The 115,343-nt window shown below is 71.9% G+C and carries 80 protein-coding genes, 1 tRNA gene and 2 pseudogenes (1 of these 83 only partly in view); 22 read left to right on the top strand and 61 right to left on the bottom strand.

Annotated features, from left to right (window positions below):
• On the bottom strand, positions 1–99 hold the 5' portion of the coding sequence (locus AQJ84_RS03465; RefSeq protein ID WP_030045842.1) for a helix-turn-helix domain-containing protein. Its footprint begins 807 nt before the window's first position; the window shows 99 of its 906 coding nt (coding positions 1–99); it begins with the start codon at positions 97–99; its stop codon lies beyond the left edge, outside the window.
• A gap of 146 nt (positions 100–245) precedes the next feature.
• On the opposite strand from AQJ84_RS03465, the gene tkt reads away from it, so the two are divergent.
• From tkt to AQJ84_RS03425, 8 genes are all read left to right on the top strand, one after another.
• Positions 246–2,339, top strand: coding sequence for a transketolase (tkt, locus tag AQJ84_RS03460; RefSeq protein WP_059198794.1), 2,094 nt, complete (start codon positions 246–248; stop codon positions 2,337–2,339).
• Positions 2,340–2,358: 19 nt separating this feature from the next.
• The gene (tal, locus tag AQJ84_RS03455; protein ID WP_030045946.1) at positions 2,359–3,504 is read left to right on the top strand and encodes a transaldolase; all 1,146 of its coding nucleotides are present in this window, start codon (positions 2,359–2,361) and stop codon (positions 3,502–3,504) included.
• A 71-nt stretch (positions 3,505–3,575) separates the two neighbouring features.
• Complete coding sequence (zwf, locus tag AQJ84_RS03450) at positions 3,576–5,111, top strand: glucose-6-phosphate dehydrogenase (RefSeq protein WP_059198799.1); 1,536 nt, start codon at positions 3,576–3,578, stop codon at positions 5,109–5,111.
• The gene (gene opcA, locus AQJ84_RS03445) at positions 5,108–6,043 is read left to right on the top strand and encodes a glucose-6-phosphate dehydrogenase assembly protein OpcA (protein ID WP_053190236.1); all 936 of its coding nucleotides are present in this window, start codon (positions 5,108–5,110) and stop codon (positions 6,041–6,043) included. The genes zwf and opcA overlap by 4 nt, the downstream gene beginning before the upstream one ends.
• Positions 6,036–7,700, top strand: a complete 1,665-nt coding sequence (gene pgi / locus AQJ84_RS03440) for a glucose-6-phosphate isomerase (RefSeq protein ID WP_053190237.1) — start codon at positions 6,036–6,038, stop codon at positions 7,698–7,700. Before opcA ends, pgi begins: the two co-directional genes overlap by 8 nt.
• Position 7,701: 1 nt before the next feature.
• A complete protein-coding gene (gene gnd / locus AQJ84_RS03435) occupies positions 7,702–8,583 on the top strand; it encodes a phosphogluconate dehydrogenase (NAD(+)-dependent, decarboxylating) (protein ID WP_053190238.1) in 882 nt (293 codons plus the stop codon).
• An 8-nt stretch (positions 8,584–8,591) separates the two neighbouring features.
• Positions 8,592–9,179: a histidine phosphatase family protein gene (locus AQJ84_RS03430; RefSeq protein WP_030039597.1), complete on the top strand. Its 588-nt coding sequence runs from the start codon at positions 8,592–8,594 to the stop codon at positions 9,177–9,179.
• A 115-nt stretch (positions 9,180–9,294) separates the two neighbouring features.
• Entirely contained in the window at positions 9,295–10,758 is a 1,464-nt protein-coding gene (locus AQJ84_RS03425) for a translocation/assembly module TamB domain-containing protein (RefSeq protein WP_030039598.1), read from the top strand.
• Here AQJ84_RS03425 and AQJ84_RS03420 read toward each other — a convergent pair.
• Together AQJ84_RS03420 and AQJ84_RS03415 are read right to left on the bottom strand one after the other, a co-directional pair.
• Entirely contained in the window at positions 10,745–12,559 is a 1,815-nt protein-coding gene (locus AQJ84_RS03420; protein WP_053190239.1) for a bifunctional sugar phosphate isomerase/epimerase/4-hydroxyphenylpyruvate dioxygenase family protein, read from the bottom strand. The two genes, AQJ84_RS03425 and AQJ84_RS03420, sit on opposite strands and share 14 nt — an antisense overlap.
• A gap of 40 nt (positions 12,560–12,599) precedes the next feature.
• A complete protein-coding gene (locus AQJ84_RS03415; RefSeq protein ID WP_030039602.1) occupies positions 12,600–13,478 on the bottom strand; it encodes a shikimate dehydrogenase in 879 nt (292 codons plus the stop codon).
• Between the two features lie 157 nt (positions 13,479–13,635).
• Between AQJ84_RS03415 and AQJ84_RS03410 the strand changes: the two genes are divergently transcribed.
• The 3 genes from AQJ84_RS03410 to AQJ84_RS03400 all read left to right on the top strand — a co-directional run bounded on the left by AQJ84_RS03410 (position 13,636) and on the right by AQJ84_RS03400 (position 17,507).
• Positions 13,636–14,301, top strand: coding sequence for a TetR/AcrR family transcriptional regulator (locus AQJ84_RS03410; protein ID WP_030039603.1), 666 nt, complete (start codon positions 13,636–13,638; stop codon positions 14,299–14,301).
• A gap of 225 nt (positions 14,302–14,526) precedes the next feature.
• Entirely contained in the window at positions 14,527–15,867 is a 1,341-nt protein-coding gene (locus AQJ84_RS03405; RefSeq protein WP_030039605.1) for an MFS transporter, read from the top strand.
• A gap of 410 nt (positions 15,868–16,277) precedes the next feature.
• A complete protein-coding gene (locus AQJ84_RS03400; RefSeq protein WP_030039606.1) occupies positions 16,278–17,507 on the top strand; it encodes a serine hydrolase domain-containing protein in 1,230 nt (409 codons plus the stop codon).
• Here the strand turns inward: AQJ84_RS03400 and AQJ84_RS03395 are convergent.
• The 5 genes from AQJ84_RS03395 to ribA are packed head-to-tail and all read right to left on the bottom strand — an operon-like array spanning position 17,501 to position 22,521.
• Complete coding sequence (locus AQJ84_RS03395; protein ID WP_053190240.1) at positions 17,501–18,655, bottom strand: saccharopine dehydrogenase family protein; 1,155 nt, start codon at positions 18,653–18,655, stop codon at positions 17,501–17,503. The genes AQJ84_RS03400 and AQJ84_RS03395 overlap by 7 nt on opposite strands.
• Positions 18,648–19,709, bottom strand: a complete 1,062-nt coding sequence (locus tag AQJ84_RS03390; RefSeq protein ID WP_053190241.1) for a saccharopine dehydrogenase — start codon at positions 19,707–19,709, stop codon at positions 18,648–18,650. Before AQJ84_RS03390 ends, AQJ84_RS03395 begins: the two co-directional genes overlap by 8 nt.
• Complete coding sequence (locus AQJ84_RS03385; RefSeq protein ID WP_030039610.1) at positions 19,706–20,851, bottom strand: NAD(P)/FAD-dependent oxidoreductase; 1,146 nt, start codon at positions 20,849–20,851, stop codon at positions 19,706–19,708. Before AQJ84_RS03385 ends, AQJ84_RS03390 begins: the two co-directional genes overlap by 4 nt.
• Positions 20,848–21,828, bottom strand: coding sequence for an ornithine cyclodeaminase family protein (locus AQJ84_RS03380; protein WP_030039611.1), 981 nt, complete (start codon positions 21,826–21,828; stop codon positions 20,848–20,850). Before AQJ84_RS03380 ends, AQJ84_RS03385 begins: the two co-directional genes overlap by 4 nt.
• Positions 21,829–21,861: 33 nt before the next feature.
• A complete protein-coding gene (gene ribA / locus AQJ84_RS03375) occupies positions 21,862–22,521 on the bottom strand; it encodes a GTP cyclohydrolase II (protein WP_030039613.1) in 660 nt (219 codons plus the stop codon).
• 38 nt (positions 22,522–22,559) lie between these two features.
• Here ribA and AQJ84_RS40465 point away from each other — a divergent pair, with 38 nt between their 5' ends.
• Entirely contained in the window at positions 22,560–23,324 is a 765-nt protein-coding gene (locus AQJ84_RS40465; protein WP_078631758.1) for a creatininase family protein, read from the top strand.
• 167 nt (positions 23,325–23,491) lie between these two features.
• Here AQJ84_RS40465 and AQJ84_RS43860 read toward each other — a convergent pair.
• From AQJ84_RS43860 to AQJ84_RS03350, 5 genes and pseudogenes are all read right to left on the bottom strand, one after another.
• Positions 23,492–24,592 (bottom strand): annotated as a pseudogene (locus tag AQJ84_RS43860) (lysylphosphatidylglycerol synthase transmembrane domain-containing protein); the annotation flags it as partial.
• Positions 24,589–25,743: a class I SAM-dependent methyltransferase gene (locus tag AQJ84_RS03365; RefSeq protein WP_030039614.1), complete on the bottom strand. Its 1,155-nt coding sequence runs from the start codon at positions 25,741–25,743 to the stop codon at positions 24,589–24,591. The pseudogene AQJ84_RS43860 and the gene AQJ84_RS03365, both read right to left, overlap by 4 nt.
• Positions 25,740–26,930, bottom strand: coding sequence for a glycosyltransferase family 4 protein (locus tag AQJ84_RS03360; protein ID WP_030039615.1), 1,191 nt, complete (start codon positions 26,928–26,930; stop codon positions 25,740–25,742). Before AQJ84_RS03360 ends, AQJ84_RS03365 begins: the two co-directional genes overlap by 4 nt.
• A complete protein-coding gene (locus AQJ84_RS03355; protein WP_030039616.1) occupies positions 26,927–27,325 on the bottom strand; it encodes a 6-pyruvoyl trahydropterin synthase family protein in 399 nt (132 codons plus the stop codon). The genes AQJ84_RS03360 and AQJ84_RS03355 overlap by 4 nt, the downstream gene beginning before the upstream one ends.
• A gap of 174 nt (positions 27,326–27,499) precedes the next feature.
• Positions 27,500–28,483, bottom strand: coding sequence for a zinc-dependent alcohol dehydrogenase (locus tag AQJ84_RS03350; protein ID WP_030039617.1), 984 nt, complete (start codon positions 28,481–28,483; stop codon positions 27,500–27,502).
• Positions 28,484–28,591: 108 nt separating this feature from the next.
• Here AQJ84_RS03350 and AQJ84_RS03345 point away from each other — a divergent pair, with 108 nt between their 5' ends.
• A complete protein-coding gene (locus tag AQJ84_RS03345) occupies positions 28,592–29,368 on the top strand; it encodes a CDP-alcohol phosphatidyltransferase family protein (protein WP_037802582.1) in 777 nt (258 codons plus the stop codon).
• Positions 29,369–29,593: 225 nt separating this feature from the next.
• On the opposite strand, the gene AQJ84_RS03340 is transcribed toward AQJ84_RS03345, so the two are convergent.
• From AQJ84_RS03340 to AQJ84_RS03320, 5 genes are read right to left on the bottom strand one after another with little or no spacing between them, the layout of a single operon-like run.
• Positions 29,594–30,040 (bottom strand): GNAT family N-acetyltransferase, encoded by a 447-nt coding sequence (locus AQJ84_RS03340; protein ID WP_030039619.1) that lies wholly within the window; start codon positions 30,038–30,040, stop codon positions 29,594–29,596.
• A 9-nt stretch (positions 30,041–30,049) separates the two neighbouring features.
• Positions 30,050–31,273 (bottom strand): MDR family MFS transporter, encoded by a 1,224-nt coding sequence (locus AQJ84_RS03335; RefSeq protein WP_053190242.1) that lies wholly within the window; start codon positions 31,271–31,273, stop codon positions 30,050–30,052.
• The gene (locus tag AQJ84_RS03330) at positions 31,270–33,048 is read right to left on the bottom strand and encodes an ABC transporter permease subunit (RefSeq protein WP_374934560.1); all 1,779 of its coding nucleotides are present in this window, start codon (positions 33,046–33,048) and stop codon (positions 31,270–31,272) included. Before AQJ84_RS03330 ends, AQJ84_RS03335 begins: the two co-directional genes overlap by 4 nt.
• Before the next feature lie 15 nt (positions 33,049–33,063).
• Complete coding sequence (locus tag AQJ84_RS03325; protein WP_053190244.1) at positions 33,064–34,554, bottom strand: ABC transporter substrate-binding protein; 1,491 nt, start codon at positions 34,552–34,554, stop codon at positions 33,064–33,066.
• 4 nt (positions 34,555–34,558) lie between these two features.
• Complete coding sequence (locus tag AQJ84_RS03320) at positions 34,559–35,095, bottom strand: GNAT family N-acetyltransferase (RefSeq protein ID WP_030039624.1); 537 nt, start codon at positions 35,093–35,095, stop codon at positions 34,559–34,561.
• A gap of 143 nt (positions 35,096–35,238) precedes the next feature.
• On the opposite strand from AQJ84_RS03320, the gene AQJ84_RS03315 reads away from it, so the two are divergent.
• Together AQJ84_RS03315 and AQJ84_RS03310 are read left to right on the top strand one after the other, a co-directional pair.
• Positions 35,239–36,195, top strand: coding sequence for an ATP-binding protein (locus AQJ84_RS03315; protein ID WP_030039625.1), 957 nt, complete (start codon positions 35,239–35,241; stop codon positions 36,193–36,195).
• 63 nt (positions 36,196–36,258) lie between these two features.
• Entirely contained in the window at positions 36,259–36,651 is a 393-nt protein-coding gene (locus AQJ84_RS03310) for an SCO5389 family protein (protein WP_030039626.1), read from the top strand.
• Here the strand turns inward: AQJ84_RS03310 and AQJ84_RS03305 are convergent.
• From AQJ84_RS03305 to AQJ84_RS03265, 9 genes and pseudogenes are all read right to left on the bottom strand, one after another.
• A complete protein-coding gene (locus AQJ84_RS03305) occupies positions 36,648–37,484 on the bottom strand; it encodes an alpha/beta fold hydrolase (protein WP_030039627.1) in 837 nt (278 codons plus the stop codon). The two genes, AQJ84_RS03310 and AQJ84_RS03305, sit on opposite strands and share 4 nt — an antisense overlap.
• 159 nt (positions 37,485–37,643) lie before the next feature.
• Positions 37,644–37,994: pseudogene (locus AQJ84_RS03300) on the bottom strand (family 1 glycosylhydrolase); the annotation flags it as partial.
• A 64-nt stretch (positions 37,995–38,058) separates the two neighbouring features.
• Positions 38,059–38,253 carry a hypothetical protein gene (locus AQJ84_RS03295; RefSeq protein WP_030039629.1) on the bottom strand — a complete coding sequence of 65 codons (195 nt, stop codon included), beginning with the start codon at positions 38,251–38,253 and terminating at the stop codon, positions 38,059–38,061.
• 46 nt (positions 38,254–38,299) lie between these two features.
• The gene (gene fusA / locus AQJ84_RS03290; RefSeq protein WP_053190290.1) at positions 38,300–40,366 is read right to left on the bottom strand and encodes an elongation factor G; all 2,067 of its coding nucleotides are present in this window, start codon (positions 40,364–40,366) and stop codon (positions 38,300–38,302) included.
• A 415-nt stretch (positions 40,367–40,781) separates the two neighbouring features.
• Positions 40,782–42,263 carry an MFS transporter gene (locus AQJ84_RS03285; protein ID WP_030039630.1) on the bottom strand — a complete coding sequence of 494 codons (1,482 nt, stop codon included), beginning with the start codon at positions 42,261–42,263 and terminating at the stop codon, positions 40,782–40,784.
• Between the two features lie 195 nt (positions 42,264–42,458).
• Positions 42,459–43,799 (bottom strand): XdhC family protein, encoded by a 1,341-nt coding sequence (locus tag AQJ84_RS03280; protein WP_053190245.1) that lies wholly within the window; start codon positions 43,797–43,799, stop codon positions 42,459–42,461.
• A complete protein-coding gene (locus AQJ84_RS03275; RefSeq protein ID WP_053190246.1) occupies positions 43,792–45,924 on the bottom strand; it encodes a xanthine dehydrogenase family protein molybdopterin-binding subunit in 2,133 nt (710 codons plus the stop codon). Before AQJ84_RS03275 ends, AQJ84_RS03280 begins: the two co-directional genes overlap by 8 nt.
• Entirely contained in the window at positions 45,921–46,913 is a 993-nt protein-coding gene (locus AQJ84_RS03270) for an FAD binding domain-containing protein (protein ID WP_053190247.1), read from the bottom strand. Before AQJ84_RS03270 ends, AQJ84_RS03275 begins: the two co-directional genes overlap by 4 nt.
• Positions 46,910–47,539, bottom strand: coding sequence for a (2Fe-2S)-binding protein (locus AQJ84_RS03265; RefSeq protein ID WP_051869760.1), 630 nt, complete (start codon positions 47,537–47,539; stop codon positions 46,910–46,912). Before AQJ84_RS03265 ends, AQJ84_RS03270 begins: the two co-directional genes overlap by 4 nt.
• A 216-nt stretch (positions 47,540–47,755) precedes the next feature.
• On the opposite strand from AQJ84_RS03265, the gene AQJ84_RS03260 reads away from it, so the two are divergent.
• On the top strand, positions 47,756–48,349 hold the full coding sequence (locus tag AQJ84_RS03260; protein WP_030039638.1) for a TetR/AcrR family transcriptional regulator: 594 nt from the start codon (positions 47,756–47,758) through the stop codon (positions 48,347–48,349).
• Positions 48,350–48,650: 301 nt separating this feature from the next.
• Here AQJ84_RS03260 and AQJ84_RS03255 read toward each other — a convergent pair whose 3' ends face one another.
• The 4 genes from AQJ84_RS03255 to AQJ84_RS03245 all read right to left on the bottom strand — a co-directional run bounded on the left by AQJ84_RS03255 (position 48,651) and on the right by AQJ84_RS03245 (position 51,594).
• A complete protein-coding gene (locus AQJ84_RS03255; protein WP_051869729.1) occupies positions 48,651–49,196 on the bottom strand; it encodes a flavin reductase family protein in 546 nt (181 codons plus the stop codon).
• Entirely contained in the window at positions 49,193–49,378 is a 186-nt protein-coding gene (locus tag AQJ84_RS42870; RefSeq protein ID WP_128092235.1) for a hypothetical protein, read from the bottom strand. The genes AQJ84_RS03255 and AQJ84_RS42870 overlap by 4 nt, the downstream gene beginning before the upstream one ends.
• A gap of 240 nt (positions 49,379–49,618) precedes the next feature.
• Positions 49,619–51,121 (bottom strand): MFS transporter, encoded by a 1,503-nt coding sequence (locus AQJ84_RS03250; protein WP_053190248.1) that lies wholly within the window; start codon positions 51,119–51,121, stop codon positions 49,619–49,621.
• A gap of 98 nt (positions 51,122–51,219) precedes the next feature.
• Positions 51,220–51,594 (bottom strand): cupin domain-containing protein, encoded by a 375-nt coding sequence (locus AQJ84_RS03245; RefSeq protein ID WP_030039641.1) that lies wholly within the window; start codon positions 51,592–51,594, stop codon positions 51,220–51,222.
• 71 nt (positions 51,595–51,665) lie between these two features.
• On the opposite strand from AQJ84_RS03245, the gene AQJ84_RS03240 reads away from it, so the two are divergent.
• Positions 51,666–52,139: a MarR family winged helix-turn-helix transcriptional regulator gene (locus AQJ84_RS03240; protein WP_030039642.1), complete on the top strand. Its 474-nt coding sequence runs from the start codon at positions 51,666–51,668 to the stop codon at positions 52,137–52,139.
• A 32-nt stretch (positions 52,140–52,171) separates the two neighbouring features.
• On the opposite strand, the gene AQJ84_RS03235 is transcribed toward AQJ84_RS03240, so the two are convergent.
• From AQJ84_RS03235 to AQJ84_RS03205, 7 genes are all read right to left on the bottom strand, one after another.
• Entirely contained in the window at positions 52,172–57,877 is a 5,706-nt protein-coding gene (locus AQJ84_RS03235) for an ATP-binding protein (RefSeq protein WP_079022595.1), read from the bottom strand.
• A gap of 71 nt (positions 57,878–57,948) precedes the next feature.
• Positions 57,949–60,570, bottom strand: a complete 2,622-nt coding sequence (locus tag AQJ84_RS03230) for a class I SAM-dependent methyltransferase (RefSeq protein ID WP_051869738.1) — start codon at positions 60,568–60,570, stop codon at positions 57,949–57,951.
• Between the two features lie 391 nt (positions 60,571–60,961).
• A complete protein-coding gene (locus tag AQJ84_RS03225; RefSeq protein ID WP_030039646.1) occupies positions 60,962–62,089 on the bottom strand; it encodes an LLM class flavin-dependent oxidoreductase in 1,128 nt (375 codons plus the stop codon).
• 48 nt (positions 62,090–62,137) lie between these two features.
• Positions 62,138–70,228, bottom strand: a complete 8,091-nt coding sequence (locus tag AQJ84_RS03220) for a hybrid non-ribosomal peptide synthetase/type I polyketide synthase (RefSeq protein ID WP_053190249.1) — start codon at positions 70,226–70,228, stop codon at positions 62,138–62,140.
• Between the two features lie 10 nt (positions 70,229–70,238).
• A complete protein-coding gene (locus AQJ84_RS03215) occupies positions 70,239–73,481 on the bottom strand; it encodes a type I polyketide synthase (RefSeq protein WP_053190250.1) in 3,243 nt (1,080 codons plus the stop codon).
• A 1-nt stretch (position 73,482) separates the two neighbouring features.
• The gene (locus tag AQJ84_RS42865; RefSeq protein WP_079022596.1) at positions 73,483–78,597 is read right to left on the bottom strand and encodes a type I polyketide synthase; all 5,115 of its coding nucleotides are present in this window, start codon (positions 78,595–78,597) and stop codon (positions 73,483–73,485) included.
• Between the two features lie 913 nt (positions 78,598–79,510).
• Positions 79,511–79,598: transfer RNA gene (locus tag AQJ84_RS03205), tRNA-Leu, on the bottom strand.
• Positions 79,599–79,740: 142 nt separating this feature from the next.
• Between AQJ84_RS03205 and AQJ84_RS03200 the strand changes: the two genes are divergently transcribed.
• Entirely contained in the window at positions 79,741–81,069 is a 1,329-nt protein-coding gene (locus AQJ84_RS03200; RefSeq protein WP_053190252.1) for a DUF2254 domain-containing protein, read from the top strand.
• A 79-nt stretch (positions 81,070–81,148) separates the two neighbouring features.
• On the opposite strand, the gene AQJ84_RS03195 is transcribed toward AQJ84_RS03200, so the two are convergent.
• The 3 genes from AQJ84_RS03195 to sucC all read right to left on the bottom strand — a co-directional run bounded on the left by AQJ84_RS03195 (position 81,149) and on the right by sucC (position 84,815).
• Positions 81,149–82,690 (bottom strand): aldehyde dehydrogenase family protein, encoded by a 1,542-nt coding sequence (locus AQJ84_RS03195; RefSeq protein ID WP_030039654.1) that lies wholly within the window; start codon positions 82,688–82,690, stop codon positions 81,149–81,151.
• A gap of 104 nt (positions 82,691–82,794) precedes the next feature.
• A complete protein-coding gene (gene sucD, locus AQJ84_RS03190; RefSeq protein WP_030039655.1) occupies positions 82,795–83,673 on the bottom strand; it encodes a succinate--CoA ligase subunit alpha in 879 nt (292 codons plus the stop codon).
• Positions 83,674–83,684: 11 nt separating this feature from the next.
• Entirely contained in the window at positions 83,685–84,815 is a 1,131-nt protein-coding gene (gene sucC, locus AQJ84_RS03185; protein WP_053190253.1) for an ADP-forming succinate--CoA ligase subunit beta, read from the bottom strand.
• 144 nt (positions 84,816–84,959) lie between these two features.
• On the opposite strand from sucC, the gene AQJ84_RS03180 reads away from it, so the two are divergent.
• The 4 genes from AQJ84_RS03180 (at position 84,960) to AQJ84_RS03165 (ending at position 91,553) form a co-directional block, all read left to right on the top strand.
• Positions 84,960–86,642, top strand: a complete 1,683-nt coding sequence (locus tag AQJ84_RS03180; RefSeq protein WP_053190254.1) for a thiamine pyrophosphate-binding protein — start codon at positions 84,960–84,962, stop codon at positions 86,640–86,642.
• Between the two features lie 10 nt (positions 86,643–86,652).
• On the top strand, positions 86,653–87,894 hold the full coding sequence (gene frc, locus AQJ84_RS03175) for a formyl-CoA transferase (protein WP_030039658.1): 1,242 nt from the start codon (positions 86,653–86,655) through the stop codon (positions 87,892–87,894).
• A gap of 4 nt (positions 87,895–87,898) precedes the next feature.
• Complete coding sequence (locus AQJ84_RS03170) at positions 87,899–90,043, top strand: acetate--CoA ligase family protein (protein ID WP_030039659.1); 2,145 nt, start codon at positions 87,899–87,901, stop codon at positions 90,041–90,043.
• Between the two features lie 121 nt (positions 90,044–90,164).
• Positions 90,165–91,553, top strand: a complete 1,389-nt coding sequence (locus AQJ84_RS03165) for an OFA family MFS transporter (protein WP_030039660.1) — start codon at positions 90,165–90,167, stop codon at positions 91,551–91,553.
• A gap of 196 nt (positions 91,554–91,749) precedes the next feature.
• Here AQJ84_RS03165 and AQJ84_RS03160 read toward each other — a convergent pair whose 3' ends face one another.
• From AQJ84_RS03160 to AQJ84_RS03070, 20 genes are all read right to left on the bottom strand, one after another.
• Positions 91,750–92,790, bottom strand: coding sequence for a sugar phosphate isomerase/epimerase family protein (locus AQJ84_RS03160; protein WP_030039661.1), 1,041 nt, complete (start codon positions 92,788–92,790; stop codon positions 91,750–91,752).
• A 61-nt stretch (positions 92,791–92,851) separates the two neighbouring features.
• Positions 92,852–94,249 carry a nucleotide pyrophosphatase/phosphodiesterase family protein gene (locus AQJ84_RS03155; protein ID WP_030039662.1) on the bottom strand — a complete coding sequence of 466 codons (1,398 nt, stop codon included), beginning with the start codon at positions 94,247–94,249 and terminating at the stop codon, positions 92,852–92,854.
• On the bottom strand, positions 94,246–95,415 hold the full coding sequence (gene eboE / locus AQJ84_RS03150) for a metabolite traffic protein EboE (RefSeq protein WP_030039663.1): 1,170 nt from the start codon (positions 95,413–95,415) through the stop codon (positions 94,246–94,248). The genes AQJ84_RS03155 and eboE overlap by 4 nt, the downstream gene beginning before the upstream one ends.
• A 3-nt stretch (positions 95,416–95,418) precedes the next feature.
• Positions 95,419–96,267 (bottom strand): TatD family hydrolase, encoded by an 849-nt coding sequence (locus AQJ84_RS03145; protein ID WP_053190255.1) that lies wholly within the window; start codon positions 96,265–96,267, stop codon positions 95,419–95,421.
• Entirely contained in the window at positions 96,267–96,977 is a 711-nt protein-coding gene (locus tag AQJ84_RS03140) for an EboA domain-containing protein (RefSeq protein ID WP_053190256.1), read from the bottom strand. Before AQJ84_RS03140 ends, AQJ84_RS03145 begins: the two co-directional genes overlap by 1 nt.
• The gene (locus tag AQJ84_RS03135; protein WP_030039667.1) at positions 96,974–97,837 is read right to left on the bottom strand and encodes a sugar phosphate isomerase/epimerase family protein; all 864 of its coding nucleotides are present in this window, start codon (positions 97,835–97,837) and stop codon (positions 96,974–96,976) included. The genes AQJ84_RS03140 and AQJ84_RS03135 overlap by 4 nt, the downstream gene beginning before the upstream one ends.
• Positions 97,834–98,868, bottom strand: coding sequence for an SCO3242 family prenyltransferase (locus tag AQJ84_RS03130; RefSeq protein WP_107082607.1), 1,035 nt, complete (start codon positions 98,866–98,868; stop codon positions 97,834–97,836). The genes AQJ84_RS03135 and AQJ84_RS03130 overlap by 4 nt, the downstream gene beginning before the upstream one ends.
• A complete protein-coding gene (locus AQJ84_RS03125; protein ID WP_030039669.1) occupies positions 98,865–99,992 on the bottom strand; it encodes an inositol-3-phosphate synthase in 1,128 nt (375 codons plus the stop codon). The genes AQJ84_RS03130 and AQJ84_RS03125 overlap by 4 nt, the downstream gene beginning before the upstream one ends.
• A 120-nt stretch (positions 99,993–100,112) precedes the next feature.
• A complete protein-coding gene (locus AQJ84_RS03120) occupies positions 100,113–101,474 on the bottom strand; it encodes a ThuA domain-containing protein (protein ID WP_030039670.1) in 1,362 nt (453 codons plus the stop codon).
• A gap of 15 nt (positions 101,475–101,489) precedes the next feature.
• Entirely contained in the window at positions 101,490–104,003 is a 2,514-nt protein-coding gene (locus AQJ84_RS03115; protein ID WP_053190257.1) for a PQQ-dependent sugar dehydrogenase, read from the bottom strand.
• 84 nt (positions 104,004–104,087) lie between these two features.
• Positions 104,088–105,092 (bottom strand): sugar phosphate isomerase/epimerase family protein, encoded by a 1,005-nt coding sequence (locus tag AQJ84_RS03110; protein ID WP_030039671.1) that lies wholly within the window; start codon positions 105,090–105,092, stop codon positions 104,088–104,090.
• A gap of 14 nt (positions 105,093–105,106) precedes the next feature.
• Positions 105,107–106,336 (bottom strand): Gfo/Idh/MocA family protein, encoded by a 1,230-nt coding sequence (locus tag AQJ84_RS03105; RefSeq protein WP_030039672.1) that lies wholly within the window; start codon positions 106,334–106,336, stop codon positions 105,107–105,109.
• Between the two features lie 122 nt (positions 106,337–106,458).
• On the bottom strand, positions 106,459–107,517 hold the full coding sequence (locus tag AQJ84_RS03100; protein WP_030039673.1) for a substrate-binding domain-containing protein: 1,059 nt from the start codon (positions 107,515–107,517) through the stop codon (positions 106,459–106,461).
• A gap of 17 nt (positions 107,518–107,534) precedes the next feature.
• Positions 107,535–108,554, bottom strand: a complete 1,020-nt coding sequence (locus tag AQJ84_RS03095) for an ABC transporter permease (RefSeq protein ID WP_030039674.1) — start codon at positions 108,552–108,554, stop codon at positions 107,535–107,537.
• The gene (locus AQJ84_RS03090; protein WP_030039675.1) at positions 108,551–110,068 is read right to left on the bottom strand and encodes a sugar ABC transporter ATP-binding protein; all 1,518 of its coding nucleotides are present in this window, start codon (positions 110,066–110,068) and stop codon (positions 108,551–108,553) included. Before AQJ84_RS03090 ends, AQJ84_RS03095 begins: the two co-directional genes overlap by 4 nt.
• A 99-nt stretch (positions 110,069–110,167) precedes the next feature.
• Positions 110,168–111,349 carry an ROK family transcriptional regulator gene (locus AQJ84_RS03085; protein ID WP_053190258.1) on the bottom strand — a complete coding sequence of 394 codons (1,182 nt, stop codon included), beginning with the start codon at positions 111,347–111,349 and terminating at the stop codon, positions 110,168–110,170.
• 355 nt (positions 111,350–111,704) lie between these two features.
• Entirely contained in the window at positions 111,705–112,382 is a 678-nt protein-coding gene (locus tag AQJ84_RS03080; protein ID WP_030039678.1) for a GntR family transcriptional regulator, read from the bottom strand.
• A gap of 165 nt (positions 112,383–112,547) precedes the next feature.
• Positions 112,548–113,495, bottom strand: a complete 948-nt coding sequence (locus AQJ84_RS03075; protein WP_030039679.1) for a beta-ketoacyl-ACP synthase III — start codon at positions 113,493–113,495, stop codon at positions 112,548–112,550.
• A gap of 144 nt (positions 113,496–113,639) precedes the next feature.
• The gene (locus AQJ84_RS44665) at positions 113,640–113,774 is read right to left on the bottom strand and encodes an MFS transporter small subunit (RefSeq protein WP_259294270.1); all 135 of its coding nucleotides are present in this window, start codon (positions 113,772–113,774) and stop codon (positions 113,640–113,642) included.
• Positions 113,743–115,077 carry an OFA family MFS transporter gene (locus AQJ84_RS03070; protein ID WP_030039680.1) on the bottom strand — a complete coding sequence of 445 codons (1,335 nt, stop codon included), beginning with the start codon at positions 115,075–115,077 and terminating at the stop codon, positions 113,743–113,745. Before AQJ84_RS03070 ends, AQJ84_RS44665 begins: the two co-directional genes overlap by 32 nt.
• Positions 115,078–115,343 lie beyond the last annotated feature (266 nt).

Raw genomic sequence — 115,343 nt, 5'->3', positions numbered from 1 at the left:
GCCGACGCCGCTGACACTCAGTTCGCTGGGGAAGGGGAACGTTCTGATCCCGTCCGTGCCGCTGTCACCGTCTCCGCCTTGGATGGTTCTGTCCGCCATGTCCTTCTCGTGCCGCCCCGCTCGCGCCGTCCGTGTCCCACTTTCACCACAGGCTGACACACGGCCACCTTCCCCCGTAAAAGTCAGACTTTTAAGTTTGAACACGACAGACCAGATTTCCCGCTCCGATCGAGGACTTCTTGAAGATGAGCACGCAGACACCGGACCGCTTCGAATGGACCGAACTCGACCGGCGTGCCGTCGACACCGCCCGCCTGCTCGCGGCCGATGCCGTGCAGCGGGTCGGGAACGGGCACCCGGGCACCGCGATGAGCCTGGCTCCGGCGGCGTACACGATCTTTCAGAAGGTGATGCGGCACGATCCCGCTGATCCGGAGTGGACGGGCCGCGACCGGTTCGTCCTCTCCCCGGGCCACACCTCGCTCACCCTCTACACCCAGCTCTTCCTCGCCGGGTACGAGCTGGAGCTCGACGACCTGAAGGCCTTCCGGACCCACGGTTCGAAGACACCCGGTCACCCCGAGTACGGGCACACGGCAGGGGTCGAGACGACCACCGGACCGCTCGGTCAGGGCGTCGCCAACGCCGTCGGCATGGCGATGGCCGCCCGCTACGAGCGCGGTCTGTTCGACCCGGAGACCCCCGAGGGCGAGTCACCCTTCGACCACACCATCTGGGCGATCGTCTCCGACGGCGACCTGGAGGAGGGCATCTCCGCCGAGGCGTCCTCCCTGGCCGGCCACCAGAAGCTCGGCAACCTCGTCTTCCTCTACGACGACAACCACATCTCCATCGAGGGCGACACCGCGACCGCGTTCTCCGAGGACGTGCTGGGGCGCTACGAGGCCTACGGCTGGCACGTGCAGCGGATCGAGCCCGCCGCGGACGGCGACATCGACGTCCACGCGCTGCACGCCGCCCTCACGGCCGCGCGGGCCGAGACCGCCCGCCCCTCGATCGTCGCGATGCGCACCGTCATCGCCTGGCCCGCCCCGAACGCCCGGAACACCGAGGCCGCGCACGGATCCGCGCTCGGCGAGGACGAGATCGCCGCCACCAAGCGGATTCTCGGCTTCGACCCGGAGCGGACCTTCGAGGTCACCGACGAGGTCCTCGCCCACACCCGGCGCGCCCTCGACCGCGGCGCAGAGGCGCACGCGGCCTGGGACAAGCGGATCGACAGGTGGCGCGGCGCCCAGCCCGAGCGCGCGAAGCTGTTCGACCGGGTCGTCGCCGGTCAGCTCCCCGACGGCTGGGAGGACGCCCTGCCGGTGTTCGAGGAGGGCAAGTCCGTCGCCACCCGGGCCGCCTCCGGCAAGGTGCTCCAGTCCCTCGGCGCGGTGATCCCGGAGCTGTGGGGCGGCTCGGCCGACCTGGCCGGCTCCAACAACACCACCATCGACAAGACGTCGTCCTTCCTGCCGAAGGGCAACCCGCTGCCCGAGGCCGACCCGTACGGCCGCACGATCCACTTCGGCATCCGCGAGCACTCCATGGCCGCGGAGATGAACGGCATCGCCCTGCACGGCAACACCCGCATCTACGGCGGCACCTTCCTGGTGTTCTCCGACTACATGCGCAACGCCGTACGCCTGTCCGCCCTGATGCAGCTGCCGGTGACGTACGTGTGGACACACGACTCCATCGGCCTGGGCGAGGACGGCCCCACCCACCAGCCGATCGAACACCTGGCCTCGCTGCGCGCCATCCCGGGCCTGAACGTGGTCCGTCCCGCCGACGCCAACGAGACCGCGATCGTCTGGGGTGAGATCCTCAGGCGGCACGCCGACAACCCGGCGCCGCACGGCCTCGCGCTGACCCGCCAGGGCGTGCCGACGTACGCCCCCAACCCCGATGCGGCCAAGGGCGGTTACGTGCTGCGGGAGGCCTCGACGCGGACACCGGACGTCGTCCTCGTCGCCACCGGCTCCGAGGTGCAGCTCGCCGTCGCCGCGCGGGAGCGGCTGGAGGCCGAGGGGGTCGGCACCCGGGTGGTGTCCATGCCGTCCGTGGAGTGGTTCGAGGAGCAGCCGCGGGAGTACCGCGAGCGCGTCCTTCCGCCGTCCGTGCGAGCGCGCGTCGCAATCGAGGCCGGGATCGGCCTGACGTGGTACCGGTTCGTAGGTGACGCAGGACGCATCGTCTCCCTCGAACACTTCGGCGCCTCCGCCGACGCCGGAACCCTGTTCGCCGAGTACGGCTTCACCGCCGAGAACGTCGTCGCCACCGCGAGGGCTGTGCTCAATACAGCTACAGGCCCTGCTGCCGCGCGTGGCTGATCCGACCGCCAGAAAGAAGATGATCACTGTGACCGAAGCTACCGCGAGCGCGGGAGCACTCAAGCGCCTGTCCGACGAGGGCGTCTCCATCTGGCTGGACGACCTGTCGCGCAGGCGGATCGAGTCCGGCAACCTCGCAGAACTCGTCGAGACGAGGCACGTGGTGGGCGTCACCACCAACCCGTCCATCTTCCAGGCCGCCATCGGCTCCGGAGCGGGGTACGAGGAGCAGCTCACGGACCTCGCCGTGCGGGGCGTCACGGTCGACGAGGCCGTCCGCATGATGACGACCGCCGATGTGCGGGCGGCCGCCGACGTTCTGCACCCCGTGTACACCGCCACCGGCGGTCGCGACGGGCGGGTCTCCATCGAGGTCGACCCCCGCCTCGCCCATGACACCGAGGCGACCGTCGCCGAGGCCAAGCAGCTGTCCTGGCTGGTCGACCGCCCCAACGTGATGATCAAGATCCCGGCGACGAAGGCCGGCCTCCCGGCGATCACCGAGGTCATCGGCCTCGGCATCAGCGTCAACGTCACGCTGATCTTCTCCCTCGAGCGCTACCGCGAGGTCATGGACGCCTACCTCGCCGGCCTGGAGAAGGCGCGGGCCGAGGGCCTGGACCTGGCCGAGATCCACTCCGTGGCCTCCTTCTTCGTCTCCCGCGTCGACTCCGAGATCGACAAGCGGCTGACGGCCCTCGGCACCGACGAGGCCCTGGCCCTGAAGGGGAGGGCGGCGCTCGCCAACGCGCGGCTCGCCTACGAGGCGTACGAGAGCCTCTTCGCCGGCGAGCGCTGGACCGCCCTCGGCGGCGCCGGAGCCAACAAGCAGCGCCCGCTGTGGGCGTCCACCGGTGTGAAGGACCCCGCGTACAAGGACACGCTGTACGTCGACGACCTGGTCGCGCCCGGCACGGTCAACACGATGCCCGAGGCCACGCTGAACGCCACCGCCGACCACGGCCGCGTCACCGGCGACACCGTCACCGGCGGCTACCCGCAGGCCCGTGCCGACCTGGCCGCCGTGGAGAGGCTCGGCATCTCCTACGACGAGGTCGTGCGGCAGTTGGAGGACGAGGGCGTCGCCAAGTTCGAGGCGGCCTGGCAGGACCTGCTGGACGCCGTGACGAAGTCCCTGAACAACAAGGGGGTCGACGAGGAATGAGCAAGAAGCTTCCCACCACCACGGCCGAGGAACCCCGGGCGGAGGAGGGCGGACCGGAGGTGGTCGTCCCCGTGCTGCCGGCCGCCGACTGGTCCAACCCGCTGCGCCACCCCCAGGACCGCCGCCTCCCCAGGATCGCCGGTCCGTCCGGTCTCGTCATCTTCGGTGTCACCGGCGACCTGTCCCGCAAGAAGCTGATGCCGGCCGTCTACGACCTCGCCAACCGCGGTCTGCTGCCGCCAGGCTTCTCCCTCGTCGGGTTCGCCCGCCGGGACTGGGAGGACCAGGACTTCGCGCAGGTCGTGCACGACGCGGTGCGCGAGCACTCCCGCACGCCGTTCCGGGAGGAGGTCTGGCAGCAGCTCGCCGAGGGCATGCGGTTCATCCCGGGCGACTTCGACGACGACACGGCTTTCAAGCAACTGCGCTCCGCCGTCGACGAGTTGGACGCCTCGCGCGGGACGAGCGGCAACTACGCCTTCTACCTCTCGGTACCGCCGAAGTTCTTCCCGAAGGTGGTCCGGCAGCTCAAGAAGCACGGCCTCGCCGACCCCCCGGAGGGCTCGTGGCGGCGCGCGGTCATCGAGAAGCCGTTCGGCCGTGACCTCGCCAGCGCGCGCGAGCTGAACGCGCTCGTGCACGACGTGTTCGAGCCGGACCAGGTCTTCCGCATCGACCACTACCTCGGCAAGGAGACCGTCCAGAACATCCTGGCGCTGCGCTTCGCCAACCAGATGTACGAGCCGATCTGGAACCGCTCGTACGTCGACCACGTGCAGATCACCATGGCCGAGGACATCGGCATCGGCGGCCGGGCCGGCTACTACGACGGCATCGGCGCCGCCCGCGACGTCATCCAGAACCACCTCCTGCAGCTGATGGCGCTGACCGCCATGGAGGAGCCGGCCGCCTTCGACGCCGAGTCGCTGCTCATGGAGAAGCTGAAGGTCCTCAAGGCCGTGAAGCTGCCGGAGGACATCGGTGCCCACGCCGTGCGCGGGCAGTACGCGGCGGCCTGGCAGGGCGGCGAGCAGGTGCGCGGCTACCTCGACGAGGACGGCATCGACCCGTCCTCCACGACCGACACCTATGCCGCCGTCAAGCTGAACGTGGACAACCGCCGTTGGGCGGGCGTCCCCTTCTATCTGCGCACCGGCAAGCGCCTGGGCCGCCGGGTCACCGAGATCGCGGTGGTCTTCCAGCGGGCCCCGCACTCCCCCTTCGACTCGACCGCCACCGAGGAGCTCAACCAGAACGCGATCGTCATCCGCGTCCAGCCCGACGAGGGCATGACGGTCCGCTTCGGGTCGAAGGTGCCGGGCACCTCGATGGAGATCCGGGACGTGACGATGGACTTCGCGTACGGCGAGTCGTTCACGGAGTCGAGCCCGGAGGCGTACGAGCGCCTCATCCTGGATGTCCTCCTCGGCGACGCCAACCTGTTCCCCCGCCACCAGGAAGTGGAAGAGTCCTGGAAGATCCTCGACCCGATCGAGGGGCACTGGGCGAACCACGGCAGGCCGGCGCAGTACGCGGCGGGCAGCTGGGGACCCGAGGAAGCCGACGAGATGCTCGCACGAGACGGACGGAGCTGGCGCAGGCCATGAAGATCGACCTGACCGACACCACGGCAAGCAAGATCAACAAGGCGCTGGTGCAGGGCCGCCGCGCCATCGGCACCCCCGCCGTGGGCATGGTCCTGACGATGGTCATCGTCACGGACGAGGAGAACGCCTACGACGCGATCAAGGCGGCCGAGGAGGCCTCGCACGAGCACCCCTCGCGCACCCTGGTCGTCATCAAGCGGCACGCCCGCACCCCGCGCGACCGCACCAACTCCCACCTCGACGCCGAGGTGCGGGTGGGCGCCGACGCGGGCACCGGCGAGACGGTCATCCTCAGGACCTACGGCGAGGTCTCCGACCACGCCGACTCCGTGGTCCTGCCGTTGCTGCTGCCGGACGCGCCGGTGGTGGTGTGGTGGCCGGTGGACGCGCCCGACAACCCCGCCAAGGACCCGCTGGGCGCGCTCGCCCAGCGCCGCATCACCGACCTGTACGCCGTGGAGAACCCGCTCGACGTGCTCAAGGCCCGGGTCCGCTCCTACGCCCCCGGCGACACCGACCTCGCCTGGACCCGGCTGACACCGTGGCGTTCGATGCTGGCCGCGGCCCTGGACCAGGCCCGGGTCAAGGTGACCTCCGCGGCCGTCGAGGCCGAGGAGGAGAACCCGGCCGCCGAACTGCTGGCCCGCTGGCTGGAGGCCCGCCTCGACGTCACGGTCGACCGTGTCGTCACCGCCGGACCGGTCGTCACGGCCGTACGGCTGGGCACCGCGAACGGCGAGATCGTCATCGACCGCCCCGAGGGCCCTCTGGCCACGCTGTCCCTGCCCGGCCAGCCCTCCCGCACCCTCGCACTGAAGGTCCGCACCACCTCCGAACTCATCGCCGAGGAGCTTCGCCGCCTCGACGCGGACGAGATGTACGCCGTCGCCCTGCGGGGCGAGGGCACCAAGGAGATCCCCACCCATGTCTGAGTCCCCTTCCGACTCCCCCAGGCCCACCCGGCGACCGGAGTGGACCGCCCTGGAGGACCACCGCGCCGAGTGGCATCCGCACCTGCGGGAGCTGTTCGCGTCCGATCCCGGGCGCGCGGCGCGGTACGTCGTGCGCGTCGGCGACCTGCGCATCGACTACTCCAAGCACCTGGTCACCGACGAATCCCTCGCCCTGCTCCAGGAACTCGCCACCGCCACCGACGTGTTCGGGCAGCGCGACGCGATGTTCCGCGGCGAGCGGATCAACATCACCGAGGACCGTGCCGTACTGCACACCGCGCTGCGCGCCCCCGCGAACGCGGTGATCGAGGTCGACGGCGAGAACGTCGTGCCCGAGGTGCACGCCGTGCTCGACCAGATGACCTCCTTCGCCGACCGGGTCCGCTCCGGCGAGTGGACCGGGCACACCGGCAGGCGGATCAGGAACGTCGTCAACATCGGCATCGGCGGCTCCGACCTCGGTCCCGCGATGGCCTACGAGGCCCTGCGGGCGTACACCGACCGCTCGCTGACCTTCCGGTTCGTGTCGAACGTGGACGGCGCCGACCTGCACGAGGCACTGCGCGACCTGGACCCCGCGGAGACCCTGTTCATCGTCGCGTCCAAGACCTTCACCACCATCGAGACGATCACCAACGCCACCTCGGCCCGCTCCTGGCTGTTGCACGGCCCGAACGGGCTCGGCGAGGACAAGGCCGTCGCGAGGCACTTCGTCGCCCTGTCGACGAACGCCGAGAAGGTCACCGACTTCGGTATCGACCCGGACAACATGTTCGCGTTCTGGGACTGGGTCGGCGGCCGCTACTCCTTCGACTCCGCCATCGGCCTGTCCCTGATGATCGCCATCGGCCCGGACCGTTTCCTGGAGATGCTGGACGGCTTCCGCATCGTCGACGAGCACTTCCTGAACGCGCCCGCCGAGGCCAACGCGCCGCTGCTGCTGGGCCTGTTGGGCGTCTGGTACGGCAACTTCTTCGACGCCCAGTCGCACGCGGTGCTGCCCTACAGCCACTACCTGTCCAAGTTCACGGCGTACCTCCAGCAGTTGGACATGGAGTCCAACGGCAAGTCCGTGGACCGCGACGGCAACCCCGTCGACTGGCAGACCGGCCCGGTGGTGTGGGGCACGCCCGGCACCAACGGGCAGCACGCCTACTACCAGTTGATCCACCAGGGCACCAAGCTCATCCCCGCCGACCTGATCGGCTTCGTCCGCCCGGTCGACGAGCTGAGCGACGGACTCAAGGCGCAGCACGACCTGCTGATGGCCAACCTGCTCGCCCAGGGCCAGGCGCTCGCCTTCGGCAAGACCGCCGAGGAGGTCCGCGCGGAGGGCGTGGCCGAGGAGCAGGTCCCGCACCGCACGTTCAAGGGCAACCACCCCACGACGACGATCCTGGCGAAGGAACTCACACCGTCCGTGCTCGGGCAGCTCATCGCCCTCTACGAGCACAAGGTCTTCGTCCAGGGCGCGATCTGGAACATCGACTCCTTCGACCAGTGGGGCGTCGAGCTCGGCAAGGTCCTCGCCAAGCGCGTCGAACCCGCCCTCACCGAAGGCGCCGACGTCCCCGGTCTCGACTCCTCCACCGCCGCCCTCGTGGCCGCCTACCGCGAACTGAAGGAAGTGCACTGACATGCAGCTCGGACTCATCGGCCTCGGCAAGATGGGCGGCAACATGCGCGAGCGGATCCGCCGCGCAGGCCACACCGTCATCGGCTACGACCGCAACCCCGAGGTCTCCGACGTGAGCAGCCTGGCCGAACTGGTCGACCGGCTCGAAGGCCCGCGCACGGTCTGGGTTATGGTCCCGGCCGGCGCGGCCACGCAGTCCGTCGTCGACGAGCTCGGCGGCCTCCTCTCCCCCGGTGACACCGTGGTCGACGGCGGCAACTCCCGCTGGACCGACGACGAGAAGCACGCCGCGGAGCTGGGAGCCAAGGGCATCGGCTTCGTCGACGCGGGTGTCTCCGGCGGGGTGTGGGGCCTGGAGAACGGCTACGCGCTGATGGTCGGCGGCGACAAGGAGCACGTCGACCGGCTCCAGCCGATCTTCGACGCGCTCAAGCCCGAGGGCCCGTACGGCTATGTCCACGCGGGCAAGGTGGGCGCCGGGCACTTCTCCAAGATGGTCCACAACGGCATCGAGTACGCCATGATGCAGGCCTACGCGGAGGGCTGGGAGCTGCTCGAGGCGGTGGACTCGGTGACCGACGTGCGTGAGGTCTTCCGCTCCTGGCAGGAGGGGACCGTCATCCGTTCCTGGCTGCTCGACCTGGCGGTCAACGCCCTCGACGAGGACGAGCACCTGGACAAGCTGCGCGGCTACGCCGAGGACTCCGGCGAGGGCCGCTGGACCGTCGAGGCCGCCGTCGACAACGCGGTGCCGCTGCCGGCGATCACGGCGTCGCTGTTCGCCCGGTTCGCGTCCCGTCAGGACGACTCGCCGCAGATGAAGATGATCGCGGCGCTGCGCAACCAGTTCGGCGGCCACGCCGTCGAGTCGGCGAAGAAGTAGGTCCGGCCGTGGGGGACCTTCTCCTGGTCCGTCACGGCGAGACGGAGTGGAGCGTGTCGGGACAGCACACCAGCTGGACCGACCTGCCCCTCACCCAGCACGGCGAGGAACAGGCCAAGTCCCTCGCTCCGCTCCTCTCGTCGCGGACCTTCGCAGCCGCGCTGACCAGCCCGCTGGACCGCGCGATACGCACCGCCGAACTGGCGGGCGTCACCGGGGCCGTATCCGACCCCGACCTGCACGAGTGGGACTACGGCGGCTACGAGGGCGTCACCACCGTCGACATCCACCGCACCCGGCCCGACTGGTACCTGTGGACCGACGGCGTGCCGCCCGGCCCGGACGGGCATCCGGGCGAGTCGCCCGCCGAGGTGGGCGAGCGCGCCGACCGGGTGCTGTCCCGGGTGGACGCCGCCCTCCCCGACGGCGACGTGATCCTCGTCGCGCACGGCCACTTCCTGCGGGTGCTGACGGCACGCCGGCTGGGACTGGACCCGGCGGACGGACGGCTGTTCCAGCTGGCGACGGCCACGGTCAGCCGACTGTCGACGGAGCACGACCGGCCCGTGATCGCCGAGTGGAACACCCGGCCCTGAACTCAACGGCCCGGGCCGCGACCGTCTGCGGACTCCTCGTGTGATCGAGGACGTCGACGGTGCGGCCCGGGCTTTCGGTTGACAGGCCGTGGGGACCACGTCAGAGTCGCGGCTGATGGAGATCGACAACCTGACGCCGGCCGAACTGCGGGTGTGGCGGGCCTTCCCGCGGGGCGAGTCCGTGAACTTCCGTACCGGGGACGACGAGGACCCGGCCGACGGGACGGACTGGGGACCCGAACGGACCGTCCGCGCAGCCGTGTTGCGCTCGCTGCTGCTCAACGGACCGCAGGAGGACGGGGAGATACCCGCCCTGAAGCTGTCGGGCGCCCGCATCAGCGGCGTACTCGACCTGCGGTACGGGACGACCGACCACGCCGTGCGGCTGAGTCACTGCCTCTTCGAGGGCGTCCCCCTGCTGTACGGCGCCCGGCTGCGCCAGTTGAACCTGAGCTGGTCCGTGCTGCCGGGGCTGACCGCCGCCACCATGCGGGTGGAGGGCGTCCTGCGGATGACGGACTGCCGGCTGCGCGGACCCGTCCGGCTCGGCGGCGCCCAGCTGTCGGGGGCGCTGTTCCTGGACCGGGCCCACCTCACCTCCGCCGACACCTCGGAGCCGATGCTCCAGCTCAACCAGGTGACCGTCGGCGACGACCTGTGGGCGCCCGGGCTGCGCGTCGACGGCGAGATGCGGCTCAACGGCGCCACCGTGACCGGCTCGGTCAACCTCAACGGGACCCGGCTGAACCGGCCCGGCCACCACGCCCTCGACGGCGAGACGCTGACCGTGGAGGGCGACCTCCTGATGCGCGACGCGCAGGTGCGGGGCTGGATCGGGCTGCGCGGCGCCCGGGTCGCGGGCCGGCTCGACCTGTCGTACGCGAGCCTGTCGAATCCCGGTGACGCGGCCCTGCGCGCCAGCAGTTGCACCATCGGCGAACTCTGGCTGCGCAAGAGCCCCCACATCGACGGCGCCCTCAATCTGCGCCGCGCCCAGATCGACGTCCTGTTCCTCGAACCGGACGTCGTGCCGGCCGAGGTGCTGCTGAGCAGCCTCGTCTACACCACGCTCACCCCGCACGAGCCGGCCGAGCGCCGCCTGCCGATGCTGGAGCGCGACGGCGACGGGTATGTCCCGCACGCCTACGAGCAGTTGACCGCAGCCTATCTGCGGGTGGGCGACGACCACGCCGCCCGCCTCGTCCGGCTCGCCAAGCAGCGCCGCCACCGCACCACGCTCCCCTGGTACGGCCGGCTGTGGGGGCATGTCCAGGACGCCACCGTCGGCTACGGCTTCCGGCCGCTGCGCGCCTGTGTGTGGCTGCTGTCGCTGCTCGCGATCGGCTCGGTGGCCTACGCGCTGCATCACCCGCGCCCCCTCAAGCCGTCCGAGGCCCCGGACTTCAACCCGGTGTTCTACACCCTCGACCTGCTGCTCCCGGTGATCTCCTTCGGCCAGGAAGGGGCGTTCGCCCCGGAGGGCGGGTACCAGACGCTGTCGTACGCCCTCGTCATCGCCGGCTGGATCCTGGCCACGACCGTCTTCACCGGCGTGACCCGGACCGTCAGCCGCCAGTGAGCCGGCGCACCGCGTGCTGGGCGGCCAGCCGGACGGGGGCGTTGTGGGCGCCGTAGCCGCGGTAGCCGCCGTCGCGCTGGACCAGTTCGAAGAAGACCTTGCCGATGGTGGGTGTGTAGCAGTGGCGGAACTCGCCGTACGCGTCCCGGTCGTAGAGGATGCCGAGTTCGCGGTAGGTGGCCAGCTCGCCGTCGGCGAACTCGAAGCGGGCCGCCAGATCGTCGTAGTAGTTGGCGGGGATCGGCAGCAGCCGGCCGCCGGCCGCGGCGAAGCGGCGGGCCGCGGCGACCACGTCGTCGGTGGCCAGCGCGATGTGCTGGGCGTGGACCGTGTCGTCGGTGGGCGCCGCCGCGACGGTCAGGGCGATCCGGACACTGCCGTCGGCGTTGGTGACGGCTCGGCTGCGCATCAGCCCGTAGGGGTCGGCGACGTCGACGCTCTCCTGCGCGTCGAGGCCGAGCACGCTGCGGTGGAAGAGGGCCGCCTCGTCGAAGTGGTGCCAGGGCTGGGTGAGGGCCACGTGGTCGATCCGGGCCGCGGAGGCGTACGGCTGCCCGGCGCCGGGGCCGGTGGTGGCCACGAAGTCGGTCCGCCAGTTGGCGTGTTCGGGGCGGTCCGTGGCGCAGAAGAACAACTCCGTGCCGTCGGGGGCCGCGACCGCGTCGAGCGGGGCGTCCTCGGGGGCGCGGCGGCGTGGCAGGACCGGGGCGAGGAGGGCCTCGGCGCGGCGGGCGGCGGCGGTCGGGTCCGGTGACTCCAGCCCGATCGCGGCGAGCCCGGTGCCGTCACGCCGTACGGCCGGGCCGGTGTTGACCAGCAGCCGGGCCTCGCCCTGCTGCCACAGGTCGACGGGCTTGCTGCGGTGCCGGGCGGCACGGGTGAAGCCCAGCGCGCCGAGCACCGCGACGAGCGGTTCGGCGTCCGGCGTGACGAGTTCGGCGAAGGCGACACCCGTCGGGGCGACGGAGGCGGGCGGTGCGGCGATGCCCACCGTCTCCTGGAGGACGAGCAGGGAGCGCCGGGCGTCCACGGCCGTGGGTCCGGCCTCGGCCTGGCGGAAGACGTCGTTGAAGACCTCTAGGGAGAGCGGGCCGTCGTAGCCGGTGCGCAGCACGCTGCGGACGAGTCCGGCCACGTCGAAGCCGCCCTGGCCCGGGAAGCAGCGATAGTGGCGGCTCCACTGCAGGACGTCCATCGCGAGCAGCGGGGCGTCGGCCAGCTGGAGGAAGAAGATCTTCTCGCCGGGGATGTCCGCGATGCCTTCGACGTCCTTGGGACCGGTGCTGCGGGAGAGGATGTGGAAGCTGTCCAGGCAGGTGCCGAGCGCCGGATGGCCGGCCGTGTCGACGATGCGCCAGGCGTGGTCGTAGGTGCTGACGTGCCGTCCCCACGCGAGCGCCTCGTAGGCGACGCGGACGCCGAAGTCCTGGGCCAGGTCGGCCAGTCGCGCCAGCTGTTCGGCGGCGAGGGCGTCGTCGTCGACGGCGAGCGGGGAGACGCTGGAACAGACCAGGACGGTGTCGGCGCCGAGCCTGCGCATCAGCTCGAACTTGTGCCGGGCGCGGCGCAGGTTGCGGGCGAACTCGTCCGCGGGCACGGCCTCGATGTCGCGCATCGGCTGGTAGAGGTCGATGGTCAGTCCGAGGTCGGCGCAGCGGGCGCTGACCTCCTCGGGGGTGAGGGGGCTGGCGAGCAGGTCGTTCTCGAAGATCTCGACGCCGTCGAAACCGGCCCGGGAGGCGGCCGCGAGTTTCTCGGTGAGGGATCCGCTGAGGGAGACGGTGGCGATGGACGTACGCATGTCGGTACCTCTCTGTTCCGGTCTGGTGCGAGACCCCGGGCTACTTCGGTGCCGGTACGGCCCCGGCCAGCTCGGCGATGTCCGCGAGCATCCGGACGCTGTCGGGTTCCCGGCCGGTGAACAGGCGGAACGCGTCGACGGCCTGGAAGACGGCCATGCCGCCGCCGTCGAGGGTGGCGCAGCCGAGCGCGCGGGCGGTGCGCAGCAGCTCGGTCTCCAGGGGGCGGTAGACGACTTCGGCGACCCACAGGCCGGGGTGGAGGAGTCCGGCGGCGAAGGGCAGGCCCGGGTGGGCGGCCATGCCGGTGGGGGTGGCGTGGACGAGGCCGTCGGCTCCTGCGAGCAGGTCCGCGAGCCGGTCGGGGGTGGCGGCCAGGGCCCGTCCGTCGCCGAAGTGGCGGTTGAGGGAGTCGGCGAGGCGGGCCGCCCGCTCGGGCATCGCGTCCACGACGGTGACCCGCTCGGCGCCGAGGGTGAGCGTGGCGTGCGCGACGGCCGCGCCCGCTCCTCCCGCGCCCAGCTGCACGACCCGCTCCAGCGGGGCGTCGGGCAGACCGCGCGCGAAGGAGGCGGCGAAGCCGGTCACGTCGGTGTTGTGGCCGACGGCCCGGCCGTCCTCCTCGAAGACGACGGTGTTGACCGCGCCCAGCGCCTCGGCCTGTGCGGAGAGGGCGTCCAGGTGGCGGATGACCTCCTGTTTGCACGGGTGCGTGATGTTCAGCCCGTCGAAGCCCAGGTCGCGGGCCGCCCGCACCAGGTCGCCCACCGCCTCGGCCGGGACCCCGAGGGTGTCGATGTCGACGAGGCGGTACAGATAGCGCAGGCCCTGCCGGTCGGCCTCCCGCTCGTGCAGTGCGGGACTGAGTGACGGGCCGATGCCGGAACCGATCAGACCGACGAGATACGAGTCCTTGGGCACCACGCGGGACCTCCTGAGCGGCTCACAATGTACGAACTAGTACGTTAGCTATATCAGCATCACCGGCCCGCCGGAACCCCCGTCCGGTCATCCGGAGCCCCGCGCGGCGGCCTGCTTCTAGAATCTCCGGCACTGACCCGTCGCCCGAAGGATCCCGATGACCAGCGTCGAAGAACCGGCACGACCCGGCGGGCGCATCCGTGACGCGGCCCGCACCCAGGCCGAGATTCTCGACGTGGCCACCCAGGAGTTCGCCCGGGCCGGCTTCGCCGGGGCCCGCGTCGACGAGATCGCCGCCCGCACCCGCACCACGAAGCGGATGATCTACTACTACTTCGGCGGCAAGGAGCAGCTGTTCACCGCCGTCCTGGAGCGGGCGTACGCGGTGATCCGCGAGGCCGAGCAGGGGCTCGACGTCGAACACCTGGACCCGGTCGCCGCCATCCGCCGCCTGGCGGAGGTCACCTTCGACCACCACGAGCAGCACCCCGACTTCATCCGCCTGGTCAGCATCGAGAACATCCACGAGGCCGTGCACATCGCCGCCTCCGAGAAGCTCGGCAAGATCGGCTCACCGGCCCTCGACGTGATCCGCCGGATCCTGGAACAGGGACAGCAGTCGGGGCTGTTCACGGCCGACGTCGACGCCGTCGACCTGCACGCGATGATCAGCTCGTTCTGCTTCTTCCGGGTCGCCAACCGGCACACCTTCGGTGCCCTCTTCGGCCGCGACCTGATCGATCCCGCCCGGCGCGAGCACTACCGCACGATGCTCGGCGACATGGTCATCGCCTACCTGACGGCGGAGCGCGCGACGGCCTGAGGCGCCCGCTGCCGGCCCGCACGACCCCGGTTCGCCCCCCGCGGGGACGGCACCGGCACGGCTGCGAGCAGGAAGATCCTTCGGCACCCCCTCTTGACACGCGGGAAACGTCGGCGCAACATCCCACCCACCGCCACTAACTACCCAGTGGGTTAATTAGCCGAGATCCGGCCCTTCCCCTCCGCTCACTCCACCTAGGGTGGAGTTCCCCCGAAGGAGCACGCCGTGTCCGTCCCCGCCGCACCGCCCGGCCAGCCGAGAAAAGCCGCCACGGCGGCCTGGATCGGCAGTGCCTTGGAGTACTACGACTTCTTCATCTACGGCAGCGCGGCCGCGCTGATCTTCCCCGAGGTCTTCTTCGACGAGTCGGACCCGGCCACCGCGACCCTGCTGTCGCTGGCCACCTTCGGGGTCGCGTACGCCGCCCGCCCCGTCGGCGCGCTCTTCCTCGGGCACTTCGGCGACCGGGTCGGCCGCAAGAAGATCATGGTCTTCACGCTGATCCTGATGGGCCTGTCGACGTTCCTCATCGGCTGTTTGCCCACCCGCGACCAGGTCGGCACGGTGGCTCCGGTCCTGCTGGTCCTGTGCCGCGTCCTGCAGGGCATCTCGGCCGCCGGCGAGCAGGCCAGCGCCAACTCGATGACGCTGGAACACGCGCCGCCGCAGCGGCGCGGATTCTTCACCAGCTTCACCCTGAGCGGCACCCAGGGCGGGCAGCTGCTCGCCACCCTCGTCTTCATCCCCGTCGCCGCGCTCCCCGACGACCAGCTGATGTCCTGGGGCTGGCGGGTCCCGTTCTGGATGAGCGTCGCGGTCGCCGTCGCCGGCTTCGTGATCCGCCGCAAGCTGGAGGAGACGCCCGCCTTCACCCGGCAGGCCGCCTCGGAGGGTGTCGTCAAGCTGCCGCTGGCGATCCTGATGCGCGAGCACTGGGCGGACGTGCTGCGGGTGGTCGCGGCCGCGCTCATCGCCTCGGTCAGCACCATCTTCACGGTCTGGGCGCTGTCGTACGCCACCAGCGACGCGGTCGGCATGAGCCGCTCCTCGATGCTGTGGGTGGGCGCGCTCGCCAACCTCGTCGCACTCGGCGCGATCCCCGCGTGGGCCACCCTGTCGGACCGCGTCGGCCGCCGCCCGGTGTTCCTGGTCGGCGCCGCCGGCAGCGCGGTGATGATGGTCCTGTACCTGTGGGCCATCTCGACCGGCTCCTACCCGCTGACCCTCGTGCTCGGCATCGTCACCTTCGGCGTCGTCTACAGCGCCGCGAACGGCGTCTGGCCCGCCTTCTACGGCGAGATGTTCTCCACCCGCGTCCGCCTGTCCGGCATGGCCATCGGCACCCAGATCGGCTTCGCGGTGGCCGGGTTCGCGGTCACCTTCGCCGCGCAGATCGCCGGTCCGGACGGAGACGACTGGTCGTCGGTGGCCCTGTTCACCGCCGCCCTGTGCGTCCCGCCGGTCCTCGCCGCCCTCACGGCCCGCGAGACCCACACCATCCCCACGGAGCTGCTCGGCGAGCGGTCGCCCGCGACGGCGAAGCAGGCGGAGAAGGTGACTGCCTGATCCCGCCGCCCCGCCGCCGCGTACCCCCGGAGCCTCGCCTGGTCTCCGGGGGTACGGCGTGTTCGCCGCGTCCCGGACGCCCCTGTTGACAGGTGACGTTTCCGGCAAGAACATCGCCCCGAACGAGCGGAAAGGAACAACACCGCACTGCGCGTGTCACGGGATCCTGATCACGGGGTCGAGTGACCCGGGTCCGGGGTTCGGGGGCCGGGGTTCGGGGGCCTCGGGAAGAGCCCTCCGCGCGCACCGGCCGGTTTCAGGGGCGGCCGGTGCGCGCGGAGTGATCGTCACGGTGATCACCCACCGTCGCTCCGGGGAACGATCTCCTGTTCCCGGGCGGCGATGATGTCTGAGGTCGTTACGGCGGGGTATGCCGGATCGCACCTCGACGAACGTGACGGAGGAGAACGATGGCACTGCTGCGACAAGAGGTGGACCCGCACGAGGTCGGGCTGGACGCGAAGGCGTTGCGCCGCCTCGACCAGCACCTGGCCCACCTCGTCGACCAGGGCCGCCTGCCCGGGCACCTCGTGGCCGTATCCCGCGGCGGACGCGTCGCCCACCTCACGACGTACGGGCACCGGGACATCGCGGCCGGGCTGCCCGTCGAGGCGGACACCCTGTGGCGGATCTACTCCATGACGAAACCGGTCACCGCCGTCGCCGCGCTGATCCTGGTGGAGGAGGGCCGGCTGTCGCTGGACGACCCGCTCGACCGGCACCTCCCGGCCTTCGCCGAACCCCGGGTGTACGTGAGCGGCTCCGGCGCCGACACCGTGACCCGCCCGGCCGCCGGCCCCATACGCGTCCGGCACCTGATGACCCACACCGCCGGGCTGACCTTCGCCTTCTACCACACGCACCCCGTCGACGCCCTCTACCGCGATGCCGGCCTGGAGTCGTCGGTGCTGCCCGGTACGAACCTGGCCGAGACGACCGACGTGTACGCGAGCCTGCCGCTGCAGTTCGAGCCGGGCACCCAGTGGAACTACTCGGTCGCCTCCAACGTGCTGGGCCGGGTCGTCGAGGTGGTCTCCGGGCAGCCGTTGGACACCTTCTTCGCCGAGCGGATCTTCGGCCCGCTCGGGATGACCGACGCCGGGTTCCAGGTCACCGGCGAACAGAAGGACAGGCTCGCCGAGTTGTACGGCGACGCCGACGGCGGCGGCATCGAGCCGATCCCCGGCCTCCCGCTCCACGGCCGCCCCCGCTTCCTGTCCGGCAGTGGCGGCATGGTGGCCTCCGCGCACGACGTCCACCGCTTTGCCGAGTTGCTGCGCCGCCGGGGCGAACTCGACGGCACCCGTCTCCTCGCGCCCGGGACGGTGGACCTGATGACCTCCAACCACCTCCCGGGCGGCGCCGATCTGCGCGCCTTCGGAAGCCGCCCCGCACACGACGAACCCGGCAACGACGGTGTCGGATTCGGCCTGGGCGTCTCCGTGGTCGTCGACCCCGACCGCACGCAGGCGCCCACCGGCCTCGGGACCTACGGCTGGAGCGGCGTCGCCACCACGACGTTCTGGGTCGACCCGAGCCGGGACCTGTCCGTGCAGTTCATGACCCAGCTGCGGCCCAAGAGCTCCCTGGCGCTCTATCCCGACCTCAAGCGGCTGGTGCACGAGGCCGTCGCCTACTGATCGACCCGCAGCGTGAAGTGGACGCCTTCGCGGGCGAGTTCGCCCAGCCACTCCTCGGACCGGGCGGCCGTCTCGGCGGCGCGGCTGAGGCCGGGCGGCAGGGAGCCGTCCAGGACGTGCCGGACGCCGAGGGCGAGGGGGCGGGAGACGCAGCGCGCCATCGCGCTCTCCTCCTCGTCCCCCACCAGGTCCAGCAGGTAGCCGCCCGACCAGGTCTGTCCCGCTTCACCGCGCACGTCCAGCGACACGGCGAGGACAACCCGGTCGCGGTCGGCGTCCGTGGTCGGGTACTTCGCGGCCAACTCCTGGGCCAGCGTGGCGATTTTGGCGTCGTCGTCGCTCCGCAGCCGGGCGAAGACGTCGTCCCAGGCGCGCAGCCAGCCGTCCAGGCGCAGGGTGCCGCGCACGAAGGTGCGGGCCTTCCAGGCGGACGGCAGGCCGTACTGCTCGACGAAGGGCACGCTGTCACGGTTGGGGTAGACCTCGAAGGTCTCGCCGTCGACGACATGGCGCCGGGTCGCCTCCCAGGGCCGGCCGGCGGTGGTCTCGGCGCCGTCCTCGACGTAACGGGCGGGTGAGCGCAGGGCGTTCAGGGCCCCGGCGGGCGCCCAGCTGAAGCGGTACCGGAAGTCGTTCGCGACGGCGGGGACGCCGCCGCAGTAGGACGTGAAGCCGTACGAGGCCGCCGTGTCGTCGCCGATCGCCCGGCGGGCGCGGGCCACGAGACCGTGTGCGAAGAGGTGGTCGATGCCGGGGTCGAGACCGGCCTCGGTGAGGACGACGACCCCGGCCCGCTCGGCCGCGGGCACCTGCTCCAGCACCGCGTCGGACACATAGCTGGAACAGGCGAAGTGGGCCCGCTCCCGTACGCACAGGGCCAGCAGCCCGGCGTGTTCGGCGGCCGGCAGCATCGACACGACGACGTCCCCGGGGGCGAGTTCGGCCGCGAGGGCGTCCGGCGTGTAGGCGCGGGGCTCCGCACGCCCGGTGAGGCCGAGCCGGGCCAGGGCCTCGGCGGCGCGATCCTCGGTACGGTGCCACAGCAGCACCCGCCCGGCCGCCTCGCAGAGCATGGACGGCCCGCTGCCGGTGGACAGTCCGGCGCCGACCCAGTGGACGCTGCCGCTCGCGGGAACGACCTCAGACATCACACGACTCTCCTTCCACGACGCCGAGTTCACGGCATGCCTGACGGAACCGGTCCAGACAGCGCCCCCAGGGGCCGCCGACGCCGAACGTGAGCAGTGGGGGCAGGAGGGCGGCCGAGAAGTCGGTGCTGGACTCCTCGGGCAGCAGGGACGGCAGGTTGTCGATGGCGATCAGATCCAGCGGCGGCTGCTCGCGCAGCCGGCGTGCCGGGTCGGTCCAGTCGGTGGTGCGGTCGTAGACCGGCAGGACGTTCAGGGGCGAGCCCACGTCGCAGGTGACGTCGCAGAGGGTGCCGAGCCGGCGGGCGGGTTCGTCGAGGTCGCCCTCCCGCAGGAAGGGCGGGACAGGGGTGGTGGCGAGGACCGCGTTCACCATGACGTCGTGCGCGAGCAGGGCCTTTCGGTCCAGGTCGCGGGTCTCTTCGAGGTCCCAGCAGGTGGGTTCGATCCCGGCCGTGTGGAAGGCGGCGCGTGCGCCGCGCCCGCTGCGGCCGAGCGCCCCGATCACCAGGGCGGTGAACTCCTCGTCCCCGGGCGCCGGGCGCAGCGTCTCGTCCAGGGTGTCCTTGTCGGTGGGGGTCAGCGGCGTGCGCAGCCGGCCCCGGTGCCGGAGCACCGCCAGCGCGGCGCCCAGGTAGCCGGCCCAGAAGCCGAAGGCGGCGAGCCGGCGGCCGTCGTCGTCGACGAGGTATTCGAGGTCGAACAGCTTCCCTCCCCCGCGGCCGAACCGCCAAAGCAGGTCGGCGGCTTGCGGCTGCCGCTTGTAGGCGTGTCCGAAGAAGATGTGGCGATGGGGCAACTCGGCGGGCTCGTCCGGCAGTTCCTTCAAACCGAGGACGACGGTCTCCGCGGGCGCCGACACCCACGAGCCGGCCGGGGCGACGCGGCAGCCGGCCGCCTCGTACGCGTCGACGGGGAAGATCCGCTGCGGGGACTCCTCCACCGTGAGCGTCACTCCGCTGTCGACGAGCCGGCGGGCGTCGGGCGGCACGATCGGCGTGCGCCGCTCGGTGGTGCGGACCTCGTGGCGCAGCCACAGGTGGAGCTCGGTCATACGCGGTTGACCTCCGGGCGCGGGGCGTTGGCCGCGAACCGGCCGACGCTCAACGGTGTGACGTCCACGAAGGGTACGCGCCCCAGGTACAGGTCCCGGACGACCTCGCCGACGGCGGGTCCCTGGAGGAATCCGTGGCCGGAGAAGCCGGTCGCGTACAGGAAACGGGACACCGAAGGCGCCTCGCCGATCAGGGCGTTGTGGTCGGGGGTGAGTTCGTACAGGCCGGCCCAGCCGCCGGTGCGGCGCAGGTCGAGGAGGGCCGGGGCGCGTTGTTCCATGGCCTCGCCCAGGCGGGGGATCCAGCGGTCGTGGGTGTCGGTGGCGAAGCCGGGCCGCTCGTCGGGGTCGGACATGCCGACGAGGAGACCGGGGCCCTCGGCGTGGAAGTAGAGGCTGGTGGTGAAGTCGATGGTCATGGGGAGGCCGGGCGGCAGGCCGTCGACGGGTTCGGTGACCGCGATCTGGCGGCGCAGCGGCTCGACGGGCAGGTCGAGGCCGACCATGGCGGCTATCCCCCGCGACCAGGCGCCGGCCGCGCAGATCACCGTGCCGGTGGCGATGCGGCCGGTGCTGGTCGTGACGGCGGTGATCTCGTCGCCGTGCACTTCGATGCCGGTGACCTCGCAGTGCCGCAGGACTCTCGCGCCGTACCGGCGGGCGGCCCGCGCGTAGCCGTGCACCACCGCCTCGGGCGTGCAGTGGCCGTCGTCGGGCGAGAAGGCCGCCGCGAGCAGTCCCTCGGTCCTGATCAGCGGGGAGAGGCGGCGGGCCTCGGCCGGGTCGATCATGCGGCTGGGCACGCCGAGGGAGTTCTGCAGGCGCACGCTCTCCTCGAAGGAGGCGACGTCCTCGGGCGTCGACAGCAGGAACAGATTGCCCACCCGGTGCAGTCCGATGTCGTGGCCGGTGTCCTGCTCGAAACGGGCGAACGCCTCGAGGCTGCGCGTCGCCAGCCGGATGTTGAGCTCGTCGGAGAACTGCGCCCGGACCCCGCCGGCCGCCTTGGACGTGGACCCGGAGGCCAGTTCGTCCCGCTCGACCAGGACGACGTCCCGTACCCCCGCCCGGGCCAGGTGGCAGGCGATGCTCGTGCCCATCACCCCGCCGCCGATCACGACGGCACCTACGCGCGTGGTCATCGCCGCTCCCCCTTCGCCGCCTCGACCACGGCCCAGGCGGCGGCCGCGTCCTGGATGCCGAGGCCGACGCTGTTGTAGTAGACGACGTCCTCGGGCCCGGTCCGTGCGGTGCGCCGGCCGGTGAGGACCGCGCCCAGCGGGACGAGGTCGTCGGGGGTCAGCAGTCCCTCGCGCAGGGCGGCCACGACGGGCCCGGCGTGGCCGGCCGCGGTCTGCGGATCGTCCACGACGACGGCCCCGTGGTCCCTGGCCCGCCGTACCACCTCTGCGTCCACCTCGCGGCGGGTGGGTTCGAACGACCCCACGCTGACGACCGTGCACCCCGGCTCCAGCCACGGGCCGCGCACCACGGGCGCCGCGCTCAGCGTGCAGGCCGCGACCAGTGAGGCCCCGCGCACGGCCGCCTCGGCGCTGTCGGCCGGTTCGACGGGCAGGCCCAGCTCGACGGTGAGCGACTCGGCGGCGCGGATCCGGTGCTGCGGCGTCGGGCTCCACAGCCGGACGGACTTCAGCCCCCGCACCCGGGCGATGGCCCGCGCGTGGGCCAGGCCCTGGGTGCCCGAACCGAGGACGGCCAGGTCGGCGGCGTCGGGTCCGGCCAGCGCGTCGACGGCCACCGCGCTCGCGGCGGCCGTCCGCAGGGTCGTGACCGTCGTGCCGTCCAGGACGGCGGCGAGGCGGCCGGTCACCGGGTCGAGCACGGTGACGACGGCGTGCACGGTCGGCAGCCCGGCCGCCGCGTTGCCCGGGTTGACGCTGCCGAACTTCGCGACCGCCCCGCTGTCCGCCGACAGCCGGGACACGTACGCGAAGACCACACTGTCGTCGAAGCGGCTCGGATGCATGATCTTCCCGGGCAGGTCGGCGCCGCCCGTGCCGAGCGCGGTGAAGGCCGCCCGCTGCGAGGCGATCGCCGTGTCCGGGTCGAGCAGGCGTGCCACCTGCCGCGCGGAGAGGAAGAGGACGTCGTCGGTCATTCCCTCTTCCTGTCCCCGCTCGCCGTCCGGGAATCAGGACAGGTGCGCCACCGCGTCCAGATGGGGCAGATGGTGGTCCAGCCGCTCCCGCTTCGTCCGGAGATAGGTGATGTTGTTCTCGCACGGCGGTATCAGCAGCGGCACCGTCTCGGCGACCCGGATGCCGTGTTCGACCAGCGCCTCGCGCTTGCGCGGGTTGTTCGACATCAGACGGACCGAGTTCACGCCGAGGTCGTGCAGGATCTCGGCGGCGACGCCGTAGTCGCGGGCGTCCACCGGCAGGCCGAGCGCCAGGTTCGCCTCGACGGTGTCCAGGCCCTCCGCCTGCAGCGCCATCGCCCGCAACTTGCCGAGCAGGCCGATGCCCCGGCCCTCATGCCCTCTGAGGTAGACCACGATGCCCCGGCCCTCGGCGACGACCGCGCGCAGCGCTGAGGCGAGCTGGTCGCCGCACTCGCAGTGCTGGGAGCCGAAGGCGTCGCCGGTCAGGCACTCGGAATGCAGCCGGGTGAGGACGTCTTCCGTGCCGATGTCACCGTAGATTAGGGCGACTTGCTCGTCACCGCGGTCGTGGTCGAGGTAGCCGACTGCCTGGAATTTCCCGTACACGGTGGGCAGCGGTGCATTCACCACGCGTTCCACACCGGTGCGCTGTGGCGACTTCTTGCCGAGCACGCCAATTTTTTCTGTCATGATCTGGTTCCTAAGCAGAGACGAAAGGCCGTGAAAAGATGAGTGGTTCGGGAATACGGTCGGCTGCGTACGGTCTGGTGCCGGCTGACACTACGGAAGACGTACGGACGCGAGGCGCGGACGTCTCAACGCAGGTCGCGGTCCTTCCGGTCGGGAGCTTCGAGCAGCACGGCGCGTACCTTCCGCTGGCGACCGACACACTGGTCGCCTGCGCCGTCGCCGGGGAGATCGCCGCGGCGTACCCGGTGCATCTCCTCCCTCCGGTGACCATCTCCTGCTCGCACGAGCACGCGGCCTGGCCCGGGACCGTCAGCATCTCCTCCGTCACCCTTCACGCGGTGGTACGGGACATAGCGGCTTCGCTGCGCCGGTCCGGCGTCGACACCCTGGTGGTGGTCAACGGGCACGGCGGAAACTACGTGCTGGGCAACGTGGTTCAGGAATCCTCCGCGCGTGGTGAGCGGATGGCGCTCTTCCCGGCCGCGGAGGACTGGGAGAGTGCGCGGGAGCGGGCGGGGGTGGCCACCTCGCTGCTCACCGACATGCACGCGGGGGAAATTGAGACCTCCATTCTGCTGCACGCTCATCCCGAATGTGTCCGTTCCGGCTATGAGACCTCCGATTTCGTCGCGGACGACCGTCGCCATCTCCTCACCCTCGGTATGTCCGGCTATACCGATTCCGGTGTCATCGGCCGCCCTTCACTGGGCTCCGCGGAAAAGGGGAAGGCGCTCCTCGCAAGTCTGGTGGATTCCTTCGGCGCGTATTTCTCGATGCTGACCGGCAGTACGTCCACGGAGTGACCCGTGGGCGCCTGACGGGGTCCGGGGTCCGGTACGACGGTCCCGGCCCCGGTTCCCGCCGCCCCGGCGCGCAGCCCGGCGTACCAGCGCACGACGAGCACCACGACGCCCGGCAGGCTCGCCACGAAGCTCAGCACCCCGTACACCACGGCGACCGTGAGACCGCTGCTCGCGCCCAGTCCCGCGGCGCCGAACGCCCAGGCGGTGACGCCCTCGCGGGGGCCCCAGCCGCCGACGTTCAGCGGCAGGCTCATGGCGAGCAGGGCGAGGACCGCGAGGGGCAGCAGTACGGCGGCCGAGGCGGCCGATCCGGCGACACGGGCGGCGACGACGAACATCACGAGGTGGCCGGCCAGCACGACGGCGGAGGAGAGGGCGACGCCGGGCAGGTTCCGGCGGGACAGCAGTCCCTCGCGCGCCTCCCCGAGGCTCGCGCGCACGGCCCGGCCCCGCCGCGAGGTGGCCCGGTTCATCCGCAGGGCCCAGACGACGGCGAGTGCGCCGAGCGCGGCGAACGCGATCAGGGGAGCGAAGTGCCGGGCGTCGGCCAGCACCGGCGACGGCATCGTGAGCAGCACGCCCACGCCGACGAACGCCAGCACGGCCTGTCCCGCGACCCTTTCGAGGACGACCGAGCGGACACCGCGGCCCAGGTCGCCGGCGCTCTGTCCGTGCCGGACCGCCCGGTGCACATCGCCCAGCACACCGCCGGGCAGGGCCGCGTTCAGGAACAGCGCGCGGTAGTAGTCGGCGACGGCGGGACCCAGCGGCAGCCGAATACGCAGGCCGCGGGCCACCAACTGCCAGCGCCAGGCGCTGAAGACGGTGGTGACCAGGCCGATCCCGAGCGCCACGAGCAGCGTCGGGGCGTCGATGCGGCGCAGGCCGTCAAGGAAGACGCCGGTGCCCAGGCGCCAGAGCAGGACGCCGAGGATGGCGACGCCCACGACCGTGCCGAGGTGGGTGCGCAGCGCCCGGGAGTCGAGACGGGCCAGCAGGGTGCGCAGGGTGGTGCGGGCCGGTGCCGTGGTCGGGCCGGCCTGGGGGCGGGATGCGGAGACGATCACGCCGATGCGGGCCTGGGAGACGGCCACGCCGGTGGGGGCCGCGGCCTTGCCGGGCGCCCTGGCGGGCAGGCCGGACGGCTCGGCGGGCCGCCCCGTGGCGGCCACCGCCCCGCCGTCGGCGCCGGCCTGGTCCGTCGGCCGCGTCCGCGGTACGGCGCCGGACCGGGCCACGGGCCAGGCCCTCACCGTCTCCACGCTCATGAGGCTTTGCCCGTCGGGCGGGACAGGGCCAGCAGGTCGATGTGGTGGACCACGACCCGCAACTCCCCCGCCTGGCAGGCCGCGAGGCGCTCGCGCAGATAGGTTTCGGCGCGCTCGCGCAGCTCCGGGGCGTGTTCCACGGCCGCGCCGACCCAGCCGCGCAGCCACTGGATCGTCAGCGCGGCCTCGGCCGGGCCCAGGCGCCAGGGGCTCGGGTGCAGCCGTACCGTCGCGCCGCGTTCGGAGAACGCCTCGCACGCCGCGGTGACGGCGTCCGGGCCGAGCAGACCGTCGCGCCGCTGGTGGGCGTTGAACGCCTCGGCGATCTCCGCGTCCAGCGGGTGGGGCGGGCTGAGTTCGACGCGGCCGGCCACGGACAGCGTCAGCAGGGCGGGGCAGCCCGCTCCGGTGCAGGCTTCGGCGAGGGTGTCGATCTCCTCGCGGGTGAGGACGTCGAGCAGCGCGGAGGCCGTCACGAGGGACGCGCCGGCGAGGGCGTCCGGGGTGAGCCGGGCGACGTCGCCACGGCGGGTCTCGGTCGAGACGCGGCTGCCGTCGGCGCCGGAGCGCGGGGACGCCACGGCGGCGAAGTGCAGGAGGTAGGGATCGCGGTCGTGCAGGATCCAGTGCTGGGCGCCGTCCAGGCGGGGGGCCAGCCAGCGGCCCATCGAGCCGGTGCCGCAGCCCAGGTCGTGGACGACGATCCCGGCCTTCCCGGGCAGGTTCGCGAGCCGGATCCGCAGCGGGTCGAGCAACTCGGGCGCCCGCGCCGCGGCGTCGGCCCCCTCCCGCAACTCCAGCCACTCGGGGGCGTAGCGGGGCGGATCGTCGGGCCCGGCGTCCCGCAGCCGCACCGTGGGCCGCTCCCCGGGGGGCAGCGTGGGGCCGGCGCCCGCGATGACGGCCGCGGTCGCGTCGGCGGCCCCGCCGGGGTCCGCGCTCTCGAACGTGCCCGGCTCGGCGGCTTCCGAGGACGAGGAGACCTCGGCCTGAGCCGGCGTCTCTCCGAGACGGACGACCTTTGCCTGCACCGACACTCCTCCAGGACCGGCCATCACGGAATCCTTCGCCTCGACCGCGTCCCGTGGTCCGGGCTGCGTGGGGATCCTGCCGCCGTGCTGTGTCATCGCCGTCTCCGCCGTCTTCCTCATGCCGCCCTCCTGGGTTCGCCGGGCAGCCGGCTCAGTACTCCGGCCAGGCTGCGGGCCGTGGTCGCCCATCCGTCCAGGGCGGCTCGTCTGCGCCGGGCGGCCGACTTCAGCCGGCGTCGTACGTCCGCCTCGCCGAACCAGCCGCGCAGTTCGGCGGCGAGGGCGGCGGGGTCCTCCGGCGGGACGAGGATGCCGGGCACACCGCCGTCGGGGGCCCGGCCGACCGCCTCCGGGAGCCCGCCGACGTCCGTGGCCATCACCGGGATGCCCCGGGCGAGCGCCTCGGTGACCGCCATGCCGTACGTCTCGGCGTAGGAGGTCAGGACCATCAGGTCGGCGGCGGCGTAGCTGGCTTCGAGTTCGGCGCCGGACTGCGGGCCCACCAGGTGCAGACGGTCCTCGAGGCCGTACTTCCGGATCAGCATGCGCAGTCCGGCGACGTACTGGGGGTCCTGGGTGAGTCCGCCGACGCAGACGCAGCTCCACGGCAGGTCGGTCACCCCGGCCAGCGCCTCCACCAGCCGGTGCTGTCCCTTGCGGGGTGTCACGGCGGCGACGCACAGCAGCCGGGAGACTCCGTCGGTGCCGGAGGCCACGGGGGCGATGTCGGCGCCGGGGGCGGCGACATGGACCCGCTCAGGGGCCAGGCCGTGGTGGGAGACGAGGCGGCGGACCGCCCAGTCGCTGGTGGCGACGACCGCCGGGACGGCGCGCAGGACGGCACGTTCCCTGGCGTCCAGTTCCGCCGCCACCGCCGGGTCCAGTCCCGTCTCGTCGCCGAGCGGGAGGTGGACGAGGACGGCCAGGCGCAGCCGTTCCGCTTCGGGGACGACGATCTCGGGGACGCCGCAGGCGACCAGCCCGTCCAGGAGGACGACCGTGCCGTCCGGCAGGTCCCGCAGGGTCTGCGCGAGTTCGGCACGGGCCGCCGCGGCGGGCCGGGGCCACTCACCGGGCACGGCGTGCTTGTGCACCTGCCAGCCGAAGCCGGGCAGGTCCAGGCTGACGCGCCGGTCGTAGGCGTTGCCGCCGCTCGGTGCGGTCGGGTCGTCGACGCCGCCGGGCAGGACGAAGTGCACGGAGCGCAGGGACATCGGGATGATCTCCGCGTTCTTGAGGGCGGAGTGCTGCACGGGGACGTAGTCGAGCGCGGCCCGCGTGGCGCGCTCCATCGTCGTGTCGGTCACAGGGCACGCTCGTAACTCGCCCAGGCGACGTGCGACTCGTGCAGGGTGACGGTGAGGCCCGCGAGTCCCCTGGCGCCCTCGCCGAGCGAGCCCTTGTGGATCCGCTCGGCGAGCCGGTCGGCGACCACCTTGGCCAGGAACTCGGTGGAGGTGTTGATTTGGGCGAAGTCGGGCTCGTTGTCGAGGTTTCTGTAGTTCAGCTCGCTGACCACAGCGCCGAGTTCCTGGGTGGCGAGACCGATGTCGACGACGATGTTGTCGTCGTCCAGCTGTTCGCGCCGGAACGTGGCGTCCACCAGGAACGTCGCTCCGTGCAGGCGCTGCGCGGGTCCGAAGACCTCGCCGCGGAAGCTGTGGGCGATCATGATGTGATCGCGGACGGTGATGCTGAACAACGGACGACCCTCCAGGTGCGGCGCCTCTGATCCCCCGCTGATCCCTGCCGGGGGATGCCGTGTAGTACGGCTCTTCGCTTCCCCGTGTTCAGCCTCCTCTCACTCTTTTCTCAGGTCAGGCGCTCTTGTGTACCCGAGGCAGGTCGCACGGAGTTGAAGGTGCGTGTCGCCGGATCACTCGTCCTCGTCGTAGCGGACCCGGTGGCACAGGGCGGGGATCTCGCCGGAGGCGAGCCGCGGCAGCACGTCGGGCAGTTCACCGAACGTGCTCTCCCCGGTGACGAGGGCGTCCAGCGCCGGGTCGGCGAGCAGGTCGAGGGCGAGGGCGAGGCGGTCGGCGTAGCTGCGGCTGGAGCGGCGGGCGGGTGACACGGTTCCGACCTGGCTGCTGCGGATGACCAGGCGCCGGGAGTGGAAGGCCTCGCCGAGCGGGAGGCTGACCTGCCGGTCGCCGTACCAGCTCAGTTCGAGGACGGTGCCCTCGGCGGTCAGCAGTTCCAGACAACGGGCTAGGCCCTGTTCGCTGGCGCTGGCGTGGACGACGAGGTCGCACTCGCCGAGCGCGTCCCCGGGCAGGGCGAAGCCGACGCCGAGGGCCTCCGCGGTCTTGGCGCGGGCGGGGTCGGCGTCGACCAACTGGACGCGGACGCCGGGGAATCGGGCCAGCAGGGCGGCCACCGAGCTGCCGATCATGCCGCCGCCGACGACGGCGATCCGGTCGCCGACCAGAGGTGCCGCGTCCCAGAGGGCGTTCACGGCGGTCTCCAGCGTGCCGGCGAGGATGGCCCGTTCGGCGGGTACGGACGGCGGTACGACCGTCACCGCGGCCACCGGGACGACGTACCGCGTCTGGTGCGGGTACAGACAGAAGACGGTTCGGCCGACGAGGTCGCCCGGGCCCTCCTCCACCACGCCCACGTTGAGGTAGCCGTACTTCACCGGTGCCGGGAAGTCGCCCTCCTGGAAGGGCGCTCGCATGGCCGTGTGCTGGCTCTCGGGCACCCCGCCGCGGAACACCAGTGTCTCCGTGCCCCGGCTGACGCCGGAGTACAGCGAGCGGACGACGACCTCGCCGTCGGCGGGGTCCGGCAGGGCGGTCTCACGGATCTCGCCATGGCCCGGAGCGTCGAGCCAGAACGCACGTGCGGTGCGCTTCATCGGCGTCCTCCTGAACGATCGGGAACCTGTTCACGTACCGAGGTGTGCACAGGTCGCGCACAGTACGCGGCCTTGATCGACTCTGTCACCTGGCCGGAGGAATGTGCGGTGGCCCTGAACAACACTTACGAAGCAAGGCTGGTCCAGCAGGAGACCGCGGTGGGAGCGGGTCTGCAGATCCTGTTGCTGGCCCTGCTCGGCACGGCGATCGGCATGGGGCCGGCGGGCTGGCTCACCGGCCTCGCCTTCGCCATCGCCACCTGGGCGGTGCTCTCCCGGGCTCTGCACCGCTCGCGGCTGCGCTCCTTCGGCCCGGCGAACCGGGTGACGCTCGGCCGGGCGACCCTGGTCGGCGTGGTGACCGCCCTGGTCGCCGACTCCTTCGAGAGCTCACCGCCGGTGACGCTGTTCGTCGGTCTGACGGCGGTGGCCCTGATCCTCGACGGGGTGGACGGCAAGGTCGCCCGCCGCACCGGTACCTCGACCCCGCTGGGCGCGCGCTTCGACATGGAGGTCGACGCGTTCCTGATCCTGGTGCTCAGCGTGTACGTCGCGACGGCCCTCGGCCCGTGGGTCCTGCTGATCGGCGTCATGCGGTACGCGTTCGTCGCCGCGGCCCGCGTGCTGCCCTGGCTCAACGCGCCGCTGCCGCCGAGCACGGCCCGCAAGACGGTCGCCGCGCTCCAGGGTGTCCTCCTCCTGCTGGCCGCGTCGGGTCTGCTGCCGTACCCGGGGACGTTCGCGGTCGTCGCGTCGGCGCTGGGGCTGCTGGTCTGGTCGTTCGGCCGGGACATCCTGTGGCTGTACCGGACCTCGCGCGCCCCGCGGGCTTCCGTGGCGGCGGTGCTGGAGCTCATGCCGGAGCCGGAGCCGGTGGCGTCCTGACGGGATGAAACCTGCCGGTCCGAGCCTGGCGGGACTGCGCGTGACGGGGCAGAACCTGACGGGGCTGCGTGTGACGGGGCCAAGCCCGGCGTGGCCAAGCCCAACGGGGCCAAACCTGACGGGGCTACGCGTGACGGGACCAAACCCGGCGCGGCCAAGCCCAACGGGGCCGAACCCAGCGCGGCCGAACCCAGCGAAGCCGAACCTGACGGACCCGAGGGGGCGTCAGCCCTTTAGCGGTACCCGGTACACCGTCGACCCTCTGGCTTTGAAGCCCAGTCGCTCGTACAGCCGGTTCGCGGCAGTCCGGTCGGGCCGTGAGGTGAGGTCGACGGTCCGCGCGCCCGCCTCGGCGGCCGGCCGCAGCGCCTCGTGGGTGAGCAGCCCGGCGATTCCCCGGCCTCGCGCCTCGTGGTCGACGACGACGTCCTCGATACGGGCCCGCAGGCCGCTGGGCACCGGGAACACCACGAACGTCATGGTGCCGACGACGGCCTCGCCCGAGCGGGCGACCAGCAGGGTGTTCGCGTCGCAGCGAAGGATGCGGTCGAGGGCCACCAGGTCGAGGCGCGCCGCGGTCGAGGACAGCTGCGGCAGCATCCGGTCGAAGGCGTCGACGAGTTCCCGGTCCGCTGCCCGGGCGACCTCCACCCGGATGTCCTGGGTCTCCATGGCGGGCCCCTACCGCCGCGGCAACAGCCCGATCGCGCACGCCGGTACGGCCGCCAGCACCAACCAGGGCACCACCGCCGGCAGTCCGCTGTCCAGCAGCGTTCCCGTGGCCGCGCTGCCGACGAGGACGATCAGGCCGGACACCGAGGACAACGCTCCCGTGTAGAGGCCGAGTCGGCCCTCTTCCGCGAGGTCGGGCACCCAGGCGCGGGCGACGGGGGCCACCAGCATCTGGCCGAGGGTGAGCAGCACGACGAAGCCGGCCGCGGGCAGCAGGCCCGGGGTGCCGGTCCAGCCGGCCGGCCGGGCGACGGCCACGACCGCGAATCCGGCCGCGATCAGCAGCAGCCCGCTCACCATGGACCTGCGCAGGTCGAGCCGGTCCCCCACCCAGCGGGTGACGGGGAGCTGGGCGGTCACCACCAGCAGGGACGACAGGGCGAACAGCCAGGCGAGCGGCGCCTGCGAGCCGGCGGCCCGCTGCACCTCGTCGGGCAGGGCGAGGTAGAGCTGGTTGTAGGCGAGCAGGTAGGCGCCGTACGCGCAGCACAGCGCGAGGAAGCGGCGGTTGCGCAGCAGCGCCCCCAAGCCGCCGCGGACCTGGACGCGTTCCCGGCCGGGGATGTGCTGCGGCAGCAGCCAGGCGTGTCCGGCCAGGACGAGGACGAAGATCCCGGCCCCCGCCAGGCAGACCGTGCGGAAGTCCACCGACAGCAGCAGTGCGCCCAGCAGCGGGCCGACGAACGCGCCCGCCTGTCCGGCGACGGTGAACAGGGCCAGCACGCGGGTTCGGGAGCCGCCGCCGGCCGACTCCCAGGCCACCGCCTGCCGGGCGACCTCGGACTCCACGGCCGGCGAGAACAGCGCGGCGGCGAACCCGATCAGCAGGACGGCACCGATGACCGCCCAGGTCGCCTCCGCGTAGCCGAGCCAGGCGAACCCGGCGATCCTCAGGACGCAGCCCGCGAGCACCACCGGCCGGATGCCGTACCGGTCGGCCAGCGCGCCGCCCACCAGGAACAGCCCCTGCTGACTGAAGGTGCGCAGGCCCAGCACCAGGCCGACCAGCCAGCCGGCCATGCCCATGGCCTGTCCGAGGTGTTCGGACAGGAAGGGCAGTACGGCGAAGAAGCCAAGGTTGAAGGCGAGTTGGGTGAGGATCAGCAGTCGCAGCAGGGGCGAGAGAGAGGCGTGCGCGGGTTCCTTGCGCAGCCTGGTCGACAGTGAGGTCATCGGGCTCCCACCAACTCCTCCGCGGGTGACGTCTCTTCGAGCGGGGGCTCGGGGGCGCGACGCCGGACCCGCCTCGGCAGCCGCACCCCGCCTGCGGCGCTCACCGCGATCGCGCCGAGCAGGGCGAGTACGGCGGCGGGCGCGAGCACCGCCCAGGGGGCGCGTTCGGCGTAGGGCTGGTTCTCGGCGAGGAGCAGGCCCCACTCCGGGGAGGGCGGCTGGGCGCCGAGGCCGAGGAAGGCGAGGGAGGCGAGCGCCAGGGCGATGCCGGGCAGGCGCAGCAGGGCGTGCCGGGTGACGGGTGGCAGGGCGGCGGGCAGCAGTTCGTGGCGCAGGAGGTACCAGCGGTCGGCGCCCAGACCCCGGGTCGCCGTGACGTGGAGGGCGGCCCTTTCCTGGCGCAGCAGCGCGGAGGTGTGCGCGGCCAGTGGCGCCCAGGCCACGGCGCCGACGGCGAGCGCGGGGGTGGCGGGCCCGCTGCCGGCGACCGCGGTGACGAGCAGGGCGAGCAACACGGGCGGGACCGCGCTCACGGTGTCGACGAGCGGCCCCGAGAGCCGGGGGGCCAGGCCGAGCAGGACGCCCGTCAGCAGGGCGGCGGCGCCGATCGCGAGAGCGAGCAGCAGGGTGTCGAGGGCGCCGTGCGCGACGCGGGCGAGGACGTCCCGGCCGAGGGCGTCGGTGCCGAACGGATGACTCCCCGAGGGCGGGCGCAGACGCTCGCCGGTGTCCAGGGCGAGCGGATCGCGGGGCAGGCCGAGGGCGACGACGAGGAGGAGCAGGCCGCCGTAGACGAAGGGCAGTGTGCTGCGGACCGAAGGTGCGGGCCGGTGCAGGGACTGCAGGGCGCCGTCGCGCAGGGCCGGGCCGACGAGACGCCGGGTGGCGAGGGCGGCGAGGCCCGCCGCCAGCGCCGCCAGCAGGACCAGGGCGAGCGTGCCGGCCTGGAGGACGGGCAGGTCCTGGGCGAGGGCGGCCTGCAGGGTGGTGCGGCCGAGGCCGGGGATGTCGAAGATCTGCTCCACGGCGACCGCCCCGCCGGTCAGACCGACCACGAACAGGCCGAGGTTGGGGAGCAGTCCGGGCAGACAGCGGCGGACGGCCTGGCGGGCGATGCCGCGGCCCGGCAGTCCGCGCGCGGCGGCGGCCAGGGCCCAGGGTTCGGCGAAGGCACCGGGCAGCAGGTCGTCGAGGAGCCGGCCGATGACGGCGCCCGCGGGCAGTCCGAGCGCGAGGGCGGGCAACACCGTCCACCGGGGTCCGTACCAGCCGAGGGCGGGCAGCCAGCCCAGCTGTACGCCCACCACGGTGGCCAGGACGGACGCGGTGAGGAACTCGGGCAGCGCGGCGAGGACGGCCGAGCCGCCGCCGCCCGACCGCCTGCCGTCGAGGCGCCGGTGGGCGCCGAGCCACAGGGTGCGGGCGCAGATCAGGGCGGCGGTGAGGGCGGCGACCGCGAGGGCCACCGCCATCAGCAGCAGGGACGCGCCGAGTGCCTGGAGCACCGCGGGCGCGACCTCGTCGCCGGAGAGCCACGACCGGCCCGCGTCACCCCGCCACAGACCGCCGAGCCACTCTCCGAGCAGGGACAACGGCCCTTTGTCCAAGCCGAGTTGGTCCCGGATGTCGGCGAGTACCCCGGGGGTCGGGTCGCGGTCGGCGGAGCGCGCCTTGAGGACGGTCAGCGCGGGGTCCGTCCGGCTCAGCCAGGGCAGCAGGCCGATGCCGCACACGAGGGCGGCCGCGAGGGCGGCTCGCCACACGAGTGCGGCCACGTGTCGTCGCACGGGTCAGCGCCGGGTTCCGGTGCCGAGGAGGGTGCGCTCGTACGGGTCGAGGAGCACTCCGCTGACCGAGTCGGCGACGCCGGTGATGATGCGCTGGTGGACCAGCGGGACGACGGCGTCGGTGCCGAGGATCGCGGCCTCGGCGGTCATGGCCGCGTCCTGCCGCTCGGCGGTGCCGGCGACGCCCTCGGCCTCGGCGACGGCCCGGTCGACGTTCTTGTCGCAGAGCTGGGCGATGTTGTAGCCGCCGTCGCAGGTGTAGTCGCTGGCGAGGACCGCGAGCGGGTCGCCGGTGTCGACGAGGGTGTTGCGGGCGAGCACGAACGCGTCGAACTTGCCTTCCAGCGCGTCGCTCTCCAGCCGGGAGTACTCCCGCACCTGCAGGGTGACCCGGAACCCGGCCTTCTCCAGCTGCTGCTTCAGCACCTGGGCGACCTCCGGGAGTTCGGGCCGGTTGTCGTAGGTGGCGAGGGTGATCCTGGTCCCGTCGGGCGTCGCGGCCCCGGCCCGCCCGGTCGGCTGCCGGCGCTTGCCCTCGGCCCAGGTCACGGCGGGTCCGTAGATGCCGGCGCCGGGGTCGGCGTAGCCCTCGTAGACGCCCTCGGCGAGGGCCGAGGTGTCCACGGACCGGCGGGCGGCGGCACGCAGCTGCGCGTCCTTGAACGGGCCCGAGGCGGAGTTCAGCAGGAGGCTCGTGGTGCGGGTGGTGGCCGTCTCCTTGCGGGTGGCCTTGTCGAGGGTGGCGGCCTGCGCGACCGGGACCGCCTCGGCGACGTCGACCTCGTCGGTGCGCAGGGCGCCGGCGCGGGCGGTGCCGTCGGCGATGAAGCGGACGTCGACGCCGGAGGCCTGGGCGCGGCCGCCCCAGTAGTCGTCGTAGCGGTCGAGGGTGGCGGCGGTGGAGCCGGTGACCTTGGTGAGCTCGAAGGGTCCGGTGGCGGTGCCGACCGGGTCGGCGCCGTCCTTGCCGTCGTAGGCCTTCGAGGACAGGACGGCGAGGCTCGGGCTGGACAGGCGCAGGGGCAGTACGGGGTCGGGGGCGCCAGTGGTGACGCGTACACCGCTGCCGCCGTCGGCCTTGGCGGTGAGTGTGACGCCGGACAGGGCGGCGGGCGCGGGCTTGGCCTCGGCGGCGTGGCCGAGGGCGGCGGCGACCGCGGCCGGGGTGACCTGCGAGCCGTCCTGGAAGGTGGCCTCGCGCAGGGTGAACAGCCAGGTGCGGTCGTCGACCTGACGCCAGGACTGGGCGAGCGCGGGAGCGGCGGAGCCGTTGGCGTCGAGGGCGGTCAGGCCCTCGGTGACGCCGAGGCGGCTGAGGATGGTGGCGTCGGCACCGTACGGCGAGAGGTTCTCGGCGGGCGGGAAGGCGAGGGCGACCCGCAGTCGGGAGCCCGCCTTGCCGTCGCCCGAGGAGTCGCCGCCACCGCTCGACGCGAAGCAGGCCGTCATGAGGGGGGCGAGCAGCAGGGAACCGAGTATGTGTCGGCGGCGCATGCCGTCACCGCCCCATCGGGATCTCGAAGTGGACGACACCGTTGCCGGCGCCCGGGTCTTCGCGCTCGTCGTGCACGACCTTGGCGAGCGACCGCCAAAACGGTTCAGCACCGGTGACAGCGGGGTCGGTGTGCAGATAGACGGCGCGGTAGCCGCCGTCGGCGACGGCGAAGGCGAGCAGTTCGTCGACCAGGCGCCGGGCGAGGCCGCGCCTGCGGTGCTCCGGGCGGACGTACACGCGGCGCAGCTGAGCGGTCTCGCCGGAGGGGAAGCGGTCGGCGACCTGACGCGGGTTCGGCGGGTGGGCCGGGCCACGGGAGTCGAGGGCGGCCGTGGCCACGACGGCTCCGTCCGCCGGGTCGACGGCGACGAGGAGGGTGTGGCGGGCGGGAGCGAGGTAGGCGGCGGCCGGGTCGACGATGTCGGCGTGCCAGCGGGGCACGTAGCCGGTCTTGAAGTCGCGGTAGACGGTGTCGAGCATCACGGCTCGCGCACTGTCGATGTCGTCCGGGCTCGCCGCCCTGATGCTGTAGTCACGCACTTGCCAATCATATGCATTAAGGCGGTGAGTGGATCACGGCCGGGGGACCGCGCGGGGATTTGACACTGATCATCCAGACCCCTACAACCTATCGACATGACATCCATTTTCAAAAACTGTGTTCTCGGAAAGATGGAGCGGTAGTGCGGATCGCGTTCGTCGGCAAGGGCGGCAGCGGCAAGACCACCCTGTCGGCACTCTTCACCCGGCATCTGGCACGCTCCGGCGCGCCGGTCCTCGCCATCGACGGCGACATCAACCAGCACCTGGCCGAGGCGCTCGGCCAGGACGACGGCCCGCTGGGCGCCCCACCCCTCGGCGCGCACGTCGGCGAGATCAAGGACTTCCTGCGCGGCACCAACCCGCGCGTCCCCTCCGCCGCGGCGATGATCAAGACGACTCCGCCCGGCCGGGGCTCACGGCTGCTGACCCTGCTCGGCGACGACGAACTGCACACCCGCCACGTCCGGCGGGTGGGCGACGTGCCGCTGATGGTGACGGGCGAGTTCGACGAGAGCGATCTGGGGGTGTCCTGCTACCACTCCAAGCTCGGCGGGGTGGAGCTGTACCTCAACCACCTGGTCGACGGCCCGGGCGAGTACGTCGTGGTCGACATGACGGCCGGCGCGGACGCGTTCGCCTCCGGCCTGTTCACCCGCTTCGACATGACCTTCCTGGTGGCCGAACCCACCCGCAAGGGCGTCTCGGTGTACCGCCAGTACCGGGACCACGCCCGGGAGTTCGGGATCCGGATCGCCGTGATCGGCAACAAGGTGACCGGCGAGGACGACCTGCTCTTCCTGAAGGAGCACGTCGGCGACGACCTTCTCACGCACCTCGTGCACTCGCCCTGGGTGCGGTCGGCCGAACAGGGCCGCGACCAGGGCGGGCTGGACACCCTGGAGCCGCACAACGCGCACGCCCTGAACGTCCTGCGCGAGGCCGTCGACGCCCGCCCCCGGGACTGGGCGACCCATCACCGTCACGCCGTCGAGTTCCACCTGCGCAACGCGCGGGCCTGGGCGGACGAGGCGACCGGCCTCGACCTGGCCGCGCAGGTGGACCCGGACTTCGTACCGGGGCCGGCCGCCCTCGCCTGACCCCTGGCTCGACACCTCGACCTCACCGCACCTCACGACCCACAGGACAGGAAGCCAGCACCCATGTCTCTCGACGTCTCTCCCCAGCTCCTCGCCGAAGCCGAACAGGGCACCGTCCGCGAGGAGGACTTCGTGGACACGGTCCGCACCTCGCTGCCGTACGCCTACGACCTGATCGCCTCCCTCGCCACCGAACTCAAGGGCGGCACCGCGGAGTTCACCGACAACCAGACCCCTCCCCCGTCCGAGCGGGAACGCGGCCAGCTGCTGCGCGCCCTGGCCAGCGACGCGATCCGCGGCAGCCTGGAGCGCCACTTCGGGGTGGCCCTCGCCTTCCAGAACTGCCACCGGGTGGCGGCCTTCCGGCCGGAGGCGCTCGACGGTGACACCTACGCGCGGTTCACGTCGGTGCGGTCGCAGGTGCTGAACCAGTCGCCGGAGTTCCGGGACTGCTAGCCCCGTTCCGCGAACGTCGTCACGAACCGCCCCGCGTCGTCCAGCCACGGGAAGTGCGCGGCGCCGGGCTGGACCACCAGCTCGGCGTTGGGGAACAGCCCCGCGTACTCGGCCACGGCGCGCGGCGGGGCCGCCACGTCCACCTCGCCGGCCATCACGAGCACCGGCGCGGCGAACCTGCCGAGGGCCGCACGGGTGGCGGCCGGGCTGAAGGCGCCCTCGGAGCCGTACACGGCCGCCGCCTCGTCGTTGCGCTGCCTCTGCTCGGCCTCCCGGGCGGCCTTGGCCTTCTCGTCCCAGCGGGCGAACCAGAAGGGGGCGACGGCCTCCCAGTCCCCGGGGGCGGCGCGGCCGGCGGCGATCGCTTCAAGGGCCGTGTACGCCGGGGTGAACCACACTTCGTCCCGGCGCAGGCGTGCGGTGCCCAGGCGGTCCTCCGCGGTGATCTCGACGCCGACCGCGTAGACGCTCGGGTTGATCAGGGCCAGCCGCGCGACGCGGTCGGGATGGCGGGCGGTGTACAGGGCCGCGAGGTTGGCGCCGGCCGAGTGGCCGAGGAGGTCCGGTCGGCCGAGCCCGAGTTCCTTCCGGAGCGCCTCGACGTCGTCGACCAGACGGTCGCAGCGGTACGACGCCGGGTCGTCCGGGGCCGCCGAGTGGCCCGTGCCCCTGAGGTCCAGGCGGATCAGCGCGCGGTGGGCGGTCAGGCCGCCCAGGTCGCCCAGATACGCCGAGTCCTGCATCGGGCCGCCGGGGAGACAGATCAGGGGCGGGCCGTCCCCGGACACGTGGTAGGCGAGACGGGTGCCGTCGGGGGCGGGGAAGGTGGGCATGGGCCGAGCCTCGCAGTCGCCCCCACCTGCGGCAACCGAATTGGTCACGGGGGGGGGACGGCTCGCCCCCGGTGGGCCCGGGCTCCCGCACCCGCACCCGCGCTCACCGGGGCCGAGCGGCCCCACCCCCGTTCGCCCCCGTTCGCCCCGGTCGCGCCCTCAGGCCGCCCGCCGCCCTCGCCCCCGGTGCGCCCGCACGATGTCCGCGTACCGGTGCCCGGTCCCCATGATCGTGCGGGCCTGTGTGCGGCAGTCCATGTGGACCAGCCCGAAGCGCTTGTCGTAGCCGTACGCCCACTCGAAGTCGTCCAGCAGCGACCAGGCGAAGCAGCCGGCCGGCGGGGCGGCCCTGCGGGCGGCCGACGCACAGGCTGCGAGGTGTGCGACCAGGTAGTCCTGCCGCTCGGGGTCGGCCACCGTGCCGTCGAAGCGGACGACGTCCGGGAAGGCGGAACCGTCCTCGGTGACGTACGGCCCGCGGGCCCCGTACTCGTCGGTGAGGCGGAGCAGCGGATCCGGGAACGCACCTGTACCGCCTGCGGCAGCGTCCACGACCGGGACCACGATGCCGCGATCAACGTAACGGGCGGTACGAGCACGTCGTCAATGACATCGGCGCGCCGACGTCGGGGACTTCGACGGTGCCGTCCACGGTGGTGTCGTACCCGTGAGCAGGGGTGGCCCCGCCCCGCTCCACCCCGGGCGGGCAGGGGCGGGGCGGGGCCACATCGCCGGTCACCGTGCCGGCGTACCGGTCGTCACGCCGCATGGCCGGTCCTCACGCCGCATGGCCGGTCCTCACGCCGCGTGGCCGGTCACCGTACCGCCGTGGCGATCGGCGCCGGAGCGTAGCCGGTGGGGCGGGCCGTGAACGTGCCGCGGCCCTGGGTACGGCTGCGCAACCGGGTGGCGTAGCCGAAGAGTTCGGCCAGCGGCACGGTCGCGGTGACCACCGCCGACCCGGCCCGTGTCACCGAGCCGGAGACCCGCCCGCGCCGTGCGGCGAGATCGCCGAGGACGGTGCCGACGGCGTCCTCGGGCACGGTGACCGTGACCTCGACGACCGGTTCCAGCAGGGTCATCGTCGAGGCCCGCAGGGCTTCCCGGAGCGCGAACCGGCCGGCGGTGCGGAAGGCCGTGTCCGAGGAGTCCTTCACATGGGTCGCCCCGTCGGTGAGGGTGACGCGCAGCCCGGTCACCGGGTGCCCGCCGATCGGCCCCTCCGCCAGGGCGTCCCGGCAGCCGGCCTCGACCGCGCGCACGTACTCCTGCGGTACCCGCCCGCCGACGACGGCGGACCGGAACTCGAACCCGGCGCCGGCGCCGGCGTCGATCCCGGTGCCGGCCTCCAGCGGCTCGACGTCGAGGACGACATGCGCGAACTGCCCCGCGCCACCGTCCTGTTTGACGTGCCGGTACACCAGACCCGACACCCCGCGCGCGACCGTCTCCCGGTAGGCCACCCTCGGCCGGCCGACGGCGACCTCGATCCCGTGGTCGCGCCGCACCTTCTCCACCGCGACCTCCAGGTGCAGCTCGCCCATGCCGGACAGCAGCGTCTGACCGGTCTCAGGATCGGTTCGGACCACCAGCGACGGGTCCTCCTCGGCCAGCCGCGCGAGCGCCGAGGCCAGCCGGTCCGTGTCGGTGGACCTGCGGGCCTCGACCGCCACGGAGACGACCGGTTCGGCCGCGCTCGGCGGTTCCAGGACGAGCGGGGCACCCGGCGCGCACAGGGTGGAGCCGGGCCGGGCAGACTTCAGTCCGACGACGGCGACGATGTCCCCGGCGACCGCGCGCTCCAGCTGGGCGTGCCGGTCGGCCTGCACCCGCAGGATCCGCCCGATGCGCTCGGTGCGCCGCGCGCCCGCGTCCATCACCGCGGCTCCCTTCTCGATCGTTCCCGAATACACCCGCAGATACGTCAGCCGGCCCGTAGGGGTGGCGTTCACCTTGAACGCCAGCGCCGCGAAGGGCGCCTGCGGGTCGGCTGCCCGCTCCGTCACCTCGTCGTCGTGCGTGCCGCGTACGGCGGGCACGTCGAGCGGCGAGGGCAGATACGCCACGACGGCGTCCAGCAGCGGCTCGATCCCGCGGTTGCGGTAGGCCGAGCCGCACAGCACGACCACCCCGTCGCCGGTACGGGTGAGGTCGCGCAGGGCGTCGACGAGCGTGGGCGTGTCGAGCGCCGACCGTGCGCAGAACTCCTCCAGTGCGCCCGGATGGAGTTCGGCCACCGTCTCCTCCAGAAGTCGCCGTCGCCTGGCCGCCTCCTCGCGCAGGGCCGTCGGCACGGGACCCTCGTGGACCGTGTCGCCGCCGTCGGGCCAGGTCAGCGCCCGCATCCGCAGCAGGTCGACGACGCCGGTGAAGGCGTCCTCGCTCCCGATGGGCAGCTGCACGACCAACGGGGCCGGGTGCAGCCGTTCCCGGATCGACTCGACGGCCGTGTCGAGATCGGCCCCGGCACGGTCCAGCTTGTTGACGAACGCGATCCTCGGCACGCCGTGCCGGTCCGCCTGCCGCCACACCGACTCGCTCTGCGGCTCGACGCCCGCGACGGCGTCGAACACCGCGACCGCGCCGTCGAGCACCCGCAGCGAGCGTTCCACCTCGTCGGCGAAGTCGACGTGGCCCGGGGTGTCGATCAGGTTGACGCGGTGGCCGTCCCAGGCGCAGCTGACCGCCGCCGCGAAGATGGTGATCCCGCGATCGCGTTCCTGGGAGTCGAAGTCGGTGACGGTCGTGCCGTCATGGACCTCGCCCCGCCGGTGTGTGGTGCCGGTGGCGAACAGGATCCGCTCGGTGACGGTGGTCTTGCCGGCGTCGACGTGGGCGAGGATGCCGAGATTGCGGACGGCGGCGAGCGGGTTGGTGTTGATGCGCACGGCCCATGGCCTTTCGGAAGGATCGGTGAAGGGGGCGGCGCGATTCCCGGACGGGGCGTTCTCACTGACGGAGGCGACGCCGAGGCGTCAACGCACGGACGTGCGCCCCACGTTTGTGGGGTACGTCCTGGTCAGTGGTGGGTTCAGTGGTTCGGGTTCGTCCGGGGCATCCGGTACCGGCCGCGCAGCGGGCACCGGACGGACGAGGACACGAGGATCACGTCGTACTGCGACCGGGGGACGACGACAGCGGCGCACTCACGCACGGCCGGTCTCCCCTCACTCGTCGTTCCACGTCATGACCCGCGCAGCGAACTGGTGGGCGGCGCGTGGTTCGTGGTGAGTGTAGGGAAGGGGATCAGGGTCGGGCACGGCATTTATCGCGGCCGCCGGGCTGCGCGCGCCGGTGTCACACCGGTCCGGGGCCCACCCCGCCCTTGAGGCGTTCCAGGTCGGACGGGCGGACCTGGATGACCAGCACGGCGATCAGGGCGGCGATCGCGGTGAAGATGGCGGCCATGATGAAGGCGGCCGACACACCGGCGGTCAGGACCTCGTCCGAGAAGGGCTTCGGGAGCTCCCCGGTGCGCTGGAAGCGCAGCCGCTCGAGCCGGGTCGCCTGTTCGAGGAAGAGCGGGACCTGCTTCTCGGCCTCGTTGGTGCTGGCCGTTCCGTACATCGTGACCAGGATGGACAGGCCGAGCGAACCACCGACCTGCTGGGTGGCGTTGAGGAGTCCGGAGGCCGCGCCGGTCTCCTGCACGGGCACGTCGGACAGTGCCATCAGGGTGAGGGAGACGAACTCCATGCCCATGCCCAGGCTGAAGACGAGCATCGGACCGAGCACGCTGCCCGCGTAGGTGGAGTGCACGTCGGTCAGGGTCAGCCAGCCCAGTCCGGCCGCCGCGAGGACCGCCCCCAGCACCATGAAGGGTTTGGGGCCGTACACCGGCAGGAACCGCGAGGCCAGCCCGGCGCCGATCGCGATGACCGCGCTGACCGGCAGGAAGGCGAGCCCGGCCTGCATGGGGCTGAAGTCCAGCACGTTCTGCACGAAGAGCGTCAGGAAGAAGAACATGCCGAAGATCGCGGCGGCCAGGCACAGCATGATGCCGTACGTGCCCGCACGGTTACGGTCGGCGAACATGTGCAGGGGCGTGATCGGCTGCCGGGAGCGGCGCTCCACCAGCACGAACAGGGCGAGGACGACGACGGCCACGGCGAACGAGGCCACCGTCAGCGCGTCGCGCCACCCTTCCTGCGCGGCGCGGATGAACCCGTACACCAGCAACACCATGCCCACGGTGGAGGTGAGCGCGCCGGCGATGTCGAAACGGCCCGGGTGGCGTTCGGACTCCCTGATCCAGCGGGGCGTGGCGAGCACGATGAGCAGCCCGATCGGGACGTTGACGAAGAGCACCCAGCGCCAGTTCAGCCACTCGACCAGGACCCCGCCCGCGAGCAGCCCGATCGCGCCGCCGCCCGCCGAGACCGCGGCGAAGACCCCGAAGGCCCGGTTGCGTTCGGGGCCTTCGCGGAAGGTCGTGCTGATCAGGGCGAGGGACGTCGGTGACGCGATGGCGCCGCCGACGCCCTGGAGGGCACGGGCCGCGAGGAGTTGGCCGGCGTTCTGGGCGAACCCGCCGAGCAGGGAGGCGAAGACGAAGAGCAGCACGCCGAAGATGAAGACGCGCCGTCTGCCGAGGATGTCACCGGCCCGCCCGCCGAGCAGCAGCAGTCCGCCGAAGGTGAGGGTGTAGGCGTTGACCACCCAGGCCAGGCTCTCGGTGGAGAAGTCCAGGGAGCGCTGGATGTCGGGCAGGGCGATGTTCACGATGGTGATGTCGAGCACCACCATGAGCTGACAGGACGCGATGACCAGCAGCGCCATGGCGTTTCCGCCACCGCCCGTTTCCCGGGTGGTGGCCTGCGCTGAGGTGCTCGGCTGCGGACTCGTCATGGCATGTCGCACTCTCGGGGGCCGAACCCCCGGCGGGGGACAGTGGACGCGTGCGCCCACCGCGGTTCACCGTTCGACGGTACGCCCGTCCGCGTGGCCCGACCACTCGAATCCGGGTCCGGCGCCTCAGGCCGCCGCCCGGGCGCCTCCGTCTCCCTCGTCGCGGTGGATCGCTACCGCCGAACCGGTCAGCGGCACACCCGTACCGCCCCGCCGGGCCGCGACGATCTCCGCCGCGATGGACAGCGCGGTCTCCTCCGGCGTGCGGGCACCGAGATCGAGCCCGATGGGTGATCTGAGCTGCGCCAACTCCCCTGCTGTCAGGCCGACTTCGCGCAGCCTTCGGTCACGGTCGGCGTGGGTGCGGCGCGAGCCCATCGCACCGACGTACGCGACCGGCATCCGCAGCGCCTCCTTCAGCAGCGGCACGTCGAACTTGGCGTCGTGGGTGAGCACGCACAGCACCGTGCGCGCGTCGGTCGCGGTGCCCCGCAGATAGCGGTGCGGCCAGTCGACCACGATCTCGTCGGCGTCGGGGAAGCGGGCCGGGGTGGCGAAGACGGGACGGGCGTCGCACACGGTCACGTGGTACCCGAGGAACTTGCCGGCGCGTACGAGCGCCGCCGCGAAGTCGATCGCACCGAAGACGATCATGCGGGGCGGCGGCACGCTGGACTCCACGAGCAGGGTCAGTCCGCCAGGGCAGTGGGTGCCGTCCGTCGCCACCTCGACGGTGCCGGTGCGTCCGGCCTCCAGCAGCGCCCGCGCCTCGGCGGCGGCGAGCCGGTCCAGTTCCGCCGGGCCACCGAGGCCGCCTTCGTACCCTCCGCCGGGACCGGCCACGGGCGGGCGGCGGGCGGTGCCGTCCACGTGCGGATCCGCCTCGTGCCGCCCGCCTGACGCATCGTCGTCAGCGCCGCGGGAGACCTGCTCGTGCGACGTGGCACGCACGATCAGGGCCCCCGCCTCGTGCCGCCCGCCTGACGCATCGTCGTCAGCGCCGCGGGAGACCTGCTCGTGCGACGTGGCACGCACGAGCAGGGCCCCGCCCATGAGATCGGCCGGGCCGTCGACCACGCGGGCGAGGGCCGTCGGCCCTCCGCCGCCGGCGGCGGAGGCGAGCGCCGAGCGCAGGACCGGCCGGGCGGGCGCTTGCGCGTCGACCGGCGTGACCATGACGTCCAGGACTCCGCCGCAGGTCAGGCCGACCGCGAAGGCGTCCTCGTCGCTGTAGCCGAAGCGCCGGACGACCGTCTCGCCGTCCTGGAGGGCCTGCACGCACAGGTCGTACACCGCGCCCTCCACGCAGCCGCCGGAGACCGAGCCGATCACCGTGCCCGCACTGTCGACCGCGAGGGCGGCACCGGGACCGCGCGGGGCGCTGCCCTCGACGGCCACGACGGTGGCGACGGCGAAGTCCCGGCCCTCCTCGGACCAGCGGTGCAACTCCTCGGCGAGGTCAAGCACTTGGCGCCCCCGCCGTCAGTACCCGGTCGGGCCGGATCGGCAGGTGGCGGTGGCGAACCCCGGTCGCGTGCCAGACCGCGTTGGCGATCGCCGCCGCCGCGCCCACGATGCCGATCTCACCGATGCCCTTGATGCCGACCGGGTCGTCGGGGTCCGGGTCCTCGATCCAGTCCGCCTCGACGGACGGTACGTCGGCGTGCGCGGCGACGTGGTAGCCGGCGAGGTCGGCGCCGTAGTGGCCACCGGTGGCGTGGTCCCGTACCGCCTCCTCGTGCAGGGCCATCGAGATGCCCCACGTCATCCCGCCGACGAACTGGCCGCGGGCGGTGAGCGGGTTGACGATCCGGCCCGCGGCGAAGATGCCGAGCATGCGGCGCACCCGTACCTCGCCGGTGGCGGGGTCCACGGCGACCTCGGCGAACTGCGCGCCGAAGGAGTGCCGTTCCTTGCGGGCGAGCGCGCCGACGGCCTCGGTGGTGTCGGACCGTACGGTGATCCCCTCGGGCGGGATCGCGGCGCCGGGGGTGAGACGCTCGAGCAGTTCCTCGGCGGCGGCCGTTACCGCCCACGCCCAGGAGCGGGTGCCCATCGAGCCGCCGGCGATGAACGCGGGCCCGAAGTCGCTGTCCCCGATGCGTACCCGCACCCGTTCCGGCGCCGTCTCCAGCGCGTCGGCGGCGACCAGGGTGAGCGCGGTCCTGGCTCCGGTCCCGATGTCCGCGGCGTTGATCCGCACGGTGAAGGTGCCGTCCGCCTCGGCCGTGACGGCCGCCGTGGAGGGTGCGGCGCCGGCGGGGAACGAGGCCGCCGCCGTGCCGGTGCCGAGCAGCCATCGCCCGTCTCGGCGAACGCCCGGGCGCGGGTCCCGGTCCGCCCAGCCGAACCTGCGGGCGCCCTCCCGGAAGCAGGCGAGCAGGTTGCGGCCGCTGAAGGGCAGTCCGGAGACCGGACCCAGGGCGGGCTCGTTGCGGGCACGCAGTTCGATCGGGTCGAGGCCGCACCGCTCGGCGAGTTCGTCGAAGGCCGACTCCAGCGCGAACGACCCCGGTGCCTCCCCCGGCGCGCGCATCCACGTCGGGGTGGGCACGTCGAGTCGTACCACCCGGTTGGCGGTGTGATGGGCGTCGGCGTCGTACATCGTCCTGGCCGGGCCGGCGGCCGTCTCGATGAACTCGTGGACGGTCGAGGTGAGGCTGAGGGAGCGGTGCTCCAGAGCCCGCAGCCGCCCCCCGGCGTCGGCGCCGAGCCTGAGGCGCTGCCGCGTGGGACTGCGGTAGCCGGCCAGCGAGAACATCTGACGGCGTGTCATGACGACCCGGACCGGGCGCCGCAGGACGGTCGCGGCCATCACGGCCGCCACCTGGTGGGCGCGTACGCCCTTGCTGCCGAAGCCGCCGCCGACGTGCTCGGAGCGCACCCGCACCGAGGCCGGGTCGAGGGAGAAGAGGTTGGCGAGTTCGCCCGCGACCCACATCGTGCCCTGGTTGGAGTCGACGACTTCGAGGCGTCCGCCGTCCCAGCGGGCCGTCGCCGCGTGCGGCTCCATCGGGTTGTGGTGTTCCTCAGGGGTGGTGTACTCGGCGTCCACGACGACGGCGGAGGCGGCGAGTTCGGACTCCAGGTCGCCCTTCTCGGCCACCGCAGGCCCGTGCGAGTCGAGTGGGTAGGCGTCCGGGTGCTCGGCGGCGAAGGTGACGTCGTGCGGCTCCTGCTCGTAGTGCACGACGAGCGCTTCGGCGGCCTCCCGCGCCTGTTCGGAGGTGTCGGCGACGACCAGCGCGACCGGCCAGCCCGCGTGCGGCACCCGGTCGTGCTGGAAGACGGCGGCGGTCGGGTCCGGCGCGGTGCCCAGCAGGCCGACGTAGTCGGTGTCGACGCGCGGGGCGTTCGCGTGGTGCAGGACGGCGACCACGCCCGGCATTCCCAGCACGGGGCCGTCCTCCACCGAGCGGACGCGGCCCCGGGCGACGGTGGACAACACGAACCAGCCGTGGGCGAGTCGGGCGAAGGGGATCTCGCCCGCGTAGCGGGCCGCGCCGGTGACCTTGTCCCGCCCCTCGACTCGGGTGTGCGCGCTGCCGACCGCGCCCTTGAAGGTGGCGCCGCCGGTCGTGGTGGTGGTCATCGGGTGGCCTCCTCGGCGAGTTCGGTCAGCACGGCCACCACGAGGTTGCGCATCAGGGTCACCTTGTATCCGTTGTGGGGCAGCGGCTTCGCGGCGGCCAGCTCGGCGTCCGCCGCGGCGGCGAAGGTCCCGGCGTCGGCCGGTGCGCCGGTCAGCACCCGTTCGGCCGCGCGGGCCCGCCACGGCCGGGAGGCGACCGCCCCGAACGCCAGACGCGCGTCGCGTACGACACCGTCCCGGACGTCGAGCGCGGCGGCGATCGAACCGATCGCGAAGGCGTACGAGGCACGCTCGCGGACCTTGCGGTAGCGGGAGTTGGCGGCGGTGGGCGCCGGCGGCAGCGTGACGCCGGTGATCAGCGCACCGGGCGGCAGCGCGGTCTCCCGGTGCGGGGTGTCACCGACCGGAAGGTAGAGGTCCGCGATGGGCAACTCGCCGGGCCCGTCGGCCGTTTCGTACGAGACGACCGCGTCGAATGCGGTCAGCGCCACGCCCATGTCCGAGGGGTGGACGGCCACACAGTGTTCGGAGGCGCCGAGGACGGCGTGGTTGCGGTGCTCGCCGCCGACGGCGGGGCAACCGCTGCCGGGGACCCGCTTGTTGCAGGGTTTGGTCACGTCGGCGAAGTAGCCGCAGCGGGTGCGCTGGAGCAGGTTCCCGCCGACCGTGGCCATGTTGCGCAGTTGCCCGGAGGCGCCCGCCAGCACCGCCTGCGCCAGCGCCGGGTAGCGGCGGCGGACGTCGGGGTGCGCGGCGAGGTCGCTGTTGGTGGCGGTCGCGCCGATGCGCAGGCCGCCGTCCGCCGTCGACTCGACGCCGGCCAGCGGTAGTTCGCGGACGTCGACGAGCCGGGCGGGCCGCTCGACACCGGCCTTCATCAGGTCGACGAGGTTGGTGCCGCCGCCGAGGAAGCGGGCGTCGGGGTCGGCGTCGAGCAGCGCGAGGGCTCCGGACACGTCGAGGGCGCGCCGGTAGTCGAACTCCTTCATGCGGCCGCCTCCGTGCCGTGGGGGTCCGTGCTGTCCGTGTCCGCGCCGTGAGCGCGCGTCGTCGTTCCCGTCCCCGCCCGGTCCGCGGGCGTGGTCGCGGCCGCGCGGGAGACGGCCTGGACGATCGACACGTACGCGCCGCAGCGGCACAGGTTGCCGCTCATCCGCTCCCGGATCTCGTCGTCGGTCAGTGGGGGCGGTCCCGCTTCGGGCCGGACGTCCTCGGTGACGGCGCTCGGCCAGCCCGCCGCGTGTTCCTCGATCACCGCGATCGCCGAACAGATCTGACCGGGTGTGCAGTAGCCGCACTGGTAGCCGTCGAGGTCGAGGAACGCCTGCTGCACCGGGTGCAGTCGCCCGTCCTCGGCCAGGCCTTCGACGGTGGTGATCTCACGGCCCTCGGCCGCCACCGCGAGTTGCAGGCAGGACACGGCCCGGCGGCCGTCGAGCAGGACGGTGCAGGCACCGCACTGCCCCTGGTCGCAGCCCTTCTTGGTGCCGGTGAGGTCGAGGCGCTCGCGCAGGGCGTCGAGCAGGGTGGTGCGGTGGTCCACGGAGAGGGTGTGTTTCTCGCCGTTGATGTGCAAGGTGATGGCGCTGTACGTCGATGTGGGGGCTGGGGCCATGATCAGCCTTCTTTCGCGTATCCGGAGCACGTCGGGCGGAACTCCTCCGGCAGACAGCCGGATCAGGGAGACGTATCGGGCGGACGCGGGGCGCGATGCCGGTCGTACCAGCGCTAGAGTGGGCTCTAGTGGACAGCTGTCCGCTTCCATGAACGTAGTGGACAGCTGTCCGTTTAGCAAGGACGGCTTTCGGCCGCGTTCCGCCGAGGAGGACGAGTGCGGGAGAAGAAGGACACGCCGCTGCGCTCGGACGCGCAACGCAACCGCGAGCGCATCCTGGAGGTGGCGCTGGTCGAACTGACCCGCTCCGCGGACGCTCCGCTGAGCGTGATCGCGAAGAAGGCGGGCGTCGGCCAGGGCACCTTCTACCGCAACTTCCCGAGCCGTGAGGCGCTCGTCCTCGAGGTCTACCGCCACGAGATGCAGCAGGTCGCCGACGCCGCGAGCCGGCTTCTGGAGACCAGCGCGCCGGACCGGGCGCTGCGCGAGTGGATGGACCGGCTGGCTCAGTTCGCGATGGCCAAGGCCGGCATGGCGGAGGCGATCCGCCAGACCCTGAGCGCGTCGTGCGGCCCGGAGAAACCGGGTCACGCACCCGTGACGGACGCCGCCGAACTCCTGCTCCGCGCGAGCGAGGCAGCGGGCACCATCCGCCCGGGAGTCACCGCGGACGACTTCCTGCTGGCCATCGCCGGCCTCTGGCAGATCGATCCCGCCGGGGACTGGCAGCCACGCAGCGCCCGGCTCCTGGACCTCGTCATGGACGGATTGCGTGCGGGAGCGCCGGGAAACACAGCGGACCCCTGCTGAACAGGGGTCCTACTGGAGGGTGCTGCTGATAAGTGGGTGGGTCGTTCACGAGATCCCTTGACCAGGCGTATCAGGGCTGATTGATGTTGAGGTTCCCGCGGGTCGCATGACCAATCCCAGAGCGTATGCGCGTGCAATTATTGCTGGAATGTGCGTACGCCCCGTGGCGGCGACGGGATCGGACAAGGCCGGGCCATGCGCATCGTGATGTGATCGCGCGACGCCGCACCACCACCGGCGAGGTGACCCCGCGGCTGTCCAAGCGGCCGCGCCCCGTTCCGGGGCGCCTCGCAAACCGGTCTCAGGACACGCGCTCGTGGCGTATCCGCGGGAATCGGCCGGCGTGGAAGAGCAGCGGGGTCTCGGGGCCGTGCCCGACCTGGTGGATCCGGAAGGTGATGACCGTGTGGTCGCCCGCGGGGAGTTCCCCGGCGATCTCGCAGTCCATCCAGGAACTCGCGCCCTCGACGAAGAGCGAGCCGTGTCGGGTGGCGTGGGTGCCGAGGCCGGCGAACCTGTCCGCGTCCTTCGCCGCGAGCTGGCGGCACGCCGCGCCCTGGTGCCCGGCGAGCACCGAGGCGCCTATCCGCCCGGCCGTCTTCAGGACGGGCCAGGTCGAGGAGTCGTTCCGCACCGAGAACAGCGCCATGGGTGGGTCAAAGGAGACTCCGACCGCCAGCGATGTGGCGACCATCCCGTAAGGCGACCCGTCGACCGTCGCGCAGAGGGCCACGACCGCCGCGGGGAAGCCGCCGAAGACGGCGCGCACCTGGTCGGAATGGGCGACCGCGGGCGCGAGGACCGCGGCATCAGTGCCGAAGCGCCTGTCGAGGCCCGTGATCGTCATATCGCGCCGGCCTTGAATCCGGCGGCGGAGGAGGGCCGGGCGGAGATCTCCGCCGCGTGCTCGGCCGGGTCCGTCATCGTGGTCTCGCCACCAGGCTCGGCGATGGCGTTCGCGCGCGCCTGGACCGGGCCGGGAGCCCACGAACCTGCCTTGGGGTTCCCAGCGACAACGCAGGTCCTCACGACAGCCTCCAATCGTCATCACGCTGTCCGGGTCGCCGCCCGGTCGACACTTCGACCGTGGAGCACATCAGCTCATGCCGCTGATGCCCATGGGGTCTTGTCCGTGCGCAGGGCGACGCCCCGCGCTGCTCGGCTTCGGCTTCGGCCTTACAGGCTCGACCTGCTTGGCGGACCGAGATCTTCAGCCACGCCAAGCAGGTCGAGCATTCACCTGCCCCGTACCTACGCGGTACTGCGGGTCTACACAGAGGTCGCCTGCCCAGGGGGCTGTGTTCCAGGGGCAGGGGCAGGGGCAGGAGCAGGGGCGGGAGCAGGGGCAGGGGCCATCTTCACCAGGCCGAACAGCCCGATGAGCAGGAGGACGGCGATGAACACCGCGCCGCCGCCCAGGGCCTCCCCCGCGGCGGTCGCGACCGCGGCCTGCGAGGTGATGCCGGTCTTGAGCGCGTCCTCCAGCCCGGAGATGTAGATCGTGCCGAGGACGGCGAGACCGAGCGCACCGCCGACCTGCATCATGGTCTGCAACATGCCCGCCGCAGCGCCGGCGTTCTGCGGTGGCAGGCCCGCGAGAACCGTAAAGTTCAGCGATGTGAAGGCGATGCCGACGCCGACGCCGCAGAAGATCGTGGGGACTACGATGAAGGCATAGCCAGTGGACGGGGTCATCTGGCTGAGCCAGAGCAGGCCGATGATAATCAGCGCCGCCGCGGCTATCACGAGGTTCTTCGGGCCGAGCTTCTTCACCAACGGCGGGAAGGTCCACCGGGAGGAGAAGACGCCCAGTGTCAGCGGAACGACCGCGAAGCCAGCCTCGACCGGGGTGTATCCCAGTGAGTTCTGCGCGTACACCATCAGGAAATAGAGACTGGCGAACATAGCCCCGGGCAGCATCAGCATGCCGGCGTAGGCGGCGGCCCGATTCCGATTGGCGAACAGTGCCAGCGGGAGGATTGGCTGGGCCACACGCCGTTCGCCGAGCAGGAAGGCGATGAGCAGCACGCCTCCCACGACGAATGCGCCGATCGTCTGCGCGTCGCCCCAGCTTCCGTCAGCGGCGTGAGTGAACCCGTAGACGATGCCGATCAAACCCGCCGTGCCGGTGACCGCGCCGAACACGTCGAGCTTGCCCTGGACGTGCGGCGGTTGCGGAATGAACCGGGTGGCGAGCGCGATGATCACGAGGCCAATCGGCACATTCACCAGCATCACCCAGCGCCAGTTGACCCAAGAGGTGAGCATGCCGCCGACCAGCAGACCGAGGGAGCCGCCCGCCGAGGACGCGGCAGTGTAGTAGCTCAGGGCTCGGGCCCGGGCGGCCGGCGCGGTGAAGGTGGTGGCGATCAGCGACAATGCGCTCGGCGCGGCGACGGCCGCGCCGACCCCCTGGATCACCCGGCTGGTGAGCAGCCAGGCGGGGTTCTGGGCAAGACCTCCCACGAGGGAGGCGACCGTGAACACCGCCACGCCGATGATGAAGACCCTGCGGCGCCCGTACATGTCGCCGAGCCTGCCGCCGAATAGCAGCAGGCCACCGAAGGCCACCGCATAGGCGTTGAGGACCCAGGTGAGATTGGCCGAGGAGAAGCCCAGCTCGCGCTGGATGGTTGGCAGGGCGGTGTTCACGATCGTCATGTCCAGCATGATCATGAGCTGGCAGGTCACGATCACGAGGAGGGCTATCGTCAACCGGCGCTCGGCTGACCGGGCGGCTACCTGGGGCGGTGCAGCCGAGGTGTTCGACATTGCGTTCCTTAGGACGGGGGAACGGAGACTGTGCGACGGCCCACCTGGCGGGGCCGATCACCAGTCGGGAGCGGCGGCCAAGGGACCCTGTGTCGATGTCAGACGGCCCAGGGGATGGGGTTGGCCCCTTCGGTGCCGGGAATGCTCACCAGCGCTCCGGCCTGCATGGCGACCAGTGCCTCCAGCGGCTGACCGGTGCTGCGGAACTGGCGCACGGACCCGGCCGGTACCACCAGCGCCTGGCCGGCCGAGATCTGCTCGGTCTCGCCGTCGACCGTGAACTCGAAGGAGCCGGCGATCGGCATCCAGATCTGGTCCTTGTCGATCACGTGGACGGGGGACTCGCCGCCGTCGATCACCGAGACCTTCCAGGTGGCCACCTGCTCGCTGCCCTGGCTCGGCGCGGCAAGGCCGTACATCACGGCGGACGCGGTCTTGATTGTCCGGTCTTCAGAGGGATTGATGATGTTCACGATGCTCCTCCTGTGTCAAGTTGCTTGACACACTCTAATGGGGACGGACGAGCGTGTGTCAACATGGTTCTATGAAAAACGCGGATGACCTGACTGGCCACGAGCTCATCTACCTTGTCGGGATGACGTTCCAGCTGTTGCTCGGGGAGTTCGTGGGCCGGCTTGACGAACGCGGTTATGAAGACGTCAGACCGATTGACGGCATGGCCCTTCAGGTACTCAAGGGCGGTGGCGCCACCGGCACCGAACTGGCCGCCGCGCTGGGAATTACCAAGCAGGCGGTGAGCGGGATGATCGTGCACCTTGAGGAACACGGCTATGTGGTACGCGTGCAGCACCCGTCCGGCGGTCGCCGCCAATTGATTCAGCTGACCGAAAGGGCTTATGAGCACCTGGAGGTCGCCGGCGCCGTACTGCGTGACCTCGAAGCCGAAGTCATCGGTCAGACAGGGAGAATTCCCATGTACACCCTGCGGATGACGCTGGCGGAGATGATTGTTTCGCTGAGCGGGGGCAATATTCCCCCGCTGCGGCCGACGTGGTGAGGCGCTTCTCTGGAAAGCCGAAGGGAAAACACTCATCGCGAGTAGACCGGGGTCGATCTCGCGGGTGGGACGAATTCTCCGTTCTCGCCGTCAGCGGTAGGACGTGACCGGTCCGACTTCCATGTCTCGATTGCTTCGATGACCGCGGGGCGCAGCTGCGCCGCGCTGATGATCCTGTCCACGGAGCCGACCTCGACGGCCCGCTGGATCGTGTGGATCCCGTCGAACTCGGCGGCGACCTCGCTGAGTTTCTCCGCCCGTACGGCCTCGGTGACCTCGGCCAGCTCGGCGTCGAGCGTGGCGCGGTCGGCCGTCCCGGTCCCGGCCGCCTTCGCGTGGAGGCCGGCGACCCGGGGGTCGGCGGCGGTGCGCTTGCGGACCTCGCCGGAGAACACGACCGCGGCGGCGGGGGCGCCCCCGAGGACGGAGGCGAACGAGCCCTCGACGGCGAGGAGCGTCAGGTTCGGGTTGAGCGCCTTGGAGAACACGGCGAAGGTGCCGCCGTGGCAGCGGGAGACCACGCAGAACACGATCGGGCCTTCGAAGTTGACGACCGCCCGGCCTATCTCGGCGCCGTACTCCAGCTGGAGCTTGCGCATCGACTCCGGGGAGCCGTCGAATCCGGACATGTTCGCCACGACCACGAGCGGCCGGTTGCCGGAGGCGGCGTTGATCGCCCGCGCCGTCTTCTTCGACGACATGGGGAACAGCGTGCCGGCGGTGTAGGTGTCCGGTCCGTCGGCGGGCGGGAAGCCGCGCCGGGGCACGGAGTGGGACTCGACGCCGAGCAGGCAGACCGGGTGTCCACCGACGTGTGCGTCCTGGACCACGGAGGTCTCGGCGTCGGCCATGCCCGCCCACCGCTCCAGGACGGGGTGGTCCTGGTCGGACACAGCCCGCATCACGGTGCGGATGTCGAACGGCTTCTTACGGTCCGGGTTGGACGCGGCGCAGAAGATCTCCCCGACGGTGGAGAACCCGCTGCCGTCGGCCGGGTGCGGGTAACCGCAGATGTCCCGGTCGCTCGGGTCGGTCGTCGGGGCCGGGCGCGGCGCCTTCTCACCGGGCGCGATGTAGGCGTGGTCGTAGTGGGTCATGAGGAGCGCGGCCGCGGCGGTGAGGTCCGGTGCCCAGTACTGGGCCTGGCCGTTGGGGCCCATGATCCGGTCGTGGCCGCCGATGCCGAAGTTGTCCTCGGCGGACACGCCGCCGGAGAAGTCGAGGGACTGCTTGCCGGTGAGGACCATCGCCGAGTCCGGGGTCATGACCAGGATGCCCTTGGTGTGCATGAGCATCGTCGCCTCGGCGTTCCAGTACGGCTGGCCGCCGACGGTGATCCCGGCGATGACGATGTTGATCTCGCCGCCGGCCTGGGTGAACTCGACGATCCGTTTGAGCGCGGCGGCGACCCAGTCCATGTTCTCCGAGCCTGAAGTCATGGAGATCTGAGCCCCGGCGGAAAGGGCGAACCACTCGACCGGGACCCGCATCTCCTCGGCCAGGTCGAGGGCGGCGATGACGCGGGCGCACTCGGGCGCGGACAGGGAACCGAGAGACTTCGTCGGGTCTCCGAGCAGCGCCACACGGGTGACGCCCTCGGGGTACACGGCGGTGGGCGTGGTGACGACGCCGACGACGATGCCCGCGGTGTTGTTCCCCTTCGGCCTGTCCGCCGGGACCAGGCACCTGCGCCCGGTGCCGGGCCCGACAGCGCTGCCGGCCTCGCCGGGTTCGAGGTCGTACTCGGTGAACGTGCCCTTGTCCCCGGCGAGCAGGCCGGTGAGCTCGTAGGGGTAGACGGTGCCGCGGCGGGCCGCGGACAGGACCTTCCGCCGGTAGTCGTCCAGCGGCGGGATGACGTTGGTGGGCGGCTCACCGGCGTGCAGCACCGGGGCGCCTTGCGTGTCGCCGGTGATCCTCAGGGACGTCTCCGCCGGTTCCCCGGTCGCCCGGCGCCGCCGGACGACGAGCTCGACCTCTTCCAGGCCGGCGCCCGACACGGACGGGCGGAGCCGGCGGACGAGCGGAACCAGTTCCCGCGCGCCGACGTCGCCGGGGGGCCACACGTACAACAGGATCCGGTTGGTCCCCGAGCCCGCGCTGTCCGGCTGTTGTGACCGGGCGGTACGGATCGCGTCGAGGCAGGCGGCGAGGGTGTTCTCCACCTCGGGCAGGGCGACGAGCCGGCCCCCGGCGTCGCGCAGCGGGGTCAAGTTCCGGACCTGGCCCATCGCGATCAGCCGCTCGTCCCTGCCGTCGGTCTTCGCGACGGCCCGCAGCAGGCACAGGTCCTCGTCCGCAGACGGCAGCCGGGTGAGACTGAACTCGCGGAGCCGGCCGAGCCGCAGGCGCTCGGCGATCCGCGGGTGCAGGCCGCGAATCAGCCGGTCCTCGACCAGGCGGTCGCCGTCGCCGGGCCCGAAGGTGAAGTGGTGCGGCATGACGGTGGCCGCGGTGCCGGCGACCGTGACGGTGATCCGGACGACCCCGGCGGGCGCCGGCCGCGCCGAGACGGCGCTGGTGACCGCCGCGGCGATCTCGTCGGCGGCGGGCCGGCCGGCCCAGGCGACGTAGATGTCGGCGGCCAGGCAGCCGCCGGGCGGCCGGCCGGACAGGGCCCCGGTGGCCGCGACCGCGCCCGGCAGGCCGGCGATGTCCGTGGTGGTGGCCGCGACGCGGGTCACGGCGCCGGCCTGGCCGGAGACGAGGGTGCCGGTGTGCTCCGCGGTGACAAACCGGTAGCCGGCGACGTCGGCGACGGTGACGTTCGCCAGGCGGCGGTTGCCGTAGTAGCGGCGGGTCAGGACCTCCAGCAGCGGCGTGTGATCCAGGCCGGGCCGGTCGGCGCCCGTCAGGCGCGCGGAGCGGTTGATCCGCTGCCCGAGCAGCCGGACGAGGGGCTCGGGGGCGGCGGCCATCGCCCGGATGCGGTCGCCGCGGTCGGCGGCGACCGGATGCGCGTCGAGGTGGCGCAGGTCCGCGCGGACCGCGGCGTACACGCGAGCCCTGTCGCGGCACAGCGGCGGCCGGGTGAACCAGCGGAACAGGACGCCGCGGGCGAGGTCGGACACGGCGGGGAACTGCTCCCGGGTCGCCTCGATGAGGTGTTCCAGGGCCGGGCCCACCCGCGCGCGGACGGGCTCGGCGGGCGGTGCGCTCGCCTGCCACTGCCGCAGCAGCTCGCGAATGATCACGGCGCCGCCAGCCATCCGCTGCTGGGCCAGGAAGATCCTGAAGACCGCCGTCTCCAGCTCCGGCGTCCGGTCCGGCCCGGTGACGCCGTAGTGGGTCAGGACCCGGTGCAGCCGGGCCCGGACCGGCTCGGGAAGCCCGGCGCGGTCGGCGTCGAGGCTGCGCAGGTAGACGTGGAAGTGCTCGCGCGGGCTGTGCAGGAAGCTCGCGGGGCCGCCGGTCTCGGCCAGGTCCGCGTCCGCGGCCCCGGCATGGCGGACCGGCCTGCTCCGACTCAGCTCCGACAGGTCGGCGAAGACCGTGAGCAGGTCCCCTTCCGCGGGGACGAGCTCGCCGCCCAGCTCGGCGCGGGCGCCCAGGTACGCAGCGAGCAGGAACGTGCGGTCGTCGGCGTCGCCGTCGAAGCCGAGCAGCAGGCCACGCAGGTCCCGCAGGCACGCGCCGGCCAGGTCCTCGGCCGACCCGTCGTCCGCGACCGCGGGGAGGTCGATGGCCTGCTCCCCCGGGGTCACGGCGTCGCCGACCGCCGCGCCGTCGCCGACCGCACCGTCCTCGTCGGGCAACGGCTCCAGGCGCAGCAGCGGCGTACCTGTCTCGACCTGGGTGCCGACCGGGACCGGGCGCTCGCGGACCAGGGCACGGAACGGGGCCCGCAGCACCGTCTCCATCTTCATCGATTCCAGCACCAGGACCGGGGCGCCCTCGGCAACCTCGTCCCCGGCGGCGACCGGGGTCGCGACCACCAGGGCCGGGGCGGGAGAGCGGACCACGCCGCCCTCGTCGCAGCTTATTCGGTGCGCGACTCCGTCGACCTCGATCAGGTGCACGGGCCCGTGCACGGAGGCCGTCAGCCGGAATCGCCGCCCGTTGACCGTGATGGCGCCACTGTGACCGTCGAACCGCTCCAGCACGGCATCGGCCACGGCGACGTCGCCGCCGGCCGCGATCTCGACCCGGAAGCGGTCCGGGCCGTGGCGCGCGACGCGGAGCCGGTAGGAGACGTCACGGAGCCTGTAGTCGAGGGCCTGCCCGGGGTCGTGGCGGACGTGGGGCCGCCCGCTGCGGGCGGCGGCCAGCAGCGCCTGCCGGCAGGCCTCCTCCTCATCCTCGTACGCTCCGATCGCCGCGGCGACGAGGGCGACGCCGGAGTGCTCGTGGGCCGCCAGGCGGCCCTGCTCGCGGACCCGGTCGATCCAACCGGTGTCGGCCCAGCCGGCCGCGGTGCTGCCGTCGGTGACCTCGGGCTGGTCCAGCAGTTCCAGGACGAAGCTCTTGTTGGTGGCGCCGCCCTCGATGACGACGCTGGTCTCGGTCATGGCGCGCCGCAGCCGGGCCAGGGCCTCGTCCCTGTCGCGGCCGTAGGCGATGACCTTGGCGATCATCGAGTCGAAGTCCGCGGGGATCGTGTCGCCCTCGCCGACGCCGGTGTCGACGCGTATCCCCGGCCCGGCCGGCAGGACCAGGCGGGTGATGCGGCCGGGCGCGGGCGCGAAGTCTCGGTCCGGGTCCTCGGCGTTCAGCCGTGCCTCGACGGCGTGCCCGGACTCGGCCTGCCGGTCCCCGACGAGGCGCCCGCCGGACGCCACGTGCAGCTGCATCCGCACCAGGTCGATGCCCGTGGTCAGTTCGGTGACGGGGTGCTCGACCTGCAGGCGCGTGTTCACCTCGAGGAACGCGAACTGCTTGTCATCCGGGTGATAGAGGAACTCCACGGTCGCGGCGCCCCGATAACCGACCGAGAGGGCGAGCCGCTCCGCGGACGCCTTCAGGTCCGTGACCTGCTCCGCGGACAGCAACGGGGAGGCGGACTCCTCGATGACCTTCTGGTTGCGGCGCTGCACCGAGCAGTCCCGCACGCCCAGCGCCCAGGCCGTGCCCTGCCCGTCTGCGATGACCTGGACCTCGACGTGCCGCGCACCGGTCACGAGCCGTTCGAGGAAGACCGTGCCGTTGCCGAACGCCCGCACCGCCTCGGAACTGGTCCGCTCGAAGGCCTCGGTGAGGTCGGCGGCCGAGGTGACGGCCCGGATGCCGCGCCCGCCGCCGCCGGCGGTGGCCTTCAGCATCAGCGGGTAGCCGATCCGCTCCGCCGCCTGGTGCGCCTCCTCCAGGGTGGCGACCGGGCCGCGGCTCCACGGGGCGACCGGAACGCCGACCCGCTCGGCGATCAGTTTCGCGCCGATCTTGTCGCCCAGCTTGCGCATCGCCTCCGCGGACGGGCCGACGAACGTGACCCCGACTTTCTCGCACAGCTCCGCGAACGCCGGGTCCTCCGCGACGAAACCCCAGCCCGGCCACGCCGCGTCCGCGCCCGACTCCACCAAGGCGCTCTCCAGCACCGCCATGTCGAGATAGGGGCGGTCCGCGGCCGCGCCGAGGAAGACCCTTCGGTCGGCCTCCCGCACGAACGTGGCACCGCGGTCGGCGTCGGTGTACAGCGCTACCGTCTCGATGACCGTCCCGGTCTGCGCGGACAGGTCACGGACAGCGTGGATCAGCCGCATCGCGGCTTCCCCCCGGTTGACAATGGCAATACGCCTGAACACCGACCAGGCCTCCTTACGAATATCGTGCAGTGCCGGAAAGTGCTTTTCGAAAGTGCCAGGGAAAGGAAATCCTAGAGGCGCTCGAAGACGCCGAACTTCCACTCGATGTTGTAGCCGAGACCAGTTCCGGCCGACCCCTTCCCCAGTTCCGGGAAGACACATTCGCGCATGATGAAGCGAATGACTTTCTCTCGGGTCGTCCGGTCGGTGATCTCGGCGAGGAATTCCGCCTGATTCGACGGGACGAGGGCGGTCGCCAGGTTTTCCTCGGCCAACAGCTCGAAGGTCTGGCTGAACGACGTTCCGGTCATGAAGGGCTCGAGAGCCGCGGCAACACCTTCGATGGACTGCGGCGTGGGCAGAATCCGGCGGTCCGCACGCTTCTGGGCGTTCACTCTGTCGCTCGAACGCACGAGGGCGACGGCCTCGCGCAGCGGCGCGGGGCAATGGGACGGGTCGGCCGCGTCCAGCGCATTCAGCCAGTGCTTTCTGAGCAGGCGGTTGGGGTCGTGGAAGAGAACGGAGTTCCTGGTGGCGGGTCCGAGGTCGGGCGCGTTGAAGACCAGCTTGCCGCCGGGCGCCAGCACATCCGCGATCGAGGCGGCCGCGTGCCGCATGGGGCCTTCACGGAGCAGGTGGAACACCATGTTGGCCATCACCACGTCGACGTGATCGCCTGCCATGACGTCGAGGAGACCACGGAATTGCCCATCCTCTCCTCGCAGGGAATGGAACCTGGCCCACGGGACGTCCTTCAGGAGTTCGTAGCCCTGGGCGAACCATCCGGTCGGCAGGTCGACCAGGTGGATTTCGAAGCCGATGCCGAGACCGGCGAGACGTTCGGGAAGGTCCTGCGCGATGCAGACCTTGGAGAGTTCGATCGCTGCCAGGCCGGTACCCGCCCCGTAGTCCAGAACCCGTATGACGTCGCCCCTGCGGGCCTGCTCGGCGCGCGCGTTGATCGCGGCCATGACTTCGCGGACCACGACTCCGGTCGCTCCGGCGGACCACCTGCGGGGCTGGGACAAGTCGCTGTCGAAGTAGAGCAGTTCGTGCAGGCCGCGACCGTCGTCCAGGTCGGATCCCGGTTCCGGGCGCCAGTCGCCCGCCCGCGCGGTCGTCACGAGGTCCTGTCCCGCGACCGCGGGCGCCCCGGGCCGGCCGTCTCGGTCTCGTCGCTGGATCACTTCCAGGGGATTGGGCTGCGCGCACACGAACCGGTTGACCGAGACCGCGACGAAAGGCCGCGTGGCCGGGTGGCGGCGTTCAAGGTGGCTGCTCGCGGTCAGACCGGCCCTCCGGCAGCAGGTCATGAACGTCGAGTACTCGACCGGATACTGGTGCGCCAGGCCACGGTGGACGTCGAAGGCGGCCGCGTGCAGCGCGCCGAGATGCTGGGACGCGACGTGCGGAGGCACGCTGTGCGCCTCGACGAGCACCATTCCGTGTTTGCCGATGTACGGCTTCCATCGCTCGAGATGCGCGACGAGATCCGCCTCGACCGCGGCGGCCGACAGCGGCGTGCCGTCGGGCGCCACATACGCGCCGGACGCCGTTCCGGGGACATCGGACGGCGATCCGCCGCGGTAGACCCGGCCGTGATCGGCGAACGAGCGGATGTGCAGGCCGTCCTCGATCGACAGCCCGTGCTCGGCCAGTCGCGCCCCCAGTTCCTGTGGTGACGCGACGTCACCCGACAGGAGCAGCGGGTCGCGTACGCCGGCGGCCCGCAACTTCCGCCGTGCCGCGTCGAGAGCGACCGGGCTGGCGTCGATTCCGACGTACCGGACGCTGTCCCCGAGCATGGCATGCAGGTGGGCGAGCCAACTGCCGTCACCGCATCCCATGTCGGCGATGAACGCCGGCGGCCGGCCGTACGCGAACATCTCCTGGAAGATCGGGTCCGCGTCGGCGAAGAACGGGCGACGGGCAGCCGAGCCGGCCCACACATGGAGCTCGCGCCCGCCATGCCACGCGTCGTCGCCGGGGTGCACCACGAGCTCGCCGCGAAGCAGCTCTTCCAGGCGGGCCAGCAGGGGCAGGGACGAGCCCGCCAGGCCGAAGTGGTCGCCGAATTCCCGGAAGGCCCGGCCTTTCTGGGTCCAACGGCACTCGGCGTCGACCCAGCCGAGCAGGGCCAGGAAACGCTCGACGTCCCGCGGGAGCCGGTCGCCGCCTTCGTCAGCCCGCAGTGACAGCATGACCGGTACCAGCAGCGCGCCTTCCAGACATGCCCCTACCAGCTCGTCCTGCTCGACGCCCGCGTGCCATTCCTCGAAGCGCCCGACCGCGGCCGAGAAGGCGTCCGAGGTCTCGGCATCCCACGTCTTCCACGCGCCGGGCGCGCTGCCGGCGAACCGGGCAAGGAGCCGGCCCGCCGCCACGAGGTGATCGCGATGACGCAGGGCCGCTCGCCCGGACGGCGTCCACGTCGCCGGCTGGGCGTCACCGTCGAACCAGCCGACGCTCGCGAGGCAGCGCCGAACGACTCCCAGGTAACCGGTCTCGGGGAGGCCGCACTGCTGACCGGGTCCGGTGTCCAGCAGGCCGAGCGAGTCGAGTGCGCGGAGGACTGAGGAGACGACCACGCCGTCCTGGTAGAGGAAATTGCGGCGGCGCGCGTCGGCCTGATGATCCGCCGGCGCCTCACTGTCGGTCGATCGGCACGTGCTGGTTGTCGTCCCAGAAAGCACTGAGTACCCCCGTAGTCAGCTGATGACGCGAGCCTGATAGCAGCATTGGGTCTTCGTCTTGGTACATCGTCGGGAAGGGCGACCGGAGCCCCTCCCCGTCCCAGCCCCGGCGGCCGCGAAGCGATGCGCGCCTGGGGTGGACAGGATCCGGCCGGCGCGCGGTTCCGCCGGGAAAGGAAGCAACGGGCACGTGCGCGGATTGCGCACCGGCATCGGCGCGGGACCTGGCGGGACCGGGTCACGGACGCGGCCGTGAAGCTCCGGGGCGTGCCGTCGACGTCCCGCGTCGCACGAGATCCCTCACCAGCCCCTGTTCTCCGTCCTCGGTGCGGATCGTCTGCTCCATCGGTTCGTTCTCATGCGGCCGCCGGCCGCGACCGGTGCGGCCTCGTCAGACCCTGCCGTTCGCCGCGGCCCGGGACGCTTCGCGGACCTGCGCGGAGAAGTCGTCGCGGTGCGACTGCTCCCAGGCCTGCGAATCGCGCAGGCTCTGCACCGAGCCGGTGAAGTGCGGCGCGACCTCCGAGGCGAACAGTTCGAAGCTGTCCATGGTCTGCCGGCGGGTGGCCCAGTTCTGCACGGTGTGCAGGAGGCTGCCGATGCCACCGCTCTGCTCGTTCAAGTACTCGATCGCCTCTATCGCGTCCGCCGGGGACCCGATGATCGCGGTGCGCGTCTCCACCATGTGCTCCACCTCGCGGCCCTCCGGCAGCTCGCCCGCGGCGCCCAGGGTGCCCTTGACATAGTTGCGGAACCAGCCCGCTGCCCCCTTGCGTACCTGCCGGTATGCCTCCTCGCGGGTCTCCGCGATGTGAGTGCAGATCGCCACACGCCACTTGCTGCGGTCCACCGTGGTGCCGTTCTTCGCGGCTTCGTCCTCGGCGGCCTCCCACAGCTTGCCAAGCGGCGGGGCCTCCCGTCCGGCCATTCCGGCGAGGGTCAACGGGTTGATGCCGTACTTGCCGGCCAGCCGCATGCTGCGCTCGGTGCCTGTGCCCGCCACCATCATTTCGAAGCAGGGCCGGGTGTACGGCCGCAGCTGCAGCCGGGCCTCACGCAGCTCGAACCAGTCGGTCTTGCGGGTCAGCGGCTCGGTGCTGGTGAGCAAGTGGTGGATCGCGTCCAGCGACTCGGCCATCATCCGCCGCTGGTCGCTGGCGGCGATGCCCATCATGTGCGCATCTGAGGGGTGCACCCCGGCGCCCATGCCGAACATGATCCGGCCCCGGGTCTGATGGTCGAGCTGGACCATCCGGTCGGCCGCGGTGAGCGGGTGATGGTAGGGCAGGCTGACAACGCCGGTGCCCAGCATGATGCGCCGGGTGCGCTCGGCCGCGGCAGCCAGCATCAGCTCCGGCGAGGCGATGGGGGACCAGCCGCCGGAGTGGTGCTCGCCGACCCAGGCCTCGTCGAAGCCGAGCTGGTCCAGGCGGCTGATCAGCTCCAGGTCATGCTGGAAGTTCCCGGTCGGGTCCTGGCCGAGCGGGTGGAAGGGACGGAGAAAGGCTCCGAATCGCATGGTTGGGTGTCCTCTCGTCTTTCGTCGGGGGTTCGCTCGTCGGTTTGGTCAGGGGTTCAGGGCTCGCCGGATCGCGTCTGCGACGACGTCTACGGCGGGCGGCGCGACGACGGAGTAGTGGTCGCCGGGCACGGCTTCGACGCTTACGTCTTCGCCGCCCAGCAGTTCCACCCAGGCCGAGGTGGTCTTCTCGTCCGCGCCACCGTCCGCCGCGCGCAGCAGCAGGGTGCGGACCCCGGACGGGGCGGGAGGGTGGGCCTCCAGCAGGCGCGAGTTGGCCATGAAGCGCTCGACGATCCGCTGGAAGGCCTTGGCGCCGATGTCCGCCGGCAGCACGCCGGCGCTCACCAGGGACTCGCGCAGGGACTGGATGGGGTCGGCATCGGGCACCGCGTCGTCGTCCGCCTCGGGGCGCGGGGTCCAGTCGAGGCCCGACAGTCCGGCCAGGTCGCGGGCGAACCAGTCGAGCAGCTCGTCGTCGCCGAGCGGCCCGCCGGCGGCCGGACCCGGCTGTTCGAGCAGGTCCACCGCGACGACCAGCTCCGCCGTGCGGCCCGACTCGGCCATCAGCCGGGACATCTCGATCGCGACCACGCCGCCCATCGACCAGCCGCCGAGCACCCAGGGGCCGTCCGGCCGCACCGCGAGGACTTCTTCGACGTAGTGGGCGGCCAGTTCGGTCAGCGTCGGCGCGTCCAGGTCGTCGGCGGTCTGGAGCGCGTAGAAGGGGCGGTCGCCGTCGACCCGCGCGGCCAGTTCCGCGTAGCAGAGCACGTCGCCGCCGACCGGGTGCACGAAGAACAGCGGCGGCAGCGCGCCTTCCGTACGCACCGGCACCAGGGCCTCGCGGCGGGCCGTGCCGCCGGCGTCGGCCAGCGCCTCGGCCAGCTGGGCGATGGTCGGCCGGGCGAACAGCAGGGACACGGGCAGCACCCGCTCCCACTCGGCCTCGATGCGGGCCATCAGCCGCACCGCGGTGAGCGAGTCGCCGCCCAGGGCGAAGAAGCCGGCGTCCGCGGTGACCAGCGCCGGGTCGAAGAACTCGGCCCAGATCGCGGCCAGCCGGGTCTCGGTCTCGCCTTCGGGCGCCCGGCCGGCGGCGTCACCGAGGGCCAGTGCCGGGTCGGGCAGCGCGCCGCGGTTCACCTTGCCGTTGGCGGTGAGCGGCAGCTCGTCCAGCAGCACGAACTGCCTCGGGACCATGTACTCCGGCAGCACGGCGCGCAGCGCGGACTCCAGCTTGCCGGTATCCGGGTCGGCGTCGGGCTGGTGGACCACGTAGGCGACCAGACGCTTGGGCCCCTGCCGGGAGCCGAGCGCCTGCACCACGGCGGCGCGCACGCCCTCGCAGTGCGAGATCGCCGCTTCGATCTCACCGAGTTCGATGCGGTATCCCTGCACCTTGACCTGGTTGTCCTCGCGGCCGAGGAACTCGATCACGCCGTCAGGCCGGTAACGGCCCAGGTCGCCGGTGCGGTAGAGCCGCTCGCCGGTGGCCGGGTGCCGGACGAACGAGGCGCGCGTCTTCTCCCCGTCGGCGTGGTAACCGCGGGCCAGGCCCTCGCCGCCGATGTAGAGCTGGCCGGGCACCCAGGCCGGGCGCGGGCGCAGCTGCTCGTCGAGCACGTGGAACTGCTGATTGCGCATCGGCGTGCCGTACGGGACGCTCGTCCACTGCGGGTCGACGCTCTCGATCGGGTGCCAGATCGACCAGATCGCCGCCTCGGTCGCGCCGCCCAGGCTCCACGTCGCCGCGCCGGGCAGCACGCGCCGGATCAGCTCCGGCAGGGTCACCGGGATCCAGTCGCCGCTCATCATCACGATGCGGACCTGGTCCGTCGGCCGCGCGGTCGGCGAGGCAAGGTGCTGGGCGAACAGCTCCATCAGGGCCGGGACGCTGTTCCAGATCGTCACGCCGTGTTCGCGGACGAGTTCGGCCCACCGGGACGGTTCGTGCGCGGCGTCAGGCTCGGGCAGCACGATCGCGCCGCCGGCGGAGAGCATGCCGAACACGTCGTAGACGGACAGGTCGAAGTTGAACGCGGACAGGGCCAGCACGCGGTCCCGGTCGGTGACGGCGAAGCGGTCGTTGACGTCCGCGATGGTGTTGCCGGCCGCCCGGTGCTCGATCATCACCCCCTTGGGGGTGCCGGTGCTGCCGGAGGTGAAGATGACGTACGCCAGGTCTCCCGGGTCCGCGGGGGACGGCGGGGTCGGCGCGCCGGAGAGCGCGGCGAGCGTGTCGTCGTCGATCACGAGCCGTTCCACGCCTTCGGGCCAGGACTCACCGGCCGGCCCGCCGGGCTGGGTGAGCGCCAGGGTGATGCCGGAGGTCTCGCACAGCGTGCGGAGCCGTTCGGCCGGGACCGAGGCGTCGATCGGCACGTAGGCGGCGCCCGCCTTGAGGATGCCGAGTGCGCCGGCGACCTGCTCCCAGCCCTTGTGCATCACCACGCCGATCAGCTGCTCGGGGGTGGTGCCGCGGTCGAGCAGCCAGTTCCCGATCCGGTTCGACAGGGTGTCGAGTTCACCGTAGGTGAGGCTGCGGTCGGGCGTGATCACGGCGGCCCGCTCGGGCCGTTCGGCCGCGTTGGCGAGGAACCCGGCGTGCAGCAGCCCCTCGGGCCGGGGGCCGGCGGTGGCGTTGACGCGGTGGCGCACGGCGAGGTCCTGCTGGCCCAGGAGGGGGGCGATCGGACCGTGCCAGGCCGCGGGCGAGGCGGCCAGCTCGTTGAGGAGGCTGACGTAGGCGGCGTGCATCGCGTCGATCAGGCCGGCCGGGAAGAGCTCTTCCACCACGTCCCAGTTGACGATCAGCTCTCCGTCGTCCTCGATCACCTGGTGGTCGAGCCACACCTGCGGGGTGCGGATGGCGCTGGAGACCTCGTGTCCGCTGTCGCCGAGGGAGAGCAGGTGCTGGACCAGGCCGACACCCGCAGCGCGCGTGTCACGGGCGGCGAAGTTCACCGTGCTTGCGAACACGACCGGTACGGACGCGCGCACTGACTCGCCGCGCTGCTGGTTCATCTCGCGCAGCACCCGGACACCGCTCACCCGGCTGTGCCCGAGGTCCTGCCACAGCTGCTGCTGCACCTTGACGGCGCGTTCGGCGAACGGTGTGCCGCCACCCGCGTGCACCTCCAGCAGGATCGTCGAGCTGAAGTTGCCCACGATCGAGTCCACCTGCGGGTGCAGCGGCATCCGGTTGAAGAAGAGCACGTTCAGGGTGAAGTCGGGGTTCGTGCTCCACTGTGCGATCACCTCGGTGTACGCGGCGCAGATGGCCGCGGACGCGGTGACCCCGGCCGCCTTCGCGTGCTCCAGGAACGCCGTCCAGGCCTCGCGGTCGAGCCGGTGCGAGCGGTGCACGAAGTGCGGCCGGCGCACGGTGGCGGGGTCGCGTGCCAGCGGCAGTTCGGGCGCGGGCGGCATGTGGGCGACCCGGCCGCGCCAGTACTCGAGGGAGGCCTCGTACTCGGGGCCCTGTTCCAGTTCCTTCACTGCGGTGACGTAGTCGCGGAAGGTGATCTCCGCGGGCTCGCCCAGGTCCTCGCCGTTGACGGACTCCGCCCACTCGCGGAATACCGTCGACGCGCCCCACGCGTCGCTGATCAGCGCCTCGTGCGCGACGTGCAGACGGATGCGCCCCTCGCCGAGGATGGTGGCGCGGACGTCGAACAGGGGCCATTCGGCCGGGTCGAAGACCTGGTCGCGCATCTCGTCGTGGACGGCGGTCAGCTCCTGGTCGCGCGCCTCGGCCTCGAGCCCGGACACGTCGTAGGTGCGGATCTCGTAACGCGGCACCTCGGGCAGCACCCGCTGGGTGCTGTCGCCGTTCATCACCGCTCTGAGCATGTCGTGGCGTTCGATCAGCTCGTTGAGCTTGTCGGTCAGAAGGCCGAGGTCGGCGCCTTCGAGGTCGACCTCGGTGAAGAAGTAGGTCGAGACGTTGCCGAGCTCGAAGGCGTCCGTGCGGCCCATCATGTAGGCCTGCTGGAGGTCGGTGAGCGGGAAGGGTTCGAACCGCGCGGCCGGGTCGGGCACGATCCGCGGCGGCTCGTCCGCCACGGGTTCGAGGCTCGTCTCCGCGCCCGGAGCGGCGTCCTGCATGGCGTCGGCGCCGGTCGGCTCGCCGAGCGCGTCGAGGACCAGCTCGGTCAGGCCGTTGATGTCGCAGCCCTCGATGAAGGCGACCAGCGGTAGCGAGACGGACAGCTGGCGGGTCAGCTGGTCGTTGGCCTGCAGCGCCATCAGCGAGTCGAGCCCCAGGGCCGGGAGCGGCTCGTCGAGGTCGAGGTCCTCGGCGTGGGCTCCGAGGACGCCCGCGACGGTTCCGGCGACCAGCTTCAGGGTCTCGGCCGAGCGCTCGTTCGCGGGCAGGGCGAGGATGCGGGCGCGTGCCGCCCCGCTCGCTCCGGCCGGCTTGGCGGACGGCGCCGCGCCGGGGCGCGCCGCGTTCGTCTTCCCGCCGGTCTGCTGCCGCGTGACCGCGTCCTTGTCGGCGCGCTTCATGTACACGCCCTCGGCCGACACCACCGGGTTGCCCTCGGCGTCCCGCACGTCGAGCGTCGCGGTGAGGACGTCGCCGGCGTAGCCGGACCGGGTCACGGTGGCGCGGCAGTAGATCGCGCCGCCGTCGTGGCCGTGGAAGGTGAGGCGGTCGATGCCGAGGAGCATGTACGCCTCGTCCGGCGCGCCGCCTTCGGGCATGCAACTGATCAGCATCTGCAGCAGCGAGTCGGTCACGCCCGGGTGCAGCAGATACGGGTCGGCCTCGCCCGCCGCGGCGGGCCTCAGCCGGGCGACGGCTTCGCCGGGCCGGTGCCAGAGGTGGTCGATCCAGCGAGCCGCCCCGCCCAGGAAGATCTGGCGCTTCCAGAGCTGGGTGTAGTGCTCCTCGCCGGTGGTCTGCTGGGCGAACTCGGCGGCCAGCCGCGCCTCGTCGATGGCCTCAGAGGCCGTACTGGGCGTGCCGGGGCCGACGCGTCCCTGGGCGTGCAGCACCCAGGGTGCGGAGTCTCCGGCGCTCTCCGGGCGGGCGAAGAAGCGGTAGGAGTGGCGCGTCTCGTCGAGGGGTTCGAGCGCGAGCTGTCCGGCACACACCTCACTGGCGATGAGGCTCTGGGGAACCGAGTAGTCCTCGACGGCGATCGGCCCGGTGACGCCTTCGCGCCGCGCGGCCGACATGGCCAGGTCGAGGTAGACACCGGCGTTGACCACCGGCATACCGTCCATGACGCAGTCGCGCAGGACCGCGTGCGCTTCGGGGTCGATCCGCGCGTCGTAGAGACGGCTGCCCAGGGCGCACGGGATGGATGCGCCGAGCAGCGCGCCGCCCGCGGAGGCGCCCGTCGGGGCCGGGGAGGCCGGCGTCGCCGCGACCTCGGTGTGCGTGCTCGGGGTGTACCAGTGCCGGTCGGTCCGGAACGGGTAGGTGGGTACGGCGACCTTGCGCCGGCCCCGTCCCGCGTCGACCTTCTCCCAGTCGACCGGAACGCCGCGGGTGTGCAGCGCGGCCAGGCTGTTGAGCATCACCCGGTTGTCGTCCTGCCGCTGCCGCAGCGAGGGCAGGAAGAGGAAGTCGGGGCCGGAGTCGGACTGCGGGGCGAACCGCGAGGCCATGCCGCAGAGGACGGGGCTCGGCCCGACCTCTATGAAAACGGTGCAGCCGGAGTCGAACACGGCCTGCATCCCGCGGAGGAAGTCCACCGGGGCCAGCGCGTGGCGGCGCCAGTACCCGGCGCCGATACAGTCGTCGCCGTTGAGGGGCTTGCCGGTGACGTTCGAGAACAACGGGATCCGCGGAGCCCGGTACACGATCTTCTCGGCCTCGGCCTCGAACGCGTCGAGCATCGGCTCCATGAGCGGCGAGTGGAAGGCCTTGGCGGTGTTGATCGGCCGTGAGCTGATGCCCGCCTCGGCGAGGACGGGCAGGAAGCGCTCCATCGCCTCCGGCGCGCCGGCCACCACGATGCTCTGCGGGCCGTTGATGGCGCTGAGCGAGAGTCCCGGCCCGGCCTGCGCGAGAAGTTCGCGCACCCGCTGGGCGTCGGCGAACACGTTGAGCATCGCGCCCTCGGGGGTCAGCTCCTGCATCAGCCGGCCGCGGTGGGCGGCGAGCAGCGCGCCCTCGGTCCAGTCCATCGCCCCGGCCACACAGGCCGCGGCGAGCTCGCCGATGCTGTGGCCGAGCAGGGCGGCCGGCTCTACGCCCCAGGAGCGCCACAGCCGGGCGACGGCGTACTCGAGGATGAACAGGGCCGGCTGGGTGTAACGGGTCTCGTCGATGAGCCCGGTGTCGAGCGAGCCGTCGAGCATCAGCGGCAGCAGGCGGCGGCCGAGCACGGGCTCGAGGAGCTCGTCGGCCTGGTCGAACAGTTCGCGCACCAGCGGCTCGGTGCGGTAGAGCGTGGCGGCCATCGGCGCGTACTGCGAGCCCTGGCCGGTGAACAGGAAGGCGACGCGGGGCCGCCCGGAGGCGCTCACCCGGCCCGTGTGCACATACGGCGCGGCGTCCTCGTCCGGCTCGATCACCTCGGCGAGCCGCTCGCTCAGTACCTCGGCGGTCGAGCCGACCACGGTGGCCCGGTGGGGCAGCATGGCGCGGCCCACGGTCGAGGTGTGGCACAGGTCGGGCAGCTCGCGCTCGTCCACGGCCGCCAGCCGGTCCTGGTAGGCGTGCACCAGCTCGCCCAGGGCCGCGGGGCTCTTCGCGGACAGGGTCAGGACGTGGTCCTTGCGCGGTTCGGGCACGTCCGCGCTCGCTTCCGGCGCCGGCGGCTCACCGACGATCACGTGCGCGTTGGTGCCGCTGACGCCGAAGCCGCTGACTCCGGCGACGCGGGTTCCGGTCCCGGCGGGGAACGCGGTCGGCTCGACCGGGATGCGCAGGTGCAGCTGGTCCAGGTCGATCGCCGGGTTGACGGTGTTCAGGTTCAGGTGCGGCGGTACGGTGCCGTGCCGCACGGTCATCAGGGCCTTGATAAGGCCCACGACGCCGGCCGCGGCCTCCAGGTGGCCGAAGTTGGTCTTGGCGGAACCGACCAGCGGCGGCTCCGCACCGGCCGGCGTGCCGAGAGCGGCGCGCAGCGCCCGCAGTTCGATCGGGTCGCCGAGCGGGGTGCCGGTGCCGTGCGCCTCGATGTACCCGACGCGGCTGCCGTCGACCCGGGCCGCGCGCAGCGCCGCCCGTACCACGTCGGTCTGGGCCGCCGGGTTGGGCACGGTGATGCCGCTGCTGCGGCCGTCCTGGTTGACGGCGGAGCCGAGGATCAGCCCCTCGATGCGGTCGTTGTCCGCGAGCGCGTCGGACAGCCGCTTGAGCACCACCACGCCGCAGCCCTCACCGCGGCCGTAGCCGTCGGCGGACGCGTCGAAGGTCTTACATCGGCCGTCCTCGGCGAGCATGCCGGCCTGGGTCATCAGCAGGAACCACTCGGGGCTCAGCAGGACGTTGACGCCCCCGGCCAGGGCCATCGAGGTCTCGCCGGAGCGCAGGCTCTGGCAGGCCAGGTGCACCGCGACCAGCGAGGAGGAGCAGGCGGTGTCCACGGACAGGCTCGGGCCGCTCAGGCCGAGCCAGTAGGAGAGCCGGCCGGCCGCGAACGTGGAGGCGTTGCTGGTGGTGCAGTACATCTCCAGCTCGTCCGGGACGACCTGCTGCATCTGGTTCTGGGTGTAGTCGTACGTGGTGACGCCCAGGTAGACGCCGGTGGGGCTGCCGGACAGGCGGTCCGGCGCCTGGCCCGCGTGCTCCAGCGCCTCCCAGGCCACTTCGAGGAACATCCGCTGCTGCGGGTCGAGTGCGGCGGCCTCGCGCGGAGAGATGCCGAAGAACCCGGCGTCGAAGCGGTCGACCTCGTCGAGGAAGCCGCCGCCCTTCACGCCGCCCCACCGCTGCGGGTCCCAGCGCTCCGAGGGGACCGGCCCGGTCCCGCTCTGGCTCCGGAGCAGGAAATCCCAGTACTGCTCCGGGCTCCGCACTCCGCCGGGCAGCCGGCAGCCCATGCCGATCACCGCGATGGGCTCGGTCCTCGCCTGCTCCGCCTCGTCGAGGCGTTCCCGCAGCTTTCGGATCTGCACCAGGCTCCGGGCCAGCACCTCGCGGGCCTGGCTGGACTCAGCTGTGTCGATGGTCATAGCCCTTCGCCTAACCCTCACTGTCGATTTCCGCGTTGAGCAGAGAAATGAGTTCTTCTTCCGACAGGCCTTCGGCCTCGGCGAGATCCAGTGCCTCCACGTCCCGGGCCTCGGCCTCGGGGGTGGGCACCGTGACGGCCTCGGGAACGGCCCCGTCCTCGCCCTCGGGAACGGCCACCTCGGCCAGGTGGCGGGCGAGCGCGTTGACGGACCCGTGCTCGAACATGACCGTCGCCGGGATCTGGATGCCGAGGGCGGCGACGATCCGCTTGTGCACGTTGGTCGCCATGAGCGAGTCCATGCCGAGCTGGAAGAAGCCCGCGTCCGGGTCGAGCTCCCGGGGGTCGAACTCCAGGGCCGTGGCCACCAGGCCGAGGACGAAGTCCGCGGCGGCCGACTCCCGTTCGGCCGGCGGCAGGGTACGCAGTCGCCCGCCGAGCTCGGCATCGGCGGAGGCGCGGCGCCGCTGCGGCGCGGCCGGTTTCGGCGCCTGCGCCACGGCCTGGGTGTCGCGCTCGCGGTACCAGAGCCGCTCGTGCTGCCACTGCTGGGACACCAGCGGCACCGCCTGCGCGACCGGACCGAGCAGCGTGTCGAAACGTATCGGCAGGCCTGCGCAGTGCAGCGCCGCGGCGCCCAGCAGCAGGGGTTCCCCGGCCGCGGCGCCCGAGTTCGGCGCGGGCACGGCCAGCCCCTCGACCCCGGCGTCGGCGAGGGCCCGCTGGAGACTGCTGGTGAGCGGCTGGCCCGGGCTCAGGTCGACGAACAGGCCGGCGCCGAGGCCGAGCGCGGTCTGCGCCGCGTCCCAGAAGCGGACCGTGCGCCGCATGTTCTCGAACCAGTGCTCCGGCCCGAATCCGGTGCCTTCGCGGACCTGTCCGGTCACCGTGGAGACGATCTGCGGACCGGCCGGCCGCGGAGTCAGCCCGGACAGCGCGTCGAGCAGTCCCTCGCGCATCGCGTCCATGGCCGAGCTGTGGGTCGCGACCGCCTGCCTGACCAGCCGTGACGGGACGTTCTCCGCCTTCAGCTCGGCCGCCGCCTTCTCCAACGCGTCCTGCGGGCCGGAGAGCGCAGCGGACAGTGGCCCTTCCGACGAGGCCACCGCGAGCCCCTCGTGGCGCCGGACCAGACCGGCGAGCCGGTCGGCCGACGCGGCTACCGCGAGCATCCCGCCGTGGCCCCGCCGCGCCTCGACGGCGGCGCTCTGCGCGCAGATCACCCGGGCGGCGTCGACGCGGTCCAGCACCCCGGCGAACCGGGCCGCGGCCATCTCGCCGAACCCGTGCCCGATGACGGCCTGCGGGCGGATCCCCAGCTCCGTCCACCAGGCGCCCAAGCCGAGGGTGATCGCGTACCGCACCGGCTGCACCAGGTCGATCCGCTGCTCGTCGTCGATGCCCTCGATCAGGTCGTGGATGCTCCGGCCGAGCCACGGGCGCAGGGCGTCATCGCAGTCGTCGAGCGTCTCCCGGAAGACGGTGCTCTCCTGCGACAGCCGCCACGCGGTCTCCGCCCAGCCGCCCTGCGCGTGCGCCGAGAAGGCGAACACCACACCGTTCGGCGCGTCGGCGGCCCGCCCGCTGGTCACACCGGCTGCGAAGCCGGACTCCGACCAGTCGCCGAGCCGCTCCGCCGCCTCGCGCGCGGTGCGGGCCACCACGGCGAGGCGGTGCTCCTGGTGGGTACGCCGGACGGTCGACGTGTGCGCGACGCCCCGGAACTCCGCGTCGCCGGCCGGGGCCCCGTGCAGGAAGTCCCGGTGCGCCGCCGCGGTCGCGGCGAGGAGCTCCTCGGTGCGGGCGGACATCGCCACGACGTACGGGGGCGGCGGGGCGGGCGCGGCCTCGGGTGCGGGCTCCGGTGACGGTGCCGGGCCGAGGATCGCGTGCGCGTTCGTCCCGCCGGCGCCGAAGGAGCTGACCGCCGCGTGCCGGAAGCGGTCGGGCACCGTCCAGTCCTGGGCCTTTTCGGCGATGGCCAGCCGCGTGCCGTCCAGGTCGATGTTCGGGTTGAGGCGGTCGAAGTTCAAATTGCCGATGATCCGGCCGTGCTTGATGCACAGTGCGGCCTTCACCAGCCCGGCGAGTCCCGCGGCCGACTCCAGGTGGCCGATGTTGGTCTTCACCGAGCCGAGCAGGCAGGGCGGTGCCTCGTCCGCGCGCCCGTAGGTCGCCGCCAGCGCCTCGACCTCGATCGGGTCGCCGAGGACCGTGCCCGTGCCGTGCGCCTCGACGAGGGTGATCTGGTCCGGCTGGAGGGCGGCGGACTTGAGCGCCTGGCGGATCACCTTCTGCTGGGCCCGGCCGTTCGGGGCGGTCTGACCGTTGCTCAGCCCGTCCTGGTTCACCGCGGTGCCGTTGATCACCGCGATGACCGGGTCGCCCGCGGCCACCGCGTCGCTGAGCCGGCGGAGCGCGACCGCGACCACGCCCTCGCCCCGCGTGTATCCGCTCGCGGCGGCGTCGAAGGTGCGACATCGGCCGTCCGGCGAAAGCGGCATGCCCTTCGCGTGGGCGACCGCCACCGAGGGGGACAGGATCAGGTTCACACCGCCGACCACGGTCAGGTCGCTCTCGCCGCTGCGCAGGCTCTGGCAGGCCAGGTGCACCGCGACGAGCGAGGAGGAGCAGGCGGTGTCCACAGTCAGGCTCGGGCCGTTGAGGTCGAGCAGGTAGGAGAGCCGGTTCGCGATCAGCGAGTTGGTGCCGCCGGTGATCGTGTAGGTGTCCGCCCAGGACGGGTCGGCGACCTGGAGCTGGAGGTAGTCGGCGGAGTTCACCCCGACGAACACACCGGTCGAGGTGCCGGCGAGCCTCTCCCGGGAGAGTCCGGCCCGGTCCAGCGCCTCCCAGGCGACCTCCAGGAACAGCCGCTGCTGCGGGTCCATTCGGGAGGCCTCGCGCGGCGAGATGCCGAAGAAGTACGGGTCGAACTCGTCGACCCCGTCGACGAAGGCGCCGTACCGCATCCGCATCCGGCCGGGCGTCTCCGGGTCGGGGTCGTAGTAGGAGTCCCCGTCCCACCGCGAGGCGGGAATGGGCGTGATGGCGTCCACGCCGCCGGAGAGCAGGTCCCAGTAGTCCTCCATGGACCGGACGCCGCCCGGCAGGCGGCAGCCGATGCCGATCAGCGCGATCGGCTCGCTGCGGGTGCGCTCCAGCTTCTCGATGCGTTCCCGGAGGCGTGCGACGATGCGGGCAGCGTCGGGCGCCGCCGCGGGCCGAGCCGCGACGGTGGGGGAATCGGTCATGTCAGAGGTCCTCTATGCGTGCTTCGAGGAGTTCGAGCTCCCGCAGCAGGCTGTCTGCGTCGTCCACACCGGGCTGGAGCGCGGATCCGTTGGGTGAGCCGGGCGACAGCGGCTCGGGCGGCCGCTGCGTATCGGCGTCTCGCCGCGGCGTGCTCAGCCCGGCCTTGTCGATGAGGTACGGCACGAGCTCCTGGACCGTCGGGTAGTTGAAGGCGAGGCTGGACGACAGCTTCACGCCGAACTTCCGTTCCAGCCTCTTGCGGAGCTCGACCGCCATGAGCGAGTCCATGCCGAACTCGCGGAACGGCTGGTCGACGCGGAGGCGCTCGGGGCTCGTGTCCACGATCCGTGCGACGGCCGTCCGCACGATGGACTCGACCTCGGCCGGGTCCGCCGTGAGCGGCTCCGGCCCCCGCTCGTCGGCCGCCGCGGGCCGCGCGGACTCCGGGGCCTGCGCGAAGCCGCCCGGTTCCACGGCGGGTGAGGCGATCCGCAAGGTGTCGGACCGGCGCACGCGCAGCCCACGGAGCTCCATCAGGTCACCGCCGGCGGCGTCCAGCATCCGCACGTCGGCCCGGGTGCCCCCGGCGCCGTCCGCTTCGAGGCGCACGTGGACGGAGACCGTGTCGGACGGCTTGCCGGCGAAGGAAATCGAGTCGGCTCCCTCGACCAGCACCATGCCCGTCCCGTCCGGGTCTCCGCCTCCGAGGACGGCGGCGGTGACGGTCTGGAAGGCCGCGTCGTACGCGGCGCGCGGCAGTCGCGTACCCGCCATCGCGAGGTCCTGTGCCGTGAGCGTGGCCAGCGCGACCGCGCCGCCGTCGACGGCCCGGAAGGCGGTCACCCGCCGGTACTCCGGACCGCACTCGACGCCGTGGTCGGCCAGCAGCCGGTAGAAGCCGTCCTCCGTGAGGGCGTCCGGCATGGAGAGCTCCGTGTCGTGGCGCAGGGGACCGTGGTGCAGGGGACCGTGCTCGTCCGGCGTGCGGTCCTCGGCCCGGAACACGGCCTCGGCGAGCAGGAGCGGGGTCGCGCCTCCACGGTCGAAGACCCGGAAGCGGGCGCCGCCTCCCTCCTGCGACCACACCGACTGCACGAGCCGCGGCCGTCCTGCCTCCGGCGCGAGCACGGAGGCGAACAGGAGGTCGGAGACACCGAGTTCCGCCCCCGGCCTCACCTCGTCGACCGCGGCCGCAGCCAGCGCGAGGTAGGCCGATCCCGGCACCACCGCGGTGCCCCGGACCTGGTGGTCCGCGACCTCCGGGATCTCCGCGGACAGCCGTGTCTGCCAGTAGTGCACCCCGGGTTCGACCGCGGAGTCGAGCCGGGCGCCGAGCACCAGACCCGTACCGGCCGCGTACCCGGAGCGTGCCTCGCGATCGGCACCGGACAGGCCTGGAATCGGGAAGTGCTGTCGCTGCCAGGGGTACGCCGGAAGATCCGCCTGGCGACGCGCGCCGGGGCGCAGCGCCGCGCTTCCGTCGACCTCGGCACCGGCGAGATGGGCGGCGCCGAGCGACCCCAGCATGACCGCGCGCCCGTCCTCGTCGCGGCGCAGCGACGGGACGACCGTCACCCGGCGCCCGGCGTGCGCGGCGGCCTCGTCGATCGCGCTGGTGAGGACCGGGTCCGGGCTGATCTCGACGAAGAGGGCGTTGCCGTCGTCGAGCAGCGACCGGACACCGTCCGGGAACGCCGGGGGCTCGCGCAGGGTGTCGCACCAGTACGCGGCGTCCATGCCGGAGCCGTCGACGCGCTGGTTCAGCACAGTCGAGTGGATCGGGACCCGGCCGGCGGTCGGCCGGAGCGCGCTCAGCTCCGCCCGCAGCTCCTCCGGCGGGCTGTCCGACAGAACGCTGCCGAGGCAGGTGATCCGCAGGCCGTCGTCCAGGGTGAGTGCCCCGCTCGTACACGCCGCCGCCACCTCGCCAACGCCGTGGCCGATCACCACGTCCGGCTCCACTCCCCAGGACCGCCACAGCTCGGCGAGTGCCACCTGGACGGAGAAGAGCAGCGGCTGGACGGGACCGTTCGGCTGCCCGTCCGTCGCGGTGGAGTTCAGCTCCTCGAGGAGCGAGCGGCCGAGCAGCGGCGCCGCCTTCGCGTCGCACTCGCGCAGCACCGCCGCGAACACCGGCTCCTCGGCCAGCAGGCTCCGGGCCGTGCCGGGCCACTGCGAGCCGGGACCGGGGAAGACGAACGCGGTCCGGGGCCGGCCGGCCGCGGGCTGCTCGGAGGCCCATGCGGCCTCCGCGTCGCCGCCCTGGGCGAGCCGCTCCAGGTCGGCGGCCAGGCCGGGCAGATCGCGCCCGACCGCGGCAAGCCGATACGGGAAGGCGGTGCGGCGGGCGGTGGCCCGGCAGACGTCCGCCACGGTGGTCTCCGGCGTGGCCGTGCGCAGCGCGCCGGCCGTCTCTCCGGCGTACTGGAGCAGCGCCTCCGGACTCCGCGCGGAGAGGGTCAGCAGCTGCGCCGTCCGCTCGTCCCGCACTTCCGGCTGCCAGCCGAGCGCCCGCAGCGCCGCGAGCGCGTCGGAGAGTCCGCCGCGCGGGTCGCCGCGCCGCATGGTGCCGAGTGCGACAGGGCTGCGGTCATCGCCGGTGGCGGCGGTTGCGGCCTCCTCGGTGAGCTGCCTCAGCGCGTGCAGCAGCACGGCATGGGCGGTGATCTCCAGGAGTACCGAGGCGCCGTCGGTCATCGCCCGGCGTACGGCGTCGTCGAACCGGACCAGGCAGCGGAGGTTCTGCGCGAAGTAGGCGCCGTTGACCTCACGCCAGTCGAGCGGCTCCGCGGTGACCGAGGAGATCAACGGGATCCGCCCCGGGCGCGGGCGCAGCTCGCCGATGTCGCGCACCAGGTCCTCGATGACCTGCTCGATCGCCGGGCCGTGTCCGGCCACGTCGACGTCGATCATGCCGGCCTGGGCGCCGGCGGCCCTGGTTGCGGCGACCAGCTCTTCGAGCCGGGCGCGGTCGCCGGAGATCACGGTGGAACGCGGCCCGTTGCACGCGGCCACGGTCACCCTGTCGTCGTCGCCGACGAGTTCGTGCGCCTCGGCCGCCGTGTACTCCAGCGCGGCCATGCCGTGGTCAGGGCGGGCCATCTGGTACTGGTACCGGCTGTAGTGGTAGACGAGCGCCGTCCCCTGTTCCACGTCGAGGATTCCGGCGATCACGGCCGCCGGGATCTCGCCGATGCAGTGTCCGACCACCGAGGCCGGGCGCACGCCGTGGTGTTCCAGCAGGCGGGCCAGGCCGACCTGCACGGCGTACAGCAGCGGCAGGACCACGTCCAGGCGCTTCCTGGACTCCGAGCCCGTGGCGAGCTTCTCGGCCAGGGACCAGCCGGCCAGCGGGACGAAGTAGCGGTCGCACTCCTCGACCGCGGCGCGGAAGACCGGTTCCGCGCGCATCAGCTCGACGCCCATCTCCGCGTACTGGTGCCCGTGCGGGGAGCAGACGAAGAGGATGTCCGGGTTCGGCCCGTCCACAGGTGGGGCGGTGGGCTGCCCGACCGGCTCCGGGGCGCTTGCCGGGGGCAGTTCACGGAGCGAGGGCTCGTCACGTCCTTCGAGAACGACGTGCACGTTCGTGCCGCCAAAGCCGAAGGCGCTGACTCCGGCGAGCGGGCGCGCGTTCTGCGGCCATGCCTCGTTCTCGCGCGGGACGCGCAGGCGCATTCCCTCGAAGTCGATGTGCGCGTTCGGGGTTTCGAAGTGCGGGTTCGACGGGATCTGGCGGTGCCACAGGCAGAGCGCCGCCTTCATCAGCCCCGCGATGCCCGCGGCGCCTTCGAGGTGGCCGATGTTCGCCTTCACCGAACCGAGGACCAGGTCGGGCGCGTCCTCCTGACGCCCCACGGTGAGCACCGCGCCGAGGGCAGAGGCCTCGATCGGGTCGCCGAGCACGGTACCCGTGCCGTGCGTCTCGACGTACGCGACCTCGCGCGCGTCGACCGCCGCCGTCTCGTAGGCCCGGCTGAGGACTTCCTGCTGGGCGACGGGGTTCGGCGCGGTCAGGCCGTTGCTCTGTCCGTCGTTGTTGGCGGCCGATCCCCGGATCACGCACCAGATCCGGTCGTTGTCGGCGAGCGCGCGCGACAGGGGCTTGAGGACGACGACGCCGCAGCCCTCGCCCCGGCCGAAGCCGTCGGCGCTCTCGTCGAAGACCTTGCACCGGCCGTCCGGCGCGAGAGCGCCGAAGCCCTGCAGCGCCTCCGTGGTCCGCGGGTCGAGGAGCAGGTTGACCCCGCCGACGACGGCGACCTTCGACTCCCCGGTGGCCAGGCTCTGACAGGCGAGGTGCACGGCCAGCAGGGAGGACGAACACGCGGTGTCGACGACCAGGCTCGGACCACGCAGCCCGAGGGCGTACGAGAAGCGGTTGGCGATCATGTTCAGGGAGCGCCCGCTCGCCAGGTAGGCCGAGGCCGGGCCGTCCGACGCACCCAGGTTGGCGTAGTCGTGCCAGATGGCGCCGACGAAGACGCCGGTGGGGCTGCCGGCGAGGCTGCCGTCGCCGAGCCCGGCGGCGTCCAGCGCCTCCCAGGCCACTTCGAGGAAGAGGGACTGCTGCGGATCCATCTCCTGCGCCTCGCGCGGGGAGATGCCGAAGAACAGCGGGTCGAATTGGTCGACAGGGCCGCGCAGATAGCCCGCTTCACGCGGCCCCGCCACGGGCGTTCGCCGCCCCGGCGGTACCGGTCCGGTCAGGTCGGCGCCGTCACTCAGCAGCCGCCAGAACTGATCGATGTCGTCAGCGCCCGGGAAGCGGCAGGCCATGCCCACGACGGCGACGGGCTCGCCGCTCACAGGCACCCCCGGACCCTCCATCGCGCCTGTGGCCGTCGGCTCCGGCGCCGGTCCGCCGAGCAGTCGCGCGACCAGCCGCTCGACCGTCGGGCATTCCCACGGGAGCGTGGCCGAAAGCTTACGGCCCATAAGTTCGCCGAGCGCCTCTACGAATCCGACGGCTTTGAGCGAGTCGAGTCCATAGGCGGAGAACACGACGTCGTCGCGCAGAGCAGCGGGATCCATGCCGAGCCGGGCGGATAACTCGGAGCGCACCGCTGCGGCCAGGTCGGCAGAAGAATTATCGGTCGACTTTTGCGCTTCCATTCAAGCCACCCCCGTGAGCTGCCTGGAAATTCAATAATATGTCGCGCGCCCTCAGTCGACTCACTCAGAGTAAGAGTCAATGGAATATTACTTACAAAGAGGGCGTGTAAAACTGCCGTTAACAAATGGGGGTCGTACTCTTTCCTCGGTTCCCCTGACTTGAATCGCCTTTACGGCTTCCGACCCACGGCGCTGACCCTGGCAGTTCTCGCGCGATGTTGTCAAGCGGGTTGACACGGCCTGGAGACGACCCAGTCGACCCCTGACGTCGAGCCTGAATTCCGCTTACACGGGCCGCCGGGCGAGCCCAGATAGTGGCGATCAGGAGCTTGATCACGAGTTGCCCGGGGCAGCGGACGCGGTGGCGGCATTCCGCTTGATCGCTTACGGATGGATCCGACGGCGACGGGCCGCGCCCGCACCCATGGGCCGGTTCAGAACACCGGCAGGTTGGGAGCGAGGGCCACGATCGACAGGCTCAGGGCTCCGAGGCCGACCTCGTGGTCATGATGGTCCGGGGACCGTGATGGTCGATGATCCGGCCGACGTGGATGCCGGCGAAACCGCGAAGATGGCCAGGGTGAGCGGAAGGCGGCCATGGTGGCGCAGGTGGACCAGCCGATGTCGGCGGTGAACCAACCCTGGTCCAGCGGGAGTTCCGGCGCGGTCGCGGCGCCGCAAGGCCATGTCGCGGGCATCGAGGACAAGCTTGGCCCGCTTGCTGGTGGCGCGACCGCTTCCGACCGAGCAGGTCGAGCCTCCGCCACGCGAGTGACGCACCTCCGCCGCGCTCCGCCCCTCTCACCGAGCCGTTCCCGAGGCCCCAAGGCCCCGGGAACGACGAAAAACCGGTGAGTCACATGACTCAACCGGCAATTCGAACGCTTCGGGACGATCTCGTGAACGTCCCCAGTGGTGTCCGAGGGGGGACTTGAACCCCCACGCCCGATAAAGGGCACTAGCACCTCAAGCTAGCGCGTCTGCCATTCCGCCACCCGGACAAGGTGTCCGCCGCCTGGCCGGGGGTGCTCCCCGCGGCGACATGGACAACAATACCAAGCTTTCGGAGTGGCTTTCACCTGCATATCCACCCCCCGAGCGGCGCTCCCGGGCAGGCCGCGCCGGGGAATCTATGGTCTCACCATGAGCGACTGGATGGTTACGCACAGCCCGTCGACGGGGCGCAGACCGCGGGCGCTGTCGCCGCTCAGGGAGCATCTGCGGGACACGTTCTGGTTCGCGCCCGCCGCCGCCATGGTGAGCGTGTTCGTCGTGTGGGTGGTGGCGTCGGAGATCGACACCGCCCTCGTCGGGGCGCTCCAGGACGAGCAGGAGTACGACACGATCGAGGACCTGCTGAAGGTCGCCAACGACGCGAAGGCCGTGGTGACCACGGTGAGCTCGGCGATGATGACCTTCATCGGCGTGGTCTTCAGCATCTCGTTGGTCGCAGTGCAGATGGCGAGCGGCCAGTTCAGCCCCCGGGTGGTACGGATCTTCGTACGCAGCCGGATCACCAAGGCGACCTTCGCCGTCTTCCTCTCCACCTTCCTGCTGACCCTGCTGGTCCTGACGGCCTACGACAGCGAACCCGACCCCCGCCGGGTGTCCTCGGTACCCCTGATCCAGTCGCTGCTCACGCTCGCCATGGTCATGCTGAGTCTGGTGCTGTTCGTGATGTACGTGAACACGACGCTGCGCCTGATGCGGATCAGCCAGGTGATCGCCCGGATCGTCGGGGAGTCGTTCAGGGTGGCCGCGCTGATGCCGGTCGGGCCCCCCGCCGACGAGGGCGCGCTCGGGCCCGAGACCGCGTGGATCGCCCATGAGGGGCGGGCGGGCGTGCTGCGCGACGTGAACATCGCCCGGCTGGTGCGTGTGGCGCGGCAGCATGACGTCGTACTGCGGCTGATCCCGCGGACCGGGGACTTCGTCCTGCCCGGAACGCCCGTCCTGGCCGTGCACGGCGGCCAGGCGCCGCCGCGCCGCGCACTGCGCTACGCCGTCTCCGTCGGCGTCGAACGCACCTTCCACCAGGACCTCGCGTTCGGGCTGCGCCAGTTGTCCGACATCGCGCTCCGGGCGCTGTCCTCCGCGATCAACGATCCGACGACGGCCGTGCAGGCCCTCGACCGCATCGTGCAGTTCCTGGCGGCCCTCGCCCGGCGGCCGCTGCACGCGTCGCTGCACCGGGACCGCAAAGGCGCGGTCCGGCTCGTGCAGCCCGTGCCGGGCTGGACCGACCTGGTGGACCTGGGGTTCACCGAGATCCGGGACTGCGCCGTCGGAAACCCGCAGGTCACCCGGCGTCTGCTGGCCGGACTCGACGACCTCGCGCTGCTCGTCCCCGAGGACCGGCGCGCACCCCTGCTGCGTCATCGGGCGTTGCTCGCGCAGGCCGTCGAGACCGGCGTCCCGGTGGCCGCGGACCGGGCCTTCGCCCTCCAGCCGGACCGTCAGGGCATCGGCTGAGACCCGTCGGGCGCCGGCCGGCCGGCGCCCGCAGGGAGCGGACGCCACCCGGCTGTCGGCCGTCGTCCGGCCTTGGGCGTCACGGCATGAGCTGGTACTCCGGGAAGTTGCCGGGCAGCCGCTCCCCCACCGGGCCCTGGGTCACGGCCCGCACCAGCAGCTCGCCGCCGACGAAGGCGCCCCGCCAGGAGGCGCCGAACCCGCCGAACAGCTCGTCGCGGTCGCCCCGGGAGCGGGGCTTGCCGTGGCCGACCTTGAACGCCCGGATCTGCGGGGCGAGTCGGTCGAAGGTCGCCCGGTCGTCCGTGGACAGGGTGGCCACCAGCGCGCCGTTGGACGCGTTCATCGCGGCCAGCAGCTCCGCCTCCGTGTCGACCAGGACGATGGTGTCGACCGGGCCGAAGGGTTCCGCGTGATGCAGCGGGGAGGACGGCGGCGGGTTGAGGAGCGTGACCGGTTGGACGTACGCCGAGGTGTCCTGGCCGGGCAGGAAGCGGGCGTCGGCCGGCCTGCCGCGGTGCAGCGGGACGGCACCGCGGCCCATGGCCTCGGCGACCTGGTCGCGCAGCTCCTTGGCCTTGGCCGCGTTGATGACGGGGCCGAAGTCCAGCTGCGGGTACGGGGCATCGGGATGCTCGACCGCGAGCGGGTGGCCGACCCTCAGCGTGCGGACCGCCGGGAGGTACGCCGCCAGGAACTCGTCGAACAGCTCGCGCTGGACGACGAAGCGCGGGTACGCCGTGCAGCGCTGCTTGCCGTAGTCGAAGAGTTTCGGCACGACCGCTGTGAACGCGTCCCAGTCCGTGTGGTTCCAGATGCCCCAGGTGTTGAGTCCCTCCTGTTCGAGTACGTGGCGTTTGCCGAGGTCGGCGACGGCGGTGGCCACCGCGGCGCCGGTGTCGCGGCCGCCGACGAAGGAGACGCAGCCGATCTCGGGCGCCCGCACCAGCGCCTCGGACAGCTCGCCCCCGCTGCCGCTGACCAGGGTGACGGGGACCCCCTCGCGGGCGGCGAGCGCACAGGCCAGGGTCAGACAGGCGACACCGCCGTCGGTCGGGGTCTTGGCGATGACCGCGTTGCCCGCCAGTGCCTGTACCAGCACCGCGTGAACGAGCACGCTCATCGGGTAGTTCCAGCTCGCGATGTTCGAGACCGGGCCGTCCAGCGGGGCGCGGCCGGCGAGCATCGGTTCCGCGCCGTCGACGTACCAGCGCACGCCGTCGATGGCCCGGTCGACGTCCGCCTGTGCGAGCCGCCAGGGCTTGCCGATCTCCCAGACGAGCAGCAGGGAGAGCAGTTCGCGGTGTTCGGTGAGGGCGTCGAGGGTGGCCGCGACGCGGGCCCGGCGCTCGTCGAGGGGGATGTGCCGCCAGGCGCGGTGCTGGTCGAGCGAGGCGCGTACCGCCTGGTGGGCGGTGGCCCGGTCCAGGCGGGGCGGGCCCGCGATCGGGCTGCCGTCGACGGGGCTGGTGGCGGGCAGTGCCCGGCCGTCGGCCCGCCAGGCCGAGTTCCAGAGGTTGAGGACCCGGTCGTCGCGGAACGCCTCCGGGGCCACGGCGAGGCAGCGCTGCCAGGCGTCGGTCCAGGAGGTGCCTGATTTGAGGGTGAGGGTGGTTGCCATCGGGTTGCTCCGCTCTCGGTGCACAGTCGGGGGCGGGTCGGTGCATGGCTGCCAGGGGCGTCGGCGAGGCGCCGCGGCCCTGACGGGTGTCCTCGCGTGTGGTGTCACGCCTCCAGCCGGGCCAGCACCAGGCGGGCGGTCTCGGTGGGCGTGCCGCCGACCTTGACGCCGGCCGCCTCCAGTGCCGCCTTCTTCGCCGCCGCGGTGCCGGTCGAACCGGACACGATCGCGCCCGCGTGCCCCATGGTCTTGCCCTCGGGCGCGGTGAAGCCCGCGATGTAGCCGACGACGGGCTTGGTGACGTGCTCGCGGACGTAGGCGGCCGCGCGTTCCTCCGCGTCGCCGCCGATCTCCCCGATCAGGACGATGATCTCGGTGTCGGGGTCGTCCTGGAAGGCGGCGAGACAGTCGATGTGGGTGGTGCCGACGACGGGGTCGCCGCCGATGCCGACGCAGGTGGAGAACCCGATGTCGCGGAGTTCGTACATGAGTTGGTAGGTCAGCGTGCCCGACTTGGACACCAATCCGATGCGGCCGGGTTTGGCGATGTCGGCGGGGATGATGCCCGCGTCGGACTGGCCGGGGGTGATCAGGCCGGGGCAGTTCGGGCCGATGACCCGGGTGCCCCTCTCCTTCGCGTAGGTGGTGAAGGCGACGGAGTCGTGCACCGGGATGCCCTCGGTGATGACGACGGCGAGGCCGATGCCCGCGTCGGCGGCCTCGACGACGGCCGCCTTGGCGAACGGCGGGGGCACGAAGACGACGGTGACGTCGGCTCCGGTCGCCCGTATGCCGTCGGCGACGGTCCCGAAGACGGGCACGGCACGGTCGTCGAAGTCCACGGTGCGGCCCGCCTTGCGCGGGTTGACGCCGCCGACGACGTCGGTGCCGGCCGCGAGCATGCGGCGGGTGTGCTTCATGCCCTCGCCGCCGGTCATGCCCTGGACGAGGACCTTGCTTTCCTTGGTGAGGTAGATCGCCATGTCCCGTCTCCTCAGGCTGTGGTGGCGAGTTGGGCGGCACGGCGGGCGGCGCCGTCCATGGTGGTGGCCTGCTGGACGAGCGGATGGGCGTGCTCGTCGAGGATGGCCCGGCCGCGGGCGGCGTTGTTGCCGTCGAGGCGGACGACGAGCGGCTTGGTCAACCGCACCGTCTCCAGGGCCTGCACGATGCCGTCGGCCACCGCGTCGCAGGCGGTGATCCCGCCGAAGACGTTGACGAAGACGGACTTCACGGCCGGGTCGGAGAGGATGACCGACAGACCGTCGGCCATGATCTGGGCCGACGCCCCGCCGCCGATGTCGAGGAAGTTGGCGGGGCGGGCCCCGCAGCCGGCGACCACGTCGAGGGTCGACATGACCAGTCCGGCGCCGTTGCCGATGATGCCGACCTCGCCGTCGAGTTTGACGTAGTTGAGGCCCTTCGCGGCGGCCGCCGCCTCCAGCGGGTCCTCGTGCGCCACGCCCTCGGCGCCCCAGCGTTCCTGTCGGAAGCGGGCGTTGTCGTCGAGGGTGACCTTGCCGTCCAGGGCGAGGATCTGGCCCTGGCCGGTGAGGACGAGCGGGTTGACCTCCACGAGGACGGCGTCCTCCCGGACCAGCACCTCCCACAGTCGCACCAGGACGTCGACGGTCCGGGGCGGCAGGCCCGCGGCCTCGGCGATCTCGGCGGCCTTCGCCGAGGTGACGCCCTCGGCCGGGTCGATGTGGATACGGGCGACGGCTTCCGGACGACTCGCGGCGACCTCCTCGATCTCCGTCCCGCCCTCCGCCGAGGCGATCGCGAGGAAGCGGCCGGCCGCGCGGTCCAGGACATAGGAGACGTAGAACTCGCTCTCGATGTCGACGGGTTGGGCCAGCAGCACCCTGCCGACGGTGTGGCCCTTGATGTCCATGCCCAGGATCTGGCGGGCAGTCAGTTCGGCGGCGGCCGGGTCCGCGGCGAGCTTGACGCCGCCCGCCTTGCCCCGGCCACCGGTCTTCACCTGGGCTTTGACCACCACGCGGCCGCCCAGCCTGCGGGCGATCTCGCGTGCTTCCCTGGGCGAGTCGGTGACCTCCGCCCTCGGCACCAAGATGCCGTGTTCTTCGAAGAGTTGCCTTGCCTGGTGCTCGTACAGGTCCATTCCGGCTCCTGACCTAAAAGTGCCGCACGCCCCCTGGACACCACCCACCGGATGCGGGATAACAAGCTTCATACAGTATTCGTCGACTGTATGCAATGTACCGCGAGAGCGTTCCAACCCCCTACGAAGGGACAGGACTTCGCCATGCCCGACGACACCCAGGACGTCATTTCCGGTGGTCATCTCGTTGCCAAGGCGCTGAAGGCCGAGGGGGTCGACCGCATCTACACCCTGTGCGGCGGCCACATCATCGACATCTACGACGGCTGCGTCGACGAGGGCATAGAAGTCGTCGACGTCCGGCACGAGCAGGTCGCCGCACACGCCGCCGACGGTTACGCCCGGATCACCGGCAAGCCCGGCTGCGCGGTCGTCACCGCGGGGCCCGGTACGACCGACGCCGTCACCGGTGTCGCCAACGCCTTCCGCGCGGAGTCCCCGATGCTGCTGATCGGCGGTCAGGGGGCCCTCACCCAGCACAAGATGGGGTCTCTGCAGGACCTGCCGCACGTCGACATGATGACGCCGATCACCAAGTTCGCGGCGGCCGTTCCCGACACGGCACGCGCGGCGGACATGGTGTCGATGGCGTTCCGTGAGTGCTACCACGGCGCTCCGGGCCCCTCGTTCCTGGAGATCCCGCGTGACGTCCTCGACGCCAAGGTGCCGGTGTCCAGGGCACGGGTGCCGAAGTCCGGTGCCTACCGTGCGTCCACCCGCTCGGCCGGCGACCCCGAAGCCGTCGAGAAGCTGGCCGACCTGCTGGTGCACGCCGAGAAACCGGCCATCCTGCTCGGCAGCCAGGTGTGGACGACCCGGGGCACCGAGGCCGCCATCGACCTCGTACGCACCCTCAACATCCCCGCGTACATGAACGGCGCCGGCCGCGGCACCCTGCCGCCGGGCGACCCGCACCACTTCCAGCTGTCGCGCCGGTACGCCTTCTCCCACGCCGACGTCATCGTGATCGTCGGCACGCCCTTCGACTTCCGCATGGGCTACGGCAAGCGGCTCTCCCCCGACGCGACCGTCGTGCAGATCGACCTCGACTACCGGACCGTCGGCAAGAACCGCGACATCGACCTCGGGATCGTCGGCGACGCCGGACTGGTGCTGAAGTCGGTGGCCGAGGCGGCCTCCGGGCGTATCAACGGGGGCGCGTCCAAGCGCAAGGAGTGGCTCGACGAGCTGCGGGCCGCCGAGCAGACCGCGCTGGAGAAGCGGCTGCCGAGTCTCAGGTCAGACGCCTCGCCCATCCACCCCTACCGGCTGGTCAGCGAGATCAACGACTTCCTCACCGAGGACTCCATCTACATCGGCGACGGGGGCGACATCGTCACCTTCTCCGGCCAGGTCGTGCAGCCCAAGTCACCCGGGCACTGGATGGACCCCGGTCCGCTGGGCACACTCGGCGTCGGTGTCCCCTTCGTGCTCGCCGCCAAGCAGGCGCGGCCCGACAAGGAGGTCGTCGCCCTCTTCGGCGACGGGGCGTTCTCCCTCACCGGCTGGGACTTCGAGACCCTCGTGCGCTACGACCTCCCCTTCGTCGGCATCGTCGGCAACAACTCCTCCATGAACCAGATCCGTTACGGCCAGGCCCAGAAGTACGGCCTGGAGCGCGAGCGCATCGGCAACACCCTCGGCGACGTCCACTACGACAAGTTCGCCCAGATGCTGGGCGGATACGGCGAGGAGGTCCGTGACCCCGCCGACATCGGCCCCGCCCTCAGGCGCGCCCGCGAGTCCGGCAAGCCGTCGCTGATCAACGTCTGGGTCGACCCGGACGCGTACGCCCCCGGAACCATGAACCAGACCATGTACAAGTGAGGTGCCCCCGATGACCGGTACGTCCACCAAGGCACTCGAAGGCATCCGCGTCCTGGACATGACCCACGTCCAGTCCGGGCCCTCCGCGACCCAGCTGCTCGCCTGGCTCGGCGCGGACGTCGTCAAGCTGGAAGCCCCCTCCGGTGACATCACGCGCAAGCAGTTGCGCGACCTCCCGGACGTCGACTCCCTCTACTTCACGATGCTCAACTGCAACAAGCGGAGCATCACCCTCAACACCAAGACCGAGCGCGGCAAGGAGATCCTCACCGAGCTGATCCGGCGCTCCGACGTCATGGTCGAGAACTTCGGACCGGGCGCGGTCGACCGCATGGGCTTCACCTGGGACCGCATCCAGGAGATCAATCCGCGGATCGTCTACGCCTCCATCAAGGGGTTCGGGGACGGCCCGTACACCAACTTCAAGGCGTACGAGGTCGTCGCGCAGGCCATGGGCGGGTCGATGTCGACCACCGGCTTCGAGGACGGGCCGCCACTGGCGACCGGGGCCCAGATCGGGGACTCGGGCACGGGCGTCCACGCCGTGGCGGGCATCCTCGCGGCGCTGTTCCAGCGGGAACAGACCGGGCGCGGACAGCGGGTGAACGTGGCCATGCAGCACGCGGTGCTCAACCTCTGCCGGGTGAAGCTGCGCGACCAGCAGCGCCTGGCCCATGGCGCACTCGCCGAATATCCCAACGACGACTTCGGCGACGAGGTTCCCAGGTCCGGGAACGCCTCCGGCGGCGGCCAGCCCGGCTGGGCGGTCAAGTGCGCGCCGGGCGGCCCCAACGACTACGTGTACGTCATCGTGCAGCCCGTCGGCTGGCAGCCGCTCAGCGAACTCATCGGCCGCCCCGAGCTGGCGGCCGATCCCGAGTGGGCCACGCCGGAGGCACGGCTGCCCAAGCTGGGCAAGATGTTCCAGCTGATCGAGGAGTGGTCGTCCACCCTCCCCAAGTGGGAGGTGCTGGAGAGGCTCAACGCGCACAACATCCCGTGCGGACCGATCCTGTCCACCAAGGAGATCATCGAGGACCGGTCGCTGGTCGCCAACGAGATGGTCGTCACCGTGCCGCACCCCGAGCGGGGCGAGTTCGTGACCGTGGGCAGCCCGCTGAAGCTCTCCGACTCCCCCGTCGAGGTGAGCAGTTCACCCCTGCTGGGCGAGCACAACGAAGAGGTCTACGTCGGCGAGCTCGGTCTCGGCGACGAGGAGCTGCGCCTGCTCAAGTCGAACGGAGTGATCTGACGTGATGGCCGAAGACCGCCACCTGAGGGTGCGTGCCCTCCTCGACTCCGTGCGGGCCGAGGGCCGGGCGGCGCTGACCGCACCCGAGGGCAAGGTGATCGCCGACGCGTACGGGATCGCCGTACCGGGCGAGGAACTGGCGAAGGACGTCGACGAGGCGGTCGCGTACGCGGCGCGCTTCGGCGGGCCCGTGGTGATGAAGATCGTCTCGCCCGACATCCTGCACAAGACCGACGCCGGCGGGGTGATCGTCGGCGTCGAGGGTTCGGCCGACGTACGAGCCGCGTTCCACGAGATCGTCGACAACGCGCGCTCGTACGACGCGCGGGCCCGTATCGAGGGCGTGCAGATCCAGGAGCTGCTCCCCAAGGGGCAGGAGGTCATCGTCGGCGCGGTGACCGACCCGACCTTCGGGAAGGTGGTGGCCTTCGGACTCGGCGGGGTACTGGTCGAGGTCCTCAAGGACGTCACGTTCCGGCTCGCCCCGCTGGACGCCGACGAGGCGCTGTCCATGCTGGACTCGATCCGCTCGGCGGAGATCCTTCGCGGGGTGCGCGGCGCGCCGGCCGTGGACCGGTGGGCCCTCGCCGAGCAGATCCGCCGGGTGTCCCAACTGGTCGCGGACTTCCCGGAGATCGCCGAGGTGGACCTCAATCCGGTGATCGCCACCCCGGAGGGCGCGGTCGCGGCGGACATCCGCGTGATCCTGTCCGACGCGCCGCCCAAGGAGCGCCGAAGGTACACGCGCGAGGAGATCCTCACCTCCATGCGCCGCCTCATGCAGCCCGCCTCGGTCGCCGTGATCGGCGCCTCCAACGAGCAGGGCAAGATCGGCAACTCGGTGATGCGCAACCTCGTCGACGGCGGGTTCACCGGGGAGATCCACCCGGTGAACCCCAAGGCCGATGACATTCTCGGCCGCAAGGCGTACAAGAGTGTCACCGACGTTCCCGGTGAGGTGGATGTGGCGGTCTTCGCGATCCCCGCCAAGTTCGTGGCCTCGGCCCTGGAGGAGGTGGGACGCAAGAAGATCCCGAACGCCGTGCTGATCCCGTCCGGCTTCGCGGAGACCGGCGAACACGAGCTCCAGGACGAGATCGTGGCGATCGCGGAGCGGCACGGCGTGCGGCTGCTGGGTCCGAACATCTACGGCTACTACTCGACCTGGCACGACCTGTGCGCCACGTTCTGCACCCCGTACGACGTCAAGGGCGGGGTGGCGCTGACCTCGCAGTCGGGCGGCATCGGGATGGCCATCCTCGGCTTCGCCCGGACCACGAAGACGGGCGTGTCGGCGATCGTCGGCCTCGGCAACAAGTCGGACCTGGACGAGGACGACCTGCTGACCTGGTTCGGCGAGGACCCGCACACCGAGTGCATCGCGATGCACCTGGAGGACCTCAAGGACGGACGCGCCTTCGTCGAGGCGGCGCGGGCGACCGTACCGAAGAAGCCGGTCGTCGTCCTGAAGGCCGGACGTACCGCGGCCGGCGCCAAAGCCGCCGGGTCGCACACCGGCGCGCTGGCGGGCGACGACGCGGTGTACGAGGACATCCTCCGGCAGGCCGGTGTCATCCGGGCGCCCGGCCTGAACGAAATGCTGGAGTACGCGCGCGCGTTGCCGGTGCTTCCCACCCCTCAGGGGGACAACATCGTGATCATCACGGGCGCCGGCGGCAGTGGCGTACTGCTCTCGGACGCGGTCACGGACAACGGGCTGTCCCTGATGGAGATCCCGCCCGACCTGGACGAGGCGTTCAGGAAGTTCATCCCGCCCTTCGGGGCGGCGGGCAACCCGGTGGACATCACCGGGGGTGAGCCGCCGTCGACGTACGAGGCGACGATCCGGCTGGGGCTGGAGGACCCGCGCATCCACGCGCTCGTCCTCGGCTACTGGCACACCATCGTCACTCCCCCGATGCTCTTCGCGGAGCTCACCGCGCGCGTGGTGGCCGAGTTCCGGGAGCGCGGCATCGAGAAGCCGGTGGTGGCGTCCCTCGCGGGCGACGTCGAGGTCGAGGAGGCCTGCCAGTACCTGTACGAGCGCGGGGTCGTGGCGTACCCGTACACGACCGAGAAGCCGGTGGCCGTGCTCGGCGCCAAGTACCGGTGGGCGCGGGCGGCCGGGGTGTTGGGGGGCGCCTCATGAGGTGACCCGGCGCGGGGCCGGCCGACGGTGCGCGTCGGCCGGCCCCGGGACCCGTGCGCACACGAAAGGCATTGGACAGGGGGCGCTGGCCAGAACTTTCGACGCAAGGGGTGCGACACACATGACAACGACCGATCTGCCAACCCCGGTCTCCTACCGCGAGGTGACCGACGCGAACGGACGCGTCTACCGCCTCGGCGAGACCGACATCGACATCATGGGCCGCAAACGCAAGTGGATGGTCATCCTGCCGTGGGTCGGCATGATGGGCATCAGCTCGGCCGAGTACGCGTTCGCGTCCGCCGAGGACACGCTGCACACCGCGCACCACTGGAGCAGTGGCCACATCTTCTGGATGCTGGGCGTCTGGGTGTTCTTCCAGGCCGCGGTGGCCTTCCCCGCCGGCAAGCTGCGGGAGAGCGGCAAACTTCCCGCCCGCTGGGCGATGATGTGCGGCGCGCTCGGCACGCTGCTGGGCTATCTCTCGCTCGCCTTCGCGCCGCACGTCGTCGTCGCGTACATCGGCTTCGGCATGTTCAGCGGTATGGGCGCCGGCATGGTCTACGCGACCTGCGTGAACATGGTCGCCAAGTGGTATCCGGAGCGCAAGGGCGGCAAGACGGGCTTCGTGAACGGCGGCTTCGCGTACGGTTCCGTGCCCTTCGTGTTCCTCTTCACCGGCTTCATGGACCTCGGCAACTTCCGGTGGGTGCTGGTCTGCGTGGGCGTGTTCCTGGCCGCGGTCGTCGCCTTCGCGGGCTACTTCTTCCGCGACCCGCCGAAGAACTGGTGGCCCGCCGACGTCGACCCGCTGAAGAAGCCCGACGACGCACGCGCCCGGCGCGCGATGGAGAAGAACCCGCCGGCCGTGCACCAGTACACCCCCAAGGAGGCGTGGCAGACCGGACGTGTGGGCCTCATGTGGTTCTGTCTGCTGTGCACCTCGGGCGTGAACATCTTCGGCATCGCCTTCCAGGTGCCCTTCGGCGACGAGGCCGGCTTCGCGGGCGGGATCGTGGCGACGGCCATGTCCCTCAAGGCGATCGTGAACGGCACGGGCCGCGGGGTGATCGGCTGGCTGTCCGACCGGTACGGCCGCAAGCAGTGCCTGATCTTCGTCTGCATCGTCCTCGGCCTGTCGCAGTACGGCATCCTGTTCTCCGGGAACATCGGGAACCTGCCGTTGTTCCTGCTGTTCTCGTCGATCTCCGGGTTCGGCGGCGGCGCGATCTTCCCCATGTTCGCCGCGATGACCGCCGACTACTTCGGAGAGAACAACAACGCCTCCAACTACGGCCTGGTCTACTCCTCGAAGCTCGTCTCCGGGCTGCTCGGCTCCGGTATGGGCGCGGTGGTGGTGAGCGCGTGGGGCTACGGCGGCGCCTTCGTCCTGGCGGGTACGATCTCCCTCTTCGCGGGCTTCGTCGCCACCTTCCTGCACCCGCCGGGACGCCCCAAGGCCAAGCGCATCAGCCCCAACCCGCAACCGCTCGGCGAGGAGACGGCGTGACGTGCGGTCCCCGTCGTACCGCACAACAGCTCACCGGCACACCCCGACGCCGCGAACCGTCCCTACCGTGGAGTGACGATCACAACCTGACGCACAGCAGCGCTCGAACGCACGGCAACAGCTGACGACAGCTGGGCGCGACGTGAGGCGGCCCTCCCCGGATGCCGGGGAGGGCCGCCTCACGTCGGTCCGGCCGTCAGCACCTCTCGCGCAGCGAGTGCAGGTGCTCGCTGGAGCGCCGGGCGAAGGTGAAGGACTCGGCCGGGTTGTCGTGCTCGGCCTGCCAGTGGTGGGCCAGGCGTTCCCCGCGCAGCCGGGTCACCGCGGAGATGAACCGCTGGTAGTCGATGTCGCCGTCGCCCACGTCGGTCATCCGGTAGCCGTAGGTGTTCGCCGGGTCGCTCACCCCGTCCTTGACGTGGAAGAGGGGGTAGCGGTGAGGCTGCCTCAGCACGTAGTCGAGGGGCTCGAAGGGCGCGGGCGTGCCGTCAAGCCGCTTCGAGAAGCGGAACTGGCCCGAGTACGCCCAGAAGATGTCCATCTCCAGGAACACCAGGTCGGGGTCGGTCTCGGCGAGCAGCACGTCGTAGAGACGGACCTTGGGGTTGTCGGTGGCGAAGGAGAACTCCTCGGAGTGGTTGTGCTGGTAGAACTTCATGCCGCGCGCCCTGGCCGCCGCACCGTAGGTGTTGAAGTCCTCGGCCGCGCGCTTCCACGCGTCGACGGTGGAGCCGTAGCGGAACGGGCCGGCGGCGGTGCCGATGTGCTTGAGGCCGAGGGCCTGGGCGTCGTCGAGGACCTTGGTGAGGTTCTGGGCGAAGGTGTAGGCGTTGGGGTCGCTGGAGTAGTAGCCGACGTGGCTGCCGATCGGGTTCAGGCCGTGGTTGCGGGCCAGCCGCCTGAGCTGGGCGAGGGTGATCGGTCCGGCCGAACCCTGGGTGTACCCGGCGAACTCGACCTCGTCGTAGCCGTATCTCTCCAGCTCGGCGAAGACGGGGGCGAAGCCCAGCGTGGAGACCTTGTCGCGCAGGCTGTAGAGCTGGATGCCGAGCCGGCCGGGCGGCAGTACGGGGCGGCCGCGGCCGGCGGTACCGGCCGCGGTGTCGGTCGCGGCGCCCGCGGGTGAGGCGGCCGCGCCGAGCAGTGCGGCGGCGGTGGCACCGGCGGCCACCCCGAGCATTCCTCGTCTGGTGAGACGGTGGGTGAGTTCGGCGTCGGTCTGGGGGATGCGGCTCATGCCTGGAACTCCTCGGGTGTCGGAAGGCGTTGTCAGTGGTGAGTGCTTCACTTGTGACCAGTCAGGAAAGACCGGCCAGTCGGAGCAGCAGTGCTTTCACGTCGGTGGCCGCGACCCGGTCACCGACAGCGCGGGGGGTGGAGCAGATGAGGAGCGGACCGTCGTCGTCGCTCTCGGGGAGGCGGCCGTGGCTGCCGCGAATAGGTGAGGGGTCCAGGGGCACGACCGCCATGCGGTAGCGCATGCCGAGCTTCTTGCGGGCCAGTGCCGTGGCCGCCTTCACCTTCACATAGGGGTCGAGCGGGTCCATGAAGAGTTCGACCGGGTCGTAGCCGGGTTTGCGGTGGATCTCGACGAGTCGCGCGAAGTCAGGCGCGCGGGCGTCGTCGAGCCAGTAGTAGTACGTGAACCAGGCGTCCGGCTCCGCGACGGCGACGAGTTCGCCGGAGCGGGGATGGTCGAGGTGATGGGCCTTCTTGCCCTCGTCGTCCAGGAGTTGGCCGATGCCGGGCAGGCCGTCGAGGGCGGCCCGGGTCGCGTCGAGGTCCTCCGGTCGGCGTACGTAGACGTGCGCGATCTGGTGGTCGGCGACCGCGAAGGCGCGGGAGGCCATCGGGTCGAGGTACTCCATGCCGTCCTGCGTGTGCACCTCCAGCAGACCGGCGCGACGCAGGGCGCGGTTGATGTCGACGGGGCGGTCCACGCGGGTGATGGCGTACTCGGACAACGCGACGACGGTTCGGCCCTCGGCGCGGGCGTCGTCCAGCAGGGGGCCCAGCGCCCTGTCCAGGTCCGCCGCCGCTTTCAGGGAGCGCGGGTCGTCGGGGCCGTGGCGCTGCAGGTCGTAGTCGAGGTGCGGGAGGTAACAGAGCGTCAGGTCGGGGTGGCGGGTGCGGATGACATGCCGGGTCGCGTCGATGATCCAGCGGCTGGAGACGAGGTCCGCGCCGGGTCCCCAGAAGTGGAAGAGGGGGAAGGTGCCGAGTTTCCCGGTGAGTTCGTCGTGGAGGTCGGCGGGCCGCGTGTAGCAGTCGGGTTCCTTGCGGCCGTCGGCGTAGTAGATGGGACGGGGGGTGAGGGTGATGTCGGTGTCGGCGCCCATGGCGTACCACCAGCAGATGTTGGCGACCGTGTAGCCGGGGTGGGCGCGACGGGCGGCGTCCCAGAGTTTGTCTCCGGCGACCAGGCCGTTGTGCTGACGCCACAGGAGGACGTCGCCGAGTTCTCGGAAGTACCAGCCGTTGCCGACGATCCCGTGTTCCGAGGGGTGGGTGCCGGTCAGGAAGGTGGACTGCGCGGCGCAGGTGACGGCGGGCAGGACGGTGCCGAGCGGCGCGCGGGAGCCGGTCTCGCCGAGTGCCTTGAGGTGGGGCATGTGGTGCAGGAGTCGGGGGGTGAGGCCGACGACATCGAGGACGAGAAGGGGGGTCGGTTGCTCGGTGGTCCGGTCGGCGCTCATGGGAGCTCCTTCAGGCCGAGGTCCGTCAACAGGTCGCGGGCGAGGGTGAGTTCGGCGGCGATGCCGTCGGCGAGCTGGGCGCGGCCACGGGGGCGCAGCTCGGGCGGGAGCGCCTGCCAGGTGTAGGTCTCGACCTCGAGGTGGCGGGTGAGCGGACGCGGGCCGCCGACGAGGTGGGTCAGGGCGTCCTTGAGGACGGGGAGCGTGGAGGTGAGGGGTGCGGCGGGGGCCGCGTGCAGCGGGACGTGGAAGTGGGCACGCCAGGGTGCCGCTTCGGGGAGGGCGTCGCCCTTGAGTGCCTCCCCCAGGTCGTCGGTGCCGCGCAGGCCCGCGGCGGTGGCGGTGCGGGTCTGGTGCAGGAATCGGGGTTCGTCGAAGGCCGCCAGCGCCTCGCGGACTTCGGGGAGATGGGGGTGTTCGGCGTGCAGGGCGGCTGAGAGCTGGGATTTCACGACGGGGACGCCGGCGCGGGTGAGCGCGTCCAGGGCGGTGTGCGGGTCTTCGAAGGAGGTGGCGAGGTGGCAGGTGTCGACGCAGACGCCGATGCGGTCGTGGCCGATCGCGGTGAGCGGGGCGATGGCGTCGGTGGTGGTTTCGACGACACAGCCGGGTTCCGGTTCCAGGCCGACGTGGAGGGAGCGGCCGGTGAGTTCGGCGAGCGCGTCGAGGCGTTCGGCGAGTTTGGTGAGGGCGGTGCGGGCCCGCGCCGCGCGGTCGTCGTCGTGGGCCGTGCGCCAGGCCAGGGGCAGGGTGGAGATGGTGCCCTCGGTGACGTCGTCGGGGAGCAGTCCTGCGAGGACGCGGGCCAGGGCCGTGGTGTGGTCGAGGCGTTCGGGGTCGGCCCAGTCCGGTCTGTAGACCCGGTACTTGACCTCTTCGGCGCCGAATCCGTCGTAGGGGAAGCCGTTGAGGGTGACGACTTCGAGGCCGCGCCGGTCGAGTTCGGTGCGCAGCGCGCGCAGGGCGAACGGGTCGGTGACGAGGGCGTGGGCGGCGTCCTTGGCCAGCCACAGGCCGATCCCGAGGCGGTCACGGCCCAGGCGCCGCCGGACGGGTTCGCAGTGGTCCCGGAGCTGGGCGAGGACCCCGTCGAGGGTTTCGGCGGGATGGACGTTGGTGCAGTAGGCGAGGTGGACGGTGGAGCCGTCGGGGTGGCGGAAGCGCATCGCTCACTCCCCGCCGCGCAGCACGGAGTTGCCCTCGTGGCTGGCGTCGGGCGGGGTGACCTCCAGGTTCAGGCGGCCGCTGAGCCCGTAGAAGGCGACGGGGTTGCGCCACAGCACCAGGTCGACCTCGTCCTCGGTGAAGCCCTCGGCCAGCATCAGGTCGCCGACCCTGCGGGTCTTGAGCGGATCACTGCGGCCCCAGTCCGCGGCGGAGTTCACCAGTACCTGGTCGGGGCCGTGGGCCCGGAGGATCGCGACCATCCGCCGCTCGTCCATCTTGGTGTCCGGGTAGACCGAGAAGCCCAGCCAGCAGCCGCTGTCCTTGGCCTCCTTGACGGTGGTCTCGTTGAGGTGGTCGACCAGGATCCGGTCCGGGGACAGCGCGGACTCCCGGGCGACGTCGAGGGTGCGGCGCAGACCGGCGAGCTTGTCGCGGTGCGGGGTGTGCACGAGCGCGGGCAGCCCGTGGTCCGCGGCGAGCTGGAGCTGCGCGGCGAGCGCGGTGTCCTCGGCGGGCGTCATCGAGTCGTAGCCGATCTCGCCGACGGCCACCACCTGGTCCTTGAGGAGATACCGGGGCAGTTCGTCGAGGACGGGGACGCAGCGGGGGTCGTTCGCCTCCTTGGGATTGAGGGCGAGTGTGCAGTGGTGCGCGATGCCGTACTGGGCGGCGCGGAAGGGCTCCCAGCCCAGGAGGGAGTCGAAGTAGTCGAGGAAGGAGGCCGTCGAGGTGCGTGGCTGGCCGAGCCAGAAGGAGGGCTCGACGACGGCCCGGATGCCGGCGGCGCGCATGGCCTCGTAGTCGTCGGTGGTGCGGGACGTCATGTGGATGTGGGGGTCGAAGATACGCATCAGCACTCCTCGCCGTCGCGGTCGTCCCGGGCGGCCGGTGGGGCGGCCTCTGGGTCGGTCAGGGTCAGGACGCGGTTCAGGTCTGCGGGGACCGGTCGGTCGGCCGCGGTGCGCTCCGCGGCGTAGTCGCCGAGCATGCGGGCGAGTTCCGCGTCGGCGTGGGCCCGGCGGTCCAGGTCGGCCACCTCGTCGACGGGCACTCCGGTGAAGAGGCACTTCAGGACGGCGTGGCGCCACTGATGGGCGGGCAGGTGGCGGGCGGCGTACGGGCCGACCGCTGCGGCGAGGAGGCGGGTGTCGTTGGTGCGCAGGGCGTCCTCGACGAGCGGCAGGGCGTCCGGGCCCGGCACCAGGTGGGGCAGCGCGTGCAGAACGGCTCGGCGTTCGGCGGCCGTGCCCTGGAGGTAGACGCGGGTGAGGTCGTCCGTGTCGGCGCGGGCCGCGTGCAGGATGAGGACGCGGACGGCGTCGGCGTGCGCCGAGCCGCAGCGGCGCCCTGCCTCGGCCAGCCGCAGCTCCCACACGGAGATGGGCCCGTGCCTGCCGGGATGTGCGGCGGCCTCGTCGAGGGCCTGGTCGAACCAGGCGCGGGCGGCTGAGCCGAGGTGGGCGGTGACGCGGCGGTGCAGGGCGGGCGGCGGGGTGCGGGCGAGGGTGGTGCCCTGGAGACCTGCCGTCGGGGTTGCCGGGTCGGCGTGGAGGTCGGTCATGAGGTGCTCCCTTGGGAGGGCGCCGCCGCGTGACGGAGGAACGGGAGGGACAGTTCGGCGAAGTGGGGGCCGGCGTGCGAGTGGCGGGGCAGTTCGACGACGGTCAGGCCCTGGTAGCCGGCCGCTGTCAGGGCGGCGAGCACCGGCGGGAAGTCGATCTCGCCGTCACCGAACGGGAGGTGTTCGTGGACGCCGCGGCGCATGTCCTCGATCTGGACGTGCCGCAGCCAGGGGGCGGCCGCCCGCACGCACTCGGCGGGCGACAGGGGCTCCAGGCACTGGCAGTGGCCGATGTCGAGGGTCAGGCCGAGGTGCTCCGGGTCGCCGAGGGTTCGACGGAGCCGGTGGAAGCCGGCGAGGTCGGCGAGGAGGTGGCCGGGTTCGGGCTCGACGGCGAGGGGGACCTGGGCGCCGGCGGCCGCGTCCAGGACGGGGGTGAGCGTCTCGGCCAGCCGTTTCCACGCCGTGTCCGGGTCGGTCCCCGCCGGCGTGATGCCGCTGAAGCAGTGCACGGCGTGGGCGCCGAGGTCGGCGGCCACCCGGACGGCGCGGAGCAGTAGGTCGACGCGTCGGGCACGGTCGTCCGGATCGGGGTCCAGCAGGGAGGGGCCGTGTTTGCGACAGGGGTCGAGCACGTAGCGCGCGCCCGTCTCCACGGTGACCGACAGGCGGAGCGCGTCCAGCCGCCGTGCGAGACGTCGGGTGCGCGCGGCCAGGTCAGGGGCGCAGGGGTCGAGATGCATGTGGTCGAGCGTCAGCCCGACGCCGTCGTAGCCGAGGTCGGCGAGGAGGCGGAGCGCGTCGTCGAGCCGGAGATCGGCCAGGCCGTTGGTGCCGTAGCCGAAGCGGAGAGGGTTCATGTGACGCTCACCTTCCTCGCGAACCTGCCGGCGAGCGGGGCCAGTGCCGCCGTCAGCAGGGCGGTGACCGGTGCGCCGGAGCGGGCGCAGAGGGCGGCCTGGAGGGGGATGGTGGCGCGGATGCCGCCGCTGACGGCGCGTTGGGTGAGCGGGGGTGACGGGTTGAGGGTGGCGTGGAGGTAGGGGCGGGCTGTGGTCGCGGCGTAGGCGGCGGCCAGTGCGGTGCGCAGGGGGAGGCCGGGTGGTGGCACGAGGGCCACCGGCCCGTCCGGCCCGTCCAGCCGGTCCGGCCTCTTGGACGGGTGGGTCAGGAGCCGGGTCAGTGCGGCACTCGTGGCCAGGGCCGTCAGGGGGACCAGGGGTGAGCCGCCCTGGGTCTCCCGCCGCGAGACCGTCGTGACGGTGAGGGTGTGGGCACCGAGCAGGGCGGCGGAGGGAAGGGCCCTGCGGATGCTGCCGACGGTGTCCGGGGTCGGGGTCGGGGTCGCAGTCGCGGTCGCGGTCGCTGTCGCTGTCGCGCCGAGGAGCAGGTCGAGGGCGCGGGCCGTCGCCATGGCCGCCGGGCCCGCCGGGGTGTGCTTCAGCGCGAGGTCGTACGCCCAGACGGTGGCCGCGAGGGTGGTGGCCACCGTGAGCGCGGGACGGCCGGCGCATCCGGCCAGGGACAGGCCCGCGCCGGTGAGGGCACAGGCCGCCACGAGGGCCGCGGTGGGACGGACCCGGCCGGAGGGGAGCGGGCGGTGGGGGCGCTCGGCGGCGTCCTCGTGCCGGTCGGCCCAGTCGTTGAGGGCCATGCCGGCCTCGTAGAGGCAGAGGGAGGAACCGATGGCGAGCAGGGTGCGGAAGTTCGGGCGGGCGCCGGCCGCTGCCGCACCGGCGAGGGCATCGCCCGGCACGGTGAACAGGGCGGGAAGCCGCAGCAGCTCTGCCCAGGCGGCCGCTCCGGCAGGCGGGGCGCACGCGGCTTCCCTGGTCTTCCCGGTTCTCCCGGTTCCCCCGGCATCCCCGGCGCCCTCCCGGCGCCCGTTCACCGCGTCCTCCCGTCCCGCAGCCGCCCCGCGAACGCCGTCAACGCCGCGTACTGCTCACCCAGAGCCGAAGACCCCTCCCCCACCGGGTCCTTGAAGAAGAAGCCCAGTTCGGCCAGCGGGCCCGACAGGCCCCTCTCGTGGGCGCGGGCGACGAGCCGGACCAGGTCGAGGACCAGGGGTGCGGCGAGGGCGGAGTCGCAGCCCTGCCAGGTGGTCTGGAGGATCATGCGGGCGCCGAGGAATCCGTCGAAGGCGACGTGGTCCCAGGCGGTCTTCCAGTCGCCGAGGACGGGGACGTCGTCGATGTGCACCTCGCCCTCGGGGACCGTGCCGAGCGTGTCGGCGAGGACCCGCTCCTTGCCCGCGTTCTTCGCCGCCGCGGCCGCCGGGTCGGCGAGGGAGGCGCCGTCGCCGCCGCCCAGCAGGTTGGTGCCGGACCAGGCCCGGACGGCGAGGGCCCGCTGCGCGAACATCGGGCCGAGGGCGGAGCGCAGCAGTGTCTGGCCGGTCTTGCCGTCGCGACCGGCGTGGGGCAGCCCCGAGGACGCGGCGAGCGAGGCCAGCGCGGGGTGGTGCAGGCCGGTCGAGGGGGTGAAGTTCACGTACGGGCAGCCGGCGCGCAGGGCCGCCGCCGCGTAGAGGGAGCTGGCGGGCAGGGCCGTGCCGGTGGCCGCCGGCTCCGTGGAGGCGACGTTCACCACGACGGCCCGGTCCAGCCCCCGCCGCCGCGCGAAGTCCCGTATGTCCGCGGCGAAGACGGCGATCAGTTCGTCGTCGGTGCGGGTGTCGCCGGGGAGGGGTCCGCCGGGTCTGATCTCGTGGTCGGCGGCGGTCAGTTCGGCGCCGACGGCCGCGGGGAGGCCGTGGGGCAGGACACCGCCGGCCGCCAGCGCTTCCGCGCGTTTGGGAAGAGGGCAGTCCAGTGTGTCGTGGCCGCCGAAGACGAGGCCTTCCAGGGCCGGGAGGCGGCTGTCGGCGAAGGCGGGTGTCTCGGTGACCAGGCCGGTGGGTGGGTGCAGGCCCGCGGTCACGGCGGCGCAGCCCGCGACGACGGTGGTGGCGACGGAGCCGCGAGCCCCGATCAGCCACACTCCGACGCGCGATGCGGAAACGGACGCGGACATGGGCAGCCTCCAAGTCGAAGACGTCGTACGAGGTGTCGGTGACGGGCGTACGAGGTGTCGGTGACGGCGTACGAGGTGATGACGGCGGGCGGGGGTCCGGCGTCCCCCGCCCGCCGTCGTTCAGTGGCCCTGCGAAGTCGTGCGAGCCGGGGACTTCGCGGGCAGTTCCTTGATCCGGACGTCACGGAAGGACACCCGGTCGTCGGCTCCGTGGTTCTGGAGGCCGACGTGGCCGTCCCGCAGGCTCCGGGCCGGATCGGTGTTGGTGAAATCGTTGATCTTCACGCCGTTGAGATAGACGCGCAGGCGCTCGCCCTCCACGCGGATCTCGTACGTGTTCCACTCCCCCGGCGGGTTCAGCGCGCGGTCGCGCTTCTTCAGGTCGGCGGAGCGGAAGCCGTAGACGGAACCGGTGGTCTTCTCCGGTACGTCGGTGGCGTCGATCTGGATCTCGTAGCCGTTGTTCACGGCCGACCACGGGTCGTCGGAGGGCGGAAAGCCCACGAACACTCCCGAGTTGTCGTCGCCCGCGTCGCCGGCCATCTTCCAGTCGAGCTTCAGGGAGTACGCCCCGAAGCTCCGGTCGCCGTACCAGAGCATTCCCATGCCGCCCGACGAGGTGATGGTGCCGTCGGCGGCCGGGGTGAAGGAGCCGGGGCCGGCCTGTTTCCAGCCGGACAGGGAGCTGCCGTCGAACAGGGCCCGGTAGCCGTTCTCCGGGCGGCAGTCGGCCTGAGCCTCGCCGGTGGCCCAGCGGATCCCGCCCAGCAGGTGTGCGCGGAAGGCGGGGTCGGCGTACGACTCCTTGGTGTGACCGCCGCCCGTGTAGAAGGCGCGGCCTCCTTGGTAGTTCTGGCACCAGGCGATCGGGTGATCGCCGTTCATGGTGCCGCCGGTGTAGGACGACTCGTCGAGCGAGGCGAGGACGTGGGCCCGTTCCCGGGGATTGGAGCGGTAGTTGTACCACTCGTCGGTGCGTTCCCAGGTGCTAGGCAGGCCGGAGGTCGCCGGGTGGGCGTGGTCCTCGACGTCGACGGTGGCGGGCTGGATCGCGGGGTGCGACTGGAAGTAGGCGCCGGCGAGGCCGCCGTAGAACTCCCAGTCGTACTCCGTGTCGGCTGCGGCGTGTACGCCGACGTAGCCTCCGCCGCTTCGGATGTAGCCCTCGAAGGCCGCCTGTTGGGTGGCGTCGAGGACGTCTCCGGTCGTCGAGAGGAACACGACCGCGTCGTAGCGCCGCAGGTTGCGCGCGGTGAACGTACGCGCGTCCTCCGTGGCGTCGACCCTGAAGCCCGCGGTCTCGCCGAGCTGCCTGAGCGCGGCGACGCCGTCGGGGATCGAGTCGTGGCGGAAGCCGGCCGTCTTGGAGAAGACCAGCACCCGTCCGTCGTCCGCCGGGTGCGAGGCGGCCGGTGCCGAGACGCAGCCCAGAAGCAGTGCCGTGCCCGCGACCGCCGTGGTCAGGCGTCCGGTTGAGCGCATTGCCGTCACCTCCTGTCAGCGGGTCGTGAAGGTGAAGTCGTCCACGTCGAACAGGGCTCCGGAGCCGCTGCCCTTGAAGACCAGGTACAGCGTCGTGGTGCCGCGTGGGGCGCGGGACAGGTCGGCGCTGACGTCCTGGAAGGTCTCCCAGCCGCCGGTCACCGGCACGGTCGCCTTCCCGAGCAGCGTGCCCCTCGCGGAACCGGCGCGGACCTCGAGCGTGCCGCCCGTGCCGCCCGAGGAGACGCGGGCCGTGAGCTTCTCGGCGTTGCTCAGGACGTACGGCGTGAAGGCGATCCAGTCGCCGTTGTTCACGTCGCCGACCGTGTTGCCGCCGTGCGCGGTGTCCTTGGCGATGACCGTGACGCCCGAGGAGGTGCCGAAGTGCTCGGCCTGGCGGTGCTTGGGCTGGACGACGTTCTGGTCGTGGGTGGTCAGCGGTGCCTGGCCGCCGCCACCGCCGTCGGTGTACTCGGCGTCGAAGACCCCGAAGATGTTGGCGTCGTCGTCGTGGCCTCCGTCGGCGCTGGTCTGGATGGTGCCGGTGCAGCCGTTGGCCGAGGTGACGGGGTGGCCGTGGCTGTCGTGGCCGAGGATGAAGGTGACCTTCACCTTGGCGCAGTCGATGTTCCGCCCGTCCTCGGGGTCGGTCACACGCACCTTGAACGGGATCGCGTCACCGAAGCTGAACAGCTGCCCGTCCCTGGGGAGTTCGAGGGTGACCTTGGGCGCGGTGTTGCCCACCACGATCGGCACGCTCGCGCTCCCGGTGCGGCCGGTGCTGTCCTTCGCGGTCAGGGTGGCGGTGTAGGTGCCGTTCTTCCTGTACCGGTGCGTGGGGTTGGCCGCGGTCGACGTGCCGCCGTCGCCGAAGTCCCAGCTGTACGTGAGCGTGTCACCGTCCTGGTCGGTGGTGCCCGCGGAGGAGAAGCCCACCCTCAGCGGTGCCTGCCCCGAGGTCCGGTCGGCCACGGCCTGGGCGACCGGGGAGTGGCCGTCGGTGGCGTTCTCGATGCGGTACAGGGCGGAGTGTTCGTCGCCGCCGAACCAGGCGGTGCCGTAGTCGAGGACGTACAGGGCGCCGTCGGGACCGAAGGCCATGTCCATGATCTGGGTGCCGGTCCACGGGACGTCGTTGATCGACTGGACGGTGCCGCTCGTGTCGCTCTCGATCCGCTTGATCCAGCGGCGGCCGAACTCGCCGGCGAAGAAGTCGCCGTCGTAGGCCTGGGGGAACTTCACGGGCGAGTCGAGCGCCGGGTCGTAGCGGTAGACCGGTCCGCCCATCGGGGACTCGGAGCCGTTGCCGAACTCGGGCACGGATCCGCCGTCGTACGGGATCCACGCGGCCTGCGCGGGCGGCAGGTCGGTCAGGCCGGTGTTGTGCGGCGAGTTGTTCCTGGGCGCCGCGCAGTCGAAGGCGGCGCCGGAGGTGCCGGTGGCGAAGTCGTAGTCCACGTAGGCGTCGTTGTCGCCCGTGCAGTAGGGCCAGCCGAAGTTGCCGGGGCCGGTCACCCGGGCGAACTCGACCTGGCCGGCCGGTCCGCGAGCCGGGTCGGCGGCGCCGGCGTCGGGCCCGTAGTCGCCGACGTAGAGGATCCCGGTGGCCTTGTCGACGCTGAAGCGGAACGGGTTGCGGAAGCCCATGGCGTAGATCTCGGGCCGCGTCTTGTCCGTGCCGGGTGCGAAGAGATTGCCGTCGGGGACGGTGTACGAGCCGTCGGCGTTCACCTTGATGCGCAGGATCTTGCCGCGCAGGTCGTTGGTGTTGCCGGAGGAACGCTGCGCGTCGAAGGCGGGGTTGCGGCCGGCCCGCTCGTCGATCGGGGTGAAGCCGTCCGACTGGAACGGGTTGGTGTCGTCGCCGGTCGACAGGTACAGGTTGCCCGCCGCGTCGAAGTCGATGTCGCCGCCGACATGGCAGCACAGGCCGCGTGAGGCCGGGACGTCGAGGATCTTCTTCTCGCTGGCCGCATCGAGGGTGCCGTCGGTGTTCAGGACGAACCGGGAGAGCCGGTTGACCCCGTCGAAGGGCGCGAAGTCGGCGGCGGTACCGGTTTCCGGGGCGTCGCCCGCGGGGGTGTTCAGCGGGGGCGCGTAGTACAGGTAGATGAAGCGGTTGCTGGTGAAGTCCGGGTCCACGCCGATGCCTTGGAGGCCCTCTTCGTCGTGGGAGTAGACGTCGAGCTTGCCGGCGAGTCTCGTGTTGCCCGCCGCGTCGGTGAGGCGCAGTTCGCCGTCGCGCGAGGTGTGCAGGACCGAGCGGTCGGGGAGGACGGCGAGCGACATGGGCTCGCCGACCTCCGGCTCGCCCTTGGCGAGGGTGACCTGCTGGAAGTCCTCGGCGGCCGCCGCCGCGGGGGCGGAGTCGGGGCCGGCGACGGCTGCGCCGGCCTGGGATGCGGTCAGGGTCAGGGACGCGCCCGCCAGCAGTGCCCCGGTGAACAGGGCCGCTGCCTTGCGGAGGGACAGGCGTCTTCTGTTGGTCTCGTCTCTGCCGGTGCGGGTGGTGCGGTCGTTCCCGTGCACGGGTGCCTCCAGGATGGGGCCGGTTGTACGGGCGGGTGCGGTGCGCCGGGATGCGCCGTCATCCCGGAACTCACGGTGGGGGGCCTAGTCGTTGCCGCCGAACGCCGCGTCGAACGAGGCCGACGGCGGTTCGAAGTCGTACGCCTTGAGGCGGGTCAGCGCTTCGGGGGCGCCCTGGAGCCGGTCCATGCCGGCGTCCTCCCACTCCACGGAGATCGGGCCCCGGTAGTCGATGGAGCGCAGCATCCGGAAGACGTCCTCCCAGGGGACGTCACCGTGGCCCGCGGACACGAAGTCCCAGCCCCGGCGCGGGTCGCCCCACGGCAGGTGGGAGCCGAGACGGCCGTTGCGGCCGTCGAGGCGCTTGCGGGCCTCTTTGCAGTCGACGTGGTAGATCCGGTCGCGGAAGTCCCACAGGAACCCGACGGGGTCGAGGTCCTGCCACACGAAGTGCGAGGGGTCGAAGTTGAGGCCGAAGGCGGGCCGGTGGCCGACCGCCTCCAGGGCGCGCCGGGTCGTCCAGTAGTCGTAGGCGATCTCGCTGGGGTGGACCTCGTGCGCGAAGCGCACGCCCTGCGCGTCGAAGACGTCCAGGATCGGGTTCCAGCGCTCGGCGAAGTCCTCGTAGCCACGCTCGATCATCGATTCCGGCGCGGGCGGGAACATCGCGACCAGGTGCCAGATCGCGGAGCCGGTGAAACCGATGACGGTGTCGACGCCGAAGGCGGCCGCGGCACGTGCGGTGTCGGCGATCTCGGCCGCGGCCCGCTGCCGTACGCCCTCCGCTGCGCCGTCGCCCCAGATCCGGCCGGGGAGGATCGCCTGGTGGCGTTCGTCGATGATGGCGTCGCACACCGCCTGGCCGACGAGGTGGTTGGAGATGGCCCAGCACTTGAGGCCGTACTTGTCGAGGAGCTGGTGGCGCGAGGCGAGGTAGGACGGGTCGGCGAGTGCCTTGTCGACCTCGAAGTGGTCTCCCCAGCAGGCGAGTTCGAGGCCGTCGTAGCCGAAGTCGCGGGCGAGGCGGCAGACCTCTTCGAGGGGCAGGTCGGCCCACTGGCCGGTGAAGAGCGTGAAGGTACGCGGCATGTCGCGGGGCCTCCTCAGGCCGCTATGGGTGTGTAGAGGGAGTTCTTCTCGGCGCTCTCCTCCACCGCCGCCAGGACACGCTGCACCTGGAGCCCGTCGGCGAAGGAGGGGTCGGGACGGCGGCCCTCGGCGATCGCGTGGACCAGGTCGCGGGCCTGGTGGACGAAGGTGTGCTCGTAGCCGAGGCCGTGGCCCGGCGGCCACCAGGCGTCCAGGTAGGGGTGCTCTGGTTCGGTGACGAGGATGCGCCGGAACCCGGCGTGCGCCGCGGCCTCCGTGCCGTCGTGGTAGGCGAGTTCGTTGAGGCGTTCCAGGTCGAAGGCGAGCGAGCCGCGTTCGCCGTTGAGTTCGATGCGCAGGGCGTTCTTGCGGCCGGTGGCGTACCGGGTGGCCTCGAAGGAGGCGAGCGCGCCGGAGGTGAAGCGGCCGGTGAACAGGGCGGCGTCGTCCACGGTGACCTGTCCGGTGCCGCCGGCGGAGACCGCCGAGAGTCCGCTGCTGGGGCCGCCGGGCAGCGGACGCTCCCGCACGAAGGTCTCGGTGAGCGCGGACACTCCGGCCAGCGGCTCCCCCGCGAGGTACTGCGCGAGGTCGACGATGTGCGCGCCGAGGTCACCGAGCGAGCCCGACCCGGCCAGTTCCCTGCGCAGCCGCCAGGTCAGCGGGAACTCGGGGTCCACCAGCCAGTCCTGAAGGTACGTCACCCGCACGTGTCGCAGGGCGCCGAGGCGGCCGGCGGCCACCATCGACCGGGCCAGGGCGGTCGCGGGGACCCGGCGGTAGTTGAACCCGACCATGGCCAACTGGCCTCGCTCGTAGGCCGCTTCCGCGGCCCGCGCCATGTTCTCGGCCTCCTCGACGGTGTTCGCGAGGGGCTTCTCGCACAGCACGTGCTTGCCCGCGGCCAGCGCGGCGAGGGCGATCTCCGCGTGGCTGTCGCCCGGTGTGCAGATGTCGACGAGGTCGATGTCGTCCCGCGCGATCAGAGCACGCCAGTCGGTCTCGGTGGACTCCCAGCCGTGCCGGTCGGCCGCCGCGCGGACGGCGCTCGCGTCCCGCCCGCAGATCGCGGCCATGACCGGGGTGCTCGGCAGGTCGAAGACGCGGCCCGCGGTGCGCCAGCCCTGGGAGTGGGCGGCGCCCATGAAGGCGTACCCGACCATGCCGACACGCAGGGATGGCTTCTCGGAGGCGGCCCTTGCCGAGGTCGCCTCCACCCCTTCTGACTGCTGCGGCTGTGCCATACGCGATGTCCTCCTCGTCGTGGTGGCGCGGTGGGGGGTGCAGCCCGGCCCGTCGACGAACCGGGCCCCCGGGACCTGTCCTTCGGGCCGGCCGGGCGTCGCGGGCCCTGGGGCGGGACGCCTCACTTGAAGCCGGTGGACATGTACTGGTCGATGTTCTCCTTGTCCACGACGGCCGAGTAGAGCGTGAGCGAGGCCGGGATCTCGTACTCGGCGAGGCCGCTCACGCCCTTGGCCTGGCCGAGGGCGCGGGCGAGGTCGATCGCGGAGGCGGCCATGGTCGGCGGGTAGAGGACGGTCGCCTTCAGGACGCCGTCGTCCCGCTTGATGGCCTGGAACGCGGACAGCGCGCCCGCGCCGCCGACCATCAGGAAGTCGTCGCGTCCGGCCTGCTCGATGGCGCGCAGCGCGCCCACGCCCTGGTCGTCGTCGTGGTTCCACAGCGCGTCGAACTTCGACTGGGCCTGCAGCAGCTGGGCCATCTTGGCCTGCCCCGACTCGACCGTGAACTCGGCGGCCTGACGGGCCACCTTGCGGATGTTGGGGTAGTTCTTGAGCGCGTCGTCGAAGCCCTGGGTGCGCTGCTTGGTGAGCTCCAGGTTGTCCAGGCCGGCCAGTTCGATGACGCGGGCGCCGGACTTCCCCTTGAGCTTCTCGCCGATGTAGTGGCCGGCGTTGAGGCCCATGCCGTAGTTGTCGCCACCGATCCAGCAGCGGTACGCCTGGGGGGTGTTGAAGATCCGGTCCAGGTTGACGACCGGTATGCCCGCGCGCATCGCCTTGAGGCCGACCTGGGTGAGGGCCTTGCCGTCGGCGGGCAGCACGACCAGGACGTCGACCTTCTTGTTGATGAGGGTCTCGATCTGGCCGATCTGCTGGGCGGTGTCGTTGGAGCCCTCGGTGATCTCCAGGGTGACGTCCGAGTACTTCTTGGCGCGGTTCTTGGCGTTGTCGTTGATGGCGTTGAGCCAGCCGTGGTCGGCCTGCGGGCCCGCGAAGCCGATGGTGACCTGCTTGCCGGGCTTGTCCTCGGCGGCCGGCTGGTCGTTCGCGGCCGGCTCGTCGTCACTGGAGTCGTTGCTGGTGCAACCCGCCAGCAGGGTGCCGGCCGAGACGGCGGCGGTCCCGAGGAGCAGTCCTCTGCGGCTGGTGAAGGGGCTGGGGTAGGTCGGCTCTGGCATGGCGGTGAACCCTTTCCTCAGGTCGTGCTCGCGGTACGGCGCTGGACCAGCACGGCGGCGACGATGATCGCGCCCTTGGCGATCTGCTGGACGTCGCTCTGCAGGTTGTTCAGGGCGAAGATGTTGGTGATCGTGGTGAAGATCAGGACGCCGAGCACGGAGCCGGTGATGGTGCCGCGGCCCCCGCTGAGCAGGGTGCCGCCGATGATCGCGGCGGCGATGGCGTCGAGTTCGTAGAGGTTGCCGTTGGTGTTCTGGCCGGAGCCGGACAGGATGATCAGCAGGAAGGCCGCGATGCCGCAGCACAGCCCGGACAGCAGGTAGAGGTACAGCCGCTGCCGGCGCACGTCGATACCGGCCAGCCGGGCCGCCTCCGCGTTGCCGCCGACGGCCACCGTGCGGCGTCCGAAGGTGGTCCGGTTCAGCACGAGCCAGCCGATGATCGTCACGACCGCGAACACCATGACCAGCGGCGGGACGCCCAGCACGTAGGAGTCGCGCTCACCGAGGTCGAGGATGCCGTCGACGCTGACGATCTGGGTACGGCCGTCGGTGATCTGGAGGGCCAGGCCACGCGCCGAGGCCAGCATGGCGAGTGTGGCGATGAAGGGAACCATCCCGCCGTACGCGATGAGCAGCCCGTTGACCAGGCCGCAGCCGACGCCGACGAGCACCGCGGTGAAGAGGATGCCCGCGAAGCCGTACTCCTGGGTGGCGACGGTGGTCGCCCACACCGAGGCGAGGGCGACGATCGCGCCGACCGACAGGTCGATGCCGCCGGAGGTGATGACGAAGGTCATCCCGACCGTGACGACACCGATCACCGACGCCTGGGTGAGGACGAGTTGCAGGTTGCGGGTGTCGAGGAACTCGTCCGGTTTGGTGATGCCGCCGATGACGATCAGTGCGGCGAGCACGCCGAGGAGGGACAGGGTGCGCACGTCGGCGCGGAACACGAGGGACCGCCAGGCGGGGGCCTCGTTCGTCGAGGGCACCTTGTCGGCGCTGTCCCTGGGCGGGGAGACGGGCTGCGTCATGACGCCGGGCTTCCTTCCATGACGAGGTCGAGTACGCGGTGTTCGTCGAGATCGCGGGCGGGCGCCGTGTGGACGACGCGGCCCTCGCGCAGAACCAGGACACGGTCGGCGAGGCCGAGCACCTCGGGGACCTCGCTGGAGACCAGCAGCACGGCGAGGCCCTCGTCCGCGAGCCGGCGCACCACCGCGTACAGCTCGGCGCGGGCGCCCACGTCGACGCCGCGGGTCGGTTCGTCGAGCAGCAGGACCCGGCAGCCGCGCAGCAGCCAGCGGGCCAGGACGGCCTTCTGCTGGTTGCCGCCGGACAGGGTGCGCACCGGCACGTCCGGGTTGTCGGGGCGCAGGGACAGCTCGCGGGTCGCGGACCGCGCGGCCCCGCGTTCGGCGCCGCGGTCGATCCAGCCTGCGCGCGAGAAGCGGGACATGGAGGAGACCGACACGTTGCGGGTGACGGACTCCAGCATCAGCAGGGCCTGCGCCTTGCGTTCCTCGGGGGCGAGCCCGAGTCCGGCGCGCACGGCGGCACGGACGCTGCCGGGTCGCAGCGCGTGTCCGTCGACGCGGACCTGGCCGGCAGTGGGCTTGCGGGCACCGTAGATCGTCTCCAGGATCTCGGAGCGGCCCGACCCGACGAGGCCGGCGAGGCCTACGATCTCCCCGGGGCGCACCCGGAGGTCGAGGGCCTCGAACTCGCCCTCCCGCGCCAGCCCTTCGACCTCCAGGACGGGTGTGCCCCCGGGTGCCGAGGCGGGCCGGTCGGGGAAGACGTACTCGACGTTGCGGCCCGTCATCAGGGCCACGACCTCGCGGGTGGGTGTCGACTTGGCGGGCAGTCCCACCGCGACGGCCCGTCCGTCCTTGAGCACGGTCACCCGGTCGCCGATGCGCCGGATCTCCTCCAGCCGGTGGGAGATGTAGACGACGGCGACACCCTCGGCGGTGAGGTCGCCGACGATCCGGAACAGGTTGTCGACCTCGTCCGGGTCGAGGGCGGCGGAGGGCTCGTCCATCACGATGAGCCGTACGTCGTGCGAGAGCGCTCGCGCCATGGACACGATCTGCTGCTGGGCGGCCGACAACTCCCCGACCAGCCGGGCGGGTTCGATCTCGGGATGCCCGAGCCGCTTGAGCAGCGCGGCCGTCGAGGCGCGCGCCGCCCGGCCCCGTACGACGAAACCGGCCGCCGTGGGTTCGTGTCCGAGGTGGACGTTCTCCGCCACGGACAGGTGTTCCACCAGGTCGAGTTCCTGGTAGATGGTGGCGATGCCCAGGCGCATCGCGGCGATCGGCGAGCGGAGGGTGACGTCCTCGCCGCGCCAGCGGATGGCGCCGGTGTCGGGTTGGTGCGCGCCGGCCAGGACCTTGATGAGGGTGGACTTCCCGGCCCCGTTCTGGCCGAGGAGACAGTGCACCTCACCGGCCTGGACCTCCAGGTCGACGCCGTCGAGGGCCCGGACTCCGGGAAACGACTTGGTGATGCCGGACATGCTGAGCAGCGGTGGTTGTGGTGCCATGTGCGGGTCCCCCTGGCAGGCGTACGGGCCGAAATCAGGGCAGGGCAGGGCAGGACAGGACAACGGTGGGTACTGGCGTGCGCGGTACGTGAAGGGTGCTTACGCGGGTGAGAACAGGTGGTCGCTGATGAGGCGGGCCGCGCCGATGACTCCGGCGGTGGGACCCAACTCCCCTAGGACAATGGGCAGGTTGCCGGTCGCCAGGGGCAGTGACTGGCGGTAGACCTGGGTGCGGATGGTGGCGAGCAGGGTGTGGCCGAGGCCGGTCACCCCGCCGCCGATCACCACGAGGCCGGGGTTGAAGAAGCTGACCAGGCCGGCGATGACCTGGCCGACCCGGTCGCCGCCTTCGCGGATGAGAGCGAGGGCGGTGGCGTCACCCGCGGCGGCCGCGGCGGCGACGTCGACGGCGGTGAGGCCGCCGTTCGCCGCCAGGCGGGCCGCGAGTTCCTCCGAGCGGCCCTGCTGGGCCGCGTCCGTGGCGTCCCGGGCGAGGGCCGCCCCGCTGAAGTGGGCTTCCAGGCAGCCCCGGTTGCCGCAGGCGCAGGGTCGTCCGTCGGGCACGGCCTGGATGTGCCCGATGTCGCCCGCGCTGCCCGTGACCCCGCGGTGGACGTCACCGGCGGCGACGATGCCGCAGCCGATGCCGGTGCCGATCTTGACGCAGAGGAAGTCGCCCACGGAGCGTGCGACGCCCGCGTGCATCTCCCCCATCGCCATCAGGTTCACGTCGTTGTCGACCATGACCGGGCAGCCGAGTTCCTGGCTGAGCGCCTCCCGCACGGGGAAGCCGTCCCAGCCCGGCATGATCGGCGGAGCGACCGGCACACCCTCGGGGAAGCGGACGGGACCCGGTACGCCGATGCCGGCGCCGTCGTACCCCTCCGCGAGCCCCGAGGCCCGCAACTTAGCGGCCATGGAAAGGACTTGCTCGAAGACCGCGACCGGGCCCTCGCGTACGTCCATGGGCTGGTTGAGGTGGCCGAGGATCTCCAGTTCGGCGTTGGTGACGGCGACGTCGACCGAGGTCGCGCCGATGTCGACGCCGAGGAACCGCAGCGCGGGGGCGAGCCTGATGTTGTGGGAGCGGCGGCCACCGCGTGAGGCGGCCAGTCCGTCGGCCACGACCAGGCCGGTCTCCAGCAGGCGGTCGACCTCCACGGCGAGCTTGGAGCGTGACAGGTCGACCTGGTCCCCCAGCTGTGCACGGGAGTTGGGGCCGCCGTCCCGCAGCAGCTTGAGCAGACGGGCCTGGTGGGCGTTCGCGGGTCGAGCCGTCATCCGTCTCACGAGCCCCTCCCCGCCTCAATCGGCCACCTGTTGCCGGGCTTTCGAGGGGAACGTAGCAGCGGCTGCCGAAGCTGGGAAGAAGCCGTGCAGAGATTGCCCCCAACTTTCTCCACTCACAGGACAAAGACGGCCGGGCCCTGGTGTCCCCCTTGTCCGGCGCGCAGGATGGGCACGGGTGGGCCGATCCGGCCCGGGCCAGGAGGGGGGCGTGTGCCTGTGGTGACGGATGCCACGGGGAACGCGGGTACCGGACTCGCCCGAGGGCCGGCGAGGCCGCAGGTCCGGCACGGGCGCTCAGCCGCGCGGGCCGGACCGACGGACCACCGCCCGGCGGAGTGCGCGCCGGCTACGACCGCTGGCGTGCGTGGTACGAGCGGCGGGTGTGCTCGGTGTGCTCACGCATGAGCTCGGTGGCACGCTGCTGGTCGCGGCCGGAGATGGCGGCGATCAGGTCCCGGTGCTCGATCCAGGACTGCCTGCCGCGCTGCCGGGCGATCGGCGTGTAGTACCAGCGCACCCGGCGGTCGACCTGTGCGGCGAGTTCGGCGAGGACCGCGTTGCCCGCGAGCTCCATGATCGTGGCGTGGAAGCGGGCGTTCGTCGCGACGGCGCCGTCCACGTCGTCGGCCGCCACGGCCTGCTCACCCTGCGCGCACAGCTCCTCCAGGGCGGCGATGCCCGCGCTGCCCGCGTTCGCGGCGGCGAGCCTGGCGGCCTCGGCCTCCAACAGGGTGCGTACGGTGAGGAGTTGGTCGGCCTCCTCCTCCGTCGGTTCGTGCACGAACGCGCCCTGGGCGGGCCGCAGGTCGACCCAGCCCTCGGTGTTCAGCCGCTGCAGCGCCTCGCGCACCGGCTGCCGGGAGACCCCGAGATGCCCGGCGAGTTCGCTCTCCACGAGGTGCTGGCCGGGCTGGAGGGCGCGGGTGGTGATGAGTTCGAGCAGCGCCTCGTAGACGCGGTCCCGCAGCGGCCCCGGTCGTTCGAGCTTGGGCACTGCTCCCTGCGGCAGTCCTGTCGACAACATCGCGGTCCCCCTCCTCGGCGGGCCGAGCACAGCAGCCGTAAAGCCGGTGTCACCGGACACCCAGTATCGATTGTCTTTCGTCTACAGTCTACGGCGCACAGGTGCCAGAGGAACGGGCAGTCGGCCTTGTCACATCCGTCGCCCCGCGCGGGGCGGGAGAGCGTGTCAGGGGCAGCGGACGACCTGTCCTGCGTAGGACAGGTTGCCGCCGAAGCCGAAGAGCAGCACCGGGTCGCCGCTGGAGATCGCGCCCTGCTCCACCAGCTTGGAGAACGCGAGCGGGATGCTCGCCGCCGAGGTGTTGCCGGACTCGGTGACGTCGCGCGCGATGACGGCGTTGACGGCGCCCAGCTTCTCGGCGAGCGGTTCGATGATCCGCAGGTTCGCCTGGTGCAGCACGACCGCGGCGAGGTCCGTGGGGGCGAGACCCGCGCGCTCGCAGGCCTGCCTGGCGAGGGGCGGCAGCCGGGTGGTGGCCCAGCGGTAGACGCTCTGCCCCTCCTGCGCGAACCGCGCCGGCTGGCCCTCGATCCGCACCGCGTTGCCCATCTCGGGCACCGAACCCCACAACACCGGCCCGATGCCGGGCTCGGCGCCCTCCGGGGAGGCCTCGACCACGGCGGCCCCCGCTCCGTCGCCGACCAGCACACAGGTCGTGCGGTCGGTCCAGTCGGCGACCTCGGACATCTTGTCGGCGCCGATGACCAGGGCACGGGTCGCGGCGCCGGCCCGGATGGTGTGGTCGGCGGTGGCCAGGGCGTGGGTGAAGCCGGCACACACGACGTTGATGTCCATCGCGGCCGGCGAGGGGATGCCCAGCCGGGCGGCGACCCGGGCGGCCATGTTGGGCGAGCGGTCGACCGCGGTCGAGGTGGCCACCAGCACCAGGTCGATGTCGGCAGGGGTCAGGCCGGCCGCCGCGAGCGCCTTGGCGGCGGCGTGCCCGGCCAGCTCGTCGACCGGCTCGTCGGGCCCGGCGATCCGGCGGGTGCGGATGCCCACCCGGGACCTGATCCACTCGTCGCTGGTGTCGACCATGCCCGCCAGGTCCTCGTTGGTGAGCACCCTGGCGGGCTGGTAATGGCCGATGGCGGCGATGCGCGAGCCGTTCACTGGTGGATCCCCCTCGTTGCTTCAGGTAGCGGGATTCACCAGTCTGATCAGTGACTCGCGGGTACGACGTCAGGTGAAGTCACAGGAAACAGGCGTCCACCTTGTCGGCTTCCATCAGCCCCTCGGACGCCCTGGCACGGACAGTCACCCGGTGAACAGCTGGGTCGCCTTGCGCACCAGCTCGTACAGACCGTAGGCGAGCGGCGCGCCCACCCACACCCAGGCGAAGGCGATCAGCCCTCGCCGGCTAGGCGGACTCTGGCTGCTGTCGGTGGACATCGGCGGTCTCCTCCCTCGGGGCGGGGATGTGGTGACGGACGTGGACGGGCCGGACGAGTTCGTTGGCGACGAAGCCGACGACGAGCAGCCCGATCATGATGACGAAGGACAGGCCGTACAGCGCCGAGCCGTGCCTGCCGGCCTCCTCCTGCCGGTCGGCGATCCAGTTCACGATGAGCGGCCCGAGGACACCCGCCGTGGACCATGCGGTGAGCAGCCGCCCGTGGATCGCGCCGACCTGGTAGGTGCCGAAGAGGTCCTTCAGGTAGGCGGGCACGGTCGCGAAGCCGCCGCCGTAGAAGGACAGGATCACCAGCGCGCACAGGATGAAGAGCGGCTTCGAGGAGTCGCCGAACAGGGCGATCAGCGCGTACATCACCGCGCCCACGCCGAGGTACACGCGGTAGATGTTCTTGCGGCCGATCAGGTCTGAGGTGGACGACCAGCCGATCCGTCCCGCCATGTTGGCGGCCGACAGCAGGGCGACGAAGCCGGCGGCGGCCGACACGGAGACCGGCGTGGAGGTGTCCGCGAAGAAGTCCGTGATCATCGGCGCGGCCTTCTCCAGGATGCCGATGCCGGCCGTCACGTTCATGCAGAGCACGACCCACAGACACCAGAACTGCGGGGTGCGCACGGCGGTGCGCGCCGACACCTGCGGGCCGGTGGGGGCGTTCGGCGTCCCCTCGGCCGGCTTGGGAGTGCGCGGCACCCGCACCAGCAGCACGCCCAGAGTCATGAAGACCGCGTACGAGAGCCCGTGGACCAGGAACGCGAGCGCGATCCCGGTGCTGTCGCCCCCGAACGACTCCAGCATCTGCGCCGACCAGGGCGAGGCGATCAGCGCGCCGCCGCCGAAGCCCATGATGGCGATGCCGGTGGCCATGCCGGGCCGGTCCGGGAACCACTTGATCAGTGTGGAGACGGGTGAGATGTAGCCGATGCCGAGGCCGATACCGCCGACGAAGCCGTAGCCGAAGACGATCAGCCAGTACTGCTCGGTGGCCGCGCCGAGCGCGGAGAGCAGGAAGCCGGACGAGAAGCAGACCAGGGCCACGGTCATCGCCCAGCGCGGTCCTCTGCGCTCCACGAGCGTGCCGCCGAACGCGGCCGACAGACCGAGCATGACGATGCCGAGCTGGAAGGGCAGCGCGCTCTGCGTGCCGCTGAGACCGAGTGCGGACTCCAGCGGCGGCTTGAACACGCTCCAGGCGTAGGCCTGGCCGATGGAGAGGTGTACGGAGAGCGCGGCGGGGGGAACCAGCCACCGGCTCCATCCCGGGGGTGCGACGGGGGGACTCATGATCCCGAACGGTAGGGACGGCAGGGGCTGTTGAGAAGGCGGCGCGTCGACCGTATGCGATGAGCGGTATCCAGAACGCGCCGAACGGTCACACCTCCCGTGGCCGATGGCTGGCGCCGGGCGGGGACCGCGGACTTTCCGCCATAAACGAGTGAAGACGAGACGCCTCGTCTTGCACGGTGGGGGCATGACTTCCTACTCCTTCCTCTGAGTCCGGGCACGGCCGACGCCGCCGTTTCTGCCGCCCGTAGACCCTTCGCATTCCC

This window comes from Streptomyces resistomycificus (genome assembly GCF_001514265.1).
Classification (GTDB): Bacteria; Actinomycetota; Actinomycetes; order Streptomycetales; family Streptomycetaceae; genus Streptomyces; species Streptomyces resistomycificus.
Note: the sequence above shows the minus strand (reverse complement) of the source record. Positions and strands in the feature narration are given on the sequence as shown.

Bases quoted from the DNA above. Each gene is read 5' to 3' on its own strand.
- tkt (WP_059198794.1), top strand. From the start codon at position 246: ATGAGCACGCAGACACCGGACCGCTTCGAATGGACCGAACTCGACCGG.
- tal (WP_030045946.1), top strand. From the start codon at position 2,359: ATGATCACTGTGACCGAAGCTACCGCGAGCGCGGGAGCACTCAAGCGC.
- opcA (WP_053190236.1), top strand. From the start codon at position 5,108: ATGAAGATCGACCTGACCGACACCACGGCAAGCAAGATCAACAAGGCG.
- pgi (WP_053190237.1), top strand. From the start codon at position 6,036: ATGTCTGAGTCCCCTTCCGACTCCCCCAGGCCCACCCGGCGACCGGAG.
- gnd (WP_053190238.1), top strand. From the start codon at position 7,702: ATGCAGCTCGGACTCATCGGCCTCGGCAAGATGGGCGGCAACATGCGC.
- AQJ84_RS03425 (WP_030039598.1), top strand. From the start codon at position 9,295: ATGGAGATCGACAACCTGACGCCGGCCGAACTGCGGGTGTGGCGGGCC.
- AQJ84_RS03420 (WP_053190239.1), bottom strand. From the start codon at position 12,559: ATGCGTACGTCCATCGCCACCGTCTCCCTCAGCGGATCCCTCACCGAG.
- AQJ84_RS03410 (WP_030039603.1), top strand. From the start codon at position 13,636: ATGACCAGCGTCGAAGAACCGGCACGACCCGGCGGGCGCATCCGTGAC.
- AQJ84_RS03400 (WP_030039606.1), top strand. From the start codon at position 16,278: ATGGCACTGCTGCGACAAGAGGTGGACCCGCACGAGGTCGGGCTGGAC.
- AQJ84_RS03395 (WP_053190240.1), bottom strand. From the start codon at position 18,655: ATGTCTGAGGTCGTTCCCGCGAGCGGCAGCGTCCACTGGGTCGGCGCC.
- AQJ84_RS03390 (WP_053190241.1), bottom strand. From the start codon at position 19,709: ATGACCGAGCTCCACCTGTGGCTGCGCCACGAGGTCCGCACCACCGAG.
- AQJ84_RS03385 (WP_030039610.1), bottom strand. From the start codon at position 20,851: ATGACCACGCGCGTAGGTGCCGTCGTGATCGGCGGCGGGGTGATGGGC.
- AQJ84_RS03380 (WP_030039611.1), bottom strand. From the start codon at position 21,828: ATGACCGACGACGTCCTCTTCCTCTCCGCGCGGCAGGTGGCACGCCTG.
- ribA (WP_030039613.1), bottom strand. From the start codon at position 22,521: ATGACAGAAAAAATTGGCGTGCTCGGCAAGAAGTCGCCACAGCGCACC.
- AQJ84_RS40465 (WP_078631758.1), top strand. From the start codon at position 22,560: ATGAGTGGTTCGGGAATACGGTCGGCTGCGTACGGTCTGGTGCCGGCT.
- AQJ84_RS03365 (WP_030039614.1), bottom strand. From the start codon at position 25,743: ATGAGGAAGACGGCGGAGACGGCGATGACACAGCACGGCGGCAGGATC.
- AQJ84_RS03350 (WP_030039617.1), bottom strand. From the start codon at position 28,483: ATGAAGCGCACCGCACGTGCGTTCTGGCTCGACGCTCCGGGCCATGGC.
- AQJ84_RS03340 (WP_030039619.1), bottom strand. From the start codon at position 30,040: ATGGAGACCCAGGACATCCGGGTGGAGGTCGCCCGGGCAGCGGACCGG.
- AQJ84_RS03335 (WP_053190242.1), bottom strand. From the start codon at position 31,273: ATGACCTCACTGTCGACCAGGCTGCGCAAGGAACCCGCGCACGCCTCT.
- AQJ84_RS03325 (WP_053190244.1), bottom strand. From the start codon at position 34,554: ATGCGCCGCCGACACATACTCGGTTCCCTGCTGCTCGCCCCCCTCATG.
- AQJ84_RS03310 (WP_030039626.1), top strand. From the start codon at position 36,259: ATGTCTCTCGACGTCTCTCCCCAGCTCCTCGCCGAAGCCGAACAGGGC.
- AQJ84_RS03305 (WP_030039627.1), bottom strand. From the start codon at position 37,484: ATGCCCACCTTCCCCGCCCCCGACGGCACCCGTCTCGCCTACCACGTG.
- AQJ84_RS03295 (WP_030039629.1), bottom strand. From the start codon at position 38,253: ATGCGGCGTGACGACCGGTACGCCGGCACGGTGACCGGCGATGTGGCC.
- AQJ84_RS03285 (WP_030039630.1), bottom strand. From the start codon at position 42,263: ATGGCGCTGCTGGTCATCGCGTCCTGTCAGCTCATGGTGGTGCTCGAC.
- AQJ84_RS03275 (WP_053190246.1), bottom strand. From the start codon at position 45,924: ATGACCACCACCACGACCGGCGGCGCCACCTTCAAGGGCGCGGTCGGC.
- AQJ84_RS03270 (WP_053190247.1), bottom strand. From the start codon at position 46,913: ATGAAGGAGTTCGACTACCGGCGCGCCCTCGACGTGTCCGGAGCCCTC.
- AQJ84_RS03265 (WP_051869760.1), bottom strand. From the start codon at position 47,539: ATGGCCCCAGCCCCCACATCGACGTACAGCGCCATCACCTTGCACATC.
- AQJ84_RS03255 (WP_051869729.1), bottom strand. From the start codon at position 49,196: ATGACGATCACGGGCCTCGACAGGCGCTTCGGCACTGATGCCGCGGTC.
- AQJ84_RS03250 (WP_053190248.1), bottom strand. From the start codon at position 51,121: ATGTCGAACACCTCGGCTGCACCGCCCCAGGTAGCCGCCCGGTCAGCC.
- AQJ84_RS03240 (WP_030039642.1), top strand. From the start codon at position 51,666: ATGAAAAACGCGGATGACCTGACTGGCCACGAGCTCATCTACCTTGTC.
- AQJ84_RS03225 (WP_030039646.1), bottom strand. From the start codon at position 62,089: ATGCGATTCGGAGCCTTTCTCCGTCCCTTCCACCCGCTCGGCCAGGAC.
- AQJ84_RS03220 (WP_053190249.1), bottom strand. From the start codon at position 70,228: ATGACCATCGACACAGCTGAGTCCAGCCAGGCCCGCGAGGTGCTGGCC.
- AQJ84_RS03215 (WP_053190250.1), bottom strand. From the start codon at position 73,481: ATGACCGATTCCCCCACCGTCGCGGCTCGGCCCGCGGCGGCGCCCGAC.
- AQJ84_RS42865 (WP_079022596.1), bottom strand. From the start codon at position 78,597: ATGGAAGCGCAAAAGTCGACCGATAATTCTTCTGCCGACCTGGCCGCA.
- AQJ84_RS03200 (WP_053190252.1), top strand. From the start codon at position 79,741: ATGAGCGACTGGATGGTTACGCACAGCCCGTCGACGGGGCGCAGACCG.
- AQJ84_RS03195 (WP_030039654.1), bottom strand. From the start codon at position 82,690: ATGGCAACCACCCTCACCCTCAAATCAGGCACCTCCTGGACCGACGCC.
- sucD (WP_030039655.1), bottom strand. From the start codon at position 83,673: ATGGCGATCTACCTCACCAAGGAAAGCAAGGTCCTCGTCCAGGGCATG.
- sucC (WP_053190253.1), bottom strand. From the start codon at position 84,815: ATGGACCTGTACGAGCACCAGGCAAGGCAACTCTTCGAAGAACACGGC.
- AQJ84_RS03180 (WP_053190254.1), top strand. From the start codon at position 84,960: ATGCCCGACGACACCCAGGACGTCATTTCCGGTGGTCATCTCGTTGCC.
- frc (WP_030039658.1), top strand. From the start codon at position 86,653: ATGACCGGTACGTCCACCAAGGCACTCGAAGGCATCCGCGTCCTGGAC.
- AQJ84_RS03170 (WP_030039659.1), top strand. From the start codon at position 87,899: ATGGCCGAAGACCGCCACCTGAGGGTGCGTGCCCTCCTCGACTCCGTG.
- AQJ84_RS03165 (WP_030039660.1), top strand. From the start codon at position 90,165: ATGACAACGACCGATCTGCCAACCCCGGTCTCCTACCGCGAGGTGACC.
- AQJ84_RS03160 (WP_030039661.1), bottom strand. From the start codon at position 92,790: ATGAGCCGCATCCCCCAGACCGACGCCGAACTCACCCACCGTCTCACC.
- AQJ84_RS03155 (WP_030039662.1), bottom strand. From the start codon at position 94,249: ATGAGCGCCGACCGGACCACCGAGCAACCGACCCCCCTTCTCGTCCTC.
- eboE (WP_030039663.1), bottom strand. From the start codon at position 95,415: ATGCGCTTCCGCCACCCCGACGGCTCCACCGTCCACCTCGCCTACTGC.
- AQJ84_RS03145 (WP_053190255.1), bottom strand. From the start codon at position 96,267: ATGCGTATCTTCGACCCCCACATCCACATGACGTCCCGCACCACCGAC.
- AQJ84_RS03140 (WP_053190256.1), bottom strand. From the start codon at position 96,977: ATGACCGACCTCCACGCCGACCCGGCAACCCCGACGGCAGGTCTCCAG.
- AQJ84_RS03135 (WP_030039667.1), bottom strand. From the start codon at position 97,837: ATGAACCCTCTCCGCTTCGGCTACGGCACCAACGGCCTGGCCGATCTC.
- AQJ84_RS03125 (WP_030039669.1), bottom strand. From the start codon at position 99,992: ATGTCCGCGTCCGTTTCCGCATCGCGCGTCGGAGTGTGGCTGATCGGG.
- AQJ84_RS03120 (WP_030039670.1), bottom strand. From the start codon at position 101,474: ATGCGCTCAACCGGACGCCTGACCACGGCGGTCGCGGGCACGGCACTG.
- AQJ84_RS03110 (WP_030039671.1), bottom strand. From the start codon at position 105,092: ATGCCGCGTACCTTCACGCTCTTCACCGGCCAGTGGGCCGACCTGCCC.
- AQJ84_RS03105 (WP_030039672.1), bottom strand. From the start codon at position 106,336: ATGGCACAGCCGCAGCAGTCAGAAGGGGTGGAGGCGACCTCGGCAAGG.
- AQJ84_RS03100 (WP_030039673.1), bottom strand. From the start codon at position 107,517: ATGCCAGAGCCGACCTACCCCAGCCCCTTCACCAGCCGCAGAGGACTG.
- AQJ84_RS03095 (WP_030039674.1), bottom strand. From the start codon at position 108,554: ATGACGCAGCCCGTCTCCCCGCCCAGGGACAGCGCCGACAAGGTGCCC.
- AQJ84_RS03090 (WP_030039675.1), bottom strand. From the start codon at position 110,068: ATGGCACCACAACCACCGCTGCTCAGCATGTCCGGCATCACCAAGTCG.
- AQJ84_RS03085 (WP_053190258.1), bottom strand. From the start codon at position 111,349: ATGACGGCTCGACCCGCGAACGCCCACCAGGCCCGTCTGCTCAAGCTG.
- AQJ84_RS03080 (WP_030039678.1), bottom strand. From the start codon at position 112,382: ATGTTGTCGACAGGACTGCCGCAGGGAGCAGTGCCCAAGCTCGAACGA.
- AQJ84_RS44665 (WP_259294270.1), bottom strand. From the start codon at position 113,774: ATGTCCACCGACAGCAGCCAGAGTCCGCCTAGCCGGCGAGGGCTGATC.
- AQJ84_RS03070 (WP_030039680.1), bottom strand. From the start codon at position 115,077: ATGAGTCCCCCCGTCGCACCCCCGGGATGGAGCCGGTGGCTGGTTCCC.